Source organism: Pseudofrankia coriaricola, assembly GCF_032027725.1.
Classification (GTDB): domain Bacteria; phylum Actinomycetota; class Actinomycetes; order Frankiales; family Frankiaceae; genus Pseudofrankia.
The window spans coordinates 1-86,501 of the sequence record NZ_JASNFO010000067.1; the positions used below are offsets into that span (position 1 = coordinate 1).

Genomic DNA, 86,501 nt, shown 5'->3' on the forward strand with positions numbered 1-86,501 from the left:
GGCATCGCCACGGGGTTCGCCGGCCCGGCCGCGGGCCACACCGGCCGCGCCCCCGGCCGGGGCGGGGGGCGCGGCCGGGGGCGCGGGCATGCCCACGACGCGGCCCAGATCGGTACCCCCGGTTATATGGCGCCGGAGCAGGCGCAGGGCGAGGAGGTCGGACCCGCGGCGGATGTGTTCGCCTGGGCAGCCGTCATGACCTTCGCCGCGAGCGGGGCGCCGCCGTTCGGCGACGGTGCACCGGAGGAGCTGCTGCGCCGGGTCGCCCGTGACAACCCGGACCTGAGCTCGCTGCCTTCTGACCTGGTCCCGCTGGTACGCAAGGCGTTCAGCAAGGACCCCCAGGACCGCCCCTCCGCCGCCGATCTTCTCCTCACGTTGATGGGAGAGAAGTCGGCGGAGCAGCGCTCGCCCGCCCCCCGGGCCGCCGAGCGGCGCAAGGCCATCGGCCCGGCTGGCCCGGCTGGCCCGTCAGCCTCCGCACCCGCGGCGCGCGCTTCGAGCGCGCCGCCTGCCGCGGTAACGCCACCACCCGCGCGCGCTCGGCCGGTCCCGCCTTCGCTCCCCTTGCCGCCGCTTCCCCTGCCGCCGCTCGCTCTGCCGCCGCTAGCTCTGCCACCGCTAGCTCTGCCACCGCTCGCGGAGATACCACTCGCGCTGCCGGCCGCGGGCGACTCGTCGGACAGGCACCCGGATCCGGCGGCCCGAGGGCCGATCTCCGTGACGGACGGCGCGGCCGCCGCCGGTCCCGAGGACGCCGTGGCGGTCCCGCCCGCGGTGGAAATCCCGGTCGCCGACCTCGAAACGCCCATGACGCCTTCGCTCCCGGGGGCACCCGCGAACCTGCCGGCCCCGTCGATCTCCGGTCCGGGGTTCCTGGTCTCGGCGCCGGATGTCCCCGCCTGGATGTCCGAGCCGACCGGACTCGTGGCCGCGGAAGCGCTGGCCGGTGCTCCGGTACCGCCGGCAGACCCGGTGGACCCGTCGGCGGTGGATCGGTCGGCGGTGGATCCGCCGGCGACGCCCGACCTGGTTCAGGTGGTTTCCGCGGACGCGACGTCCGTCGTGGCATCGAGTTCCATCGCACCGGCCGAGGTCGGACCGATCTCGGTGGAGTCGGTCGTCGACACCGCACCCGGCGCGCCCGCGCACGGGCCGGGTGTCACCGCGGAGCCAGCGCTCGACGTGCTCACACCGGCCGGGCCGGCGACAGACGACCAGGCGGACGCCGCACCGGCGACTCCGCCGGGTCCTGACGCCGTCATGGCCGCCGTCGTCGAGGCGGCGCCGGTCGCTGAACCGGTCGCTGAACCGGCCCCGGACGATGCGGTCGACACGCGGGCTGTCCCGCCGAGCCTCCACACCACGGCGGAACCGCCCGCGGACGGCCTCGTGGTGCCCGCGGTCCTCGACATCCCCATGCCGGCGGCCGAGTACCCGGTCGTCGACATAGCGCCCATCGGGCCGGATGTCGACGACCCGCTGGATATCTCGCCGACGGACCCGTTGGGACTTGGGGAACTCCTTGAGATCTCCTCGGACGCGCCGCCGGCCGCCGAGCCGACCATGGACGACCTGGTCGCGCCGGCCGTCCTCGACATCCCCGCGTCGGCGGCGGCCAGTTACTCCGTCCTCGACCTGCCGCCTGCCGGTCCAGGTCCCGGTCCCGAGGACCTCCCAGACCTTTCGCCGATGAACCCGCTGGGACTCGGGGACCGCGCGGAACCCCTCCCGGACGTGCCGCCGGCCGCCGAGCCGGCCATGGAGGACCTGGTCGCGCCAGCCGTCCTCGACATCCCCATGCCGAGGACCACGGTCACCGCCAGGGATGTTCCGTCCGCCGGGCGGCCCACGGACGACGCGCTGACCTCGTCACCGACGGACCCGCTGGGGCCCGGCGACGTGGCGGAACCGCTCCCGGCCGTGACCGAGGTGACCAGGCCGGCCGCGGACGATCTGGTGGACGTGGTGCCGACGGCTCCACCGGCGCGGGACGTGTTCGTCATCGCCGAGCCGCTCGCGGACGTCGACATCGCCATCGAGGACCTCGATGACGTCCCGGGCGTCGCTGAGATCACCGTCGCTGAGGTCACAGCGGCTGAGATCACCGTCGCCGAGGTCACAGCGGCCGAGATCACCGTCGCCGAGATCACCGATCCCACCGCTCAGCCGGCGGCGGTCGAGGACGACGCGCCGGACGACGGCCCGTTCGCGAACGACCCGGTCGTTGACGAGGCGGCGCTCGCCGACGACGAGGAGCTCGAGGCCCAGACGGAGGCGGCCGCCCCCGACCTCGGCAGCCCCGCCGCCACGGGAGCCGAACTGGTGCTCGCGCCGCGCTTCGACCCGGTGGCGGCCATCACGGAGCTGCTGCCTCCCGACGTCCTCGCCGCCCGCGCCGCGGCGACGGAGATCGACGGCGACGGCGTGATCGACGTGGGGCCGGGCTGGATACAGGAGACCGGCGGCCGGTCCGAAGCGGCGCTCCAGCCCATCAGGATCGCCGAGCTGCACACGCTCTGGGACGGCGAGGTCGATCTCGACCCGGCGGACGAGCCCAACGAGACCACCGAGACCGCCCTGGCCGTGAGGCCGGGCACCTCCCTGGTCGGCCCCGGGATCGCCTCCGGGTCCGGGGTTCCTGCTCGATCGGCGAAGCTGATCGAGCAGGTCCGGAAGCCGGCTGGCGGACTGACGGCGTCCTCGCCGGCGGTGCCGGCCGTGCCGGAGTCCTCGACGGCGCTGGCCCCCTTGGCCGCCGCGACAGCCGCTCCCAATCGCGGGACGTTCGAGCCGGCTCCGCTGGCCATCGCCGCTGGTTCGTCGGCCGATACGGCGCCGGACGAGATGGACGACGCGAAGGTCGACACCACGGAGACGGCCGACGCACCCGCCCGGTCTCCCGGCGCGCGGGCACGCGCGCGGGCCGCTCGTCGCGGCGCCCGCCGGCGGCGGATCACCACGATCGTCGTCGCCGCCGTCGTCGCGCTGCTGGCCACGCTGGTGCCGCTCGCCCTGCGTTCGACCGGTGGCGCCGCGACGGTCGACACCGCCGACGCGGCACCGGCATCACCCGCCTCCTCCGCGGCGCCGGCGGTCGGCGCGCCGGGCGCGAGCGGCACAGTCGCCGCCGGCACCCCCTCTCCGTCGCCGGCGGCCTCCGCCGGACAGCCGCCGGCAGCCGCCACCAGCCCGGCCGGAGCGGCGCCCCCCGACGCGAAGGCACGGCCGGGGGTGCCGGGGCTGTGGCTGCAGTCGGTGCCCGCCGGTGTGACCGTCACGGTCATCGCACCGTTCGACGGCGGCTCGGTGACGTCCTACCGGGTGACGTCGAGCCCCGGCGGAGTGCGCAGCCTGACCAAGCCGGGTATTTTCCAGATCTCGGTCGACGGATGTTCCGAGGTCAGCGTGACCGTGCAGGCGGTCGGCCCGGGCGGTTCCTCCCCGACGTCGTCGCCGATGAAGGCCCGTGGCTGTGTGCCGCCCAGCGAGCCTCGGGGACTGCTGTCCATCCCGGACGGCCATGGCCATCTCATCATCAACTGGGATACGCCGGCCAACGTGGGTGGGAACCAGATCTCGCTGACCTACGACCTGACGATCTACCGGACCGGCCCGTCCGGTGTCACCTCGGAGACGGTCAGCGTGACCGGGCACAGCTACACTCGGACAGCGCCCGGCCCAGCCGACCCTTACTTCCGCATCACTCTCGCCGCCCGCAACCTGGCCGGCGTCGGTCCCGCCGTCCTGGCCTGGGGCCAGTAACGCACGCGTCGGCGCGCATACACCGAGGACGGGATGGACATCCAGGGACGGATTGGCCTGAATGTGGTCGGGACAGGCTCCCGGCGTGGGGCTGCCAGGCTGCACACTGTTGCGATGCCGGGACTGCTGCTGCCCCTATCCGCCGGTTTCCCCGTTTTCGGTCTACTGCCCGGTCTTCTCGAGCCACGTTGGTTGGAGCTGTGGGATACCCGACGGCCTCACTCGGAGCAGGTGTGGCGGGTCTGCCTCGGCCATGGTGACGCGACCCACCTGGGGCCGCGGGTGATCGTGACAACGGTGCCCCGGCTGCCCGCGATGCGGTTCGGCGAGGTTCGCCATGCTCCGACGGTGGCCGATGACGCTATCGGCTGGGCGCAGCAGAGCATGCTGCACGCGGTGGCCCCGGACTTCCCTGCCGACTCACCGGACCGGCAGGAATGGTGGCGTTACCAACTGGAGCTGGCTGGCTGGTTGTCGGGCAACCTGGACGCCGAAGACTGGATCACGGTCTCCCTCCCGGTCGATGACGTGGAGCTGCCGTTCCGGGTCCGCCAGCACGGCCCGGCCTGGGCGGCGTTCGCCGAGACGGACGGCGGCTGGATCGCCCTGGACGGCATTCACCTGGGGGTGGGCGGCCTCGCGCTGAGCACCGTCCGGGTGGCCGACTACCAGCCGATAGGCGTCTGAGCGACACCGACCTCTGCCTCGGGCCCGGAACCACGTGCGGAGCAGGGTCGCTGCCGGATCGGCGGGCTCAGCGCCCGACCGGGGTCCCTGCCGGATCGGCGGAGCCCGGGGTTCCTGCCGGATCGGCGACAGGGTCCCTGCCGGATCGGCGGAGCCGATCTGGGAGGTCAGCGATCTGGCAGGTCTGCTGGGAGGTCAGCGATCTGGGAGGTCTGCTGGGAGGTCAGGGGTGCCTTGGCGCCCGCCGCAGGTCCATGGGCAGCGCCGCCGGCCGCGCGATGTGGTTGCCCTGACCGAGCTGGACGCGGGTCGCGCGCAGGGTGGCCAGCTCCGCCTCGGTCTCGATGCCCTCCGCGAGCACGCTGGCGCCGATCTCGTCCGCGACCTGAATGAGAGCGCTGGCGACGGCTCGGCGCGCCGGATCGGCGTCGATCCCGTGGGTGAGGTAGTGGTCCATCTTCACCAGGTCGGGGCGTAACGCCAGGAACCGGGAAAGGCCCGCATAGCCGGAGCCGACATCGTCTGCACCGATCCTCACCCCACGCGCGCGCAGCTCCGCGAGCGTGCGGAATACCTCTGAATCCTCCTTGATCCGGGTGTGCTCGGTGATTTCCAGCAGCAACCGGCGCGGCTCGACGTCCCGGATCAGCTCGACCAGCTCCGGTCCAACGGTGCTTGGAGAGACGTTGACCGACATGAACACGTCCGGCGGCAGGCGCGGCAGGTTGGCGAGCGCGGCACGCACGGCGGCCAGTTCCAGCTCAGTACCGAGCCCGACCGCCGCCGCGCCGGCGAACCACTGCTCCGGCTCACTGGCGCCGACCTCACCGGGTTCGTGCCGGCCGGTCGAGCAGTCCCAGACCGTCGCGGCGGTCGCTCGCGCCGCTGCCAAGACGTCCGCCGGCACCTCCGCGTCCGCCCGGGAGCCCTTGCGGGCGGACGCGTCGGCCCGCGCGCCGGCCTCGTCAGTGCCGGCGGTCTCTGTCACGTCGGACGGGAAGCGCGCCAGCGCCTCCACGCCCACGATCCGGCCGCCGGCCCCAAGGTCCGCGATCGGCTGGAAGACCATGGTGGGGCCGCCACTGTCGATGAGCTCGCTGACCCGGTCCCAGAACGCGGTGCGCCGCTCCCAGACTCGGTGCAGATCCGAGACGGAGTCGGTGACCACCTCCGCGACCAGGCGGAGGAACCGCCCGTCGCGTACCTGAAGGTCGGGGCGCGGGGTATGGGACAGCGCCGCGAGCACGCCGTAGATCGACCCGTCACGCTCGAACACGGGCACCGCCGCGTACGCGCCGGCCCTCAGCTCGCCGCTGGCCGGCAGCGTCTCGGCGGGCATATGCGCGTGGGCGTCGCGGATGATGTCGGGGCATTCGCCCGCCAGCACCAACGCGAAGTAGCTGGCGGCGCCGCGGAGGGTCGCCCCGGGGATGATGCCGAACGACTCGCCGTCGCCGTCGAGCGCCTCGATGACCAGCAGGTCCTCCTCGGCACGAGCGAGCCAGGCGACGTCCATCCGCAGCCGGAGCCGGACTGCCTCCAGCAGGTCGGCGATGGTGCGGTCTGGCACCGGGACATCGAAAATCGGCCCGAACGTCCAGCTCCGCTCCCTGGGCACGGCTCACCCCCAAAGCAGCATTCCCCCGATGCCCGGGTTGGCCACCTCTCTGTCTTTGGTTCGCTCCGTGCGGGCGGCGCGCTACGGTCCCGTACTCGCTTCGCTCCCACGGGACCTCCGCGCGCCGTCCTCCTCCGCTCACGGGCGCTACGGCGACCTCCGCTGCGGCCCAACCACGTCGCTTCGCTCGTGGCCGGGCCTCCGCGGAGGCGCGCCTCCGCGCCAGCTCGGTTGCGACCCGTTTGACCCGCCCCAACCCGGGAGCCGGACCCCGTCCGGGCGGCGCGCTCCGGCCCCGTATTCGCTTCGCTCCCACGGGGCCTCCGCGGAGGCGCGCCTCGGCGCCCAGCTCGGTTGCTCGCCGCTGTAACGTCACCAATCCGAGGCCACGGCGTTCGCGGGGCCACCTGGCATCGCTCGTGGCACGCCTCCGCGCCCAGCTCGGTGACACCGCCGCTGTAACGTCACCAACCCGAAGCCGCAGCAGTCGCATAGCCGCCAATCCAGCGACCGGTTCGATCCGAAACCAGATGGCTAGACGGCTCCGGGAGTTACGTCGCTTCGCTCGTGGTGGGGCGCCGCGGCAGCCGGCTCAGAACTGGCTTGCGGGTCGTCCTCGGTGGTCTCGGGTTGGCGGTGGACCCGCATCCTGGCCGACGCCTGCGCGAGGGCGAAGGGGGCGGTGCCGCTGCTCGCCTGACGGGCAGGCGGGATCGGTCTCGCCATGGCGGCCACCAGGTCGAGCGACGGCGGACCAGCCGGCGGGTGTTCGGCTGGCAGGCGGTGGCGCAGCGCGGCGCGGACGCGTCGGGCTGGGGCGAGGGTGACCGCGGTGACGCGGTCCCAGCGAGGCTGCCGGGTCAGGACGATGGCACCCCAGACCAGCCCGCCGCCTATCAGGCCGTCGAGCCAGTAGTGGTTCGCCGTGATCACGACCACAAGCGCGGTGACGATCGGGTGTGCGACGGCGAGCCAGCGCGCCCGCCAGCGCAGGATCGTGATGACCCCCCAGGCCTCCAGGATCGCCCAGCCGATGTGCAGGCTCGGCATCGCCGCGTACTGGTTCGCCTGAGCGGCGCCCACCTCGTTGTAGGCCGACGGGCCGATCACGACGCCGGTGTCGACGAAGGGGATGTTCGGGCTCACGGCCGGCAGGAACCGCGGTGGGGCCAGCGGGTAAAGGATGTGAATCACGAGCGCGACGCCCGTCGACAGCATGATCACGTTTCGGACCCGCCGCCAGTGCGCCCGCTGGAAAAGCATGACCCAGAGCAGGAACGCGATGGCGGCCGGGAAGTGCACGGTTATGTAGAAGCGGTTCGCGAACTCCAGCAGGTCGGTGGAGCGCAGCGCTAGCTGCTGGATCGATGACTCGTCGGGCAGGTCCAGCAACCGCTCGAAGTGCCAGACCGCCAGCGCGTGCCGCAGCGCCTCGACCCGCCGGCCATCCGCCAGGGTCCTGCCCAGCCGGTAGACCATGAACAGCCCGCCCAGCAGGGCAATCTGGCCGAGAAGATAGGAGGACGTCAGGAACGCGCGGCGCGCTCGCGACGGCGGGGGACGCTCGGAGCCGACAACTTCGGCCGGGCCGCGGAACCGAATGCCATCACCCGCTCGCGGGCCCGATGGACACGGAATGCTCGCCACATCGCACTCCTACGCATCAGATCACCTCCCCACCCCCCTGGGGACCCGCTCTACACCGTCCTACTAACCGACAGGTAAGCACAACCCGTCCGCCGGTGACACATCTCTCCGCCCCGATACGAAGGAGACGATCGCCCTGCGCGATGAATCCCGTCGACATGGCGACGCTCTGGAGTTCAAGCGATACTTTCCGTCAATAGTCAGTCACGAATTTGCCTCACCACTCGGTCTCGACGACGACAGAGAATCGGTCAATCACAACAAGTAGCGATTCCTGCCTCGCTCGCGGCTGGGTCGAGGTAACACAACAGCAAACTTCGGGCGACTATTTCCGCAAGATCTCCTGAATGGCCGCCCATCGACGCTCGCGGCTGTCATCCATCGGACACCCAGCCGCCATCCATGCCACCCGTCAGACACCTGAAGACGGCCGAGCTGTGACCCGAGTGCCGCGAATGCGCACTCTCGAGACCGAACACACGTTCCCGAGACGCGGCGAGCGGCACCCATCCCGGAGCACGGTGAACTGCGCCGTCCCGAACCATGACAGTGCCGCCATGCCGGGGGTCATCGCAGGCGCCCACCCGAACACACAAGGGCAAAACGGACGCACGCCCGACGCCGTCCACGGCCACCGCCCGGTCGGCGTTACTACGAGGAAGCACTGGGTAACTATCTTCGTGTGATCGCCTAAAGTCCTGCCGGCGACCATGTGCGCCCAACTCAGCCAAGATCCCGCCCCAGACCCGGGCCACCCGGTTGTCCGCACTGACCCGGAACCAGGCAGTCGGGCACGCCAGCGCCCGACAGGCAAGGCGCGAGCGGCACGCTCCGCGCCTTCGAGCGACCGCCGCACAGTCGAGGAGGATCGCGATGCACGCGAAGGTCGGCGACCGCGTATGCGTCCACAGCCGTACCATCGGCCAGCCCGAACGGCACGGCGTCGTCTTGGAGGCCCGCGGTGAGACCGGGCCGCCCTATCTGATCCGCTGGGACGACGGCCACGAGGGGCTGTTCTTCCCAGGCGCAGACTCCGTCCTGGAGATCTTCGTCGTCCAACACGCCGGGGTCTGAAGTCCGGCCAGAGCGGCCCGACAGCGGTGAGGGCCGTTCCCGCAGGTGGGAACGGCCCTCACGTCAAACGATGGGCGGCCGCCGGCGGCGGCGCCGGGGGGCGGGGGGGGGGGCGGTGGGGGGGTGGGGGCCCCCGCCCCCCCCTCCATCGGGGGGGGGGCCGCTTTGGCGGGCCCCGGCCCCCGGCCGGGGATCAGTAGCGGTAGTGGTCGGCCTTGTAGGGGCCGTCGACGTCGACGCCGATGTACTCCGCTTGGGCCTTGGTGAGCTTGGTGAGCTTCACACCGAGGGCGTCCAGGTGCAGCCGAGCGACCTTCTCGTCGAGGTGCTTGGGTAGCGTGTAGACGCCGACCGGGTACTGGTCGGTCTTCGTGAACAGCTCGATCTGGGCGATCACCTGGTTGGTGAAGCTGTTCGACATCACGAAGCTCGGGTGGCCGGTGGCGCAGCCGAGGTTCATCAGCCGGCCCTCGGCCAGCACGATGACCGAGTGGCCGTCCGGGAAGACCCACTCGTCGACCTGCGGCTTGATGTTGATCTTCTCGACGCCCGCGATCTTGCCCAGGCCGGCCATGTCGATCTCGTTGTCGAAGTGGCCGATGTTGGACACGATCGCCTGGTGCTTCATCGACGCCATGTGGTCGGCGGTGATGATGTTGAAGTTACCGGTGGTCGAGACGAAGATGTCGGCGATCCCGACGACGTCCTCGAGCACGGTGACTTGGAAGCCGTCCATCGCGGCCTGCAGCGCGCAGATCGGGTCGATCTCGGTGACGATGACCCGGGCGCCCTGGCCGCGCAGCGCGTCCGCGCAGCCCTTGCCGACGTCGCCGTAACCGGCGACGACCGCGACCTTGCCGCCGATGAGCACGTCGGTCGCCCGGTTGAGGCCATCGATGACGGAGTGCCGGCAGCCGTACTTGTTGTCGAACTTGCTCTTGGTCACCGAGTCGTTGACGTTGATCGCCGGGAAGAGCAGCGTGCCGCCCTTGTGCATCTCGTAGAGGCGATGCACGCCGGTGGTGGTCTCCTCGGTGACGCCCTTGATCGCCTCGGCGGCCGCGGTCCAGCGGCCGGGCTTCGCCGCGATCGTGCTGCGCAGCGTCTCGAGGATGATCGCGTACTCGTCGGAGTCCGAAGGGTCGGTCGCCGGCACGGCGCCCGCCTTCTCGAACTCGGCGCCCTTGTGGACGAGCAGCGTAGCGTCACCGCCGTCGTCGAGGATCATGTTGGGGGCGCCGCCGTCCGGCCAGGCCAGCGCCTGGTCGGTGCACCACCAGTATTCCTCGAGCGTCTCGCCCTTCCAGGCGAACACCGGGACGCCGGCCGGGGCGTCCTTGGTGCCGTTCGGGCCGACGACGACCGCGGCGGCGGCGTGGTCCTGGGTGGAGAAGATGTTGCAGGAGACCCAGCGGACGTCGGCACCGAGCGCGACGAGGGTCTCGATGAGCACGGCGGTCTGGATCGTCATGTGCAGCGATCCCATGATCCGCGCGCCCTTGAGCGGCTGGCTCGCGGCGTACTCGGCACGGGTCGCCATCAAGCCCGGCATCTCGTGCTCGGCCAGCCGGATCTCCTTGCGGCCGAACTCGGCCAGCGCAAGGTCCGCGACCTTGAAGTCGAAGCTCATCTCTCTCCTTCAGCGCTCGAAGCGCGCCCTGACCCCGGGGTCAGGGCGCGCGCGAGCGCGGGTAAACCGTGCCCGTGCCGTACCGCACACGGTACTGGGTGGCACTGGGCGCCACGCCCTCGGGCGCGTAGCGCCACCCGACACATTCACCGGCCCGCCGCCGCCTCAGCACAGCGCCAACCACCCCGCTGACCCGGACCGGGCAAGGCCACCGTCATATGCCTCGACCCCGAACCACCCGGGCGGGCCGCCCGGCACCCGACAGCGCGCTCTGGCCGCGAGGCGCCGAGCGCCTCGCGGCCAGACCCGCCTCAGGAACGTGCGTCCCCGGCGACCGGCGACCCCTGCGTCAGAGTCTCGCCCGTCGGTGACTGGTCTGGCACCCGCGGGCCGGTGCCCTTCGGCCGGTAGACCCAGCCGCGGTCATCCATCCACACCAGCAGCGGCGGGAGCACAACCAGGGCGGACAGCAGCGCCACCGCGACGTTGACGGCGACCAGCAGGCCGAAGTCCCGCAGCAGCGGCAACGAGCTGAACGCCAGCACCAGGATGCCGATGACCGCAGCGGCCGCGGACACGAGGAACGCGCGCCCTGTGCGCGCCGCCGCCTCGTCGACCGCCGCGCGGGGTGAGAGCCCGCGCGCCCGTTCCTCGAGATGGCGCTGCACGATCAGCGCGGTGAACTCGGTGCACAGGGCGATGACCAGCGGGCCGCTGACGACGGTCAGTGGCGAGAGCTCCAGGCCGGATACCCAGGCGATCAGCGAGGTGAGCCCGACCGCGATCAGGACGGGCACCACCGACAACAGTGCCTTGACCGGTCCCCGGTAGCGCAGCAGCAGCACCAGGAAGACGCCGATCAGCGCGAAGTAGGTGAGCTCGACCCGCTTCTTCTCGATGTTGTCCAGCAGGCCGGTGCCGACGACGGCGAGGCCCGACGGAGTGGCCCGCACGCCCTCCGGCGGGTTCACCGTCGCCCTGATGTCCTTGACGACGACCGCGCGCTGCTCGAGCGAGCGCGGGCCGGTCTGGAAGATCAGGTTGAGCGAGCCGGCGTCGCCGTTCGTGCTCGCGAGGTTCACCGTGCTGCGCTTGATCGCCTCGGGGGCGACCTGGTAGGCCGCGCGGACGTCGTCACCGGTCGGCGGCACCGTCTTCGCGCCCGGGACGTCGAGCAGGAAGCCGACCGTCGTGACCAGACTCGAGGCGTTGGTCAGGTCCTCGTGGTGCTTCGCGAGCTGCTCGCGGGCGAAGCCGTCGACGAACGCCACCGTCTGGTCGTCGAAGACGTTGTTCGACTGGATGAAGACACCGAGCTCGCTGGTCGTGCCTGTGTGGTCGCTCAGGTAGTCGAGGTCCTTGACGACCTGGCTGTTCTGGTTGACCCACTTCTGCGGGTCCGTCTGCACCTTGAGCTTGCCCTCGGTGGCCGCGCCACCGGCGAACAGCGCGACCGCGATGACGACCAGCGGAATGGCCGCGGCCCGCGGGATCGAGCCGAGCGCGACCGTGGCGCGCCCCAGCGGCCCGCGGGTGTAGTCCTTGGCGGGCGTCGGCCTGCGCTGCTCGCGCCACGCCAGCGACGCGGACGTCAGCAGTATGGTCGCGATGACGATGACCGGCAGGCCCAGAGCCAGCAGCACACCGAAGTCACGGATCATCGGCACCGCGCTGAACTCCAGCGCGAGGAAGGCGACGACGGCGGCGACGGTGGCCAGCGCCAGGCCCGGCACCAGCCGGCGCAGCGTCTCGGCGACCGGATGGTCGGCGCGGTCGAGCTGTGCCTCCTCCTCCACCCGGCTGTGCAGCTGCACGGCGAAGTCGATGCCCACGCCGAGCAGCACGGGCAGGCCGCTGATCGTCACGATGTTCAGTGGGAGGCCCAGGTAGCCGGCGAGACCGAACGCCCAGACCTGGCCGACCACGACGACGCCCAGGGGCAGCAGACGCCACCGCACGGCGAAGGCCACCAGCAGCAGCGCGATCATCAGCGCCGCCGCGATCGCGCCGAGGGTGAGGAACCCGCCGCGCAGGTAGTCGTTGATGTCGCGCAGCAGCACGGTGGCGCCGGTGGTGACGACGTGGGCGTTGTCGAAGTGCCGCGCCGCCATCGCCTTCTGCACTAGGGACGCCGCCGCCCCCGCGTCCTTGATGTCCGCGTTGCCGGCCAGCCGGACGACCATCTGAGCGTTGTCGTCGTTCGGGAAGAACGGCAGCAGCGAGGCGCGTACCTTGCCGGTGTTGTCATGGAGCAGGAAGTCGACCCAGGCCGGGTTGCTGAGGGTCTGCTGCGCGGGCGGGATCTGGTTGATCCGGCCCAGGGTCGCGATCGAGTCCTGGAGGCGCTTGGCCTGCGAGGTGGGATCGGTGTCCCGCTGCTGCGCGCTGAGCAGCATCTTCCCGGCCGGGCTGTTCACCGGGTTGCCGTCGGAGCTGGTGACCAGGTTGTGGGTGAACTGCAGGGCGGTCACCGGGGTGATCACGGCGACGATCCGCGGGTCGGCCTCGAGCTGCTTGGTCACCGCGTCGAACTCGGCGAGGTTGTGCTGGGTGAACAGGTCGGTGAGTTTCTTGCCCTTATCGACGGTCAGGTCGGAGATCATCGCCTCGCCGCCGAACAAGGACTGGTAGGAGACGTTGTCCTTGGCGATCTGCGAGTCGGAGTTCAGGTAGTTGCTCTGGTCGGTGCTGAACTCCAGCTGGGTGATGCCGAAGCCAAGGCCCACCGTTAGCAGGACCGCGATGATCGCGACAATGCCGCCACGCTTCCCGGCCTCCTGCGCGACCGACGTCCAGAAGGCGCTGGAGCGGCCAGCTGGCTCGGGTCCGCGCGGCTCGGCGGGACCTGGGGGTGTGGACACGAGCGGGCTCCCAGCGGATCAGTGGGGCGACGGTGGCGGCCCCGCAGGTTACTTGTGAGTTAGGCAACAGGTTCCAAGCTGTATAGCCCAGAAGACGCCGACGTGTGGAGCCCTGACGGACCAACCAGCACAACAACTTCGCGATGCAGCAAGAGCATCACAATATGAACCGGTCAGGGTTGCGACAGTAGCTCTCTGGTATACCGGAACTCCGTTGTGTTGGAGAGGTCACGAAGCTCGCGGGCCTCTCCTGTCGCTACGTAACCAAGTCGTTCGTACAAGCGATGCGCGTCGGTGAACCTCGTGTCGGTCCACAACTCGACGACCGAGGCACCCCGTCGACGCGCCTCGCGTTCCACCAGGCGCGTCAGCGCCGCGCCCAGGCCGCGCCGACGGGCGGTGGCGGCCACGTAGAGCGACTTCAGCTCGACCCGGCCCGGCCCGGTCTCCCGCACCGCGACGCAACCCGCGAGCGGCGCCCCATCGGCGGCGCTGTCTTCCTCGGCGACCACCCACATCGCGCCGCGATAGCGGCCGGGGAGGGCGTCACCGGCGTAGGTGGCGGCTGGGGCGCGCAGCCACGGCTCCTCGCCGTCGACGTCGAGCACGCAGCCCGGATACTCGGCCCAGATCCCGCCGATCATGTGCTCCAGCGCCGGTCCGTCGGCGTCCCTGACCGCCCGCAGGCCCGGCAGGATCGAGCGGGCCATCCAGACGTGCTCGATCCCCGCGGTCAGATCACGCGGCCCGAACGCGTGATAGCCGAGCCCGACGTAGAGCCCGACGACCGCGGCCTGCGCGTGCAGCCGGATCACCGGCAGGCCACGCTCGGCTGCCCGCCGCTCCAGCGCCGCCATCACAACCCGCGCGAGGCCCCGCCCGCGCGCCTCCGGCCGGACCGCGACCCGCCCGATCACCCCGGCCAGCTCCGCCGGCAGGCCGCCGGGCACCGCCTCGTCCGGACCCGGCTCGGGACCCGTGTCCAGGCCCGGAACCGACGCCGGGTCAAGCAGGCGGCCGGTCGCGAGCGCCCGACCGCCGGCGTCCCAGACAACCGCGTGGTCGGCGTACGCGTCAGCGTCGTCGTGCTCGAGCTCGGCGGGGACCCTCTGTTCGTCCACGAACACGGCGGTCCGCAGCGCCCGCACCGCGGCGGGCGGCGGACCGGGCAGGACGGCGACCTCGGCGACAGCCTGGTCGTCAGCATGCGGACTGGTAGAAGCCGGCACAACCATGCGCCGAAGTCTAGAAAGAGGCGGGGCGGCGGCCAGGCTGGTTCCAGATCGGCGAGACGGCTCGTATGGCGCTGTGCTGATGCGCCGTCACTGGCGGTATCCAAGTTGTGCCGGCTGGGCGCATGCATGGCATCGGGGCGGATCTCACGGGCGGGGTGCTCTACCGTCGACCCAGCCGATTTCGGGCAGGATCGCCACCGTTCGGGTCATGAGTGAACTACTTCGTGACGTCAGCGCGGGCCGCGCGAGTCAGACCGGCGAGATGCATCTCCGCTGGTACCGGACGTATCGGCCGCTGGCCCGTTGAGCCGACACCCAAAGACGTGATGGACACCACAGCCGATGTTTGCGCAAGTTGCGCTTTTCTGGGCAGGGCCGGCGACGGTGCAGTCATCGGGTCAGACAGGGTTCCAAAACAGGCAACGGTGGTAATAGAGGTTTTTATGGACACACGGACCAGCACGGCGAGGGCGGCAACGGGCTCGCGCGGCGCGGTGGTCACGGCCGCCATGCCGCGACGGCGAGGGCGGTAACCGTGGCTGCCACCCGATATGCGCCCGCCGCCTGGCGCCCAGTCCGCAACACGTCCGGCGCGATGGTGCAGCCGACCCGGGGCCTGATCCCGCACGTCCAGGTGGGCAACGGCTCGCTGTACGGGATGTTCAACAACCCGGCGACCGAGGTCTCCAGCCACCTGTGGGTGTCCAAGGGTGGCGCGCTCGAGCAGTACGTCGCACTGGACCAACGCGCCTGGGCGCAGGCGGCCGGCAACCCGTACTGGATCTCGGTGGAGTGCGAGGGCTACGACACCGAGGACTACGCCCCCATCCAGATCCAGCGGCTCGCCGAGCTGTACGCGTGGGGAATGGCCGAGTTCGGCTGGAAGGCCGAGATCACCGACAGCGTGAACGGGTACGGCATCGGCACCCACCGCATGGGCGGCGTGCCCTGGGGCAACCACTCCTGCCCCGGCACCATCCGCGCGAACCGCCGGCCGGACATCCTCGCGGCCGCGCTGGCGATGAGCGGGGACCTCGGCACCACGCAGGCGCAGCAGCGCTACGTCTCGATGCCGACGCTGCGGCAGGGTGACCGCGGCCCGGCGGTCGTCACCCTCCAGAACGCACTGAACATCATCTTCGGCCACGAGGCGCCGACCGGAGACCCGAACCGGCTCACGCCCGATGGCGCCTTCGGCCCGAAGACCGTGGCCAGGGTCGGCTCGCTGCAGCGGCTCAACTCGCCGTACTACGGCCCGATCGCCCCGGACGGCGTCGTCGGCCGGGAGTCCTGGCTGAAGATCGGCTACATCCTCACCGGCATGAACCGCTGGGTCTAAGGCGGGCTCGGTGAGGCGCTGGGCGCCTCGCCCGAGCCGCCTTAGGAGTTCAGATAGGCGAGGACGGCGAGGACCCGGCGGTTGTCGTCGGCGGACGGCGGCAGGCCCAACTTGCTGAAGATGTTGTTGGTGTGCTTGCCGACGGCCTTCTCGGTGACGAACATGCGGCCGGCGATGGCCGCGTTCGAGCGCCCCTCGGCCATGAGCCCGAGAACCTCGCGCTCGCGGGCCGTCAGGGTGCGCAGGGGCTCGTCCCGGGAGCGCCTGGTCAGCAGCTCGGCCACGACCTCCGGGTCCATCGCGGACCCGCCGGCGGCGACCCTGCGAACCGCGTCGACGAACTGGCCGACGTCGCTGATCCGGTCCTTGAGCAGGTAGCCGACCCCGCCGCCGGGGCTGGCCAGCAGCTCCCGGGCGTACAGCGGCTGCACGTCCTGCGAAAGGACAAGCACGGGCAGCCCAGGAACGTGCGAGCGTGCCTCGATCGCCGCCAGTAGGCCTTCGTCGGTGAAGGTCGGCGGCAGCCGGACGTCGACCACGGCGACGTCGGGCCGGTGCGTGGTCAGCGCGCGCAGCAGCGACGGCCCGTTGTCGACCGCCTCGACCACCTCGAAGTCGAAGGCCGTCAACAGCCTGATCAACCCGTCACGCAACAGGGCCAGGTCCTCGGCGAGCACGACGCGCACGCTCACAGCCTTCCACCTCACCCGCCCCGCCCGTCATTCAGCCCAAATTGACCGGTTCGGTCGCCGCCACTCTTCCCGGTAGGTCCGCCGGGCGATGGTCGACCGCCCCTGTCAGCCTGGTCAGGCCGGGTCATCCTCCGGCACTGTGCGCGGCCTCCTGGTCCCGGATGACCTTGCGCAGGGCGGGACCGATTGGTGCGATGGACGCGGTGAGCTCGCCGATACGGGCCTTGTACGCGCGCCGCTCCCGCGAGGTGGCCAGGACGCGGATCTCGGCGAGGGCGCCGAGTGCGGTGAGTTGGCGGTTGTGGTCGTTGAGGCGGTTTACCGGTGTCGGGCCGCGCAGCGCGCGGCGCACGTCGTTGATCAGCGCCCGCACCGTGCGCGGGTCGCGAACAGTGACGACCGTGCGCGGGAAGATCCCGATCACCCGCGTCCGGTCCACCCGGACCCAGCGGCCCGCTTCCAGGTAGTCACGGGCACACCGGGTGGTGCGCCGGTTGTCCCTGCCGATCCAGTGCTTCCAGGAGCGCGGACGCCCGGACGCCTCGACCTGCTCCAGCACCCGCGTCACGATCGGGTCGTCGAGCGTCAGCGCTCCCGCACCACCGGCGCCGGGCGGGCGGGCCCTGCCCGCGCCACGGGCTCCCGAGACCAGGACCACCTTGCCGGCCTCGTCGATGATCCGGCCGCGTCGGCGCAGTTCCAGCAGGGCCGCCGCGCGCAGCGCCGGTCCCAGGTGGCCGCTGGCAACGCGGCCGTCCATCCGCTCCTTCTCCGGGTTGTAGGTCAGCAGGTAAAGCCGGGCTGGCAGCGAGTCGGGCAACTCCACGGCATGCTCCTCGGGTCCTTGCGGTGTTACGAGCTATGAGTCGCCGTCATCGGCGGGGTAGTCGCCGGCCGCGTCGAGATCCGCCTCGTCGGCACCGCCGCTGGCGAGTTCCTCCTCACCGTTCGGCGGCGCCTCGGTGGCCGATTTGGGCGGCCGGCCGCGGCGCGGTATCCGGCCGACGGCACTTGGCAGGCGGCCGGCGGATGACAGCGCCCCCCGCAGCAGGAACTCGATCTGGGCGTTCGTGCTGCGCAGCTCGTCGCCGGCCCACCGCGCCAGCGCGTCGTGCACGGCCGGGTCGAGCCGTAGCAGGATCTTCTTCCGTTCCGTCACGGGCCGCGGATCAGTGGTAGAGCGAGCCGGCGTTCACCACCGGCTGGGTCGACTGCTCACTGCACAGCACGACGAGCAGGTTGCTGACCATGGTCGCCTTTCGCTCCTCGTCCAGTTCGACGACGTCCTGGCTCTCCAGCCGGGCCAATGCCGTCTCCACCATGCCGACCGCGCCCTCGACGATCCGGGCCCTGGCGGCGACGACCGCGTTCGCCTGCTGGCGGCGCAGCATCGCCTGAGCGATCTCGGGGGCATAGGCGAGCCGGGTGATCCGCGACTCGATGACATGGACGCCGGCCGACGCCACCCGCAGCGCGATCTCGGCCGAGAGCTTGCCGGTGATCTCGTCGGCGTTCTCGCGCAGCGACATCTGTCCCGTGTCGTGCGCGTCGTACGGGTATCGGGTGGCGATGTGCCGAACGGCGCTCTCGGTCTGGATGGCGACGAACTCTACGAAGTCGTCGACCTCGAACAGGGCCTGCGCGGTGTCGGCGACCTGCCACACCACCACGGCCGAGATCTCGACCGGGCTGCCGTCGGCGTCGTTGACCTTGGCCACACCGGTCTCGTGGTTGCGGATCCGTGTCGAGATCTTGCGCCGGCTGGTGAGCGGGTTCACCCAGCGCAGGCCGGTAACCCGGATCGTCCCGATATAGCGGCCGAACAGCGTCACCACCCGCGCCTGCCCCGGGGCGACGGCGGTCAGGCCGCCGAGGAACACGAAGCTGGCGATAAAAACGAGGATGCCGACGACCAGCGCGGCCGCGCCGGCGCCGCCCGAGCCGTCGTCGAACAGCAGGCCCGCGAGCACGATCAGCGCCACCCCGATCACAGAGATCAGGAGCGCACTGAAGAACCCGATCGCGCCCGAGAGGCCTGTCATCGCGCGCTCCCGCACCCGCGGCTGGGGCATGTCGACCACGTCGCCCGGCTCGAGGGTGTCCCGGCGCGGATCCAGGCCGCCTAGGTTGATCGGCACCTGGGGCGGGTTACCCGTGGTCATAGCGCTCTCTCCTCCGATCCGACGAGCGAGCCACCCCGATGGTGGCACCCGCTCGTCGTCTATCAAAGTGATATCACTTTTTTGCGGGCCTCGTAAGCCCGTGTCGCGCTGCTCGCGCCGTCGCGCACCGGACAACCGTGCGGCAGCGCTGTCGGCGGCCGGATGCGGGTGGCGCGAGCAGGCGGGCGCGGTGCGCGCACAGCGCGCGGAAGGGTGTGTCCGGGTGGTAAATACCGGGCGACGAGGTCCCGGACAGGCGGTTCGGTCCGTACCGTCGTCGCAGGCCCGCCACCACGGGCTGACGCGGCCCCGCCGGCTCGTCAGTTCGGCGCGCGGGCGTCATCTCGGCGGCGACCTGACCACGCGGCGTGAGGATTGGTAATGCGAGACCTGCGCGACCTGCCCAAGGGGCATCTGCATCTGCACTTCGAGCTCGGCATGCGTCCATCGACGCTGGCCGAGCTCGCCGCGCGGGGCGGCCTGCCGACGCCCCGGACCACCGGCTTCACGGAATTCGGCGGCTTTGGCGAGGTAGTCGGAGGCATCCTGCCGATTTTTCGGGAGGTGGCCGACTTCGAGCGGCTCGTTGACGAAATGGTCGAGGACGCCGCGAGCGAGGGCATCGTCTACCTGGAGCCGAGCTTCTACCCGTACCCGTACCTGGAGATCTTCGGTAGCGCCGAGGCGGCATGGGAGGCCGTGCTCAACCGCGGCGAGGAGGCCGGCGCCCGCCACGGCGTGACCGTCCGCTGGATGGCGGCCGTCGACCGGGTCCTGGACACTCCCGAGCACGGGGTGGAGATCGCCAAGACGGCCGTCCGCTTCCGGGACGCCGGCATCGTCGCGCTCGGACTGCACAACGACGAGAACGGCTACCCGCCGGAGCCGTTCGTCGACGCGTTCCGCTACGCGAAGGACGCCGGGCTGCTGTCCACCCCGCACGCCGGCGAGCTCGACGGCCCGGCCTCCGTACGCGGCGCCATCGACGTCCTGGACGCCGACCGGCTCCAGCACGGTATCCGCGCGATCGAGGACCCGGCGCTGGTCGAGGTGCTCGCCGAACGGGGAACAACGCTCGACGTCTGCCCGACCTCGAACGTGCAGCTGTCGGTGGTGCCGTCGCTGGCCGAGCACCCGCTCCCGGCGCTGCTGGCCGCCGGCGTGCGGTGCTCGATCAACGCCGACGACCCGCTCCTTTTCGGGCCGACCTGCCTGCAGGAGTACGAGCTGTGCCGGGAGGCACTCGGCCTGACCGACGAGCAGCTCGCCACCTGCGCCCGCAGCTCGATCACGGGCGGCGCCGCCCCCGCCGACGTCCAGGCGCGTGCCCTCGCCGGCATCGACACCTGGCTGTGCTGATGGTTCGCTGTATTTCTGGTTCGCTCCGTGCGGGCACGGCACTCCGGCCCCGTACTCGCTTCGCTCCCACGGGACCTCCGCGCCGTGTCCTCCTCCGCGAACGGGCGCTCCGGCGACCTCGCTGCGGCCCGGCCCACGTCGCTTCGCTCGTGGGCCGGGCCTCCGCGAGGCGCGCCTCCGCGCCTGCACGGTCACCTTGCGCTGAACGTCACCAAACCGAAGCGGGCCCATCCGTCGGGCCACTTCGCTGCGCTCGTGGGGTGGCTGAACAGGGGCGAAGACCGCCACGAGCGAAGCGAAGTGCCCATACGAGCGCTGTGGTTTCGGTTGGCGACGTCACAGCGGCGGATTGACCCATGGCCAGCTTCTGCGGGGCCACGTCGCTTCGCTCGTAAGCGGCGTTCACACCTGATCGGCACAGAATCTGCGACCAGCACCAGTCCAGACGTCCCACGAGCGAAGCGACGTGGTTCCCGCGAGGGTCTGGCACTGGATCGGGCCGTCTTGGATTGGTGACGTTCAGCGCAAGGTGACCGTGCGGGCGCGGAGGCGCGCCTCCGCGGAGGCCCTCCTACGAGCGAAGCGACGTAGGGGGGCCGCAGCGGAGGTCGCCGCAGCGCACGTTCGCGGAGGAGGACACGGCCCGGAGGTCCCTTGGGAGCGAAGCGAGTACGGGGCCGGAGTGCCGTGCCCGGACGGAGCGAACCAGAATTACAGCATGGATCGTCGGCTGAAGGTCGTGATCGCGCCGGACTCGTTCAAGGGGTCGCTCGCGGCCGACCGGGTGGCGGCGGCGCTGGCGGACGGCTGGCTGTCGGCCCGGCCCGGTGACGAGGTCGTTCGGCTGCCCATCGCGGACGGCGGCGAGGGCACCCTCGACGTGTTCGCGGCCGCTGTGCCCGGCGCGCGCCGTAGACCCGTCAAGGTCACTGGCCCCGACGGCGCCCCGGACAGCCGCCTGGTAGACGCCGAGTGGCTCTCGCTGCCGGGCGGGACAGCCGTCGTCGAGCTCGCCAGGGGCAGCGGCCTGCCGCTGCTCGGTGCCCGGCGCGACCCGCTCGGAGCGCACACCGTCGGCCTCGGCCAGCTGCTCGCCGCGGCGCTGGACGACCCGGCGACGCGCCAGATCATCGTCACCCTGGGCGGCTCCGCGTCGACCGACGGCGGCACCGGGGCGCTGGCGGCCCTCGGCGCCCGCTTCCTCGACGACGCGAGCGCCCCGCTGCCACCGGGTGGCGGGGCGCTCTCCCGGCTCGCCGCCGTGGATGCGCGCGGGCTACGCCTCGCGCCGCCCGGCGGTGTGCTCTGCCTGACCGACGTCGACGCGCCCCTGTGCGGCCCTCATGGGGCCGCGGCCGTCTTCGGCCCGCAGAAGGGCGCGACCCCCGACGACATACGCCTGCTCGACGGCGGCCTGCGCCGGCTCGCCACGCTGCTCGGCGGCGAACCCGACGCGCCAGGCGCCGGCGCGGCCGGCGGCACCGGTTACGGCCTGGCCGCCTCCTGGGGCGCCCGGCTCGTCCCCGGTGCCGCGACGGTGGCCGAGCACGCCGGGCTGCCCGCCGCGCTGGCGGACGCAGACCTCGTCATCACCGGTGAGGGCCGCTTCGACGCGACCTCGATGTCCGGCAAGGTCGTCGGCGGGGTTCTGCGCCTCGCCGCCGCCCGGGTCGGCGAGGCCGGCCCCGTGCCGGTCCTGCTGGTCGCCGGCCAGCTGGGTGCGCCGCCGCCACCCGGTATCGACGCGGCCCTCGCGATCGCCACGCTGGCCCGCGGCGTCGCCGCGGCGACCGCCGAGCCCGAGCGATGGCTCGCCGCCGCGGCGGCTCAGCTGGCCGCCGCGAGGGTGGACGGCCGGCGAGCTCAGGACGCGGCGCGCGCGCCAGAGCAGACCTGAACAGCGGCGGGCGGCGACCCACGCTCGCCGGTCGAGCGCCCGCTCTGGAGACCGGTCGGGTTCCACCGCGGCCCGGCGGCTTGGAGATGACCGGGGATCGCCGAGAGAATCGAGACATGGCCGACGATCGGGACCCTCTGACGGAGCTGCGCCAGATCTGCCGCGCGTTGCCGGAGGTGACCGAACGGCCGAGCCACAGTTCGCCGACCTGGTTCATCGGCGACAAGAAGACGTTCGTCAGCTTTGTCGGCGAGCACCACGGCAAGCGCCTGGCCTTCTGGTGCGCCGCCCCGCCCGGCGCCGCCGCCGAGCTGATCAGCGAGGATCCGGACCGGTTCTTCCGCCCGCCCTACGTCGGCCACCGGGGCTGGCTTGGCGTCTACGTCGACACCCCGGTCGACTGGGACGAGATGGCCGAAATCATCCTCGACGCCTACCGGACCGTCGCTCCCAAGCGTCTGCTCACCCAGCTGCCCGACCCGTCCACCGCCTAGGCACCCGGCCGGCGCGACATGCTCCAGACCGAACGGCTCTCGCTCCGCCCGCTGCGGGTCGACGACGTGGATGCCTACGTCAGCCTCCACGCCCACGAACAGGTGAGCCGTTTCCTCGGCCCGTACTCCCGGTCGCAGGCGCTGGACCGCCTGACGGCGATCGAACGGCAGTGGGCCGAGCGAGGCCACGGGCGCTGCGCCGTCGAACTCAGGTCGACCGGGGAGCTCATCGGCGTGTCCGGCCTGCAGCACTGGGAGTCGTTCGACGAGGTCGAGATCGGCTGGACCCTGCGGCCCGACCGCTGGGGCCACGGCTACGCGACCGAGGCGGCCGGCGCCTGGCTCGACTGGGGCTTCCGCAACCTGCCGGACCCCTACTTCACCGCGATGATCCGACCGGCGAACGTCCGCTCCATCCGCGTCGCCGAACGCCTCGGCTTTCACCACCTGCGCGCCGACACCCTCTTCGACCGACCCACGACCGTTTACGCCCTTCCCCGGCCGGAGAGCCGGAATGGCGAAGTGTCGTGACCGTCGCGCGACCCGACCTCTCGCGGGCCTCGTAGCCGCCGGTGAGATCGCGGGCCCGGCCGGCGAGGCGCCCGGAGCCGCGGGCAGCGGGTCCTCGAACGCGGCGACCGTCCTGCTGCTGGTGCTAGGCCCAGGGACTCGGCGGCAGATCTCGGCCGGGTAGCGGCGCGGCACCGCTGTTCGCCGTGACGGAGTCGCGACGCGGGAGGCCGGAAAAGATCAGGGGTGGTCTCGCGCGGGGCGGCTGGCGGGGCCGGGCTGGTTGGCGGCGCAGCGGGGGCAGACGACGGTGGCGGCGGCGGCCGGGACGGCGAAGCGGTGAGTGCAGGCGCCGAGCCAGCGGCGGGTGAGCCAGCGGTCAGGGACGAACCGGCCTACCGGCCAGGGGCGTGGTCCACGGGTAGCGCAGGTCAGCTCGGTGTCGAGCGGCGGTTCGTCATCGACCACGCGCGGGTGTACCGAGGCGCAGATGCCGCAGACCACCTCGGGCGGCGACGCGATGAAGGTGGGGTCCCGGGAGGTCGCCGAGAAGATCTGGACCTCGGCGTGATGCGGGGTCGGGCCTCCGCAGGCGTCACACTGGATGTACCGGACCGTCATCGATCCGTCGCCACGGGTATCCCGCACGAGGGCGACCAGCGCGGACAGCATGCCGCGCCCGGCCGGATCGACGCGCGCCGGGTCCTGGTCGTCACTGTGTCTGGGCCCCACACTGTCCATGGTCGCCGACCCGAGGCCTCCCGGTCGCACCGCCCGGCGGAACGGGCGGCGAACTCCGCCGGTCCCAACGGCGGTTGGGCGGCGAAACCTCGCCACGTGGCCATCGGGACCGCCGCGAGCCCAACCGGCGACCGGGACGACGGCAACATCCTCGGTCGCGCGGGGCGGGCACGGACCGGCGGCAAGCTGGGTAGTGAGGCAGTTGCTCGCCACCCACCAGGAGACCGGGATCGTCAGCCGGCGGGAAGGGCCTGCCGGCAGACAGCGATCAGTCCGCTCGCGAGGAAGGGCGCGAACAGCCGGGCGGCGCGTTCAGCCGCGAGCGCGAGCCGCGCCCCACCTCGCGCCTCGTACTCGGAGGACTCGTACGGGTGAAAGGAGACGACCCGCCAGGAATGTCTTTCCAGCACATTGACGAAGGTGTACCAAGAATAGCGGGAAACGTCGCCCGGACGCGCCAGTTCGCGGCCGGTCAGCGTGGCGGCGACGTTCATCAGCCGGAATGCGTTCGTGGTGGTGACAATCATCGTCCCGGCTGGCGCGGTGAGGGCGCGCAGGCCGTCGAGGAACACGCCGACATCGTCGACACGCTCGATCACCTCGCCGACGACGAGGAGTTCGGCCGGACGGATCGCCGCCCGGGCGATGTCGGCCGGGTCGCCGCAGTCGACCAGATGGGCCTCGTAGCCAGCTGCCCTCGCCTCGGCGACGCCGTCCGCGTCGATGTCGACACCGACCAGGCCGCGCGCGACGGTGGCCAGCCGGGCATGCAGCCAGCGGCCATCACGGCGCGCCACGCCGCGCATGCCGGCGTCGGCGAACCCGACGTGTGTCACCGCCCTCCCGGCCGCCGCGCCGAGCAGGAACTCGTCGCGGTCCACCACGCGCACCCACGGCAGTCGATGTGTCCTGACGAGCCCCCGATCGCCCACGCGTCCGCCCCGCGGCTGCGCCGGGACCCACGTGGCCGCCTCGGGGACACCCGTGGCGGAGGCCTGCCCGGCCACCGTCCGGGCATCCCGCGACCCCGGCGCCATCGGCCGGTCCCCCGCATTCGGATTTCTTCCAGGAATTGTCGTCGCATCGTCCATCACGACTCCCTCCACCCGCCGTCACCGCACTCCCTGGATTTACCAGGAATCCAGCGGAGGACGTCGCCTGGGAGAAGTCCCGCGTTTCGCCGGCCCGCCGCCGCACTCCTGGGCAACTCCGGCGGCGTCGGTAACGCCGATAAACGGACCGGCGTGGCGCCTGGCCGGGCGCCACGCCAGCGGCTTTCCCGTCAGGACCCTGGCCGGCCGCCCCGCCCGTACCTCGCGCGCCGGGTCGACGGGCCTCCCTGTCGGTCTGCTGGCGCTGCGTCAGGCGCTCAGGGGGCCGATCAGGAGTTGGCGGACGTCGGTGGAGACGCACGCTGTTACGCCGCCGGACAGTTCGACCGACACGGTGCCTGTTCCGCCGGGAGGTGTCACACCCAGGGCGGACGCCTCCCTGGTCACGTCCGAGGTGAGGCAGCCCTGCTGGACGCCCGGCTGGGTGATGCGCAGCACGGCCGTCGCCGTGCCACCCGGTGCCAGCAGCGCCGGCCCTGGCACGGGCCTGGAGTCGTCGTGGTCCGCCGGCGCGCCGAACTCGGCCCCGCGGGCGTCGACGAACCGGACGTCGGGGAAGCCGTTCAGCTTGCAGGTAGCCGGGCCCGCGTTGGTGAGCACCAGCTTTCCGTACACCTGCCCGGCCGCGCCCTCGATGTCGTCGAGCTTGCCGGTCAGGGCGCCTGCCGCGCAGACGGGCGCGGCCGCCACCTCCTTGGGCGCGGCACTGGATCCGGCCGCGGCCGCCGCCACGCCGGAACCGCCAATGCCGCCCCCCCGGCCGGACGCCGAGGGGGCGACGGATTGCGCGGGCCCTCGCGAACCCGCTCCCGACGAGCCCGCGGCCACGGTCGCGGGACCGCCGCCGGCCACCGTCGAGCCACACCCGGACCCGGCCAAGACCAGCCCGAACGCGACCGCGGCCACCGCGGCGGCCTTCGCCCTTCCGGCGCGGGGCGCCCCGGCATGCCACCGGCACGCCGGCGCCCTGACCCGATCCGTCCGCATCGCGGGCTCCTTGGTCTGGCAGGCGGCAGCCTCGCGACATGCTGCTGACGCACCGCATTCAAATGCTGACGGAAACGACCGTAGCCAGCGATCGGCGACCGGGAAAGCTCCACGCACCGTAAAACGCGTGTCGCGCCAAGTTCCGAGTTCCCACGGTTGCGATCACGGCCCTGATCGAGACAGCGGAACGCCGCGTCAGCGGCGCAGGCGGGCTCGCCATGACGGCGCCGCGGCGGGCAGCAGCACGGCCGTGGTGATGTTGTCCCCGGCGCCGGCGGTCCCGGCCCGGCCGACGAGGGCGCGAGCGACCGCGGGCGCGTCGGGAGCGGACCGCCCGTCGCCGCGCAGAACGGCCCCCACCGCTTCGGGGAAAGCGCGGCCCAGGTAGTCGGGCACGCCGTCGGAGACGATCAGAACGACGTCTCCGGGACGGCGGCGGCGGCGCTCGACGGACCGGCCCTCGTCCTGGCTCCCTCGGGTACCCGGGCCGAGGAACTCGGACGGCGTGCTGATCACCCGTGGGCGGCCTCGACGCACCAGCGCCGTCAGTGTGTCGCCGTAGCCGATCGAGAAGATCGACTCGTCGACGGCGAGCACGAGACCCAGCGCGGTGCGCGCCGGCTCGGCGACGTCCGAAACGCCGTCTACGGCGGCCGCGGCGAGCGCGCGCACGAGTCGGGCGCCGCCGAGGCAACCGGCCCCTTCCACGGGAGCGGCGAGTAGGTCGGCCGCCGCGACGGCCAGCGCGCGCAGGGCCGCGGTCGCGGCGGCCGAACCGCCGTGGCCGTCCGCCACCGCGAACAGCAGCCCACCGGGGCCGGCCGCCAGCATGACACCGTCCTCGTTGGGCTCGACGGACGGCACCGCCTTCGGCAGCCAGCCGGCCGACAGCGCCGCGCCGAGTGCGGCCGGGTCGCCCCGACGGTTATCGGTGCCGTCGACGCACGCGGACATGCCGGCGATGACCGTCTCGCGCAGGGTCGGATGGTCCGGGCCCAGCAACAGCACCGAACGGACCGTCGACGCCGGGCACGGGGGGCGGGCCGCCACGTCGGTCACGTGCTCAGGGCCGGCACGGCCGTCGTGGCATCCTCAGTCATCACGGTCCGCGTCGTTTCGCGCCATGATCTGTTCGACGAGTTCGTCGAGCATCGCGTCCCAGCCGGGGGCGGTGTAGCCGGTCGCGTCGGCGAACCGGTCGGCCACCAGGCCGTGGTCGCGGGCCGGGCCGTCGACGGCCACTACCTCGGCTACCGCCCGCCCGGCCCGGCGCAGCCGGTCGGCCAGGCGGACAAGCAGGTCGTACTCCGTGATTGCCTCGGAGGTGGCGACATGCCACAGCCCCGCCAGGTCCTCGTGCTTGACGAGCACCCGGTCAACGAGCCGGGAGAGCTCCACCGTCGTCAGTCCGGTGCAGGTCGCCCGACGGTTGCCGGGCACCCGGCCGCGCTGGCTGAGGAACCACTCAACCAGACCGTTGGACCGCCCAGCTGGCTCCAGCCCGATGATCGAAGTCCGCAGCGTCACGGCCGGCGCCTCACGTACCTCTCCGAGCAGCTTGGACATGCCATGGACGTCAACCGGGTCCGGCTGATCATCCTCGGTGTACCGGCCGCGCCGGCCGGAGAACACGCAGGCGGTGCTGATGTGAACAAGCCGGACGGCGGCGACCCGGCACAGCCGAGCAAGCCGGTGCGGGAACACCGTGTTGACCTCGACGGCAGGCAGCGCCAGCTGCCCCTCCGGACGCTGCTGGACCAGACCGATGGCGTTGACCACCGCGTCCGGCCGGAACCGCTCGAGCAGCGCGGCCACGTCATCATGACATCGGGCATCGATCCCGCCGAAGACCCGCTCGGGCGGCGGCCCGGCGCCAGCCGCCAGCCATCCGCCGGCGGCGGCGCGGACACCACCGGCTCGATCTCCCGGGGTATCCGCGACCGCCCGGGCACCGACGCCAGTTTGGAACGTCGCCGCGGTCGCGCGACCGCGGACGATATCCGCTGGGGTGTCCGACACATCGTGAGGCTGTGCCGTCATCGCGGGGCCGTGGACAGTAACGGCGACGTGGTGCTGGGCGGCGAGCGTGCCGGCGAGCTCGTGCCCGAGCATCCCATCGCCGCCGAGAACGAGGACTCTCATCCTCTCCTCCCCGGCATGGCGCCCGCGGCCGGCCGGCCTGGCCGCGCCTGCCCGGCCGGCTGATCCTCAGCCGATACCGCCCGAGGCCGGCGGTCCAGGTCGACGCGCGCCGCGGGCGCCCGCGGCCCCGCGGCCCTGGCCGCCGGCCTACCGGCCGGCACCCGCTCCGGCGCGGCTGACAGACCCGCGGCGGCGCGCAGATGCCGCTCGACCCGGTCGAGCAAGGCGGCCCGCTCGTAATGGGTCACGTAGTACTGCCGGGCGGCGACACCCATCGCCGCCCGTTCGGCCGGCCCGAGCGCCGCCACCTTCGCGATCGCGTCGGCGAGTGCCGCCGGGTCCTCGGCCGGCACCGCGATCCCGCCAGCCGCGGCGACCACCCGGGCCGTCGCGCCGGCGGCCGATGACACCATCGGCCGGCCGCAGGCGAGGAACGAATGCACCCGGCTCGGAACCGTCAACGCCCACACGGGATCGCGGCGCAGTGTCGTGACCAGCACGTCCGCGTGCGCCAGCAGTTCCGGCATCCGCTCGGGCGGGGCACACCCCAGCAAGTGGACCCGGTCGCTGAGGCCTCTTCGGCGCACCTCACCCGCCAGCCACTCAGCGCGCGATCCGTCGCCGATCACCACCCAGTGCACCTGCGCGCCGTGGGAATCCGCACGCAGCCGCTCGGCCGCCGCGACCAGCGTCTCCAGCGCCTGGGCGACGCCGAGGTTGGCGGCGAACATCGCGACGAACCCGTCGGGGATACCCGCCGCGCGGCGGACCTCCGCGTCCGCCGGAACGGGGCGGTAATGCTTCTCCGCCCAGTTCGGCAAGTAGTCGAGCCGGTCGGCCGGGACGGCGGCCTCCCGCAGCAGCGGCAGGAAGTCCTCGGACCGTCCGAGCACCCGGGCGCAGCGCCGGTAACCGGCGCGAACCAGCCAGTCGAGCAGCGTGAGCACCCGTTCGGAGCGGACCGCGCCGGTCGCGTGCATGGTGTGCGGCCACAGGTCCTGCAGCCACACCACCACCGGAGTGCCCCGGACACGTCGCAGCAGCAGCGCCGGTACCAGCGTCGCCACCGGCGAGATCTGGTAGACGAGCACCACGTCGGACGGTGGCAGCCGGGGCACGCCGAGCACACTGGCGCTGGCCGCGAAGGAGAGGTGGTTCAATCCGAGTCGCCACCGCTCGCCACCACCGCGGGAGGCCCGCGGCACCCGCAGCACCTCGACGCCCTCGTGCCATTCCCTGGCCGGGCGCCGGCGGCTCGCGAACACGTCCCGGTGCGGGTAGCTCGGCCGCCCGGTCAGCACCGTCACCCGGTGGCCGCGCTCGCGCAGGCCCACAGCGAGATCGTTGACCCGAAACTGCTCGGGCCAGAAGTACTGACTGACGATCGTCACCCGCATCGGCTCGCGCTTCCTCGCGGCGCCGCGCGCGCTCCGGCCTCGCGGCCCGCGGGGACGGGCCGCCGCCCCGGACACGCTGGGCGGCCTGGACTTGCCCGGCCCGGCCGCGAGCGGCGCACGGCCGGGTCGGCCGTCATCGGTTGGCCTCGACCCGGCTGCCCTCATCGAGCCGCTGGCCGGGGATCCGGTGGCGGCCGGACGGCGCCGCCATGGCGGCGGGCCGGGTCGCGTGGCGCCCGTAGCCGTGGCCATAGCCGTAGCCGTAGCGCCGCCCGGACACGACCGACCTGTTGAAGACGTAGCCGAGCACCGGCGTGCCGATGAACTCCAGCCGGTGCTGGACGTCGGAGAGCACCCGCAGCGGCGTGCCGCGCCCGACCACCAGCACCACCCCGTCGGCCTGCGAGGCGATCGCGGCCGCGTCGCTGACCGCGAGCAGCGGCGGCGAGTCGACGATGACGACGTCGGCGTGCTCCCGCAGCCGGCCGACCGCGCGGCGGAACCGGCCGGTCCGAAAGAAGCTGGCCGGGTCGTCGAGCGCCGCCCCGGCCGAGACCACGTCGAGCGCCTCGGTGCCGTCGAGGTCGAGGTCGCGCACAGCGGCGCTTACCGGCAGGTCGCCCCCCAGGTCGGACAGGCCCGGCTCGTCGGCGACGTCGGCGAGCCTGGTCAGCCCGCGCATCCGCTCGTCGCCGTCGACGACCGCCACCTTGCGGTCGTCGCGGGCCATCGCGATCGCGAGGTTGAGCGCGGTCACCGTCTTGCCGTCGCCGGAGCGTGGGCTGGTCACCGCGACGACGCTGCCGCCGCCCCCGGCTGCGAGCGCGAACCCGATGCTCTCGACGAGGAAGTTGTAGGCCTCCCCGGCCGGGGAGGAAGGCTCGTACGCGGCGGGCAGCGCCCGGCCGTCAGCGGACACGGGGAACTCGGGGACCTCGCCGAGCAGCGGAACGCCGAGGACAGCCGCCGGGTCCTGCTTCTGGTCCGCCCTACGGCGGAACTCGTCGCGCCACCACACGACGCCGGCCGCCAGCAGCAGCCCGAGGAATGCGCCGACGGCGACCGAACGGAGTGGCCTGGGCTGCGACGGCGCGCTCGGTGGGTACGCCTGCTCGAACATCTGCACGCCGTCGCCGTATGTCGCGGTATCCACCGCGATCTCGTCGGCCCGGCTCTGCACGGTCAGCAGCTGGGTGGCGGCGGCCTGGCGGGCAGCGGACAGACTCGGGTCGGCCGGGCCCTCACTCCCGTTCAGCTGCTCGTCCAGGTTGCTGATGCGATCGCGCAGGTTGGCGATCGTCTGGTCGAGCTCGTCGGTGGTGGACTTCGCGTTCGCCTGGGTCAGGTTCCGGACTGCCTCGCGGTAGGCCTGGCAGACGGCGTTGGCCACGGCGGAGGCGCCCTCGGCCGTCGAGTCGGTGGCGGTCACGCTGACCTGGTTGAGCTGGTCCGAGGGGGTTGCCTTCACCAGGCCACGCAGCTGATCGACGGTGAGCCGGTTGTGAAGGAGCGAACGGGTGATCGTCAGCACCTCGGTGGAAGTGAGGTAGCGCGCCTGCGTGCGGACGTACCGCTGCGGGTCGCTGGCGACACGGTTGTCGCTGAACACGCTGGTGGTGCGCGGGTCGTTGAGAAGCATCGTCGCGCTACTCGAGTACAGCGTCGACTGGAGCGAGGCGAACAGGAACCCGACCGCGCCAAACAGGATGGTCACGGTGAGTAGCAGGTGCCACCGTCGCGCAAGCAAGGCGACCAGGCTCCGGCCATTGCGGACAGCGCTGTCCGTCTCCACAGGCTCGCTTCTCCTTCCCGCGGTGGTAGGTGCGACCGACGCCGGCCTTACCCGCCACTCCGATCGCTTTAAGCGATATGATGACTACCTAGAGTGACAATAGAGCCAACATCCCGAAGCCGGTGGAGGCGCGCCGTAGGGCGACTACCACACGCGACGGATGACCGCATCCCGAGGGCCGGAACACCGACGGCAATGGGACATGACGTCGGGCGTTCGAGTCGCTACTTCGAGGAGTACTCAACGCTGGCGAGCGGCACGTGCGCTATCCGCGAACCCGTCAGCGGAGCGAGGTCGACGGAGGGTGAGGGCACCGCGGGCGGATGACCACCCGCTCGGCGTTTACGCGGTCATCGGTCCTCAGAGCGACTCCACCAGCGGCGGGCTGGCCAGCCCCCCCGCGGCTGGGTCGAGGCGCTCGGCGCCCGGCGTGGGCCGCTGCTCGGGGATGCGCGGGGTGGCTGGCAGCCAGCGGCGGGTGTCGAGCACGGCACGGGCATGGCGCGTGACCGAGTCGCGCGGGAACCGGTCGTGGTCGACGAGGACGACGACGAGGTCGGCGGCGGCCAGCTCCGTCCCGTCGAGAGCGACGAGACGGACCGCGGCCGGCACCCGCGCCGGGTCGACGTGCGGGTCCGTGGCGCGGACATCGGCGCCGAGGTCGGCGAGCAGGCTCGCGACCCGGATGGCCGGCGACTCGCGGGCGTCGCCGCTGTTCTTCTTGTACGCGAGACCGAGCAGCAGGATCCGGCTGCCCAGCACCGGCCGGCCACGCCGGTTGAGCATCTCGGTGGCGCGGGCGACGACGTGATCGGGCATGTGGTCGTTGATGTCGTTGGCGAGCTCGACGAACCGGAAGTTACGACCGAGGCTTCGCCGTACCCGCCAGGACAGATAGGAGGGGTCGATCGGCAGGCAGTGGCCGCCGACGCCTGGGCCGGGGGTGAAGCGCATGAAGCCGTACGGCTTCGTCGACGCAGCCTCGATCGCCTCCCAGACATCCACGCCCAGCCGATCGGCGACCATCGCCAGCTCGTTGACCAGGGCGATGTTGACGTGCCGGAAGGTGTTTTCCAGCAGCTTGGTGAGCTCGGCGGTCCGGGTGGAGCTGACCGGGACGGTCTGGGTGACGATCGTGTCGAAGAAGGCGCGGACAGCGGCGAGCGACGCCTCGTCGACGCCGGAGACGACCTTGGGAGTGTTCACCAGGTTCCAGGTCCGGTTCCCCGGGTCGATGCGCTCCGGCGAGTAGCCAAGCCTGAAGTCCCGGCCGGCGACCAGGCCGGAGCCGGCCTCCAGCAGCGGGCCGAACAGTTCCTCGGTGGTGCCAGGGTAGGTGGTGGACTCGAGCACCACGGTGGCGTCCGGCCGCACCAGTCGGGCAAGGCTGCGGCCGGCTTCGGCGATGTAGGACAGGTCGGGCGCGCCCTCGGCGAGCGGCGTCGGCACGGTCACCACGGCGACGTCGAACCCGGCCGCCGGGCCGTATTCGGCCACCGGCCGATAGCGGCCGGTATCCAGCGCCGCGCGCAGGTCATCGTCGGTGACGTCGTCGACGTAGGACTCACCGGCCGCGAGCCGCCTCACCCGACGCTCGTCCACGTCGACGCCGACAACCCGCCAGCCCACCTCCATGGCGCGCATGGACAGCGGCAGGCCCACGTAGCCCTGTCCGACGACGACCAGCTTCCCGAGGTCCTCCATATACATAGTGTCGCTCAACAATTACGTAAAGCTAGGTAGCGGTTCCTCGTGTCGCTCACCCGTCCCGCCAGCCGCGCCACCGAGGGCTTGGGCGCGCGGGCTAGAACGGCGCAGGCGCCCGACGGGGCAGGTGGCCGAGGACGTCGGCGATGCGGCGGCCGGCCTGGCCGTCCCACAGCGCCGGGCGGCGGGGTGGCGGCGGGGTGCGCAGGACCTCCCGCGCGACGGCGACGATCGTGTCTGGCGAGCGGCCCACCACCCGGTTGGTGCCATCGGTGACCGTGATCGGACGTTCGGTGTTGTCACGTAGGGTCAGACATGGAACGCCGAGGACCGTCGTCTCCTCCTGCACACCGCCGGAGTCGGTGAGCACCAGCCTCGCGCCCGCCTGCAGGGCGAGGAAGTCGAGGTATCCGGTGGGCGGCAGCGGCTGGACCCCTGCCGGCAGCCGGCCGCCCAGGCGGGCCGCGGTCCGCGGGTGCACCGGGAACAGAAGGGGGCACTCGCGCGCGACAACGCCAAGCGCGGCGAGCAGCCCGTCGAGCACGGCCGGGTCGTCGACGTTCGCGGGCCGGTGCAGGGTCACCAGTCCGTACTCGCCGGGCCGCAGGCCGAGACCCGCGAGAGTCGGACGGGCGAGCGCCGCGTCGAGCGAGGCCAGCAGCGTGTCGACCATGACATTGCCGACCAGGTGGACCGCGTCCGGGGCGGCGCCCTCGCGCAGCAGGTTGTCGACGGCCTCCGCCGACGGCGCGAACAGATGCTCGCAGAGGCGGTCCGTGACGATCCTGTTGATCTCCTCCGGCATCGAGCGGTCGCCGCTGCGCAGGCCAGCCTCGACGTGCGCGGCCGGCACTCCGGCCTTCGCCGCGACCAGCGCGCAGGCCAGCGTCGAGTTGACGTCGCCGACCACGACGACCAGGTCCGGCGCGAGCTTGTCGAGCAGCGGCTCGAACGCGGTCATCACGGCGGCGGTCTGGGCAGCGTGCGAACCGGACCCGGCGCCCAGGTGGTGGTCGGGGCGCGGGATGCCGAGCTCCGCGAAGAAGACACCGCTCATCGCCTCGTCATAGTGCTGCCCGGTATGCACCAGCGTGGGCAGCGCGCCGTCGGCCGCGAGCGCGTCCAGGATTGGTTTGATCTTCATGAAGTTCGGCCGGGCGCCGGCGACGACGGCGGCGCGCAGCCCGGCGCACGGCCCGCGCCGCTCGCGCCCGGCCTGCGCCGGCACCGTCCGCGCCGGCACTCCCGCCGTCTGTCCCGCCACCGCGCCGCCAGCCGGGCCGCCAGCCGGGCCGCCAGCCGGGCCGGCCACGGCGCGAGGGACTGGACCAGCCATCGGACCATCCACGGCGCGGCTCATCGTCCCGCCTCCGAGACGCTCGGCGGGACCTGATCGAGCGCCGGCCGGGGCGCCGGGACTCCGGGGTGCGTGCCGGGTTCCCCGCCGGTAGCGGCCAGGTCGGCCGGCGCACCCAGGCCAAGAGCGACCGCCGCCGTCAGAGTGGCCCGACTGGACGCGAGCAGCTGCGCGGTCAGCCTGAGCTCGCCGCCCGGCCCGATCGGGTCGCCGGATCCGGTCGGACCGTCCGCGGCCAGGCACAGGGACCGGAAGTGTTCGACAGCGGCCCGGTGGCCCTTGTCCTGCGGGCCGCGCCAGCTCACGTGGCCGTTCACGACGAGCCGGCGGAAGTCGTCGATGCGCAGGTGGTCGCCGCCCGCGACTGCCTCGACCGCCTCCTTGCCCGCGTCGGCCGGCCGGGCGGAGCTGTAGGCGATCGTGGACAGCGTCCCGTCGGCGTGCCGCATGGCGACCGCGACGTCCGGGGCGAGCAGTGCCTCGGCCTCCCGGCCCGCGAGCGCGGTGACCGCCTCGACGGGGCTGCCGGCGAGCACCGCGCAGGTGTCGACGAAGTGGCAGACCTCGCCGAGCAGCCGGCCACCCTGGCGTCGGTCCGCGTACCAGTGGTCGGGCGGCACCGGCCCGGCGGCGACCCGGTAGACGATGGTCAGCGGCCCGTCGCGGCGGGCGAGCGCGCGGGCGCCGCCAAGCACAGCCGGCGAGAACCGCCGGTTGTAGCCGAGCATCAGCACCCCACCGCCCTCCGCGGCGGCACGCTCGACCTGGTCGAGCTCGGCCAGCGTGAGCGCCGGCGGCTTCTCGCACCAGACGTGCCGGCCGCGTTCCAGCGCGGCGACGGTGAGCGCGGCGTGGCTGTCGTGCGCGGACGCGATGACGACGACGCCGGTCCGGTCGTCGTCGATGACCTCCCAGGCGTCCGCGGCGACGCCGGCGAAGCCATGCCGCTCGGCGAACGCGCCAGCGGTGCGCCCGCCCGCCGAGGCGACGGTGGTGAACCGGCTGAACCCGGCGGCGCGGAAGGCGGGCAGCAGTACCGACCCGGAGAACGCTCCGGCCCCGACCCAGCCGACCCCGTCCCCCCGCCCGCCGGCCGGCCCCACGGCCCGCCGGGGCCTGTCGGCGGCGAGGGCGCGGGAGACCTGGCCGGAGTCGCCGGGGGCGGCGGCGAGGTCCTCGGCGGCCGGGGCATCGTCGGTGGGCGGGTAGCGGAACCGGATGGCCAGGTAGGGCTCCGAGCGGGTGGCGACGAGCTGGTAGGCGGCCGGGGCATCATCGACCTCGAAGGTGTGGGTGACGAGGTCCGCGGCCTTCAGCCGACCGCTGGCCAGCAGGTCCAGCACCGCCTCTTGGTTGCGCCCCTCCGTCCAGCGCACCTGGCCGGCGGGGTAGTCGACCCCCCAGTCCTCGTAGCCGCGGTCGTATCGTCCAGGCCCGTAGGAGCGGGCGAAGCGCAGCGAGAGCTCCCGTTCGTAGAACGGGGTCCTGGCAAGGTTCAGGTCGACGTCGCCGACGACGACCAGCTGGGCGCGGTCGCGGGCGAGCTCGGTGGCACGCGCCACCGGGTTGCCCGCCCGGCCGGCGGCGCAGATGAGCACCGCGTCGGCGCCACGGCCTCGGCTCCAGGACCGGATCCGCGCCGTCGTGGCGGGGCCTGACTCCTTCAGCGCCAGCACACCGGCACCGGCGGCGGTGGCGAGCGGGAGCTCGGCGAGGTCGATGCCGGCGACGTCGCAGCCGCTGGCGAGCGCGAGCCGGGCGGCGAGCTGCCCGACGAGCCCGAGCCCGATCACCACCACCTTGGCTCCCGGGCCGACCTCGGCCAGGCGCAGGCCGTGCAGCGCGATCGACGCGATCGTGGCGAAGGCGGCGTCGGCAGCGGGCAGGCCGTCGGGGACCCGGGCGCACAGCAGTCCGGGGACGGCCTGGAAGTCGGCATGGTTGGCACGGCCCGCGCCGCCGGTCGCGACCAGGTCGCCTGGGCGGATGCCGGCGACCGCGTCGCCGACGGCCACCGCCCGGCCGCATCCGCTGTAGCCGAGCGGCAGGTCGGAGCCGAGCCGGGCGCGCACCGAGCGCGCCGCCGCGCCGACGCCCTCGACGCGGGCCTTGTCGGCAACCTTTCGCACCAGGTCGGGGCGTGCCCTGGCCTTGGCGAGCAGACCCGCGCGGGCCAGCTCCGTGACGGCCCGCTCGGTGCCGGCGGACACGATCGTCACGTCGGTGCGCACCAGCACCTCGGCCGGGCCAATCGTCGGGGCGGGCACGTCGACCACGCGCACGCCACCACCGGACACAGCCTGGACGACCTGCCTCACCGCCCGACCCGCCCATCGCGGACGGCGCGCGCGTCGCGCCCGTCGCGCCCAGGAGCCTGGTAACAGTCGCCGTCAGCGTCACCGTGGGTAACACATCCGCCAGACATTCGCGGTCGCCTCATGCCAGTCATCGTAGTTGCCCAATTACATTAGGTCACGAAGCCTGGCCATCGGGCGTCGCATCGTCCGGACGACACGCAGGACGCAGAGACCCCACCCGCTAACCAAATAGCCCTACGCTCGATCACTACCAGTAGTCAACTGATCACACGGGTGTTCTCCCCCCTGACCGGAGGTCGACGGTGCGATGAGCCCGTACAGCAACGCCGCAGGGACCCCAGACGACGACCCGGCAGTGATCCTGGGGACAACCGGACCTCCCAGATCGCTTCGCGATCAGGCAGGAACCCCGGCCGGGCGTGCGAAGGAAGATCATTTTCGCACGCCCTTTGGCCCTCCAGCTGGCGGGCGCGACGGTGCCCGCCGGCCCCGGGTCCTGCTGGTCACCCACTACTTCCCGCCGGAGATCGGCGCACCCCAGGCCCGGCTGTCGGAAACCGCGCGTGCGTGGGCCGCGAGCGGCCTCGACGTCACCGTCCTGACCGGCATGCCGAACCACCCGACCGGCGTCGTACCGCCGGCCTACCGCGGCGCGGTCCGGCGGGTGGAGTGGGTCGACGGCTACCGCGTGGTCAGGACCTGGCTGTACGCGACCCCGAACGAGGGAGTCGTCCGCAAGACGCTGGGCCACCTGTCGTTCATGGTCAGCGGCGTGCTGCTCGGCGCGGGGATCGTCGGCCCGGCGGACGTCGTCGTGGTCTCGTCGCCGACGTTCTTCTCCCTTGGCTCGGCCTGGCTGCTCGCCCGGCTGCGGCGCGCCAGACTCGTCGTCGAAGTACGCGACCTGTGGCCGGCAATATTCGTCCAGCTGGGCGTCATCACCAACCGGCGGGTCATCGCCGCGTTGGAGCGCTGCGAGCTCGCCGCCTACCAGGCAGCGGACGCCGTTGTGACGGTGACGGAGGGCTTCCGCGACGACATCGTGCGCCGCGGAATTCCGGCCACGAAGGTGCATGTCATCCCCAATGGCGTCGACCTCGAGCGATTCCGCCCGGCCGAGTCGGAGACGAAACCAGACGCCGTCAGTGATCCTGGGGACAACGGCCGCCGGGCGTGCGAAGGAGGATCATTTTCGCACGCCCTTTGGCCCTCTAGTGATCCTGGGGACAACGGCCGCCGGCCCTCTAGGCCAGCGGCGCGCGAGACGACACGGGCCCGGCTGGGGGCCAGGCCCGCGGACACACTGGTCGTCTACATCGGCGCGCACGGCATCTCGCAGGGGTTGACGGCGGTCGCCGACGCCGCGGCGCTGCTCACCGATACACCGGTCCGGTTCGCCTTCGTCGGCGACGGCGCCGACAAGGAGCGGATCGCCGTACACCTCGCCTGGCTCGGGCTCAGGAACACCACACTCGCGCCGGCGGTGCCGCGCGACGAGGTAGGCAGTGTGCTGGCCGCCGCTGACATCTGTGTGGTGCCGCTGCGAGCCGTGCCGCTGTTCGACACGTTTATCCCGTCGAAGATGTTCGAGATGCTCGCCGCCGGGCGGCCGGTGGTCGGCGCGGTGCGCGGCGAGGCGGCGCGGATCCTGACCGCGGCCGGCGCGGTCGTCGTGCCGCCGGAGGACCCGGCGGCGCTCGCCGACGCGATCCGCGCGCTGGCCGCGGACCCGGCCAGGCGGACCGCGATGGCGCGTGCCGGGCGGGCGTATGTGGCGGCGCACTTCGACCGCGCCCGCTTGGCCGACCGCTACCGCCGCATCCTCCTCGGCCTCCTCGGCATACCCGAGCCAACGGCCCCGGCCGCCGTCAGTGATACCGACGCTGACCGAGGCGAGGACGAGGACATTGCCGTCGGCCTTCACGAGGGCCTTTCCGATGACGCCGGCATTCGGCCCGACGACAGCGGTCATCGTCACGACGACATCCCCGGCAGCACCGGCGATGGCCCGCGCGAGGAGGTCGGCGATGGCCATCGGGATGGCGCCGACGACAGCCTGAGCGAGCACGACGTGGATCCGCCCACGGCCCCGACCGTGCTGCCAGACGACCCGGTCGAGGTGCCGGCGGCCCGACTGCCAGCGGACGAGCCACCGGCGAAGGCGGGCGACAGACGGACCGGTCGCGGCCGGCCGCGGCGGAGGTGACGCGGTGAGGCTCCTCGTCACCGGCGGCAGCGGCTTCCTCGGCCGCCGGGTCGTCGCTACCGCGGTGGCACGCGGCGACAAGGTGATCGGGCTGGCGAGGTCCGCTGCCGCGGCGGCCACCCTGGCGGAGCTCGGCGCCTCGGCCGTCCGCGCCGACCTCGACGACGCGGCCGGTACCCGGGCCGCGTTCGCCTCGGCCGGCGCCGACGCGCTGCTCAACCTGGCATCGCTGGGGTTCGGGCACGCCGGCACGATCGTCGACGCGGCGGGCGCGGCCGGCCTGCGCCGCGCCGTGTTCGTCTCGACCACCGCGGTCACGACGACGTTGAACGCGCCGTCGAAACGGGTCCGGCTGGCGGCCGAGGAGACGATCCGAGCCAGCGGCCTCGACTGGACGATCATCCGGCCGACCATGATCTACGGCGGGCCGGACGACCGGAACATGTGCCGGCTGCTGGCGCTGCTGCGTCGCTCGCCGGTAATGCCGCTGCCCGGCGACGGGCGCGGCCTGCACCAGCCGGTGCACGTCGAGGACCTTGCGGACGTGCTGCTGCGCGCGGTCGAGTCGGACATCGCCGTCGGACGCCGCTACGACGTCGCCGGGCCGCGGGCGCTGCCGCTGCGCGAGATCGTCGACGAGTCGGCGGCCGCGCTCGGCCGGCGGGTGACCTGCGTACCGGTGCCGCTCGGGCCGACGATCCGCCTCGCCGAGCTCGTCGGCCGGCTCGCCGGCCCGTCACGGGGTTCGGCGCGGGGCACGACCTGGAACTCCTCGCCGCGGCTCGCGCCGAGCCCGCGCGGCGGGCGACGGTGGATCAGTGCCGAGCAGATCGCCCGGCTGGCCGAGGACAAGGCCTTCTCGATCGAGGCGGCGGCGGCCGACCTGAGGTTCGCCCCCCGTTCGTTCGCCGACGGCATCCGGGCACAGGCGGGCCACCGGTGACCGCGCGAGAGGTGAGCCAACCAACCGCGGGCCGCCCGAGCTTGGCCCATCCGGACGAGCGCCAACCCAGCGCCGGCCAGCCGCGTGATGGCCGCCCGCCCGCTGACCGCCGCGCCCACCGGCCAGGCGTCGCGAGCGGCACGCTCGCCGGTTCCGTCGGCCGGTACGCGCGGACAGTCCGCGGCCTGCGGCCCGAACAGGTCGCGGCACGGGTCCGACTGCGCGGGCAGCGGGCGCTGGCCGACCGGCTTCCCGGCCTGTCCGCGGCGCTCATCCGCCGTGGCCCGCCCGTGGGCGGCTGGCCACCCGGCTTCCTGCCCTTCGACGGCCGTTGCCAGGCACTGTGGCCGGACGCGACGCAGCTGGTTGCCGGCCGGCTCAGCCTCCTCGGCCACGTCAGGACACTGCATCCGCCGGACCCCGACGCGGGCCTGGCCACGGCGGACTGGGCACAGGCGCGGGCGCCGCTGCTGTGGCGTTACCACCTGCACTACTGGGACTGGGCCTGGACGCTTACCGGGCTGACCGACCGCGACGCCGCGCGCGACCGGTTCGGCGCGCTCTACGCGTCCTGGCGGGCGGCGACGATGCCAGGACAGGGTGTGCCCTGGTCGCCCTACGTCGTGTCGCTGCGCGCGTGGTCGCTGTGCGGACTACGCGGCCCGCTCGCCGCGGGCACGCCGACCGACCGGTGGCTGGCGGCCGATCTCGGTCATCACCGTGCCTTCCTGCGCGCGCATCTGGAAACCGACGTGGGCGGCAACCACCTGGTCAAGAACCTGAAGGCGCTGATCGGTCTCGGCATCGCCGCCGGGGACCGCGCCGACACCGAGCGTTGGACGTGCGCGCTGCTACGCCAGCTCGACCGGCAGGTGCTCGCCGACGGTGGCCATATCGAGCGGGCGCCGGCCTACCACTGCCAGGTTCTCGCGGACCTGCGCGACGTCGCCGACCTGCTCACCGCCGCGGGCCGCCCACTGCCAGGCGAGCTGGTCGACGCGATCGCCAGAATGCGCGGCTGGCTGTCGGCGGTGCTCGGTCCGCTCGGCACGGTACCGCTGCTCAATGACGGTTTTCCCCTGCCGTCAGCGGCCACGCGGATGCTGCTGGCGAGTCCCCCGCCGCGTGTCGCGGCCCGCACGGACGTCCACGAGGACAGGCGAGCGGACGAGAACGGCAGTGCGGGCCGAAACGGCAGTGAGCAGAAGAAGAACGGGAACGAGGACGCCGTAGCGGACCCCGAACCGGTCTCGCGGGCCGGGACCGGCCGGGACGGCGCTGTCCGGCTGCTCGCGCCCAGTGGCCTCGCCGTGCTGCGCGCCGGCCGATGGCACCTGCTCGCCGACGTCGGCGCGCCCTGCCCCGACGATCTCCCCGCGCACGCCCATGCCGACACCCTGTCGTTCCTGCTCTGGCACGACGACACACCGCTGATCGTCGACACGGCCACCTCCACATATGCGCCAGGACCTGACCGGGCGCTGGAACGCTCCACCCGGGCGCACAACACCGTCGTGGTCGACGGCCAGGACTCGACCGAGGTGTGGGGCGCCTTTCGGGCAGGCCGCCGCGCGCGGGTGACCATCGGCGAGGCGGGCTACCTGCCCGCGGCCGGAAGCGCGACGGCCCACGCGCGGCTCACCGCGTCGCACGACGGCTACCGCTGGCTGCCGGGCGCCCCGAGCCACCAGCGGACCTGGCGGCTCGACGCCGACGGCCCGCGGATCGACGACCTGGTCACCGGCCATGGCCGCCACCGGGTCGAGGTCCTGTTCCACCTGGCGCCGGGCATGACGGCCCGCGCCGATGCCGAGGGCCTGCTGTTCGGCCACCCCGGCGACCCGGGCCGCATCTACGTCCTGCGCGCCGCGGGCGGCGGCTGGCGCACCGAGGCAAGCCGGGTCGCCACCGGGTGGGGCCGGACCGAACCCGCCGTCGTCGCCGTGTACGAGCTCACCGCCGATCTTCCGGTCCGGCTGCGTACCAGCATGGAGCGGTGGCAGACGCCGGCCTCGCGGATGCCACCCGGACAGGCCACGAGCCCCGACCAGCGGGTCCCCGAACCGGGGGACGCGGCATGCACAGCGGAGCGACTACATGCCTGAGACGGACGCGCTGACCTCCTGCCAGGTGGCGACGACCCGGACCGACGATGCCCGCTATCCCGAGGAGCCGCCGTACTCCCCGAGCCACGCATACCCGGAGTACCGGCTGAGCCATCTCGCCGACGAGCCGAACCACGTGTACGCGGCGGTCCGTCGGGTGCTCAGGCTCGCCGGACTCGACCCATCCCGCGTCGACACCGCCCGCTGGAACCCGTTCGGTGACCTCGTAGGTCCTGGCGGGACGGTGGTGCTCAAGCCGAACCTCGTCCGGGAACGCCACCCCCGGGACCCGGACGGCTGGCGCTGGGTGCTCACCCACGGGTCGGTCATCCGAGCCGCGGCGGACTTCGCCTTCGCCGCGGTCGGGCCGTCGGGCCGGGTGGTTGTCGCCGACGCTCCGCAGACGGACTCCTCGTTCGCGGCGATCGTGCGGGTGCTCGGGCTCGACCGTCTCTGCGCGTTCTACGCGGGCCAGGGTCTGACCCTGGGACTCGTTGACCTCCGCCAGGAGGAGTGGACAACCGTCGATGACGTTGTCGTCGACCGCCGCCGGCTGGCCGGTGACCCCGGTGGCGCCATCGCCTACGACCTCGGCGACGCCAGCGAGTTCGTCGGCCATAGCGGCTCCGGGCGGTACTACGGGGCCGACTACGACAGCCGGGTGGTCAACGCTCATCACAGTGGCGGGCGGCATGAGTACCTGCTGTCGGGGACCGTCATGAACGCCGACCTGGTGGTGAACCTGCCGAAGCTGAAGAGTCACAAGAAGGCGGGCGTCACGCTGGGTCTAAAGAACCTCGTCGGCATCAACGCGGACAAGAACTGGCTGCCGCACCACACCGAAGGGTCGCCGCGCGACGGTGGGGACGAGCACCCTAGTCCTGGCGCGCTGCACCGGCTGGAACGGACCGCGGTGGCGGGGCTGCGACGCGCGGCGACCATGTCGCCTCGGCTGGGTGGCGAGCTGATGCGACTGGCTCGCCACGGCGGCACCCACGTCTTCGGCGACGGTGACTCCGTGATCCGCAGCGGCAACTGGTGGGGCAACGACACCGTCTGGCGAATGTGCCTGGATCTGAACAAGATCCTGGCTTACGGACGCCCCGACGGCACGCTGGCCGCCAGGCCAGAACCCGGCCGCCGGCATGTCGTCCTCGTCGATGGCGTGCTGGCCGGGCAACGCGGCGGTCCGATGAACCCCGACCCGCTGCCCGCGCGGCTGCTGACGTTCGGCGCGACACCGGCCGCGGTCGATGCGGCAACCGCCTACCTGTTCGGTTTCGACCCCGACCGCATACCGGTCATCCACCAGGCATTCCGTTGCGCGCGGCTGCCGCTCGCACACGGATCCTGGCGCGACATCGAGCTCCGCGGTGATGACGACGCCTGGCACGGGCGGCTCGGCGCGATCGCCCCTGACGCCGTGCTGCGCGCCGAGCCACACTTCGCCTGGCGGGGCCAGATCGAGCTCACCAGGCCGGCGGTCCCCCGATGAGGCACGCCGGGCTTTTTCGGACCCGAGGCGCCGCGGCGGCGTTCGCCATGGCGGCCCAGAGCCCCCTCGTCGTCGCCCACCTGCGCGGGCTCGCGGAGCTCGCGACCCTCGAACCAGCGGACGTCGCGGCCTGGCAGGCGGCCCGGCTGGACCGATTCCGGCGCCGGTGGCTGTCCGCCGTGCCGCACTACCGCCGCAGCCCGGAGTACCTGCGGGGAGAGCTCAGCGAGCTACCGGTCCTGACCAAGGAGACGGTGCGCCAGGCGGCGGATTCGTTCACCCATCCGTTCGTGCCGGCCAGGAAGGTGACCACCGGCGGCACCGGCGGGCGTCCCCTTGATCTGCGTATCTCCCACCCCTCGTTCTTCACGGAATGGGCGCACATCGCGCACGTCTGGGCACGGGCCGGGGTACGGCTGACCGACCCGAAGATCACTTTTCGAGGCGGGAGCCTTGGCGAGGGCTTCGCGGGGCGGCCCATCCTGTTCCAGCGGACCTACAACCAGCTGCTGGTCTCGCCGTTCCACCTGTCCGACCGCACCTTCGACGAGCTGGCGCTGATGATGCGCGACTTCCGCCCGGTGGCGATCTGGGGGTACCCGTCCGCCATCACGCCGTTCGCCCGGTGGGTGGCGCGCACCGGGCCACATGCCGGACTCCGCGGGGTCCGCGGCGTGCTGCTGGCAAGCGAGGGCGCGTTCGACTGGCAGCTGCGGCTGTTCGAGGAGGTCTTCGAGGCACCGGTGATCCGCTGGTACGGGCAGAGCGAGAAGGTGGTCTTCGCCGGCGAGTGCGCCCAGCACCGGTCCGTGTACCACGTCATGCCGACCTACGGGATCGCCGAGGTCGTCGAAGGACGGATCATCGGCACCGGCCTGACCAACGCCGCGATGCCGCTGGTCCGATACGACACCGAGGACGCCGCCGCACCGCTCGAACCGACCGTCAACCGGTGTGCCTGCGGCTCGCCGTTCCCCGCCCTGCGGGACATCCGCGGCCGGTGGGACCAGTCCTTGGTCTACGGAGTGGACGACGAGCCGATCTCCACCGCGGCCCTCAACTTTCACGACAACGCGTTCGCCAGATTCGACCGTATCCAGTTCCGCCAGGAGCACCGTGGCAAGGTCGAGCTGCGGGTGACGGCGACGCGGCGCCCGGCTCCGCATGATCTCGAACTCGCCCGACAGCTCCTGCAGGACCGGGTGGGTGACCGCCTTGCGGTGTCCGTGTCGGTCGTCGAGACCGCCGACCTCGTGACCCAGCGAGGCAAGGCCCTGGTCGTCGATCAGCGCTATCGACCGACGGAGACCACGGCAAACACTCCCACTCGAAGAGGAAAGCCGTCGTTGTCGACCAGTGGTATGGGCCGGCGGCCTGGGTTTCGCCAATCCACAGAGCGATGAAGCGACGCTAGATCGGAGAGCGGTATGTTGGCCACAAGGAGCGAATGGTGAACCCGCGACCCATTCGCGACAAAGTCCGCGACAAAGTCATCGTCGACTGCGCCGGAGCCCGCATGGGCGGAGCCCTGCGCCTTCTCGGCGAGCTGGACGACTATCTCGCTCGCCGCCCGTCCCCTGGTGTCCGCGTCGTCGGGCGCGGGCACCAGCTTTCGCCAGCCTGGCTGGCCCGACGGGAACGTATCGGACGTCACCAGCGAGCGATCGCTCTGAACAATGTCAGCTTCGTCGTGACTCGCGGCGAACGGTGGGCGCTTCTCCGCAGCGCGCTGCACTTCCTCTCGGCCGACGAAGAGAGACAGTTTCATTTCCCCCGCAGGTTCGCACACTCGATCCCAGTAGTCCGAGCATGCGCCCAGCGCGCCGACGTTCTGGTCGTGCCCAGCACAGAGATGGCCGACCGAGTCACCTCGATCTATCCACATCTCTCGTCCCGGATCGTAGTTCGCATGCATCCGCTCTCACCGCCGTCCCCAAGGCCGCCCGAGGCACGAGACCGGTGTCAGATACTCTGCCCGGTGTTCTTCTCCTCCTCCTACAAACCCATGGGGCATTTGCTACGGCTGGTCGACCAGGCGGCTAGCGCGATCTCCACGGACCTGGCCGAGAGTATTGAGATCATCATTACCGCGAGCAAGCGGGAGGCTGAAGCAGAGGACCTGCTCGGCTCGAAGCACCTGCGGTTCGTCGGCCGGCTTACCCCTCAGCAGCTCGCGCACTTCCAACACGGGTGCCGAGCCATCATTTACCCGACCCGGACAGAATCCTTCGGCTATCCGCTGGCGGAGGCACGGCTCGCGCGCGTTCCTGTCATCGCACTCGACAGCCAGCGCGCCCGAGAGGTCGCCGGGCCCGCGCTGGTCCCTTACCAACGCGACGACTCCACCTTGATTGCCGAGGCAATGCATGATGCCCTGCGCACGGTACCGAGCGGGGAGCGGCACAATCCCTTTGACCCAGATGACTACTTCGACTGGCTCCTGAATAAAACGGATATCGGATGACGACATTCGTCGGCCGACGCCAACAAGGAAGACAAAGTGGACCCCAGTCCCCACCCGGGACCAGGAGCGGTCTATCGACCAGGTTCAGGATCAAACCGAACCTGGTGGGAGGGAAATCCAATGACCTACCACTGGCACGGGACAGATCCAGCGGAGCCGCACAGCGCCGAGCCGCACAGCGGGGAATGGTTCGATGAGGTCGACCGCCGTTTCGCCACCGCTGCCGGGCGGCGCGGCTCCTTCCTGCTCGTCACCGCCCAGGTGCCGCTAGGCACGGGCGCCCGCCGGTGATCCGGCTTGGCGTCCTCGCGACGCACGTCATCCAGTACCAGGCGCCGCTTTACCGCGAGCTCGCCCGCCGCAACCGCGTGGACCTCGAGGTCGCGTTCCTCACCGACGCTGGCGCACGGGTCTACCTGGACCCCGGATTCGGCCGCGAGCTGCGGTGGGACGTCGACCTGCTGTCCGGCTACCCCAACCGGGTGCTCGGGGTCGGCGCCTCACCGGCGCGGCACCCGGCCGGCCTGACCCGGCTCGCGGCCTGGGTGCGGGCCCAGGACGCGCTCGTGGTACACGGCTACGACTCGCCGTGGATGCTCGCCGCCATCGCGCTGGCGCGCGGCATCGGGCGGCCATACCTGCTGCGCTGCGAATCCTGGCGGCGCGGCGGTCAGCCCCGCTGGCGCGTCGTGCGCGACCCGCTGGCCCGCGCGGTGGTGAGCCGCTGCGCGGCCGGCCTCGCCATCGGCGCGCACAACGACGCGTTCTACGCGGCCTTCGGTGCGCCGCGGGCGGTGTTCGCCCCGTACTCCGTCGACAACGACCACTTCCGAACCGGCGCGGACGCCGCCCGCCCCCGCCGCGCGGAGCGGCTGGCCGAGCTCGGCCTGCCTGCCGACCGCCCGGTCGTGCTCTACTCGGCCAAGCTCATCCCGCGCAAGCGGCCGCTCGATCTGGTCGAGGCGGTGCGCCGGCTGGACGGACGGGTGGCCCTGCTCGTGGTCGGTGACGGCCCGCTGCTCGAGCAGACCCGGCGGCGGTGCGCCGGCCTCGCGGCGGCCTGTGTCGGCTTCGTGAACCAGGCCGAGCTGCCGTCGTACTACGGGCTCGCCGACGTCCTCGCGCTGCCGAGCGAGCACGAGACCTGGGGGCTGGTGGTGAACGAGGCGATGGCCGCCGGAGCGCTGCCGGTGGTGAGCGAGGCGGTGGGCGCCGCCCCGGACCTGGTCGAAGGGCTCGGCCATGTCTTCCCGATCGGCGATGTCGACCGGCTCGCCGACTGCCTGGCGGCGGCGGCCGACACGGTCGAGGACCCGGAGGCCGGTCCGAGGCTGCGGATGAGGGTGCGCGAACGGGTGGACCGGTACTCGCTCGCCGCGACGGCGGACGGCTACGAGCGCGCGGTCGAGCTGGCTGTCAGCCGCTGACGCCGGTGACCTCGCTCGCTGGGCCACGATGCCCCGGGGCGCCGGCCCCGCCGTCACTCGTGGAACCGGCGGGGCCGGCCGGCACCGGATCGCCGGCGGCCTCCGCCGGTCCCGCGGCCGCCGGCTCCGCCTGGGCCGTCGCCCCCGCGGGCTTCCCCGAATCCGCGGCCACACCCTCCCGCTGGGCCGCACGGCCCGGGCCGGCCTGGACGGGTATCCGGAGCGCGTCGGCCGGCCGGACCGGCTGTGCCGCGACCGACTCCAGCCAGCCGTTCAGCGCGGCCAGCGCCCACACATGCGACCAGCGCGCCGCCGCCCGGTCCGCGGCGTCGAGCACGTCATGGCCGGCCACCGAGTCGACGTACGCCCACACCGGCGCGCCCGGGTCGCGGACGGCCTCGACCAGCCCGCGTAGCGGGCCCGAGCACGTCCACGCCGCCATCGGCACGGAGAACCCCTGCTTGGGCTGGCTGGCGACGTCCGTGAGCACCGGGTCGGCGATCGCGGCGGCGAAGGCCGCCTTGCCGACCGGGCGGCGGTGCGCCGCCGCTGTCGCCGCGGTCAGGAAGGGCAGATCGACAAACGGCACCCGCACCTCGACGGAATGCGCCATCGAGAAGGCGTCGGTGTCCGGCAGCAGCGTGGCGCCGAGGTAGAGATCGAGCTCCGCCCGGGTGAGGGCCCAGGAGGACCGCAGCCCCACCAGCTCCTCGGGGCAGCGCAGGTAGCCGAGCCGGTCGGGCGGCGCCCCGGTCGCCGCGACCACCCGCGGCAGCGGCCAGACCGCGCGGGTGAGCAGGTCCAGCTCCCACGCCGAGCGCGGGCCGTCGGCCGCGAGCAGCGCGCGGCCCTTCGAGGAGTCCGACACCCGGCGGGCCGCGGCGTCCGCGAGTGCGTCCACCGCCGGCCGCAGCGGCGGGCGGCGTAGCCGGTCGAGGGCGCGCAGCGGCGCGAGCGCCCGCAGCAGCCGGAAGTGCCGGTACCCGCCCAGCGCCTCATCTCCGCCGAGGCCGGACAACGCGACCTTGAACCCGGCGTCCCGCACGGCCCGGCACACCACCCAGCTGTTCAGCCCATCGATGGTCGGACGCTGCATGTGCCGGAAGAAGCCGTCGAGGTCGGCGTCGGCCAGCCGGGGCTCGACGACACGGTGCCGGTGCCCGTAGGCGGCGGCCGTCGCCGCCGCGCGCGGCGCCTCGTCGACGCCCGGCATGCCCGGCTCGGCCGCGACGGTGAGGCAGGTCACCGTCGTGCCGAGCTCGCGCACCGCCCAGGCAAGCGCGGTGGAGTCCGTCCCGGCGGACAGCAGCAGCGAGGTCGGGACGTCCGCTCCGAGGTGCGCGGCGACCGTCTCGAGCAGCGCCTCACGCAGCCGGGGTCCGCGCAGGCGCGGCGCGGGGGGCGCGGCGCCGAGAGCGTCGTCGTCCGCGCTGTCGGCGCCGATCTCGCCGCGGGTACACCCGCCATGTTCGTCGAAGGCGATCCACCAGCCGGCCGGAACGGCCTCGATGCCCTCGAACGGGCAGTCGTCGCCGCCGAGGGCGCCCAGATGCAGGAACCGGGCGACCGCCTCCGCGCGGACCGGTGGGATCGGGCCGAGGCCGACCAGCGGACGCAGCTCCGAGGCGAACGCGACCGTGCCGTCCGGGCAACGGCGCACGTACAGCGGCTTGATACCCAGTCGGTCCCGGCCCAGCAGAAGCCGCCGGCGGCGCAGGTCGACGGCCGCGAAGCCGAACATCCCGCGTAGCCGGCCGAGCGCGCCGACGCCGTGCCGCTCGAGCAGGGCCGGGATGACCCGCCCGTCGCTGCCGGGCACGCCGTCGACGCCGAGCCAGCGGGCCAGCTCGAGATGGTTGTAGATCTCCCCGTTGAAGACGGCGGCGACACCGCCGCCCGGGGAGGTGATTGGTTGATTACCTTCGGTAGTCGGCGTCACGATGGCCAGCCGGGCTATGCCGAGCGTCGCCGGGCCCACCCGGCGCACCGTGCTGTGGTCGGGACCTCGGTGACTCTGCCGGCCGACGAGCCAGCGGACCCGGCCCTCGGCCCGGCCCTCGTCGGGATCAAGCACTCCGGCGATTCCACACATGGATACTCAGCGTATTCGAACGATCTCAGATTGCAAGGAGGTGTATCGCCTACCAGCGGTCCGCCAACTCAGGCACGTCGGATCGACCGCGCAACGCACCCGACCGCGCCGGCCGACAGCCCCGCGCCGCGGCGACAACGACCGCGACGCCCGCGACGCCCGCGACGCCCGCGACGCCCGCGCCTGGAGACATTGCGGATACCAGGCAACACGCCTGCCAGCAAGTCTCGGGTCGACAGCCGGATGGCTCTAGGCTGATTACCGAACGTATCTAAACGGCGACACATTCGCCGTGTCTCCCGCCTGGAGGGTCGAGCGTGCGATGAGCCTGCGGACAAACGCCCCGCGCACCGCTGACGGCCGCGAGAAAGCCGGTGGCGCGGACGACGCTACGGACCCGCCACCGGTCAGCGACGCGTTCGGCACCCCGGATTCGGCGGCCGTCGGACCACGGACGACCGCCGTCATCGTGCACTGGGGGCCGACCGAGCCCACCGTGGAACTCGCCCGCCGGCTCGAGGCCATGCCAGCGGTGACCGAGGTGGTCGTCGTCGCCAACGACGGAGCCCGCCGGCCCGACGACGTGCCGCCGGCCACCGCCTGGCTCGTCCCCGGCGCCAATCTCGGCTTCGCCGGCGGCTTCCGGTTCGGCGCCGACGCCCGGCCGGACACCGACGTCTACCTGCTGCTCAACAACGACGTGCGGCTGCCCGAGCGCACGGTCGTGGCCTGCCTCGACCTCATCTCGCGCCCCGGGGTCGGCATCGTCGGGCCGACCCTGCTCAACGCGGACGGGATCCACCCCGGTGCGGACCGGCTGACCCCGCTGTTCGCGGTACCGCGCCGACGGCGCCGGGGGCGCCCCGAGCCGGCGGACGTCGCGTTCGTCACCGGCGCGATCCTGTTCGTGCGGGCCGAATGTCACCGCCAGGTGCCGATGGACACCCGCTACTTCCTCGTCTACGAGGAGACCGACCTGGCGCGCCGCGCCGCCGCCGCCGGCTGGCGGGTCATGATCAGCCCCTACCAGGCCTGGCACACCGGCGGCGGAACCATCCCCAGCACCAGCTACGTCTACTACTCGACGCGCAACCGGCTCTGGTTCGCGCGGATCCACGGCCGTCCCTGGCAGGCCGGCGCGGCCGCTGTCTGGCTGGCACTCGTCAGGCTGCCCCGTTCCGCTGGCGCCAACCTGCTCCGCGGACGTGGGCTGGCCTCCTGGCGGTACGCCTGGCACGGCCTGCGTGACGGCATCGGGCCGCTGCCGTCGGCCGACTCCCCCTTGCCGGACGAGCCACGGCCCGCGCGCTGGGAACGCCGAGCGGACCGCGCCCGGCCGTGAAAGATCCGGACTAGAGGGCCAAAGGGCGTGCGAAAATGATCTTCCTTCGCACGCCCGGCCGGGGTTCCTGCCGGATCGCGAAGCGATCTGGGAGGTCCGGTTGTCCCCAGGATCACTCGCTGGTTTATGCCACCACCGGACGCCGACGGTAGACGAACCGGCAGGCGAGGACCACCACGCCGACCTTGATGGGCAGCAACACCACCAGGTCCGACACGCTCGTCTCCGTGGTCAGCAACAGGGTGAACAGGGACGCGAACAGGGCGGTCAGCCGTAGGTCGCGCCCGGGGTGCAGGGTCTCGTCCACGAATCGGCAGACCGCGCCCAGGAGAGCCGACCCGACGAGCATCACGAGGAGCCCGCCGTAACGGAACAGGTCGGCCTGCGGCGAAATCCCGGCCGAGGTGTACAGGCCAGGAGGGGTTTCGTAGTACTCCTGGCTGAAGGTGTAGCCGGCGGTCCGGACCGGCTTGCCCGGCCACAGCGCGCGCGGCACCCAACCCAGCACTGTGCCGCTGACCAACTCGAAGGTACCCCGGTACGGAACCACTTCCGGGGTCTTCTGGACGACGACGGCGAGGCTGTCAACAGACCGGACGCGGTCGGCGAGATAGTCGGCGGAGTCGGTGAGGGTGTTGTGCGACTGCTCATCGTCGCGACCGCCGCCTTCGATCGTCTGAGTCAAGATCTGAGGGGCGGCGGCTATCGCCGCCGACGGCGAGAGGTTCTGGTCCGCGTGTGGCCGGACGGTCTGCCGATACGTGGCGTTGTACGGCACGACGACGAACATCAGAACGGCTGCGGCGCCGAGCAGCCAGCGCAGGGGCAACCGGCCGCGAACAATGGCGAAGCTCATGCACACGGCGAGCAAGGTGAACACGAACTGTCCCTTCACCCCGCTGAGCAGCCCGAAGCCGATCTCGGTCCCCAACAGGACCAGAAAGAGCGTCCGCTGGCGCGCGCCGCCGGATCGCGCCAGCTCGACCGCCGCGATGACGAGTGCCGGGAGACCGAGGCTGGCGGCATATTCCAGGATCTGCGCATATCTTGACGAGTTGCTGACGAGTTGGGACGGGTCGGCCAGATAGCCGAACCGCCCGATGGCAATCTGGGTAAGGCGGGCCGCGACGGCCACACCGGCGAGCGCCCACACGGCGACCGGGCGGTATCTTCCGCCACCTTTGCCGTCACGCTCCGATGTCGCGAGGGCGGCCAGCGAATGCCCGGCGCGAAATGCGAGCCCGCCGGGACCAACCAGGTATCCGATCGTCCAGAGCGGCACCCCCAACCCGAGGAGTGCCAGAGCGTACGCCACACTCGACGGGCCGATGACGGCCAGTACGCCGGCCTGCGGGGTTCGCCATGTAATCGATGTGAGTCCCAACGTCACCGCGGACAGCAGTAGGTACCACGGCCCCAGCCGGAACTGGTACAGACCGTACCCTCGGCCGTAGCGGCTACCGATCAACGCGACGGCGGCCAGGTATTCGACCGTGAGAGCAATCGACCGCAGCACCACCCGTTCAGGGACAGCCATGTAGGTAGCGGCGTCCACTCCCCACAGGACGATCGCCACCGCGGCCACCGCGGCCCACGCTGGCGAACCCGCGCGGCGCGCCGCGTCCAGGGGCCCGGGAGAACCCTTCCATGCTTCGGGCCTGGTCGGAGACGGCGAGACTGTGTGGATGCTTGTGGCGGTCACAGGACGGCCTCGAGCAGCGCGGTGAGCCGATGCCCGTACGTGTGTTCGGAATGGCTGCGCAGAGACCCGGCATCGCCGACCGCGCGGGCCGCAGCCGGGTCGTCCGAACACCATTTGATCCGCGCCAACAGCTCGTCGAAGGTGCTGAAAACAAGAACCTCGCTTCCCTCGTCGAACAACGCGGGCAGCGTCTCCCGGCGCTCGCACAGGACGGCGCCCCCACACGCCGTCGCCTCGAACAGCCGACAGTTCACGCTCTGCATCTCCGCCGGGTGCAGCGCGTTGACGACGGCGCGCGCCCCGCGGAACACCGCGGCCTTCTCCTCGCCGACCACGTAGCGCCCGGCGTGGCGGCCAGCCAGTCGAGGTTCACGAAGCCAGCGGGGTATCGGCGGCCCGTAGACCCGCACGTCGACGCCGCGGTCGAGAAGCTGCCCGATCAGGCGGGCACGAGCGCCGTATACATTTCCGACGAACACGAAATATGGCGAGTCCGGCGCCGTGGCCGGTGGCTGGTGGCGGGCCGGGTTGCAGGCCTCCGGCAGATAGTGCGCCGGCAGTTCCAGGACGTCGGACAGCCGGCGGGCGACGAGCGGGTCCTTGAGGAAAAGAGCGTCGTAGTCACCAAGCAGCATCCGCTGCCGGTCGAGGTTGGCCACGGCATCCGGGAACCACAGGCAGACCCGGATCCCGCGGCGGCGCAGCTCGCGGACTGTCGTCGGCAGAAGGTTGAGGTCGACGGACAGCACCAGGCCGACTCCCGCGCGCTCGGCGGCCGCGACCAGCCTGCGCTGGTAGGCGAGGTCGAGGTGGTCGTAGGCCCGACGCGCAAGAGCGAGGACGGCCGAGACACGCCGGTCGGCCGGCCGAGGGACAGCCGGGCCGAGCGCCACGGGGTCGGCCCCGACGCCCGGCAGGCAGTCGAGGATGTTGTCCGCGAAGCTGTCCTCGAAGACCGGCCCGATCACGCCCACCCGGACCGCGCCACCGACCGGGGCCGGGGCTGGCGCGGGTGAGGGCTTGGACGTGGACGTGGACGTCCAAGCGGCGAAAGGGCTGGCGGATCGCACCACGAGGCTTTCGTCGTTCATGCCGCGTTACCTCTTCCGGATTCGGAGGGAACGCCGAGCCAGTCCCGGCGTCCGCGCCCGGCGGCCCGGCGCAGCCTCGCCGGCACGGACCTGGCTGTGATGCCGACGGCGCGCAGCACCGCATGCAGCAGGAAGGCGAAGGCGACGCCGTAGGCGATGCTGGACGCGACGGCGGCTCCGGCGACCCCCATCAGCGGAACCAGCGTGGCGAGCAGCGCCACCGTCACCACTGTCCCGATCCACTCACAGCGAGCCACCGTGAGCGCCCGCCCGAGCCCGCGCAGCACGTCGTCGATCGCCCGGTTGCAGCCGAGCACAGCCGCGCCCGGAGCGAGCAGCCAGAACAGTCCCACGCTCGGCGCGTAGTCCGGCCCCAGCAGCCCGTGCACAGCCAACGGCGCGATGGCGCTGACCGCGCCCATGCACAGCACGCCCGTGGCGAGACTGGCGCCCACGGCGGTCAGCGCCACCCGCCTGGCGGACCCGGCGGTCGTGCCGTCCGTGCCGGCCACCGCCGCGGCGGCCGCGAGGCGGGGCATCGCGACGTTGCCGAACGCGGAGCACACCGGCTGCGACAACATGCTCAGCGAAACCGCGACGGCGTAGTGACCCACCTCGGCGGGCTCGACGAGCAGCGCCAGCAGGAGCACGTCCAGATGCGCGTTGAGCAGGTACGGGACAGCGGAGAGCATCGTCGCGCCGCCGTAGCCGGCCAGTTTCCGGCCAGTGGAGCGGCGCAGCCGGCCCCGTCCGGGAAGAGCCAGCCGGCACAGCACCACGGCCGCGATGGCCTGCAGGGCCGTCGAGCCGACGAGGCAGAACACCGCGCGCTCGACAGTGAGCAGGTTGGTGACCGCCAGCGTCACCACCGCGGTGGTGTAGACGGCCGGCTGGAGCGCACGGACCACGTTCCAGCTGCCGATCCGGGTGGCCTGCAGTGCGAACAGCCAGGTGGAGGCACCGAACACCAGCGGCTGGGCGGCAAAGGCGACCCGGAACGCCGTCACCGCCTCCGGGTCGTCGAGCACCAGGGGCGCGGCCGCGATGCCGGCTGCGCCAACGAGGATCCCAAGCATCACGAGCATTGCCCCGCCAGTGCGGATGGAATCGCGGGCGCTGGAACGGTCCCGCGCGACCAGGTAGCAGATAGCGGTGGTCAGCCCGCACTCGCCGATGGTCGCGGCGGCCAGCATGTAGGAGGTGACGACGGCGAATGTGCCCCGCCCGGACGGGCCGAGGTAACGGGCGAGCAACAGTCCGCCGACCGCTGCCACTCCGCTGACGGCGACACTCGTCGCCGCGGTCGCTCCGACGGAGCGCAGGTATTCACCGCGCCAGCGGGATGACCGCCGGCGATGCTTGGCCCGGATCACGTGGTCTGGTTCCGCGGGAACGGGGTGCGTTCGAGAGCCGCGACGACGCGGTCGAACCGGTCCCACCGGGGCGCCAGCGCCAGCACGTTCGGCGTGAACGCGCCACGCGTGGCGATCCCTTCGGGCGTCAGGTTGAAGATCACATAACCGGCGTCGGTGAGCCGGGCGACCAGCTCCGCCTGACCGCCCTGGCGGGTCAGGAGGCCTGGCAGCATCTCCAGCAGCAGCGCCGGCGACCGGGCGGCGAGCAGGCTCGCGGCGCCACGCAGGACGTCGATCTCGAAGCCCTCGACGTCGATCTTGACGAGGTCGGGGGGCCGGTGCCGCTCGACGTACGCGTCGAGGGTGGTGAGGCGCGCGATGTGGTCGGCGGTGCCGGCGTCCGCGACGGGATGGGCGAGGCCGGAGGCGTCGCGGTAGGTCCGCATGCCGGTCTCGCCGGCCGTCGCCCCGACGGCGCAGGACTCGAGCCGCACCTGCGGCAGCTCGTTGCGCCGGACCATCGACCGCAGGACCGCCATCGTGTCCGGCACCGGTTCGAAGGCGTGTACCTGCCCTGACAGGCCGACGAGTCCGGCGGCCCACAGTGTGTACACCCCGATGTTCGCGCCGACGTCGTAGCAGCAGTCCCCGGGGCCGAGCACGGCGGCGAACACCGGGGCCAACGCCGGCGGACGGTAACGCAGTGTGGACAACGCGCGCGCCGACCCGTCCCGGCAGCTGTCGACATCGAAGAGCATGCCATTGACGAACCGGCCACGAAGCGGGCCCGTGTACTCGTCGGCCGGCCCCTTCACCCACCCGACGACGCGGTCGCGACCACGCACCTCGGGAAGGTTGGCCGCCAGTCGGCCGGCGAGGCGCCAGCGCAACGGGCCCTGCCCATGTCCTCGGCCGAGCCGCCGCCACGTCGGATCGGTCCGCAGGTCCGTCGCTGCTGCGCCCTTTTCCATGCCACTGGTTGTATCACTTCAACTACATAGAGCGACGTACGTTGCGGTCAGTATCGGCCGCCGCTCGGTGGCGAATGTCAGCGCCGGCCGCTGCTCCGCCCGCGCCGTCCACGCCGACAACCAGGAGCGCCTGGCCGGCCTGCAGATCGGGACGCAGTCGGACGGCCGACCGGCGCCAGGGGACGCCAGAAGATCCACATGACGAGCCTTGGGCGGGATCTGCCAGCTGCGCCCGCTCCACCCGATTCCGCCAGGCGATGTCGGCACGCCGGGAGCAAGGCTCCACCACTCCAATACTTTGACACTTAGAGTAGTCGTTCGTGCTCTCTATGTATCGCCCCGCTGTCGGGGCCGAGGCTGGGGCCGACCGCCCACGGGTCCTGCTGCTGGCCCCGTCCGGCGGGCTCGGCGGCGGCATCGAACGCTACCTCGGCACTGTCGAGGAGCGGCTGCGCGTCGGCGGCGCCGACGTGCACCGGTTGGACCTGCGCGGCCCAGCGAGACCGCCCGGCCTGCGGGCCCGGTTGCGCTTCGTGGTCACGGCATTGCGCACCGCCGTGCGGGTGGGCCCATTCGACGCGGTCGTCACCGGGCACCCGAACCTCATCCCGGTGGCCGCGGCGGCCGTGCCCCTCGCCAGGGCACGCCACGGCCCGGTGTTCTTCTACGGAATCGACATCTGGGGGTTGCGCCGGCGGAACCGGGCGATCCTCACCCGCCATCCGGTCCTGCACCCGATAACCATCAGCTCCTACAGCGCCGGCACGCTCGCCGACGTCGGCGTGGCGCCGGTGCTGCGGCCGGGCATCGCGACCTCGTGGCGGGAGACGCTGCTCGCGGCGGGCAGTCGGCGGCCCGTGCCCGGCCCGGTCCCCACCCTGCTCGGTGTCTTCCGGCTCAACGACGCCGACTGGGAGGGCAAGGGGCTGCGCGAGCTGCTCGCCGCGCTGCACATGGTCCGCGAGCGCATCGGTCCCGTCCGGCTCGTGGTGGCGGGCAAGGGCCCGGCGCTCGACGAGGTGCACCGGGTGGTCGACCGGCACGAGGACGTCGAGCTGGTCGAGTCGCCGGACGACGTGGCGCTGGCCGGACTCTACGCGGCGGCGGACCTGTTCGTGCTGTCCACGCGGACCCGTCCGCCTCGCAGCGGCGAGGGGTACGGCATCGTGCTGGTCGAGGCCCAGCTCGCCGGCTGCCCGGTCGTCGGGCCGGTGTCCGGGGGCTCGCGCGACGCGTACCTGGACGGCGTCACCGGCGCCACCCCCACCGACGAGTCCCCGGAGGCGCTGGCCGCGGTGCTGGCGGACCTGCTCTCGGATCCGGCCCGGCTCGCGCGGATGCGGCGACAGGCCGCCGAGTGGGCTCAGCTGGCCACCCAGCCCGAGGAACACATCCGCGCCGTGTTCTCCGCCGTCCTCGGCACCCCGCTCCCGACGCCGCGTCCGCCGCGACCGGACATCGCCCCCCGCTCCGGCCAGGCCGATCCCCCGGCTCCCCTCGCGGTCCTGGCTGCCGGCCCTCCCCGGTCGGCCACCCCGGCGCCGACGACACCGGCCGAGCCGTCCGCGCCTCAGCCGGCGCGGCGCGGCGGCAGCGACATCCTCGAGCAATGACAGCCGAGGGCAGCAACGCCGAGAAGATCCTCCGTGAATGCCCTCGAGTGCCACGGCCGGACGGGTCTCGCGCTTCGCCTCCCCGATATGGCCCAAGCTTCGCGCATTGCCATTGAGACCCGACATCCACCGAGCCAGGATCAGTGACAGCCCGCGAGGCTGCCACTACCTTCGGCAATGCGACCTCCTGTTCGGAGCGACCTCCTGTTCGGAGAAGCGAGCCTCTTGGCGCCTGCCTGGTGCCGCGGGTACGGAAGGGAATGTCTCCTCATGCGCGTTGTGGTCGCCGGCGGGGCCGGCTTCCTGGGCAGCCATCTGTGCGAACGGCTGTTGACGGATGGCGCCGAAGTGATCTGTCTGGACAACTTTGCCACGGGCCGTCCGGACAACGTAAGTAATCTCCGTACGCATCCACGGTTCGAGCTCGGCTGCCACGATGTGACGAATTTCGTACACGTCGCCGGGCCGGTGGACGCGGTGCTGCACCTGGCCTCGCCGGCCTCTCCGCTGCACTACCGCGACCTGCCGCTGGAGACGCTGATGGCGGGCGCGCTCGGAACGCGCAACCTGCTCGGGCTCGCGCGCGCCAAAAAGGCACGCTTCCTGCTCGCGTCCACCTCCGAGGTGTATGGCGACCCACTGGTTCATCCGCAGACCGAGTCGTACTGGGGAAACGTCAACCCGGTCGGGCCGCGCAGCATGTACGACGAGGCAAAAAGGTACGCCGAGGCACTCACCACCGCCTACCGGATCACCCACGAAACCAACACCGGAATAGTCCGGATCTTCAACACGTACGGCCCCAGGATGCGCATCGACGACGGCCGCGCGATTCCCGCGTTCGTCGCGCAGGCGCTACGCGGGCAGCCAGTCACGGTGGCCGGCGACGGTTCGCAGACAAGGTCGCTGTGCTACGTCGACGACCTCGTCGACGGCGTCCTGAGGATGCTACGCACTGACCTGCCCGGCCCCGTCAACCTCGGGAACCCACGGGAGATGACGATCCTCGAGCTGGCCCAGCTCGTCGTCGAGCTGTGCGGCACGAACGTGCCGATCACTTTCGTTCCGCGTCCTGTCGACGACCCGATGGTGCGACGCCCCGACATCACGTTGGCCCGCTCCCAGCTCGGCTGGGAACCCCGGGTCGACCTTCGCGACGGACTGGCTGTAGCCATCGCCTGGTTCGCCGATGCGCTGAACCTTCCCGCCCAGGCGATGGCTGGGCGGCCCCGCCGCAGCCAGCTCGTGGACGAGGCGATACCGGCGCCGAGGCGACCCGGACAGGACACCGTCGGGCTGGTGGGTCTTCGGGCGGACGGCGCGGCGGGGAGTACCACGTGACCGCTCGGACGACGTGCGCGTACGTTTCCGGAGCGGACGACGTATGACATACATCGGTGCCGGCCTCGGCTCCGGCTCTCGGGTGCCCGCATCGACGGACCGGCCAAGGCTGACCATTATCGGGACGGGCTACCTCGGCGCGACGCACGCCGCGTGCATGGCGGAGCTTGGCTTCGATGTGCTCGCGGTGGACATCGACCAGGCGAAGATCGGCCTTCTGGCCGAAGGTGAGGCGCCGTTCTTCGAGCCGGGGCTCGACGACCTGCTGCGCACGAACCTGAAGGCCGGCCGCCTGCGTTTCACCACATCCTTCGAACAGGTCGCCGACTTCGGCGACGTCCACTTCCTGTGCGTCGGCACCCCGCAGCTGCCCGGCGCCCAGGGCGCTGACCTGAGCTACCTGCATGGCGCCGTCGATGCCCTCATGCCTCACCTACGCCGTCCCTGCCTGGTTGTCGGCAAGTCGACGGTGCCGGTCGGAACCGCGGCCGCCCTGGCCGCGCGGCTGGCCCGCGAGGCGCCGGCCGGCATCGAGCTCGCCTGGAACCCGGAGTTCCTCCGCGAGGGATTCGCCATCGCTGACACCCTGCGGCCCGACCGGCTCGTCTTCGGGGTCGCGACAGCGGCGGCGGAGGCGACTCTGCGCGCCGTATACACGCCGATCATCGACCAGCACGAGACACCGGTGATCGTCGGTGACTTCGCCACGGCGGAGCTGGTCAAGGTCGCGGCCAACTCGTTCCTCGCGACCAAGATCTCGTTCATCAACGCCATGGCCGAGGTGTGCGAGGCCGCGGGCGCCGACGTCACCACACTGGCCACGGCCCTGTCGTTCGACGCGCGGATCGGGGGTGCGTTCCTGCGGCCCGGGGTCGGGTTCGGCGGTGGCTGCCTGCCCAAGGACATCCGAGCGTTCCTGGCCCGCGCGGAGGAGCTCGGCGTCGGCGCCAGCCTCGCCTTCCTGCGCCAGGTGGACGAGGTCAACATGCGGTGCCGCGACAGGGTCGTCCAGCTCACCCGAACGGCGCTGGGCGGACGGCTGACGGGCCGGCGGATCGCGGTCCTCGGTGCCTCGTTCAAACCGAACTCCGACGACGTCCGCGACTCGCCGGCGCTCGGGGTCGCCGCGGTGCTCGCCGACGAGGGCGCCGCCGTCACCGTCTACGACCCGATGGCGCTCGACAACGCGCGCCGAGCGCACCCACACCTGCGATACGCCACGTCAGCCGTCAGGGCGATGGCCGGCGCGGAGATCACCCTCCTGCTCACCGAATGGGCCGAGTTCGCCAACCTCGAGCCGGCGGCACTCGCCGAGGTGGTCGCCGGCCAGATCATCGTCGACGGACGACACGCCCTCGACCCCGAGCGCTGGCGCCAGGCCGGCTGGAACTACCTGGCGCCCGGCCGGCCCGGCACACCCGCCATCCCGGCCGCACCCGCCGCGGTGCCGACGCCGCGGCGGACCAGCGAGACGATCACCCCTCAGGTGACGTGCTGGCCACCTCGGGCCAGTCGTACGGCGCGGTACCCAGGTTGAAATGGCGGGTTGAAATGGCGGTGCCCGCAACACGCCGCCGCCCACCACGGCACCGGCCGCCGCACGGGACAGCGCCCCAGCGGGCACCCGCGCCCCAGCTCACGGAGACCTGGACCTCTCCGTGAGCCACGGGCGGCGCGCCCGCGTCTTTGTCAGCGACACGTGCTCCGGACGTCCCCGGGCGCCGATCGCCCGGTCAAATCCCGGACACACCGGAGCCCTGGAGTATCAGGCGGGTTCCACGATCATCCACGCGATGGTTGACGCGTCGGCCGAGGACGCCGACGCGATCGTGAAGCTTGTTCCCGGGGTTCTCGCGGAAACCGCTATCGGTTGAGGGGTGCTGACTCCGGACAGGTTCTGTGGAGCCAGGAAGATCCGGCTATTAGCGGTGACAGCGGTTGTGGAAACTGTAGCCGAACCGCTGGACAGCGCGGCGGCACCGAGGCGTGCATTTGTCCCCTCCTTGACCAGGAGTCCGTTTCCGGCATTGCCTACGATCAGATTTCCACTCGTCTTGAGGGCCGCGTTGGTGGCAAGAATTCCGGACGCATCCCGTTCGAGTGTCACGTCCTCGGCCGCGCCAAAATCGATTCCATCCTTGCCGGCACCCAAGCGCAGACGCAACGTGCCGTCTTGACTTCGGATTCTGGTCGCAAACCCCTTGATGTTCACGTAGGAACCGCCGGTCCCCGAGTCGACGGTCATCTCCCCGCCGTCGCCGGCCACGCCCAGATTGAGCCACTGGCTTGCGCTGACGGACCCTTCGACTGTCGATTCGAGGCGTACGAAGTTCACCGCCTGCGACTGAGTCCCGTAGAGTGACAGACCGTTATAACAACGCACCTCCCCCGCCGATACGATGCCTGGTGACTGAGGTCGGCCGAGCGTAGCCGTCATACTCGTGGCACTGGCCGTCGCAGAAGCCGACATGGTGGCTTGAGTGGGGGACAGGATAGACGCGATCGTCGTGCTGGTCGGGATACCGGTGCCGCTGATCGAAAGTCCCACATCATCGGCACGGAACCCCACGCTTCCCGACGAGACGGTCGTCGAACCATTGGTTGTTGTGAAGTCGGAAAACACCCGACGGCGGCCCGCATTAGTTACCCCGAGCGCAAGGAGGTCTCTTCTGAACTCAAACGGCGTTCCACTCGTCGCATCCACAAACGGCGCATTTGTCGATTCGTCCAGATCCAGGAAGTAGTAGCCGCCGAAGATGTCGTCGCGATCGACGATCAGCTTGTTGGTGTGGATGGTCGGATGGAACGCGTTTCCTTGGGCGTCGATCATTGCGCGTGCCGACAGCCATCTGGTCCGCTCGCTCATCGCCCGGCAGAACGTCCCCTGGCCACACCCGGCGCTATTTGCGTAGGAAATCAGGTTCGACACCTTGGTCAGCTGCGACGAGTCAATTGAGCCATGCATGAAGAGGACGACGATGCTGCGGTTCGCCACGGCCTCGTCGATGTAAGTCTCGATAGTCGACTCGGATGGGGAAAGAATATCTATCCCCGGGACGTCGAACGGGTCCGGCGCATTGCGGCTGACCACACCCCGGCTGCACCGGAAGTACTCGTGCCGTCGACTGACGACTTCTCGTACCCGGTCGTCCGTTTGCCCATAGGGATAGGAGCCCGTCCTGACCGAGACGCCGAAGTCCGTTTGAATCTTGCCGATGGCGGCACCAAGTAAGGTGTCCAGCGCCGCCGGACCGTTGATCGTGTAGTAGTTCAGAAGATCTTCATGGTCCTTGCCGTGCGAGCCGATCTCGTGACCGGCCGCAATGATTGCTTCCACCTGGGCCGTGGTGATGTACGCGTCCCCGTAGACCGGGGATGTACCAGATTTGTCCACCCAGTCGACTGACAGAAACAGGGTCCCCGCGATCCCGTTCGCCGCGAGCAGGGAAAAATACCCCGCCTGGGTGTCGTAGCCATCGTCGCCGGCCCACACCACGAATGGCCCAGGCTCATTACTTGTAACGCTGACCGGAGTGAGGTTGAACTGCACGTGCGCCTCCCTGATACCGGGCGAGACTGTCGCTCGCCATGAGGATGGGGCCGCGCGCCGTCATGGCCTGCGGTGAGATTTCTCGGTCCCGGTTTTCCAAAATTCCTTTGGTTGACGGGACGAGGATGGCCTGGACGGCGGTGCTGACACGGCGCGGCAGGCGGGGCAGAGGTTGAGAATGCTTCAGTTCCAGGGCTCGGCGGAGCCAGCCGCTTTGCCCATGGGGGCGGATGGCGGCGTGGGCGCGGCCAGCGGCTTTGTGGTTGTCGGGGAGCTGACCCTGCCCGCGGGGTCTCGTGGAGGATGACGAGGCGGTCGCCCTCACCGCCGACGCAGCCGAGGTCGGCGTGGAGATGGAGTTCGGAGCCGCCGGCGACGTGGAGGATGTCGCGCATGCGGGACGACGGTCAGCTCGTGCACCGAGCCGGGCAGTCCTGCGGAGATCCAGATCATCCGGCGTGGTTCCCCTGTGTCTGCGGAGCTGACTGGCTGGGGCAGAGCCGGGTCCGTGCTGGCTGTAGGTGGTATACCCGTCGCCGCGCGCCTGATGGGGCCGAGGTTTTCCTGGCCTTGCTGTCCTGGCCGCGGGGTCATGACGCTCCGAGGTCAACCATGGCCGGAGGGCCACCGCCGGCAGGCGGCCGTGGAGCGGTCCCTGAGATCGAAGGGGCCGCCCCGCGTCCTGCGCGACGCTGCCAGCCCGGTACCTGACCTCGGGGTGACGACTGCCCAAAACCAGCCATACGTCGCTTTCAGCGCCACCCCCGCGTGTACGCCCGCCTTGGCGACGTCCACCGCCACTACCTGCGATCGTTCGCGATACAGACAGAGCGGGTAGCTCGGCGGAGGCGGCGTCGTGGGGCCGAGGCCGCGGGCTGCTCGCCCACACCAGAAGCGCTGGCCCCAGCCCGGACCGAGGTCACCTACGGCGCCGCCTCCACCTACATCGACGGCGAGCAGATCCAGCTGTGCCGCGGCAGGTCAGCGCACTCGTTCGCGCCCTGCCGTGCTGGCGCCACATCGGTACGGTCCGCGGCTCGCTCACCGCCGCAGTCTCGTTCGCACCACTGTATGCAATAGGAAATTTGCCCAGAGTGATAGAAGCGCGGCGACTCAGGCCGTCCGACGCCAGTAAACCCCCGATGGGTCGATCCTCAGGATCTCTTCGGTGACCCCGTGATCGCGCCGGAAGTCGTCGACGGCCCGCCGGCACCCCTCGATGACGCCGTAGTCGTCGATGATGCAGAAGCCCCCGACGGACAGCTTCGGGTACAGCGCGGTCAGGGCCTCCATCGTGCTCTCGTACATGTCCCCGTCAAGGCGCAGCACGGCGAGCCGCTCGATCGGCGCGGCCGGCAGGGTGTCCCGGAACCACCCCTTCAGGAAGCGAACCTGCTCATCGAGAAGCCCGTACCGGCGAAAGTTCTCGCGGACCTCGGCCAGCGAGACGGCGAGCACCGTCACCTGGTGGTGCAGGTCACCGGCGTCCGCCGGGTAGCGTTCCGCGTCGGGCCGCGGCAGGCCCGCGAACGAGTCGGCGACCCACACCGTGCGAGCGGTGTCGCCGTACGCGGCGAGCACCCCGCGCATCAGGATGCAACTGCCACCGCGCCACACGCCGGTTTCGATCAGGTCGCCAGGGACACCGTCGCGGATCACCTGCTCGACGCAGTACCGCAGGTTCTCCAGGCGGCGATCACCCACCATGGTGTGCGCCAACCTCGGCCAGTCCAGACCCTCGGCGCGCGCCCGCAGGCTCGACTTCTTGACGACCTCCAGGCCGTACCTGGCCGACAGCCTGTCGGTGACCGCCCGCACGGCCGGACGCGGCGCCCAGAGCGTCCCGTCTTGGGCATCCCACAGCGCGAAGGTAAGGGTGGCATGCAGGAGGCTGAGGTAACGCGCGCGCAAGTCCTCGGCGGCTCGCGGCAAAGGGATCCCGCCGTCAGGGTGCTCGGGCGTGTCGGGGGCCGACGCCGGCTCGAGCGCCGCCTCCCCAGCGGCGGCACGGTCGCTCGTGCCCGTCTCGGAGGTGGCACCGGCCGTCCTCGGACTCATCATGATCATCCTCCCGTTACGTTGTCAAAGTCGTCGAATGAGATGCAGGATCGACGAGGCCCGCCGACGGGTCGGGACGCTCGGGCGGCCCACCAGTCGCTGGCCGGCGGTCCGGACAGCGGCCGGCGCTTTCGTCGAAACCTGGCCCCTCACCCCGAACAACTCCGTCGCGGGACGTCAGGACGCCTCGTTGACGCCGACCCCGACGCGCGCCGGATCCGGCTCCCGCCCGTGCCGGGTCCGGCTCACGACGGCCGGCGACACGGTGGCCACATCCGGCGACGACGCGCTCGACCGCCCCGGTGCGCCATCCTCCAGCCAGTCGGCCGGCACCGCGATGACGTTCTGAATCCGCGGCGGCGAGCCCGTCCAGGTCAGGGGCACCAACCGGCTCTCGTCGGGGAGATAGCGGGCAGCGACATAGCCAATCTCGGCGAATGACTCACCGAGTCGGACAGGATCGTTCCACTCGACGACGAGCGCCGGCCGGCAGCGCTGGAACAGGCCGCGTGCGCCAGCCAGCACGGCCGGCTCCAGACCCTCGACATCGATCTTGATAATGCCGACCGGCTCGTCGGACAGTTCGCTGTCGAGCCGCACGATCGGCACACGTTCGATCGGCCGCCCCGTGGACGTGCCATCGACGACATGGTTGACGGTGTCGAGTCCGACGGTGAGTTCGACCATGCCGTTCGTGTCGCCCACAGCCGCGCGCCGGGCGTCGACCTCCAGCCAGGGATTCAGCCGTAGGTTCTCGGTCAGCCGCAGGTACGTGGCCGACGACGGCTCGAATGCCACCACCCGGACCCCCGGACGGCCGGCAGCGAGCAGTGTGTAGGTGCCGACGTTTGCGCCCACGTCCACGAACACGTCGCCCGGCCGAAGCGTGTCGCGGACAAACCGCATCGACTCCCATTCCGGCAGTCGGCAGTAAAGCATCATGGACGCCGCCGTGGCGTGCGGATGGCAGCGCATCCGCACTCCGCCAGGCAACTTGACCGTAACCGGCCGCCGCGCCGTGCGCTGCCACACCTGCCAGCCGACCCAGCGCCCTAGCGCGCGTACCCGAGCGTCCCGCACCTCGGGATGCGCCCAAATGAACCGACCCGTTGTCCGAGCGTCTCCGGCGGCGGCCAGGAGGCCGTCCAGGCGGGAACGCGTCCATGTGCGTGAGACATCGACCACTCACTTAAAGTATCAGGACGGTTACTAAGAGCACTGGAAGTTGGCGACGACACCCGCTCGCCACTCGCAGAACAGTCGTCATCCAAGGCTCGATGCTCATGGAATCCACTCGGATCCGTAGTTTCCGGCCGATCCCTCCAGACCGCGGGCCCACCCCGGCGTCTCCGACCACCAGGTGATCAGGAAGACGGCGACGGATCGACACTGGCGGCCGGCGGCGGGCCGCCCGGACACCCATCAGAGCAGATGGTTGACAATGTTGCCAGATATGGAAATAATTTCCTCATGGATGACAACGTGTTCACGTCGAGCCTGCACTACCGGGATCCGAAGGCGGCGCTGGCCTGGCTGGCCGAGGCGTTCGGGTTCGAGGTGACGATGGCGATCGACGGGCCGCCGGAAGCGCCGGAGATGTGCCACTACGAGATGAGCTGCGCCGGACGCGGAAGGATCATGATTGGCGCGGAGTGGACCGCGCTCGCCCGCAGCCCGGCGAGCGTCGGCGGAGCCAACACCCAGCGGGTGCACCTCCAGCTGCCGGGCGGGCTCGACGAGCACTGCGAGCGGGCCAGGGCCGCCGGCGCGGTGATCCAGGCCGAGCCCACCGACCAGTTCTACGGCGACCGGACCTATCGGGCCGTCGACCCCGAGGGGCACTGCTGGACGTTCTCTGCTCACGTCCGTGATGTCACGCGCGAGGAGGCCGAGGCCGCGCTGGGGCAGCCGATCACGGCCACCGGCTGGGCATGAGCGAACCCGCGCCCGCGAGGCTGGACGAGACGCTCGCCGCGCTGGCCGACCCGGTCCGGCGCCGCGCCGTGGAGCTGCTCGCCGAGCGGCCGCGCCGGGCCGGCGAGCTGGCCAAGGAGCTCGGCACCGCGCCATCGGCGATGAGCAAGCACCTGCGGGTGCTGCGCCAGTCCGGCCTGGTGACCGAGACCAGCCCCGAGTTCGACACCCGGGTGCGGATCTACGCGCTCTCCTCGGCGCCCATGCTGGAGCTCCGGCGCTGGCTCGCCGTCGCCGAGCAGGCCTGGGCCGAGCAGCTCGGCTCCTTCGCCGCCCACATCGAGCGCGACACGAACGGCACGAACGACGAGGCTGAGGAGTCGCGGGCGTGACCGAAGGATCGCGCGTCCTCGTCGCGCTGCGGGTGCCAGCCCCGGCGGCGCGGGCATTCACCGTGTTCACGGCGCAGATCGCCGACTGGTGGCGACCCAACGGCCTCTTCTCGTTCAGCGCTCGAACGGGAACCCTGGCCTTCGAGCCAGGCCCCGGCGGCCGGTTGGTCGAGACCTACGACGACGGTGACTCGTTCGTGGTCGGCCACATCCGCGTCTGGGACCCGCCCAGTCGACTGGTGCTCAGCTGGCGCCACGCCAGCTTCGCCCCCGATCAGGAAACCGAGCTGCATGTCCGGTTCGACGAGATCCACGACGACCCCGCCGGCCCACCCGTCCAGACCCGCGTCACCGTCGAGCACTTCGGCTGGGACCGGATACCGCCCGAGCACGCGGCCCGCCACGGCTTCCCGCTCGCGGTCTTCCAGCTCCGCTTCGCCGAATGGTGGCGGTCCCAGCTGCGGACCCTCACCCTCGTCGACCTCGAGCCCGCCTGCTCGGACGGCGCCGGGCCACCGGGTGAGGACACAGCATCGCCGCGATGACCGGGAAGTCGGCAGGATGCCACCGCCGCGGCATGCATGACCGCCAGGTCAGGCGGTCGGCGATGGCGATGTGGGCGCCTGTGGCGGAGGCGCGGCGGGGGCTGGGGAGGGCAAGACGGGTCGCGATGTCGAGGAGCGACTCGTCGCTCCAGCCCGTCCCGCCCGCGCGGCTTCCGCCGCCGTCACTGTCACCACCGCCGTCACTGTCACCACCGCCGTCACTGTCACCACCGCCGTCACCGTCACCACACGCACCTCCGCCTCGGCCAACCCAACGTCAGACGGCCGGCGGCTGCTCCTGGGATGTCTGGGTGGTGGGCGCCGAGCCGTTCCGGGAGCCGAGGCGCCGGACCGCGACGCGGCGCAGGGTCCAGGTGATGACGCCGGCGTCCGGTGGCGCCGACGTCAGCGCCGCCAGGTCGGTGGCGAGCCGGTCGAGCTCGGCCTCGCGGTCACGGAACAGCGGGTCCGTCCGCCAGACGGCGAGGTTCATGCCGAACATCGCCGCCGCGGCGGCGACCGGCGGGCTCAGCCGCTCGGTGGCGTTGTACTCGACCTCGAAATCCGGCGTCGGTTGGTGGGCGGCCAGGTCGTGCAGCGCGGTGTTGAGCAGCCGGCCGGCGTGCAGTGTCGTGCCGCGGGCGGCGAGCAGGCGCCTGGCGTGGTCGAGGTAGGCGGCGAGGACGGGCTGGTCGGTGTCGATGGACTCGATCTCGTCGAGCAGCAGCACGCCGTGCGGCGCGAGCTGGGTGACCCAGCCGCCGATGGCCGTGGTCACGTCGGCGAGGTGCGCCAGCAGGAGCCGTGCGTAGACGACGTCGGCGCCGCGGGCCTGTGTGGGGAACGGGACACGCCGGATGTCGTGACGAGCGAACTCGATCTCGCCCGCTTCATCAAGGCCGGCGCCCGCGGCGCTCTCGTCGCCCGCCTGCTTCTCAGCGTGGGGGGAGCCGTGCGCGGCGGCGAGGAACGCCCCCGACGCGTCCAGCCCGACCGTGCGCCGCGCGCCGGTGGCCGCCGCGAGCAGGCGGGTCGTGTGGCCGGGCCCACAGCCGAGATCGACAGCGAGCGCCGGCTCCGAGCCCTGAGACACCCGCGCGGCGACGAACGCCCGCGACCCCGGATCGAAGATCTCGGAGACCAAGGCGAGCCGGCGTACCGCCGCCTCGGTGTCCCGGAAGGCATACGGAGTGAGGATCTCGAACGTTGGCTCGACGGTGACCGGGCAGGCGAGCGACGCGGCGATGTAGCACTGCTGGTGCGCCAGCTGGACGAGCCGGCGCAGCCGGTCCTCGGCCGCTTCCGTGACGGCCGTGATCCGCGGGCGCAGCGTGATCTCGGTGATCCGGCCACCGCCTTTGCCGTCCTCGGTCATGACGGCGTGGCCGCTGTCCTGGTAGTCCCGCACGTCGATCCGGGCACGGGCGGCGACCGCGAGAAACGACAGTAGCTGGCAGGACGCCGCCGACAGGACCAGAAGCTGCTCGGGATTCAGCAGTGCCGGGTCGCCGCGGAACGCCGGGTCCGCGGACAGTCGTACGGCCGGCGCGACGGTACTCGCGTGCCCCACGTGCGCCCGCGAGTACCGCTCGTACCCGGCCCCGGTGGACCCCGACCACGAGCAGGTGACCGAGTAGGTGTGCGTCGGCGGATGTGGCTGGGTGGCGTGGGTCTGCGCGGCAGCGACCATGCCCGCCATCCTCATCCAGGCACCGGCGCCTCGTTAAGAGGAATTTCGCGGGTAGTGCCCGGACAGCCGATCCGTCCGCGTTGTCTCAGCGAGGGCTCGACGTCGGACGGTCCGCCCCCCGCGGCGCTTCCGCGTGCCGGCCGAGACCGGTCCAGCCCGCGGTGCCCGCGGCCGGGCGCCCGCCGGCCATCGCCTCGCGGCGCAGCGTGCCACCCGTCACCAGCAGGTTCACGCCGTAGACCAGCAGGAACAGCCCGAACAGCAGCGCCAGACTCAGCGCGCCGGCGTACGGGTGCGTGAACACGACGATCCCGAACAGGATGCTGGCGACGCCGAGGAGCCCCAGGCTGAGGCGGAGACCGCCAGGACGCTCAGACGCGACGGCCGACCCGATCTCGATCACTCCGGTGACTACCGCCCAAGCCGCGACCCAGATGGCCAGCACGAACACGGTGATGCTCGGCCAGGCGAGCGCCACGATTCCAGCCGCGATGTCCAGCAGCCCGAGCAGCACGTGGCCGGCGACCGAACCGCCCCGGTCGCTGGCGTACGCGCGGTAGAACTGGCCGATTGCGTCGCAGAACACGTAGATCGCGAACAGCGCCACGAGTGTGGCGATGGTGATGCTGGGCCAGGCGATGGCGAAGATCCCCAAAATCACCGCGACCGTGCCGCGTACCAGCAATGACGTGGATTCCGACCGGACCATGTCCGCTCACCCCCTGAGTGCGCCTGATCTCTCTGCGTGTACATGCCCAGTTGAGATCGGACGACGCCCGCGACGGCCGACTGGCCGGCGCCCGGCCAGCCGGGACCACGTGACCATGGCGGGCTCCCCACGCGGCCCGAGGCCGGTTCAGGCGACGGGGATGTCGCGGCGACGCAGGCCGGCCAGGCCGGCGGCGCCGAGGGCCACGGCCAGGACGCACAGGACGGCCAGCGGCACAGCGGTGACGGAGCCACCGGGAGGGCGGGTCGCGTGGGTGAAGGGAGAGACGTCGAGGAGCCAGTGACTGAGATTCAGGCCGGAGCCGACGAGGCCGATGAGCAGGCAGGCGGCGAGTGTCGCCCAGCTGACCGGCCACAGGCGCGGGACCAGGCCGAACAGGGCGAGCGCGAGCGCGGCCAGCACCGCGACGGCGGGCAGTTGCACCCCCGCCGAGCTGACCCCCCTGGCCGTCTCGTGGCCGATGTCGCCGGAGTTGGCCCCGTACACGAGTCCCGTGACGGCCCCGGCGACCAGCATCGCGAGGGCCGGGCCGAGAACCGCGAAGACGAGATGGCTCGTGGCCCAGCGCAGCCGGCCGACGGCCGTGGTCAGGACAGGCTCCGCGCGGCCGCTCGCCTCCTCGGCGCGCAGGCGCAGCACCGCCTGGATGGCGTAGCCGGCGGCGATCATCCCGAGGAGGGACATGATCGAGGCCAGGTAGGAGCTGACGAGCTCAGCCCGGCCGCCGAGGCGGGTGAACACGTCCCGCAGGCCCGGGTTGTCGCCGACCAGGTCCGTCACGCCGCTCGCGACGCCACCGAAGACGACACCGAGCAGCGCGAACCCGGCGACCCAGCCGGCGAGCAGCCCCCGATGCAGCCGCCAGGCCAGCGCCAGGGGCGAGCCGAACGCCGGCCGCGCCGTCGCCGGGCCGAGCCGGTCGGGCAGCAGGCCCGCGCCGAGGTCGCGCCGCGCCGACAGCGCCGTTGCCACCGCGACGAGACCGGCGACGATGCCCGCGATGACCGCGAACACCCACCAGTGCCGCGCGCCGGACGGCCCGGCGAACGGGTGGACGCGTTGGAGCAGCCCGATCGGCGAGAACCACGACAGCCATTCCAGCGCGCCCCCGGCACCGCCGGGGGTGGCGGAGCCGCCGCGATCACCGAGGATCCGGGCGGCGTAGGAGGCCGCGAGCACGGCGACGCCGATCCCGCGCGCGGCGCCGGCGCTGGTCGTCAGCTGCGCGGCCACCGCCCCGACGCCCGCGAAGATCCAGCCGGCGGCCGCCCATTCCAGGCCCACGGCGACCGACCCGGCCACGGGCAGGCCGCGCAGGCTCAGCGCGACCGCGGTCAACAGGGCGGTACCCAGGTTCGCCGCGAACACGACCGCGAGCGCCGCGGCCAGGCCCGCCTGCCGGCCGACGACCGTCGAACCGACCAGCTCGCGCCGGCCGGCCTCCTCCTCGGTCCTGGTGTGCCGGATGACGGCGAGCAGGCTGATCAGGCCGACGACGACCGGGATGAAGCCGCCGCGCCAGGTGACCAACTCGCCAAGGCTGGAGCCCGAAAGCCTGCCGTAGAGCGCCGTGAACGCGCCGTTGTGCGCGCTGGTCGCGGCGAAGCGCGCCCGGTCCGCGGGCGTCGGGTACAGGTCGGCGAACGTCACGGCGAAGCTGACCGGGAGGATCCCGACGACGTAGACCCAGATCGGCAGCAGCACCCGGTCACGCCGCAGCACCAGCCGCGCCAGGGCGCCGGTCCCCCGCAGGCTGGTCATCGCCGCGCCTCCGCCCGCCCGTCGCCGGTGGGGGCCGCCTCGGCGTCCGCGCCGACGCCGCCGTCGGCGTGGCCCGCGCCGACGGCGGCGTCGGCGGGCACGCCACCGGATGCGGCCGTGCCTTCCCGGCCGCCGGTCCGGTCGTAGTGGCGCAGGAACAGCTCCTCAAGCGTGGGTGGCTTGCTCACCAGGCCGCGGACCCCGGCCGAGGCCAGCCGCGACAGAGCGGGGTTGAGCGCGTCGGCGTCCGCCTCGAAGCTGACCCGGTAGCCGTCGGTCACCAGATCGTGGACGCCGGGCAGGCTGGCGAGACCGGCGGCGGTCGCCGCCGTGTCGGCCGTGGCCGCGAGGTCCGCCGCCACGACGGTCCGGGTGAGGTGGCGCATGTCGGCGAGGGTGCCGGCCTCGACCGTCCGCCCGTCGCGGATGATCGTGACCCTTTCGCACAGCGCCTCGACCTCGTCGAGGAGGTGGCTGGACAGCAGCACCGTGCGCCCGCCCCGGCGCCGCTCCTCCTGGATGTACTGACGGAACTGGTCCTCCATCAGCGGGTCGAGGCCGCTCGTCGGCTCGTCGAGCAGCAGCAGCTCGACGTTGGACGCGAACGCGGCGACAAGCGCGACCTTCTGCCGGTTGCCCTTCGAGTAGGACCGGCCCTTCTTGCGCGGGTCCAGGTCGAACCGCTCCAGCAGCTCGGCCCGCCGGCGCCCGTCCAGGCCGCCGCGCAGCCGGCCGAGCAGGTCGATCGCCTCACCACCGGACAGGTTCGGCCACAGCGTCACGTCGCCGGGTACGTACGCGAGCCGGCGGTGCAGCTCGGTCGCGTCCCGCCAGGCGTCCTCGCCCAGCACGGTCGCCTTCCCCGCGTCGGCCCGCATCAGCCCGAGCAGGATGCGCAGCGCCGTGCTCTTGCCTGCGCCGTTGGGCCCCAGGAAGCCGTGCACCTCCCCGGTGTGCACGGCCAGGTCCAGCCTGTCGAGGGCGCGGGTGGCCCCGAACGTCTTGACCAGCCCTTCCGCGCGGATTGCCTCGCTCATGGTCGGGGGCCCTTCGTCACTGTGCCCGCCGGCGCCGCCGCCGGCGCCGAGGGCGCGGACGAGAACGGCGCGCGTGCCTGTAGCTGGTCATATGCGGCCCGTGCCTGGGCGGCCTGGTCGTCGGTGAGCAGCGGGTGCGTGTAGATGTCGAGGATCGCCCTGCCGAGCCGGATATGCCCGCTCGCGTCGAGGACGTCGGCACCGAGCGCGCGCGAGACCTGGTCATGCAGCATGAGCAGCCCGGTCTGCATGGCGACCAGCGCTGCGGCGAACGCCCGCGGGTCGTCCGGCCTGGTCGGAAGCCGCCCGTCCTGGGCCCACTGCTCGGCGAGGTCGACCATGCGGTCGAACAGCGCGGCGGCCGACGGCGAGCCGTCGACCAGCGACCGCGCCAGGTAGCGCTGCATCAGCAGTATCGACGGGTAGACGGCCGCCATGAACGTGGAGTCGGCCAGTCCCCCCGCGAGGATGGCCTCCTCCTTGATGGCCATCGCGTGGTCGAGCGCGTGCACGTCACACGCGTCGCGCAGCGCCTCCTTCGACCCGAAATGGTGGCGCACCAGGCCCGACGACACGCCGGCCGCCGAGGCGACCCCCCGGATCGTCGTCGCCTCGAAGCCCTGCTCGGCGAACAGTCGCAGCGCCGCGTCCCGGATCCGCGCCTTGGCGGTCAGGTCCTCGTTCGCTCGCTCCATCCTCGTCACCTTCTCCTCTTCTCGACCTCCACTATACGGAGGGGCAGTCGACTACACATCCGTATAGTCACATCCAAGATCGGACGGCACATGCCTCAGTTCAACCAGGTTTGGAAGAAACGTGACCATCCAGCCACGGGTGGCGACGGCACGTAGGCGCAGCACCCAAGCAACCAGCTCCGCGCCCCTGATCCAGACCAGCCCCGCCGCATCCCCTCAAACCCCGGGACCACGCTGGGAGCAGGGTCCCTGCCGGATCGGCGGAGCCGATCTGGCAGGTCGTGATCTGGGAGGTCCGGGTCGCGCCAGCGACCTTCGAGCCGATCGCCACAGTTCGGGCGGATACGCGGGGATCGCGTTAGCGTGCCGGAGTGGCTGATTCAGCGCCGATCGTCCTGATACATGGCTTTGCGTCTTCGAGCGAGCACGGCTGGCGTCCGGCTGGCTGGATCGACCTGCTGCGGGAGACGGGGCGGGAGGTCATCGCCGTCGACCTGCCCGGGCATGGCACGGCCCCTCACTCGACCGACCCGGCGGACTACGCCGACGTCGCCGCGACTGTCGCCGGCGTGTTCGCCGACCGCGGCCCGGTCGACGCCGTCGGCTTCTCCGCCGGCGCCCGCCTGCTGCTCGAGTGCGCCACGCGCGGGCTCGCCTCGTTCGAGCGGCTGGTGCTGATGGGTATCGGCCCGGCGATTCTCGAGATCCGCGAGGCCGTCCCGTTCGCGATCGACAACGCCGACCCGGCCGACGTCCGGGCCCGGCTCTTCCGCGGCCTCGCCCGCAGCGCGGGCAACGACCTCGACGCCCTGGCCGCGTTCGCCCGCCGCCCCGTGGAGCCGATCACGGCCGTGGAGCTGGCCGCCGTCACCTGTGAGGTGCTCGTCGTCACCGGCGAGCGCGACAGCGTCGGCTCGCCCGAGGCCCTGGCCGCCCTGCTGCCCAACGCCACCGGCGTGACCATCGACGGCGCCGACCACTTCTCCCTGCAGTCCAACATGCGTGCCATGGACACCGTCCTGAGCTTCCTCGGCGTCTGAGGCGCTCCCGTTGCCGGACGTTCCGCGCCCGCAACCGGGCAGCGCCCGGGGTTCCTGCCGGATTGGCGGAGCTTGCGGAGCCAATCTGGGAGGTCCGCGGACGCTGAGCCTGACCTCCCAGATCGCTTACCTCCCAGCAGACCTCCCAGATCGCTCCGCGATCCGGCAGGGACCCTGGCTTCGCGATCCGGCAGGAACCCTGTCGCCGATCCGGCAGGGACCCTGCTCCCAGCGTGGTTCCGGGCCCTGGCATATGGCGGTGGTCCGGCCGGATCCGGGCTCACGACGTGGCTCGGTTGGCGCTGCGCTGATGCGCGGTCACCAGCTGTAGATGAGTTACGCGCGTTGCTCACCAGCATGATGTTGCATTTGCCGGGTGGCCGCACGTCGAAAGTGTGATGGCCCAGGCGGAGGGGGTGCGAAGGACACCCAGGCCGTCACGGAAGATATTGGGCGTCGCCGCGACTGCGACGGCTGACGAATGACGGATCGCGGAGGCGAGGAGGACGACGCCGCGTGAGACCGCTCCGTGCGGACGACCCCCGCGCCGTCGGCGGCTACCAGCTGCTCGGCGTCCTCGGCGGCGGGGGCATGGGCCGCGTCTACCTGGCCCGCGGCCACGGCGGCCGGACCGTGGCGGTCAAGGTGATCCGCCCCGAGTACGCCGACGACCCATCGTTTCGCGCCCGGTTCCGGCGGGAGGTCGACGCGGCGCGGCGGGTCGGTGGCCCATGGACCGCCCCGCTGCTCGATGCCGACCCGGACGCCGAGCATCCCTACCTCGTCACCGCCTACATCCCCGGGCCGTCGCTGATGCAGGCGGTGGCCGAGCACGGCCCGCTGCCGGCGCCGACCGTGCGCACGCTCGGCGCCGGCCTCGCCGAGGCGCTGGTCGCCATCCACGGCGCCGGTCTGGTCCACCGCGATCTCAAGCCGTCGAACGTGCTGCTCAGCCTGGACGGGCCGCGGGTCATCGACTTCGGGATCTCCCGGGCGATCGACGCCTCGGTGCTCACCCGGACCGGCTCGCCGATCGGCTCGCCCGCGTTCATGTCGCCCGAGCAGGTGGGCGGGGCGGAGGCCGGCCCCGCGAGCGACGTGTTCTCCCTGGGTTCCGTGCTGGTGTTCGCCGCGACCGGCACTGGCCCGTTTGACGGCTCCATCGTCGCCGCTGTGCTGCACAGCGTGGTCACCCGGGAGCCGAACCTCGCCGCCATGCCCCCCGATCTGCGTGACCTCGCGCGCGCCTGCCTGAACAAGGACCCGGCCGCGCGGCCCACCCCACCCGCCGTACTCGCCGCGATCGCCTCAGGCCGCGACGCGGCCTCGCTCGTCGCGGCGGGCTGGCTGCCGGCCGATCTCATCACCGGCATCAGCCGGCAGGCCATCGCCCTTCTCGACCTGGACACACCCGCCGGGCCACTCACCGGCCAGTCGGGTCCTCAGGGCAGCTACCCGTCGTGGGGGTCCGCGACGGCCGCGACGTCGACGCCCCGACCCGAGGCCGTGTCGATCCCGCCCGTTCCGCCGACACCGCCCGCCGCCGGCAACCCACGCCGCGGCCAACTCGTCGTGGCCGCGGCCGCGGGCTTCCTGAGCCTCGCGATCGCCGCCCTGCTGATCGTCCTGCTGGTGCTGCCCAGCTCTGGCAGCGACGACGGATCGCGGGGTTTGGAGACGACCAGTGCCAGCGGTTCTCCGGCCGTCACCAGCCGGCCGGCCACCTCGGACGCCGCCGGCGAATCCACCCGACCTGACGAGACCGACGCCCCTAAGCAGGGTGTCCTGCCCACGGGCTACGTGGGGACATGGGAAGGACGAGTGACCTCCCAGGAGGGCCTCGTCTCCAACGTGGTGATCACGTTGCGGGCGGGCGAGAGCGGACAGACCCTCGGCCACGCGGAATCCACTCTGATCCAGTTCCTCAGCGTGGACGTGGGCTCGCTTCGATGCACGGGAGACTTGCGGTTCGCCGGAATCGGCGGCCCCTACGGCGACGAGGTGATCGTCGTGGACATCCCCGACTCTGGTGAGAACCCGATCGTTTTAGGTATGCACATGTGTACCCAGGGTGACACTGTTCGCCTGCGGCTGGAGCCTGATGGCGGGCTGACCTACACCTCCGGCTCCGCCGCCGCCGGCCAGCCGACCGGCGTCCTGCTCCGCAGGCCGTAGTCGCCTCGGCGCGGCGATCTCGGCCCGCGCCCACGGGTACCCGGCCATCGTGACGAACCGGCCGTCGTCACGGAAATGATGTTTCGACGCCGTCGTCGCCACAGTCCGATGGCCCGGCCACTGGCCGGGTTCGCTCAGCGGTCGCGAAGGCGGTAACGGCTCCAGGGCAGAGGGTCGCTGGGACCGCGCCTCGGCCCAGGCACGGCCGGCGGCTCCGCCGAGGCCGCGGCGGGCCGGGCCGGGGCGGCCGCCGGCTCGGCGCCGGTGGCGCGGACGCCGCCGGCGGATGCCTCGCTGAGGCCAGAAGCTCCGGCCGCGGTGCCGCCGGCGGCGGAAGGACGGCCGGTCTGGTAGCCGAGGGCGATCTCCGCGCGCGCCAGCCAGTCCAGGTCGAGAGCGGGGGTGACCCGCGCGAGCAGGGTGTCGAGGCGCTCGACGAGCGCGTCCGCCTCGGGGCCGCGGCGCTGGCGGCGGGCGGCCAGCGCCCAGCGGCTGGCCGCGTCCTCCAGATCGCTCAGCGGACTGGTGTCGTGCAGGCCGCGCCGGACGATGCCGGCGAGCTCGCCGGAGAGCCGGCTGGAGCCGGACCGCTCGGCCAGGGCGACCAGGTCGGAGGCGACGGCCAGCGCCCGCCCCCACGCGAACAGGCCTGCATGCCGGCGGGGAAGCGCGGCCAGCTGGCTGACCCAGCTGGTCGTCACGCCGAGCGCGCGGGCCAGTTCGCCGAGGCCTCGGCGGGAGCCGTCCTCCGGGAGCAGCTGGTGGACCGTCATCGCCTGCAGTCCCGCCCGGTTGTCGGCCAGCTCGCGCAGCGCCCGCCAACGGACCACCGGCGGCGCCGCGGCCCACAGCCGCGTCATCGCGGTCAGCAGCTCGTCCACCTGCTGATCGACCTGATCATCATGTCGGCTCATCCGCGGCAGCACCCCTCACCTCGTTTATCGCCACTTAACACTCGTCAAGTGACAATAAACGCTAACACACTGCAACTTGATCACTACTCGCCTGCTGTAGGTTCCCGGGCCGCTTGTCGTTTTCCCAGCTCATCTGTCGTCTCCTTGGCGCATACGACAAGATGCAGGTAGGGCGATCCTCGGCAGCGGTCCGTTCCCGGTGAGCTCGGCTTCGTCTCGCTGGTCGGCGTTGGATCTGGCAGATTCCCGGGCTACGTGGCTGGTGGGCGAGCGGTACTACCGTTGCGTCGGGGCTTGTGGCGGTGGCGCTTCCCGGTTGAACTGGCTTTTCTCGCTGGATCTGGCGTGCGCCATGGGTGATGATCCGGTCACACTCGGCCCGGTGTCGTCGTCTGCCGGAGGGTTTGAGCTGTCCTGGGTGGAGCGCGACCGTCCGCGCGAACCGCAGCGCCTTCCGTCGGCAGCGACGAGGCGCATCGCGGCGACCCGGGCCTGGCGTTGGGGCGGTGCACAGCGCCGGCGAGGAGACCGTGTATGGCGGGATGGGTATAGAAAATGGCGCTATGCCCGATGATGAGTCAGGACCAATCTGGCGGACGAACGCAGCCGGAGAGACCTACGGGTCGGGCGTGGCCGACCTGTCCGGACGCCTCCGGCCGGACCTGATCTCGGTTGGGCTCCGGGACGGGAAACGCGGCTACGTCAGGCGGACCGAACTCGAAGCTGCGCGCGGTACCGGTCTGCCGGCCGCTGAAAGGGCCGAATGGCGCAAGATAGTTGCGGCGCGGGCGGCGGCCGGAGAGCGAAGGCGCATCCCGATCTATGAGCTGGACGGCGTGACCGTCATCGGCACCTTCGTAGTCGGTTCCGTCTAACCGCCAGCCGGCGCGGTCCGGGCGGGTGCGGCGCGCCGTTCCGGTCAGCGACGCTCCAGCCACGTGCTTCGACGGCAAAGACGGCTCGGACGTCGCGGGTTGAGGACCTCGTCTTTAGGGCGATCCGGGCACCGCGCCTCATCGGCCGACTCAACCAGAGGATGAGATCCCCCCAGGCCGCCCCGGCCAAGCCGTCGGCGTCCTATCGAACTTGTCGCGCACCAGGTCAGGGTGGCGCTGCCATGATCCTTGGGAAAAACGCGACACGCCGAGCAACCTGGCTCGCCCGACGCGCCGAACGGCCCTCGCCGGATTCCCATCGAAGTTGTCCGGGTCCAGGTCAGGTATTGATCGCCAGACATGTTCCTTGGGAACGGACAGCAGCCACACTGTCGCGCGCCTGCGGCGCGGAACTGAGCGCGCGTTCCTGGCGCCTACTGGTGAGCACACAGCGGACCACGTAGGCGATCTGTCTTGGTAGTGCGCGTATCCCTACGGTCTCGTTGAGGAGTCCTGGGGGTGTGCTTCCCGACCATGGCGCGGCAGTCGGAGGTGGAGGCCCCGCGGTTGCGGCTGCGGCGGGCCGCGGGGACGGACGAGGTTGACCTGGGCGCGCGGGCGCCAGTCGAGTTCGACGGTGCGCTTCCCTGGCGGACGTTTCGGTGGCGGCGTGGCCAGGCTCATTACTCGGGTCTGTACTGGTCAGCGGTCACAGGGGCTCACGTCGGTTACGAGTCGCGGCTGGAGCTCGCCTGGCTGCTGATCGCGGACCGCGACCGTCGGCTGCGGCGGATCGTGTCGCAGCCGTTCCAGCTCGTCGCGCGGGTCGGCGGCGCCGAGCGGCGTCACGTGCCGGACTTCCTGGCGGTCCGCGAGGACGGCCTGGTCACGGTGGTCGACGTTAAGCCGCGCCGGCGGCTGGTCGATGACAAGGTCGTGTTCACGTTCGGGTGGACTGGTCAGGTCGCGGCGGGGCAGGGCTGGGAGTTCGAGGTCTTCAGCGAGCCTGACCCGGTGGTGCTGGCGAACGTCCGTTTCCTGTCCGGCTACCGGCGGGGTTGGCAGTTCGACCAGGGGCTGCTTGAGGCCGTGGTGGCTTCGGTGGGCCCGTCGGTGTCGTTCGCGGATGCGGCGCGGGCGGCGGGCGTGGTCGTGGGGAGCGGGTCTGCTGGCCGGGCCTATCTGCTGGCCGCGTTGTGGTCCGGCCGGGTGGAGGCGGATCTGCGGGCGCCACTGGAGCCGACGACGCTCGTGAGGGCCGCGGCGTGACAGCGGCGCGGACGAGCGTCGGGATCGGCAGCTGGCTGATCCACGATGGCGAGCCTTGCCAGGTCGTCGAACTGCACGGTGACACGGTCGTCATCGAGAACGGCCGCGGCGGGGCCTCGCGGGTCCGCCTGGTGGACCTGCTCCGGCCGGGCGGCCAAACGGCGACAAGGCTGGCGAACGCGGAAACGCCCCCCGTCGAGGAGGAGCCGGGTGGCGTTCGGCTGGCTCTCGCCGGCGACGCGGCGATCAGGCAGGCGCTGGAGCGTGCTGGTCATGTCCGGGAGGCCCTGACCGGCTACCGGTCAGGGTCGGCGGAGATCGCGGCGCCGGGCGAGCCCCGCCCCCTGTTCGCGGCTGACGTCCCTCTGTTGGAGCGTTACCGGTCCAAGGCCGAGGAACTCGGCGTCTCGACCCGGACTATGCAGCGGTGGGTGGCCGCCTACCAGGCGGGGGGTGAAGCGGGGTTGGTGGCTGCGGCCGCCGCGGAGCGGCGCCGTCCGGTGCTCGCGCGCGTCGACCCGCGGTGGGCGGATGCCTGTCGGGCGGTTCTGGAAGACCAGGTCGCCGAGTCGAACGTGTCGAAGAAGCTGACGCTGCTGCGGGTCGCCGCTCGCCTGGAGCGGGAGTTCGGCGCCGGGGTGGTGCCGGCCCCTCGGGGCGGGGCGACTTACCGGGCGCTCGATGAGATCGCGCGCGGGCGGGGGAGTTTCGGGGCGAGCGCGAAGGCACGGCGTTCGATCGCGAACCGGCCGCCGGCTTCCTACGGACGGCTGCGGGCTTCCCTGCCGGCCGAGTACGTGCTGCTCGACACCACCCGCCTCGACGTGTTCGCGATGGAGCCGGTGACGCTGCGCTGGATCCAGGTCGAGCTGACGATCGCGATGGATCTCTACACCCGTTGTGTCACGGGCCTGCGGTGCAGCCCGGTGTCGACGAAGAGCGTGGATGTCGCGTCGGTGCTGTTCGAGACGATCCAGCCCCGGCCGGCCTCCGACCATTGGCCAGCCGCGGGGACCGGGTCGAGGAGGAGGCGTTCTTCTACCTGGGCGAGCTCGACCAGATCATCCGGGAGTGGATCGCGGTGGTTTACCACCGTCGGCCGCACGAGTCGCTGGTCGACCCGCACCTGCCCGGGCTGGCGATGAGCCCGCTGCAGCGGTTCTCCCACGGTGTCGCCCGCGCCGGTCGGATCGACCTGCCCGCCGACGCGACGCTGGCGCTGCAGCTGCTGCCGGTGCGATGGCGGACGATCCAGCACTACGGAGTCGAGATCGACGGGCTGCGTTACTCCGGGGCGGTCGTCGCGAAGTACGCCAACCGGGCCAGCGGCTACAAGACGATCGGCGCAGGCGCGCGCGGTGGGAAGTGGCCGTTCGCGATGGACCCGGACGACCGGCGCCGGATCTTCTTCCAGGATCCCGAGGACGGCGTCTGGCACATCCTCGTCTGGGAGCATGCCGCCGACCTGGACCTGCCGCTGAGCGGCGACGCGCTCGCCTACGCCAAAGGCCTCGCGGCGCGCAGCGCGGGTGCGCCGGATCTGGAACGGGCACTGGTCGACCTGCTCGCGGCCTGGAACGTCGGACTGGCCGCGAACCGGACCGAGCGGCGGATCGCGCTGCGCACCGCCACGGAGCGCGCCGCGCTCCAGGTCGCTCCGCCCGATGACCCGGTGGAGCTGCCGGCGGTGCGGGGCCTGCTGCTCGCCCAACAGCTCGACGCCGTCGCAAGCCACGAGCCGCCGAGGTCGCCGCCGGCCGAGGATCTCGGCGACGACGACAGCGACGACGATCTCGACGACGCCGAGGACGGGACCGGCGGCGACGACTTCTACGCCGACGCGCTCGCCGACGCGGCCCCCTGGCCGGACCCGCGGCTACCGGAGGACACCACGCGCACCGGGGACGAGACCAGCGAGGACTTCTACGCCGACGCCCTGGAGGTCGTCGAGTGACCGCGTCCCTCGACGACGCGCTGCCGTCGCGCAAGGAGGGCTGGATCCTGCTCGCGGAGTCCGGGCCGCGGGTCGCGCCTAAGCGCCTGACGCGGGCCGCGCTCGACGCGCTGTCGCCGGCGGCGAAGGCGGCCCACGACCGGGCGCGGCGGGTCTGGCACGCGAATATCGGCCCGCTGCGGACCGCGCAGATGATGGCGCTGCACGATGACCTGTGGGACATCGTCGAGACGAACCACCAGGACGGCGACAAGGCCAAGGGCGCGGCCGCGATCGACGGCTACCCAGGGCTGGGCAAGACGACCGCGGCGCTGGTCTTCGCCCGCGAGTTCCACCGCCGCCAGATCGCCGAGGAAGGCCGGTTCACCGTCGGCGGGCACGAGCACCTGCCGGTCTGCTGGATCGGCCTCGGCGCGAACACCACCATCAAGGGGCTCAACCGGACGATCCTCGACTTCTACGCCCACCCAGCTGCGGCCGGCGGCTACCGGCGCGCGACCACCACCCAGCTGGCCTCGCAGGCGCACGACTGCATCGTGTCCTGCCGGACCCGGCTCATCGTCGTCGACTTTACCGACCGCGGGTAGAGCTGCCCGTAATGTCCGTCCCGGCCTGTGGCTGGGACGTGCCGTGCTCGTTTACCGACCGGGTCCGGGACGTCCGTCCTGTTGGCGGCGTCGGTAGGCGGAGGGCACGTGGTTCGCACGGTTGTGATCGGAGACCTGCGGGTGCAGGAGATCCGGCAGGGGGACGGGCGGCGGTCGTGGACGATCGTCTGGCCGGAGGGGACGGTGCACCCGGAGGCGGACCGGTACCTGCGCCGGCACGATGGCTCGGGGACGCAGCGGACGTATGCCTACCTGCTGGTCGACCACCTGCGCTGGCTCGAGCGGGAGTGCCTCACCGTCGCCGTGGTCGGGCTGCGCGACCTCGAACGCTATATGGGGATCCTTGGTGCCGAGGTGGCGATGCCGCTGGGGCAGCCGTGGCGCCTCGGTAAGCGCCCCTACGGTCGCGCGGCGCTGACGACGACGGCTGCCTGCCTGAAGGGGTTCTACCTGCACCAAGCGTCCTACGGGGTCAACGGCGAGCTCGGCAACGTGTTGGACCGCGCCCGGTTGCCGTCCCGGGCGGACCGTCGCCGCGCGTTCCTCGGGCACGTGACGTCGACGATGCCGGCGAACCCGCTGGCCCCGACCGGCCCGCACCGGCGGCATCCGAAGATGCTGCCCGACGGGGCGCGGGAGAAGCTGCTGACCGAGGTCAACTCGGCCCGTGACCGGCTGGTGGTGACCTGGCTGGCGGACGGGGGTCTGCGGATCGGTGAGCTGTGTGGGCTGCACCTGGTCGACCTGCACCTGCGGGAGAACGCGGCCTGCGGCGAATGCCGATCTCCGCACGTCCACGTCTGCCACCGCCCCGGCAACCCGAACCGGGCGGAGGCAAAGACCAAGCACCCGTGGCGGATCGACGACGGGACCGTCGTCGGTGGGCTGCTCAAACGGGTCAGCCCCGCGATGGTGCACACCTACTTCGACTACCTCACCGGCGAGTATCCGCGTGGTCAGGCGGGACACGGGATGCTGCTCGTTCAGCTCCACGGCGCTGGGCATGGTCAGCCGTGGGCGCCGGTGGCGGCTCGGCGGATGCTGGGCCGGGCCGGGCAGCGCGCCGGCCTGGGCGTCGTCCGTCCGCATGCGTTCCGGCACTCCTTCACCAGCGCTGTGCTGGACGCCTCTGATGGCAACCTGCTGATCGCCCGGGACGCCGGCGGTTGGGCTTCCACCGCTGTGGTCGATGAGATCTATGGCCATGTCGATGTCCATGACCCGGCGTTCGACGCGGCGCTGCGCACCGTCTGGGGAACGCGGTGAAACGGGCGGATCACCTGCGCCCGCTCTACGCGGAGCGGCCTGACCGGACGGTACGGGACCGGCTGGAGATCCTGACCGCGCTGATCGGCGGCCCGTCGTTCGACCCGATGTTCCGCGGCGACATTGTCCGGATCCCGCGTGGGCATCCGATCTACCAGTGGGATTGTGTGATCGGCGGCTGTGAGCGGGTCCGCGGCAGCGGCGACCTGTGTTCGATCCACCGGGAGCAGTGGGCTCGGGCGAAGGCGCGGGGTGTCGGCAAGGCGGCGTTCGTGGCCGGCGCCCAGCCGCTGCCGCCCTCGGAACACCTCGAGTATCTTCCCTGCCGGGTCTGCCCTGACCGGCCCGCTGACCACACCGACCTGCGGCTCTGCCAGCGGCACCGCGGACGGTGGTCGCTGCACGCACTCGACGTGGGCGACGGCGCGGACTTCGCTGGCTGGCTCGGCGAGCAGGTGCCCTATCCCGGCTACGGGGACTGTCAGGTCTCGGTCTGCCCGGCCCTGGCGGCCTCCCCGCTGGGCCTGTGTTCTGGGCATACGGCCCGCTACCGAGGCGACGACCAGCCGGGCGGGGCAGCGTTGCCGCCCAGCTGGTGGCAGCGCTTCGAGCACGCCAGCCAGCCGGTCCCCGTCGGCTACACCGACGAGCACCAATTCCGCCTCTGGTGCCAGGCGTCGACCGCGATGCCCTGGCCGGGGCAGCTCAACCTGCGCGGGCTGCGGCCCCTGCTACGCGCGGAGATTCAGTGGGGGCTGTTCATCCACACCCGCCGGTCCCGGCCGACCCGCTGGGACGTCGGCTGGGTCCGCACCCTGGTGAACACCTGCCGCCACGCTGAGACGAACTCGCTCGTCGACCTCGACCTCGACGGCGCGACCGCGTTCTCCGGCGCGATCGCCAAAGAGATCCTCCACGAGCTGCGGCTGGTCTACTTCACTCCCGAGCAGGCGAAGGATGCCGGCTTCCTGGAAACCGACCACTTCGGGGTCCGGTTCGCGCACCGCACGAGCCACGTCGACCTGACCGGCATCCCGCAGCGCTGGCTGCGGGACCTTGCCTTCGACTACCTGGCCGATCTGCTGAGCTCGGCGCGCCGCCCGCGCACCGCCGCCGTGCTGGACTCCGTCCGCCGGGCCGCCATCGAGCTGGGCGTCTTCCTGGAACTCGACGCCCCCGGCGGCGGTCACGACCCGGCACTGTTGGGGGCCGAGCACATGCGGCGGTTCGTCGCTGACCAGCGCCACCGCGAACGCGACGGTCTGCCGTCCCTGGCGATCAAACGGACGAGCGGATCCGCCGGCGTCGTCACGACCGGCACCCGGACGGTGGTGTTCAACGCGGTCCGCAAGCTGCTGCGCGACGCGATGGACAGCGGGACGGCCGACCGCCTCGACCTGAGCCGGGAGTTCATCATCGCGGCTCCCGCCGCCGGTGGAGTCCCGATGCGCGCCCGCCGCCCGTTCCCCGACGAGGTCGCCCGCGCGCTGGCCGACGAGACGAACCTGACCCGGCTCGCCGCCGACTACGACCCCCAGGACTGGGGAATGCGCGACATCTGGGAGACCGTCGTGATCACCGGCCGGCGCATCGGCGAGGTGCTGTCGGTGCGATGGGACTGCCTCGGCCGCTACGGCGGGCTGGCGATGTTCTGGCACGACCAGACCAAGGTCGGGAACTACGACGTGGCGATCCGGATCCCCGAACGGCTCTATGAGGTCCTCGCCGCCCGGCAGGTCACGACCCTCGACCGGTTCACCGCCGAGCACGGCCGCCGGCCGGCTGGAACCGAACGCGCCAGACTGGCCCTGTTCCCCACGACCCACCGCAACCCGGACGGCACCGTCGCGCTGACCCACCAGTGGTTCCACAGCCGGTTCCGACCCTGGGTCGACGCGCTCGACCTCGGTCACGTCGTGCCACATCAGGCCCGGCACACGCTGGCGACGAACCTGCTCCGGCACGGCGCCAGCCTCAGCCACATCCGCCGCTACCTCGGCCATGTCTCCGACCGGATGGCCGAGCACTACGTCCACCTCACCCAGTCCGACCTGGAGAACGTCCTGCAGCACGTCTGGGTCGCCGGCCCCGGCGCCGCCCGCCCCGGCGAACTGCTCGCCGGGGACGCCACGCCGCTGAGCCGTGGCCAGGCGCAGGCCCTCGCGGTCGACCTGTCCCGGCGCAGCACTCCGGCCGAAGGCGGGTTCTGCACCTTCCAACCCGTCGTCGACGGCGGCGCCTGCCCCTGGAACCTCAACTGCCACAGCTGCGACAAGTTCGTCCTGTCCGGCGCCGACCTGCTCTACTGGCGCCGCAAACGCGAGCAATGGCGGCTACTCGCCGAAGGCGCCCCCGACGACGCCACCGCCGACTACCTCCACCAATACTTCGAGCCCACCGCCCATGCGATCGACGGCCTGGAGAAGGCACTCGCCGGCCTCGGTCTCCTCGACGACGCCCTCGCCCTGGACCTGCGCAAACCCCAGGACTACTTCCACCGCGTCTGGTCCACCGCCTTCCGCGCCGCCGACCTCGCGCACGCCGCACACGACGAGCACGACGGCCTCGGCGACAGCGAAAAGGTGCGTCGGTGAGCGCCGCCGTTCCCGAACCCGACCCGCGCACGGCCGCCGCAGCCTCGGCCCGACGCCGCTCATCCGAGGCCGCGCTGGGGCGTGTCCACGACGCCGTCGCCCGCCTCCGACGGGAGAAGACACCGGTCAGCGTCGCCGCCGTGGCCCGGCGCGCGACGGTATCCCGCACCTTCCTCTACGACAACCCCGAGGCCAGAGCCGCGGTCACCGCCGCCATGACCGAGGCCAACCAGCGCCGCGGCCAGCGGATCGCCGACGAAGACGACGCCCGCCAAGCACCCTGGCGCGAACGGGCACTGAACGCCGAAGACGCGCTCACCGCGGCCCACGCCGAGATCCTCACCCAGCGCACCCGCATCGGCGAGCTCCTCGGCCAGATCCGCGACCTCGAAGCCGAATGGACCCAGGAGGCCATCCAGCGCATCACCACCGAGAACACCACCCTCAAACAGCGCGTCCGTCAGCTCACCACCGACAACCGCGCCCTCGACGAGCGACTGAAGGCCGCCCGCTCGAACCTGCGCTTCCAGGACCGCCGGATGGCCGACCTCGAAACCCGCCTACTCGAACCGAAACCCTCACCCTGACCGGAATTCCACCGCTGATCCAAGCCCGCGGTCTGGCCGCCGAATCCGGTGGCCAGACCGCGCCGCTCAACACATGGAATTGATGCCGCCAGATATTTGCCAAACGACCGTCACGGACATGTAAGCTACGCATCAGCGCAGGTCAAGAGGCTAATCAGGACGGCAGCGGTCGGTAAA

General features: G+C 71.9%; 66 protein-coding genes. 33 read left to right on the top strand and 33 right to left on the bottom strand.

Annotated features, from left to right (window positions below):
• Together QOZ89_RS30725 and QOZ89_RS30730 are read left to right on the top strand one after the other, a co-directional pair.
• Positions 1-3,765, top strand: a 3,765-nt coding sequence (locus QOZ89_RS30725; RefSeq protein ID WP_491723678.1) for a protein kinase domain-containing protein, incomplete at its 5' end; no start/stop codon positions are given.
• Positions 3,766-4,047: 282 nt separating this feature from the next.
• Positions 4,048-4,452, top strand: a complete 405-nt coding sequence (locus QOZ89_RS30730) for a hypothetical protein (RefSeq protein WP_241841505.1) — start codon at positions 4,048-4,050, stop codon at positions 4,450-4,452.
• 223 nt (positions 4,453-4,675) lie between these two features.
• Here the strand turns inward: QOZ89_RS30730 and QOZ89_RS30735 are convergent, their stop codons facing one another.
• Both QOZ89_RS30735 and QOZ89_RS30740 read right to left on the bottom strand, forming a co-directional pair.
• Positions 4,676-6,022: a sensor domain-containing phosphodiesterase gene (locus QOZ89_RS30735; protein WP_312627115.1), complete on the bottom strand. Its 1,347-nt coding sequence runs from the start codon at positions 6,020-6,022 to the stop codon at positions 4,676-4,678.
• Positions 6,023-6,604: 582 nt separating this feature from the next.
• Positions 6,605-7,717, bottom strand: a complete 1,113-nt coding sequence (locus QOZ89_RS30740; RefSeq protein ID WP_312627117.1) for a phosphatase PAP2 family protein — start codon at positions 7,715-7,717, stop codon at positions 6,605-6,607.
• A gap of 873 nt (positions 7,718-8,590) precedes the next feature.
• Between QOZ89_RS30740 and QOZ89_RS30745 the strand changes: the two genes are divergently transcribed.
• Positions 8,591-8,791: a DUF1918 domain-containing protein gene (locus QOZ89_RS30745; RefSeq protein ID WP_071053318.1), complete on the top strand. Its 201-nt coding sequence runs from the start codon at positions 8,591-8,593 to the stop codon at positions 8,789-8,791.
• Between the two features lie 193 nt (positions 8,792-8,984).
• Here QOZ89_RS30745 and ahcY read toward each other — a convergent pair whose 3' ends face one another.
• The 3 genes from ahcY to QOZ89_RS30760 all read right to left on the bottom strand — a co-directional run bounded on the left by ahcY (position 8,985) and on the right by QOZ89_RS30760 (position 14,517).
• Positions 8,985-10,421, bottom strand: a complete 1,437-nt coding sequence (gene ahcY, locus QOZ89_RS30750; RefSeq protein WP_312627121.1) for an adenosylhomocysteinase — start codon at positions 10,419-10,421, stop codon at positions 8,985-8,987.
• A gap of 311 nt (positions 10,422-10,732) precedes the next feature.
• Complete coding sequence (locus QOZ89_RS30755; protein WP_312627123.1) at positions 10,733-13,282, bottom strand: efflux RND transporter permease subunit; 2,550 nt, start codon at positions 13,280-13,282, stop codon at positions 10,733-10,735.
• Positions 13,283-13,455: 173 nt separating this feature from the next.
• Positions 13,456-14,517, bottom strand: a complete 1,062-nt coding sequence (locus QOZ89_RS30760) for a GNAT family N-acetyltransferase (protein ID WP_198543576.1) — start codon at positions 14,515-14,517, stop codon at positions 13,456-13,458.
• Positions 14,518-15,052: 535 nt separating this feature from the next.
• Between QOZ89_RS30760 and QOZ89_RS30765 the strand changes: the two genes are divergently transcribed.
• Positions 15,053-15,856 (top strand): peptidoglycan recognition protein family protein, encoded by an 804-nt coding sequence (locus QOZ89_RS30765; RefSeq protein WP_071053320.1) that lies wholly within the window; start codon positions 15,053-15,055, stop codon positions 15,854-15,856.
• Positions 15,857-15,897: 41 nt separating this feature from the next.
• On the opposite strand, the gene QOZ89_RS30770 is transcribed toward QOZ89_RS30765, so the two are convergent.
• The 4 genes from QOZ89_RS30770 to QOZ89_RS30785 form a co-directional block, all read right to left on the bottom strand.
• Positions 15,898-16,542, bottom strand: coding sequence for a LuxR C-terminal-related transcriptional regulator (locus QOZ89_RS30770; protein WP_071053439.1), 645 nt, complete (start codon positions 16,540-16,542; stop codon positions 15,898-15,900).
• Between the two features lie 130 nt (positions 16,543-16,672).
• On the bottom strand, positions 16,673-17,374 hold the full coding sequence (locus QOZ89_RS30775) for a GOLPH3/VPS74 family protein (RefSeq protein ID WP_071053321.1): 702 nt from the start codon (positions 17,372-17,374) through the stop codon (positions 16,673-16,675).
• Positions 17,375-17,407: 33 nt separating this feature from the next.
• Complete coding sequence (locus tag QOZ89_RS30780; RefSeq protein ID WP_312627127.1) at positions 17,408-17,707, bottom strand: type II toxin-antitoxin system antitoxin; 300 nt, start codon at positions 17,705-17,707, stop codon at positions 17,408-17,410.
• A 10-nt stretch (positions 17,708-17,717) separates the two neighbouring features.
• Positions 17,718-18,710 (bottom strand): SPFH domain-containing protein, encoded by a 993-nt coding sequence (locus tag QOZ89_RS30785; protein ID WP_198543577.1) that lies wholly within the window; start codon positions 18,708-18,710, stop codon positions 17,718-17,720.
• A gap of 381 nt (positions 18,711-19,091) precedes the next feature.
• On the opposite strand from QOZ89_RS30785, the gene add reads away from it, so the two are divergent.
• From add to QOZ89_RS30805, 4 genes are all read left to right on the top strand, one after another.
• On the top strand, positions 19,092-20,069 hold the full coding sequence (add, locus tag QOZ89_RS30790; protein ID WP_312627129.1) for an adenosine deaminase: 978 nt from the start codon (positions 19,092-19,094) through the stop codon (positions 20,067-20,069).
• Between the two features lie 718 nt (positions 20,070-20,787).
• Positions 20,788-21,966, top strand: coding sequence for a glycerate kinase (locus QOZ89_RS30795; protein ID WP_312627130.1), 1,179 nt, complete (start codon positions 20,788-20,790; stop codon positions 21,964-21,966).
• 116 nt (positions 21,967-22,082) lie between these two features.
• The gene (locus tag QOZ89_RS30800; protein ID WP_071053325.1) at positions 22,083-22,460 is read left to right on the top strand and encodes an MmcQ/YjbR family DNA-binding protein; all 378 of its coding nucleotides are present in this window, start codon (positions 22,083-22,085) and stop codon (positions 22,458-22,460) included.
• 18 nt (positions 22,461-22,478) lie between these two features.
• Positions 22,479-22,991 carry a GNAT family N-acetyltransferase gene (locus QOZ89_RS30805; protein WP_312627133.1) on the top strand — a complete coding sequence of 171 codons (513 nt, stop codon included), beginning with the start codon at positions 22,479-22,481 and terminating at the stop codon, positions 22,989-22,991.
• A 219-nt stretch (positions 22,992-23,210) separates the two neighbouring features.
• Here the strand turns inward: QOZ89_RS30805 and QOZ89_RS30810 are convergent, their stop codons facing one another.
• From QOZ89_RS30810 to QOZ89_RS30855, 10 genes are all read right to left on the bottom strand, one after another.
• Positions 23,211-23,711 carry a hypothetical protein gene (locus tag QOZ89_RS30810; RefSeq protein WP_312627134.1) on the bottom strand — a complete coding sequence of 167 codons (501 nt, stop codon included), beginning with the start codon at positions 23,709-23,711 and terminating at the stop codon, positions 23,211-23,213.
• Positions 23,712-23,944: 233 nt separating this feature from the next.
• A complete protein-coding gene (locus QOZ89_RS30815) occupies positions 23,945-24,601 on the bottom strand; it encodes a class I SAM-dependent methyltransferase (RefSeq protein WP_312627135.1) in 657 nt (218 codons plus the stop codon).
• A gap of 471 nt (positions 24,602-25,072) precedes the next feature.
• Positions 25,073-25,810 carry a DUF4232 domain-containing protein gene (locus QOZ89_RS30820; protein ID WP_071053329.1) on the bottom strand — a complete coding sequence of 246 codons (738 nt, stop codon included), beginning with the start codon at positions 25,808-25,810 and terminating at the stop codon, positions 25,073-25,075.
• A 195-nt stretch (positions 25,811-26,005) separates the two neighbouring features.
• Entirely contained in the window at positions 26,006-26,818 is an 813-nt protein-coding gene (locus QOZ89_RS30825; RefSeq protein WP_312627138.1) for a protein phosphatase 2C domain-containing protein, read from the bottom strand.
• A gap of 84 nt (positions 26,819-26,902) precedes the next feature.
• Positions 26,903-27,952 (bottom strand): sugar nucleotide-binding protein, encoded by a 1,050-nt coding sequence (locus QOZ89_RS30830; protein ID WP_083419838.1) that lies wholly within the window; start codon positions 27,950-27,952, stop codon positions 26,903-26,905.
• Complete coding sequence (locus QOZ89_RS30835) at positions 27,949-29,349, bottom strand: glycosyltransferase family 4 protein (RefSeq protein WP_312627141.1); 1,401 nt, start codon at positions 29,347-29,349, stop codon at positions 27,949-27,951. The genes QOZ89_RS30830 and QOZ89_RS30835 overlap by 4 nt, the downstream gene beginning before the upstream one ends.
• 133 nt (positions 29,350-29,482) lie before the next feature.
• Complete coding sequence (locus tag QOZ89_RS30840) at positions 29,483-31,141, bottom strand: polysaccharide biosynthesis tyrosine autokinase (RefSeq protein ID WP_071053331.1); 1,659 nt, start codon at positions 31,139-31,141, stop codon at positions 29,483-29,485.
• A gap of 360 nt (positions 31,142-31,501) precedes the next feature.
• Entirely contained in the window at positions 31,502-32,845 is a 1,344-nt protein-coding gene (locus tag QOZ89_RS30845) for a nucleotide sugar dehydrogenase (protein WP_071053332.1), read from the bottom strand.
• A 100-nt stretch (positions 32,846-32,945) separates the two neighbouring features.
• Positions 32,946-34,184 carry a non-hydrolyzing UDP-N-acetylglucosamine 2-epimerase gene (gene wecB / locus QOZ89_RS30850; protein WP_083419841.1) on the bottom strand — a complete coding sequence of 413 codons (1,239 nt, stop codon included), beginning with the start codon at positions 34,182-34,184 and terminating at the stop codon, positions 32,946-32,948.
• Positions 34,185-34,204: 20 nt separating this feature from the next.
• Positions 34,205-36,487 (bottom strand): bi-domain-containing oxidoreductase, encoded by a 2,283-nt coding sequence (locus QOZ89_RS30855; protein WP_491677201.1) that lies wholly within the window; start codon positions 36,485-36,487, stop codon positions 34,205-34,207.
• Positions 36,488-36,830: 343 nt separating this feature from the next.
• Between QOZ89_RS30855 and QOZ89_RS30860 the strand changes: the two genes are divergently transcribed.
• From QOZ89_RS30860 to QOZ89_RS30895, 8 genes are all read left to right on the top strand, one after another.
• Positions 36,831-38,729, top strand: coding sequence for a glycosyltransferase family 4 protein (locus QOZ89_RS30860; RefSeq protein WP_241842323.1), 1,899 nt, complete (start codon positions 36,831-36,833; stop codon positions 38,727-38,729).
• 4 nt (positions 38,730-38,733) lie between these two features.
• The gene (locus tag QOZ89_RS30865; RefSeq protein ID WP_071053333.1) at positions 38,734-39,672 is read left to right on the top strand and encodes an NAD(P)H-binding protein; all 939 of its coding nucleotides are present in this window, start codon (positions 38,734-38,736) and stop codon (positions 39,670-39,672) included.
• Between the two features lie 11 nt (positions 39,673-39,683).
• The gene (locus QOZ89_RS30870; protein ID WP_312627144.1) at positions 39,684-41,777 is read left to right on the top strand and encodes a heparinase II/III domain-containing protein; all 2,094 of its coding nucleotides are present in this window, start codon (positions 39,684-39,686) and stop codon (positions 41,775-41,777) included.
• Positions 41,770-43,272 (top strand): DUF362 domain-containing protein, encoded by a 1,503-nt coding sequence (locus tag QOZ89_RS30875; protein WP_312627146.1) that lies wholly within the window; start codon positions 41,770-41,772, stop codon positions 43,270-43,272. The genes QOZ89_RS30870 and QOZ89_RS30875 overlap by 8 nt, the downstream gene beginning before the upstream one ends.
• Positions 43,273-43,319: 47 nt before the next feature.
• Positions 43,320-44,675, top strand: a complete 1,356-nt coding sequence (locus QOZ89_RS30880; protein ID WP_312627148.1) for a phenylacetate--CoA ligase family protein — start codon at positions 43,320-43,322, stop codon at positions 44,673-44,675.
• 44 nt (positions 44,676-44,719) lie between these two features.
• Positions 44,720-45,736, top strand: a complete 1,017-nt coding sequence (locus tag QOZ89_RS30885; protein WP_071053337.1) for a glycosyltransferase — start codon at positions 44,720-44,722, stop codon at positions 45,734-45,736.
• Between the two features lie 120 nt (positions 45,737-45,856).
• Positions 45,857-46,027 carry a hypothetical protein gene (locus QOZ89_RS30890; RefSeq protein WP_157910616.1) on the top strand — a complete coding sequence of 57 codons (171 nt, stop codon included), beginning with the start codon at positions 45,857-45,859 and terminating at the stop codon, positions 46,025-46,027.
• Positions 46,024-47,163, top strand: coding sequence for a glycosyltransferase (locus QOZ89_RS30895; RefSeq protein WP_071053338.1), 1,140 nt, complete (start codon positions 46,024-46,026; stop codon positions 47,161-47,163). The genes QOZ89_RS30890 and QOZ89_RS30895 overlap by 4 nt, the downstream gene beginning before the upstream one ends.
• On the opposite strand, the gene QOZ89_RS30900 is transcribed toward QOZ89_RS30895, so the two are convergent.
• Entirely contained in the window at positions 47,153-49,255 is a 2,103-nt protein-coding gene (locus QOZ89_RS30900; RefSeq protein ID WP_083419843.1) for an asparagine synthase-related protein, read from the bottom strand. The genes QOZ89_RS30895 and QOZ89_RS30900 overlap by 11 nt on opposite strands.
• A 322-nt stretch (positions 49,256-49,577) precedes the next feature.
• Between QOZ89_RS30900 and QOZ89_RS30905 the strand changes: the two genes are divergently transcribed.
• Complete coding sequence (locus tag QOZ89_RS30905) at positions 49,578-50,597, top strand: glycosyltransferase family protein (RefSeq protein WP_083419844.1); 1,020 nt, start codon at positions 49,578-49,580, stop codon at positions 50,595-50,597.
• A gap of 124 nt (positions 50,598-50,721) precedes the next feature.
• Here QOZ89_RS30905 and QOZ89_RS30910 read toward each other — a convergent pair whose 3' ends face one another.
• The 4 genes from QOZ89_RS30910 to QOZ89_RS30925 form a co-directional block, all read right to left on the bottom strand.
• Positions 50,722-52,173, bottom strand: a complete 1,452-nt coding sequence (locus tag QOZ89_RS30910) for a DUF8712 domain-containing protein (RefSeq protein ID WP_131804193.1) — start codon at positions 52,171-52,173, stop codon at positions 50,722-50,724.
• Between the two features lie 122 nt (positions 52,174-52,295).
• A complete protein-coding gene (locus QOZ89_RS30915; protein WP_083419845.1) occupies positions 52,296-53,390 on the bottom strand; it encodes a CgeB family protein in 1,095 nt (364 codons plus the stop codon).
• Positions 53,387-54,763 (bottom strand): oligosaccharide flippase family protein, encoded by a 1,377-nt coding sequence (locus QOZ89_RS30920; RefSeq protein WP_071053341.1) that lies wholly within the window; start codon positions 54,761-54,763, stop codon positions 53,387-53,389. The genes QOZ89_RS30915 and QOZ89_RS30920 overlap by 4 nt, the downstream gene beginning before the upstream one ends.
• Complete coding sequence (locus QOZ89_RS30925) at positions 54,760-55,716, bottom strand: FkbM family methyltransferase (RefSeq protein WP_083419846.1); 957 nt, start codon at positions 55,714-55,716, stop codon at positions 54,760-54,762. The genes QOZ89_RS30920 and QOZ89_RS30925 overlap by 4 nt, the downstream gene beginning before the upstream one ends.
• A gap of 329 nt (positions 55,717-56,045) precedes the next feature.
• On the opposite strand from QOZ89_RS30925, the gene QOZ89_RS30930 reads away from it, so the two are divergent.
• The 3 genes from QOZ89_RS30930 to QOZ89_RS30940 all read left to right on the top strand — a co-directional run bounded on the left by QOZ89_RS30930 (position 56,046) and on the right by QOZ89_RS30940 (position 60,207).
• Complete coding sequence (locus tag QOZ89_RS30930; RefSeq protein WP_071053343.1) at positions 56,046-57,329, top strand: glycosyltransferase family 4 protein; 1,284 nt, start codon at positions 56,046-56,048, stop codon at positions 57,327-57,329.
• A 270-nt stretch (positions 57,330-57,599) separates the two neighbouring features.
• Positions 57,600-58,670: a UDP-glucuronic acid decarboxylase family protein gene (locus tag QOZ89_RS30935; RefSeq protein ID WP_083419847.1), complete on the top strand. Its 1,071-nt coding sequence runs from the start codon at positions 57,600-57,602 to the stop codon at positions 58,668-58,670.
• Positions 58,671-58,713: 43 nt separating this feature from the next.
• Positions 58,714-60,207, top strand: a complete 1,494-nt coding sequence (locus QOZ89_RS30940; protein ID WP_083419848.1) for a UDP-glucose dehydrogenase family protein — start codon at positions 58,714-58,716, stop codon at positions 60,205-60,207.
• 228 nt (positions 60,208-60,435) lie between these two features.
• Here QOZ89_RS30940 and QOZ89_RS30945 read toward each other — a convergent pair whose 3' ends face one another.
• The 3 genes from QOZ89_RS30945 to QOZ89_RS30955 form a co-directional block, all read right to left on the bottom strand.
• On the bottom strand, positions 60,436-62,220 hold the full coding sequence (locus tag QOZ89_RS30945; protein WP_071053344.1) for a polysaccharide deacetylase family protein: 1,785 nt from the start codon (positions 62,218-62,220) through the stop codon (positions 60,436-60,438).
• 1,113 nt (positions 62,221-63,333) lie between these two features.
• Positions 63,334-64,281: a TylF/MycF family methyltransferase gene (locus QOZ89_RS30950; protein WP_241842324.1), complete on the bottom strand. Its 948-nt coding sequence runs from the start codon at positions 64,279-64,281 to the stop codon at positions 63,334-63,336.
• A gap of 174 nt (positions 64,282-64,455) precedes the next feature.
• Entirely contained in the window at positions 64,456-65,220 is a 765-nt protein-coding gene (locus tag QOZ89_RS30955; protein ID WP_312627162.1) for an FkbM family methyltransferase, read from the bottom strand.
• 528 nt (positions 65,221-65,748) lie between these two features.
• On the opposite strand from QOZ89_RS30955, the gene QOZ89_RS30960 reads away from it, so the two are divergent.
• Genes QOZ89_RS30960 through QOZ89_RS30970 form a run of 3 tightly spaced genes read left to right on the top strand, consistent with a single transcriptional unit; the run spans position 65,749 to position 67,129 of the window.
• Positions 65,749-66,213: a VOC family protein gene (locus QOZ89_RS30960; protein ID WP_071053346.1), complete on the top strand. Its 465-nt coding sequence runs from the start codon at positions 65,749-65,751 to the stop codon at positions 66,211-66,213.
• Positions 66,210-66,584: an ArsR/SmtB family transcription factor gene (locus tag QOZ89_RS30965; protein WP_071053347.1), complete on the top strand. Its 375-nt coding sequence runs from the start codon at positions 66,210-66,212 to the stop codon at positions 66,582-66,584. Before QOZ89_RS30960 ends, QOZ89_RS30965 begins: the two co-directional genes overlap by 4 nt.
• Complete coding sequence (locus tag QOZ89_RS30970; protein WP_071053348.1) at positions 66,581-67,129, top strand: SRPBCC domain-containing protein; 549 nt, start codon at positions 66,581-66,583, stop codon at positions 67,127-67,129. The genes QOZ89_RS30965 and QOZ89_RS30970 overlap by 4 nt, the downstream gene beginning before the upstream one ends.
• 277 nt (positions 67,130-67,406) lie before the next feature.
• Here QOZ89_RS30970 and QOZ89_RS30975 read toward each other — a convergent pair whose 3' ends face one another.
• From QOZ89_RS30975 to QOZ89_RS30995, 5 genes are all read right to left on the bottom strand, one after another.
• A complete protein-coding gene (locus tag QOZ89_RS30975) occupies positions 67,407-68,819 on the bottom strand; it encodes an OsmC family protein (RefSeq protein ID WP_312627165.1) in 1,413 nt (470 codons plus the stop codon).
• An 85-nt stretch (positions 68,820-68,904) separates the two neighbouring features.
• On the bottom strand, positions 68,905-69,528 hold the full coding sequence (locus QOZ89_RS30980) for an HdeD family acid-resistance protein (protein WP_071053349.1): 624 nt from the start codon (positions 69,526-69,528) through the stop codon (positions 68,905-68,907).
• A 147-nt stretch (positions 69,529-69,675) separates the two neighbouring features.
• Positions 69,676-71,310 carry an ABC transporter permease gene (locus QOZ89_RS30985; protein WP_312627167.1) on the bottom strand — a complete coding sequence of 545 codons (1,635 nt, stop codon included), beginning with the start codon at positions 71,308-71,310 and terminating at the stop codon, positions 69,676-69,678.
• Positions 71,307-72,347 (bottom strand): ABC transporter ATP-binding protein, encoded by a 1,041-nt coding sequence (locus tag QOZ89_RS30990; protein WP_312627169.1) that lies wholly within the window; start codon positions 72,345-72,347, stop codon positions 71,307-71,309. Before QOZ89_RS30990 ends, QOZ89_RS30985 begins: the two co-directional genes overlap by 4 nt.
• Positions 72,344-73,042 carry a TetR/AcrR family transcriptional regulator gene (locus tag QOZ89_RS30995; RefSeq protein ID WP_312627171.1) on the bottom strand — a complete coding sequence of 233 codons (699 nt, stop codon included), beginning with the start codon at positions 73,040-73,042 and terminating at the stop codon, positions 72,344-72,346. The genes QOZ89_RS30990 and QOZ89_RS30995 overlap by 4 nt, the downstream gene beginning before the upstream one ends.
• Before the next feature lie 371 nt (positions 73,043-73,413).
• Between QOZ89_RS30995 and QOZ89_RS31000 the strand changes: the two genes are divergently transcribed.
• Together QOZ89_RS31000 and QOZ89_RS31005 are read left to right on the top strand one after the other, a co-directional pair.
• Positions 73,414-74,082 (top strand): alpha/beta fold hydrolase, encoded by a 669-nt coding sequence (locus tag QOZ89_RS31000; RefSeq protein WP_071053352.1) that lies wholly within the window; start codon positions 73,414-73,416, stop codon positions 74,080-74,082.
• A 516-nt stretch (positions 74,083-74,598) separates the two neighbouring features.
• A complete protein-coding gene (locus QOZ89_RS31005; RefSeq protein ID WP_312627173.1) occupies positions 74,599-76,257 on the top strand; it encodes a serine/threonine-protein kinase in 1,659 nt (552 codons plus the stop codon).
• A gap of 134 nt (positions 76,258-76,391) precedes the next feature.
• On the opposite strand, the gene QOZ89_RS31010 is transcribed toward QOZ89_RS31005, so the two are convergent.
• Complete coding sequence (locus QOZ89_RS31010; RefSeq protein ID WP_083419886.1) at positions 76,392-77,171, bottom strand: hypothetical protein; 780 nt, start codon at positions 77,169-77,171, stop codon at positions 76,392-76,394.
• 629 nt (positions 77,172-77,800) lie between these two features.
• On the opposite strand from QOZ89_RS31010, the gene QOZ89_RS31015 reads away from it, so the two are divergent.
• The 8 genes from QOZ89_RS31015 to QOZ89_RS31050 all read left to right on the top strand — a co-directional run bounded on the left by QOZ89_RS31015 (position 77,801) and on the right by QOZ89_RS31050 (position 86,324).
• Positions 77,801-78,046, top strand: coding sequence for a hypothetical protein (locus QOZ89_RS31015; RefSeq protein ID WP_312627176.1), 246 nt, complete (start codon positions 77,801-77,803; stop codon positions 78,044-78,046).
• Positions 78,047-78,565: 519 nt separating this feature from the next.
• Entirely contained in the window at positions 78,566-79,315 is a 750-nt protein-coding gene (locus tag QOZ89_RS31020; RefSeq protein WP_312627177.1) for a TnsA-like heteromeric transposase endonuclease subunit, read from the top strand.
• Positions 79,312-80,460, top strand: a complete 1,149-nt coding sequence (locus tag QOZ89_RS31025) for a helix-turn-helix domain-containing protein (protein WP_312627178.1) — start codon at positions 79,312-79,314, stop codon at positions 80,458-80,460. Before QOZ89_RS31020 ends, QOZ89_RS31025 begins: the two co-directional genes overlap by 4 nt.
• Positions 80,397-81,269, top strand: a complete 873-nt coding sequence (locus QOZ89_RS31030; protein WP_312627179.1) for a Mu transposase C-terminal domain-containing protein — start codon at positions 80,397-80,399, stop codon at positions 81,267-81,269. Before QOZ89_RS31025 ends, QOZ89_RS31030 begins: the two co-directional genes overlap by 64 nt.
• A complete protein-coding gene (locus QOZ89_RS31035; protein WP_312627180.1) occupies positions 81,266-81,856 on the top strand; it encodes an AAA family ATPase in 591 nt (196 codons plus the stop codon). Before QOZ89_RS31030 ends, QOZ89_RS31035 begins: the two co-directional genes overlap by 4 nt.
• Before the next feature lie 108 nt (positions 81,857-81,964).
• The gene (locus QOZ89_RS31040; RefSeq protein WP_312627181.1) at positions 81,965-83,143 is read left to right on the top strand and encodes a tyrosine-type recombinase/integrase; all 1,179 of its coding nucleotides are present in this window, start codon (positions 81,965-81,967) and stop codon (positions 83,141-83,143) included.
• On the top strand, positions 83,140-85,737 hold the full coding sequence (locus QOZ89_RS31045) for a tyrosine-type recombinase/integrase (protein ID WP_312627183.1): 2,598 nt from the start codon (positions 83,140-83,142) through the stop codon (positions 85,735-85,737). Before QOZ89_RS31040 ends, QOZ89_RS31045 begins: the two co-directional genes overlap by 4 nt.
• Positions 85,734-86,324, top strand: a complete 591-nt coding sequence (locus QOZ89_RS31050) for a DUF6262 family protein (RefSeq protein ID WP_312627185.1) — start codon at positions 85,734-85,736, stop codon at positions 86,322-86,324. Before QOZ89_RS31045 ends, QOZ89_RS31050 begins: the two co-directional genes overlap by 4 nt.
• Positions 86,325-86,501: the final 177 nt, after the last annotated feature.

What these genes read in the sequence shown, in the direction of transcription:
- QOZ89_RS30745 (WP_071053318.1), top strand. Translation starts at nt 8,591, where the DNA reads ATGCACGCGAAGGTCGGCGACCGCGTATGCGTCCACAGCCGTACCATC.
- ahcY (WP_312627121.1), bottom strand. Translation starts at nt 10,421, where the DNA reads ATGAGCTTCGACTTCAAGGTCGCGGACCTTGCGCTGGCCGAGTTCGGC.
- QOZ89_RS30760 (WP_198543576.1), bottom strand. Translation starts at nt 14,517, where the DNA reads ATGGTTGTGCCGGCTTCTACCAGTCCGCATGCTGACGACCAGGCTGTC.
- QOZ89_RS30785 (WP_198543577.1), bottom strand. Translation starts at nt 18,710, where the DNA reads ATGACCACGGGTAACCCGCCCCAGGTGCCGATCAACCTAGGCGGCCTG.
- add (WP_312627129.1), top strand. Translation starts at nt 19,092, where the DNA reads ATGCGAGACCTGCGCGACCTGCCCAAGGGGCATCTGCATCTGCACTTC.
- QOZ89_RS30795 (WP_312627130.1), top strand. Translation starts at nt 20,788, where the DNA reads ATGGATCGTCGGCTGAAGGTCGTGATCGCGCCGGACTCGTTCAAGGGG.
- QOZ89_RS30800 (WP_071053325.1), top strand. Translation starts at nt 22,083, where the DNA reads ATGGCCGACGATCGGGACCCTCTGACGGAGCTGCGCCAGATCTGCCGC.
- QOZ89_RS30805 (WP_312627133.1), top strand. Translation starts at nt 22,479, where the DNA reads ATGCTCCAGACCGAACGGCTCTCGCTCCGCCCGCTGCGGGTCGACGAC.
- QOZ89_RS30810 (WP_312627134.1), bottom strand. Translation starts at nt 23,711, where the DNA reads ATGGACAGTGTGGGGCCCAGACACAGTGACGACCAGGACCCGGCGCGC.
- QOZ89_RS30820 (WP_071053329.1), bottom strand. Translation starts at nt 25,810, where the DNA reads ATGCGGACGGATCGGGTCAGGGCGCCGGCGTGCCGGTGGCATGCCGGG.
- QOZ89_RS30830 (WP_083419838.1), bottom strand. Translation starts at nt 27,952, where the DNA reads ATGAGAGTCCTCGTTCTCGGCGGCGATGGGATGCTCGGGCACGAGCTC.
- QOZ89_RS30835 (WP_312627141.1), bottom strand. Translation starts at nt 29,349, where the DNA reads ATGCGGGTGACGATCGTCAGTCAGTACTTCTGGCCCGAGCAGTTTCGG.
- QOZ89_RS30845 (WP_071053332.1), bottom strand. Translation starts at nt 32,845, where the DNA reads ATGGAGGACCTCGGGAAGCTGGTCGTCGTCGGACAGGGCTACGTGGGC.
- wecB (WP_083419841.1), bottom strand. Translation starts at nt 34,184, where the DNA reads ATGGCTGGTCCAGTCCCTCGCGCCGTGGCCGGCCCGGCTGGCGGCCCG.
- QOZ89_RS30860 (WP_241842323.1), top strand. Translation starts at nt 36,831, where the DNA reads ATGAGCCCGTACAGCAACGCCGCAGGGACCCCAGACGACGACCCGGCA.
- QOZ89_RS30875 (WP_312627146.1), top strand. Translation starts at nt 41,770, where the DNA reads ATGCCTGAGACGGACGCGCTGACCTCCTGCCAGGTGGCGACGACCCGG.
- QOZ89_RS30880 (WP_312627148.1), top strand. Translation starts at nt 43,320, where the DNA reads ATGGCGGCCCAGAGCCCCCTCGTCGTCGCCCACCTGCGCGGGCTCGCG.
- QOZ89_RS30885 (WP_071053337.1), top strand. Translation starts at nt 44,720, where the DNA reads ATGGTGAACCCGCGACCCATTCGCGACAAAGTCCGCGACAAAGTCATC.
- QOZ89_RS30890 (WP_157910616.1), top strand. Translation starts at nt 45,857, where the DNA reads ATGACCTACCACTGGCACGGGACAGATCCAGCGGAGCCGCACAGCGCC.
- QOZ89_RS30900 (WP_083419843.1), bottom strand. Translation starts at nt 49,255, where the DNA reads ATGTGTGGAATCGCCGGAGTGCTTGATCCCGACGAGGGCCGGGCCGAG.
- QOZ89_RS30905 (WP_083419844.1), top strand. Translation starts at nt 49,578, where the DNA reads ATGAGCCTGCGGACAAACGCCCCGCGCACCGCTGACGGCCGCGAGAAA.
- QOZ89_RS30915 (WP_083419845.1), bottom strand. Translation starts at nt 53,390, where the DNA reads ATGAACGACGAAAGCCTCGTGGTGCGATCCGCCAGCCCTTTCGCCGCT.
- QOZ89_RS30925 (WP_083419846.1), bottom strand. Translation starts at nt 55,716, where the DNA reads ATGGAAAAGGGCGCAGCAGCGACGGACCTGCGGACCGATCCGACGTGG.
- QOZ89_RS30930 (WP_071053343.1), top strand. Translation starts at nt 56,046, where the DNA reads ATGTATCGCCCCGCTGTCGGGGCCGAGGCTGGGGCCGACCGCCCACGG.
- QOZ89_RS30935 (WP_083419847.1), top strand. Translation starts at nt 57,600, where the DNA reads ATGCGCGTTGTGGTCGCCGGCGGGGCCGGCTTCCTGGGCAGCCATCTG.
- QOZ89_RS30940 (WP_083419848.1), top strand. Translation starts at nt 58,714, where the DNA reads ATGACATACATCGGTGCCGGCCTCGGCTCCGGCTCTCGGGTGCCCGCA.
- QOZ89_RS30950 (WP_241842324.1), bottom strand. Translation starts at nt 64,281, where the DNA reads ATGATGAGTCCGAGGACGGCCGGTGCCACCTCCGAGACGGGCACGAGC.
- QOZ89_RS30955 (WP_312627162.1), bottom strand. Translation starts at nt 65,220, where the DNA reads ATGATGCTTTACTGCCGACTGCCGGAATGGGAGTCGATGCGGTTTGTC.
- QOZ89_RS30960 (WP_071053346.1), top strand. Translation starts at nt 65,749, where the DNA reads ATGGATGACAACGTGTTCACGTCGAGCCTGCACTACCGGGATCCGAAG.
- QOZ89_RS30965 (WP_071053347.1), top strand. Translation starts at nt 66,210, where the DNA reads ATGAGCGAACCCGCGCCCGCGAGGCTGGACGAGACGCTCGCCGCGCTG.
- QOZ89_RS30975 (WP_312627165.1), bottom strand. Translation starts at nt 68,819, where the DNA reads ATGGTCGCTGCCGCGCAGACCCACGCCACCCAGCCACATCCGCCGACG.
- QOZ89_RS30980 (WP_071053349.1), bottom strand. Translation starts at nt 69,528, where the DNA reads ATGGTCCGGTCGGAATCCACGTCATTGCTGGTACGCGGCACGGTCGCG.
- QOZ89_RS30985 (WP_312627167.1), bottom strand. Translation starts at nt 71,310, where the DNA reads ATGACCAGCCTGCGGGGGACCGGCGCCCTGGCGCGGCTGGTGCTGCGG.
- QOZ89_RS30990 (WP_312627169.1), bottom strand. Translation starts at nt 72,347, where the DNA reads ATGAGCGAGGCAATCCGCGCGGAAGGGCTGGTCAAGACGTTCGGGGCC.
- QOZ89_RS30995 (WP_312627171.1), bottom strand. Translation starts at nt 73,042, where the DNA reads ATGGAGCGAGCGAACGAGGACCTGACCGCCAAGGCGCGGATCCGGGAC.
- QOZ89_RS31010 (WP_083419886.1), bottom strand. Translation starts at nt 77,171, where the DNA reads ATGAGCCGACATGATGATCAGGTCGATCAGCAGGTGGACGAGCTGCTG.